Raw genomic sequence first — 115,343 nt, forward strand, 5'->3', positions numbered from 1 at the left:
CTCGGTCCCCCTGGCCGCTGCCCTGGCCGCGCGCGGGGCCACGGCCGCAACCGTCGGCGGCTTGCTCGCCATGACGGCCCAGGGGGTGCTTGGCCGGCTGCTCGCTCTGCTCGTGCGGGAATTCGGCCCGCCGCCGGGCCGGTGGTGCTGGCTGGCCCTGGGACCGGCCGGCCGGCGGGAGATGCTGCCGGGCCAGGGCTTATCCCTGGCCGTCGTGTCGGATTGCGGCGGCGACGATATCCTGGCCCGGGCCATGGACACTTATTGCCGTGGCGTGTTCCCGGTCCTGGCCGACCGGCTTAAGGCGTGCGGCCTGGGCGGCGCGGAGCTGGCCGGACCAGTCGATATGGCCGGACTCGGCGCATTTTTGCAGGCCGGGCCGTATGGCGCGCGTCTGGACGCCCGGGTGGCGGCCGGAGACGCCGGGCTTGGCGAGGACGTGCGGTGCGTTTTGGCCGGATGCCGTCCCGAACCGGCCCTCCTGGCCTCCTGGCTGGCCGACCGGCTAGCCCGGCCGGCTCCCCTGGGCATCCACCAGGGCCGGCTGGCCGAGCGCCAGGGTGGGTTTGCCGCGGTTTTCGACGTGGCCGAGCGGGGCTCCCGGCCGGTCGTGGCCATGGCCCGGCTGGCCGGACTGCTCTGGGGCGCGCCCGGGCCGGGAACGGTCTCCCGGCTGCAAGCCCTGGCCGCTGCCGGTCACCTGCCCGGTCCGGTGGTGCAACATGTTTTGGACGCCTTTGCCTTTTTTGAGGGCGAACGGCTTCTGGCCCGCCTTGCCGGCCAGGCCGGCGACCCTGACGTGGTGAGCCGGCCCGGGGCGCTCTCGGCCCGGCGGCGCCAGGAATACCGGGCCGCGTTCGGGGCGGTGGAGGCCCTGCGCCTGGCCTTGCTGGCCGGCTTTGGGGCAGGGGAGGGCCGGTGATGCCCTGGCTGTCCGGACTCCTTGCCCGCCTGACTCGCGGTCTGTCGTCGGGCGAGGCCCATGGCGTGCTGGCCGCCCACCGGGCCGCCCAGGCCGGCCGCGATCCCCGAATGCTGCTCGATGCGTTGCCGTTCGTGGCTGTGGATACCGAGCTGACCGGCTTTGATCCCCGCCGCGACGCCGTGGTGTCGGTGGCGGCGGTGCGCTTGCGCGGGCTGTCCATCATGGCCGGCGAGACCTACGCCACCCTGGTGCGCCCGGACCGGGACGTGCCGCGCGATTCCTCGCTCATTCACCGCCTGACCGCCACGGCCCTGGATTCGGCCCCGCCCATGGCCGAGGCCCTGGCCGGGCTGCTGGAATTCATCGGTCCGGCCGTCATCATCGGCCACCATGTGGATCTGGACATGGCTTTTTTCAATGCCGCCAGTCGGCGCTATTTTGGCGGCGAACTGGCTGCCCCCTGCATCGACACCCTGCGTCTGGCCATGGCCTACGAGGAAAAACGCCTGACCCTGGAAGGCGGGGGGAGCTTGAACAGACCGGTTTCACTTTGCCGGCCCTTTGCCGGCGCTACGGCCTGCCGGCCTTTGCCGCCCATGACGCCCGGCATGACGCCCTGGCTGCGGCCTATCTCTTTCTCTACCTGGCCAAGAAACTTGCCCGGGGCCGGCCCATGCCGCTGTCCGGCCTGTGGCGGGCCGGGCGGCTGTGGTGGATGTGATTTTTTCGGGGAACGGAAAATAGGGGTTGACGGGCCGGGGCTTCTTTCTTAAATAGGAATCAACAGCAAATAGGAATAATACCTATGACCATCGAAGCCCTGAAAGAACTTTTCGCCCAAAGCGGACTGAAGTTTACCAACCAACGCTATCTGGTGTACAAGGCCATGGTCGAGGCCAGGGATCACCCCTCGGCCGAGATGGTCTGGCGGCGGGTTCGGGGGGAGGCTCCGGCCATTTCCCTGGACACGGTCTACCGGACCCTGGCCGCCCTGGAAACGCGGGGGCTGGTGACGCGGGTGCCGTCGGGCGGCGAGGAAGGGCGGTTTGACGGCGATGCCAGTCCGCACCACCATCTGGTGTGCCTGACGTGCGGCCGCATCGAGGATTTTACCATGCCCGGGGCCGGGCTTGGCGATCTGCCGCCGCAGCTTGCGGCCTGGGGACGCATCCGCGACGCCCAGGTCTTGGTTCGCGGCATCTGCCACGCCTGTCTCGGCCGTACCCCCGAAAACCATTAAGACCCTCTCAAGGAGAAAAACGATGACCAAGACCATGGAAAATCTGCAGGAAGCTTTTGCCGGCGAGTCCCAGGCCAACCGCAAGTATCTGGCCTTTGCCGCCCAGGCCGAGAAGGAAGGACTCATTGGCGTTGCCAAGCTGTTCAAGGCTGCTGCTGCCGCTGAAACCGTCCATGCCCACACCCATCTGCGCAACATGAAGGGCATCGGCACCACGGCCGAGAACCTCAAGGCCGCCATCGCCGGCGAAACCCACGAATTCAAGAACATGTACCCGGGCATGATCGAGGACGCCAAGGCCGAGGGCGACAAGGCGGCCGAGCGCGGCTTCACCTTCGCCAACGCCGTCGAGGAACTCCACGCCAATCTGTATGCCAAGGCCGCCAACGATCCCGCCGGCTACCCGGCCGAGGACTGGTATGTCTGCTCGGTGTGCGGCTACACCATCGCCGGCGCGGCTCCCGACAAGTGCCCGGTATGCCAGGCCCTGGCCAAGGCGTTTTTCAAGGTCGACTAGCCGATTTTCGGTCGCATCGCGTGACGCAGCAAGGAGCGAACATGGCCGCGCCTGAAAATATGTGGCAATGTCAGACCACCAATTGCGGCTACATCTACGATCCTGACCGTGGCGACCGCAAAGGCAAGGTCCCGGCCGGAACCTCTTTCGAGGATTTGCCCGAGGGCTGGAAATGCCCGATCTGCGGTGGCGGGAAGAAGTGCTTCCGCCCCCTGGCCGGCCCCGGATCGACCAAAGAAGTGAAGTGTCCTGTCTGACGACCGGGCGGCCCGCAAGGGTCGCCCGGTTTCGTTTGGCAAGGCCCCGTTTCGGGGCCTTTTTCATGTCCGGCGTTCGGGGCAGGGCTTTGGGGCGTCTGGAGGCGTTTTCATGGGCGGCGGCACCACCCCGGCAAACCACTCCCTGGCGTCCATGGGCCCGACCGGGGAAGCTGTGCGGGAGGTTATTTTTCCGGCAATGTTTCCGTGGAGGAGCCGGGAGCCAACACCAGGTTTCGCTCCTCAAGCACATGCCGGTAGTCCTCGGCATAGAGCGTGAGCATGACCATGGCGAAACCCAGGATGAGGGGGCCGTAGAGGATGCCCAGGGCCCCGAAGAATTTGATGCCGCCGATGATGGAGAGAAACACCCAGAAGGTGGACATGTTGGACCGGTTTTGCATGAGCAGCGGCCGGATGAAGGAGTCGATGCTGGAGATGACCACCACACCCCAGGCCATCATGAACAGGCCCCACTGCCACTGGCCGGTCAGCATCAGGTAGATGGATACGGGCAGCCAGATAATGGCCGTGCCAACCACGGGTATAAGCGAGGCAAAGCCCATCATGCAGCCCCAGAAAAAGGGCGGGATGCCGACGATGAAAAGTCCGATGCCGCCAGCCAGCCCCTGGGCCAGGGCGATGACGAAGGCCCCGAGGATGACGGACTTGGAGATGTCGTCGAGCTGGCGGATGATCCGGTTTTCCTGGTCATTGGTCAGGGGCACCAGATAGCGCAGCTGGGCCAGCATGGCGTGGCCGTCACGGATGAGGAAAAACAGCACGAACATGAGAATCAGAAAATTCATGGTCAAGACGAAGAAGTTGCCAATGACCCGGGTGCCGCTGTCGAGCAGGACCTGCCCGGCATTTTTGGAAATATCGATAAGATCGGCCTGCAGGGCCAGTTTTTTTATGTCCAGGAAGGGCAGGTGCTCCTGGACCCAGTCCATGTAGGGCGCGATGGAGTCATGGCTGAAAAGCTTGTTGAAATCCGTGGACGCCAGTTGGGTTTGCAGGGCGTTGACCGATTGCACCCCCTGAGCCAACAGGGAGCCGAGGAAGAAAAAGATCGGGATGATGATGCAGGTGAAGATGAGGCCGGTGGTCAAAAGGGCGGCCAGGGTGTTTTTGTGGGGGCCGCACAGCCCGGTGACACGGCGATGGACCGGGCGGAAAAGAGCGGCCAGGACCACGCCGACAATGAGAATATTGACGAAAGGATGCAGCACGATACAGGCCAGGATCAGGGCTGTGGCCAAAATGAGCAGGAGAAAGACGGAGTAGATGGGTTTTCGGTCTTGGTTCATGCCCGGGCCTTATCAGAAGCGCCTCGGCGGCGGCAAGGGCCTTTCACAGGGATTGCGAAGCGTCGGGCATCCATCATAGAGTGAGCCACGTATGCTGCACAACAGTCGTTTTTTGCGTCCGCCCGCCCGCCAGGAGTCCCCGGCGTGACGGATTCGCCGCGTCCTGCCCTTCCCAGACGGCCGCTTCCGCCCACCCCCCGGCCATCCCTGTGGCCCCGGCCCGGCCAGCGCGACCTGACCCAGGCCGTCACCGGACACCCCGGCCCGGCCACGGCCATCCGGGCCCGGGAATGGGACCTGATCCTGACCTCCCGGAGCATCCCCCACGCCATCCGCCGCCAGGGCAGCGGCTATCGGCTGTTCGTGCCGCGCCGCCGGGCCGAGGAGGCGCTTGCCGAACTGGCCGGCTACGCAGCCGAACGCCAGGCCGTGGTCCTGCCCGACCCCGAGGCCGAGCTGGTGCGCCCCCAGGTCTGGCCGACCGTGCTGGCCGTCATGGGCCTGGTCACGGCAGCCTGGGGCTTTCTCCTGGGCGAGAGATTGTTTTTTGGCCGGCGTGTGGCCTGGAAGGCCCTGGGTGCCGGGGATTCGGCCGCCATGCTGGCCGGGCAGTGGTACCGGGCGGTGACCGCCCTTTCCCTGCACGCCGATCCGGCCCATCTGCTTGGCAATGCCGTCAGCGGAGCGCTTTTTCTGGCGCTCTTGTGTCGCGAAACCGGGGTGGGCCTGGGCTTTGCCCTGGCCCTGGCCGCCGGAGCCGGCGGCAATGTGCTCAAAGTCCTTATCCAGGGGCCGGGGATGCATTTTCTCGGGGCCTCCACCGCCGTTTTCGGGGCTCTTGGCGCTTTGGGCGGGGTGCGTCTGGCCAGCCGCTGGCCGCCGCTGACCTTTCGCCGCTCAGCCCCGGCCGGGGCGGCGCTCATGCTGCTGGCCATGCTCGGGGCCGGCGGCGAAGAGGGCGGGCCGGTGGATCTGGCCGGCCATTTGTTCGGATTTCTGGCCGGGGCCGCCCTTGGCCTGGCTGCCGGCTTCTGGCTTGCCGGCCGGGACCGGCCGGGGCCGGCGGCCCAGATGCTCTGGGGCGCGCTGGCCCTTGGCCTGGCGGTTGCGGCCTGGGCAGCGGCGATCTGACACTGCCGCCGGCGTTTGAGAGAAGAGGAAGAGAGCCTCCGGCGGCCAAAGGGCAGTGCCCTTTGGAAACCCACCTGGGGTAAGTTTGATTTGACCGGGCGTGTTGCCAAGTGGACGCGCGGAAGTTGCGCAAGAAAAGACGAAAAGGGGGCCGGGGGCGTGACCGTTGGTGTTTGAGCGTGACTGGGAACACCGTTGCTCCAGCCGGTCGGCGCGGGGGCCAGGAAGGCTTTGCTTTGGCCGTCCTTTTCGGATACGCTCATAAATCGTCGCCGGTTCGTGCGTGCAGAGGGACCGGATCGAAGCAACTGCGTGGGAGTGGGATGCCATGAGCCTTAAGGGCCTTGTATTTGAAGGTGAGACTATCCGATACCGGACGGGCAAGCATTGGATCGTGCTGGCCAAGGCTGTGGTCCTTTTCGTCCTGGCGTTGGTGGTGTGGTCAAGCGAGCCGACGCTTTTAAAGCTCGTGCAGTTCAAGGTCCCCGAAGAGCTGGAACGCTTTGTGCCGAAGATTCTTACTGTCGGCGTGTGGCTTTTCCGCTACGTGTTTTTCATTTTGCTCACCCTTGTCGCCCTGGTGCGGCTGTTTTCTTTTTTCACGCTGCGGGTGGGGCTTACAGATAAACGCTTACTGTGCGATGATGCCTTGTTGGGCAGTTTTTCCCTGGACCTCGGCAAGATCGAATCGGTCAAGTGCGAGCCGGGACTGTTCGGCGGCCTTTTCGGCTACGGCAAGGTGATCCTGACGGCTGCGAGCAGCCAACGCCTGGTCCTCACCAATCTGTCGCGTCCCCACGTGCTCGAACAGGAAATCTTCGCTGCCAAATAGCGTCCGGGGCCGGCGGCTGCGGGCCGCCAGCCCTGTTGCCAACCTCCCCGCGTCGTGGATCCGCGACCATGTATTTGTCCCGAAAGCCCATCAAGCATTACGGCATCCTTTTTAAGCTGCTGGTGGTCTTCATCGGCATCATGATTGTTGCCTATTTCACCATATCCACGCTGCTGATCTACATCAAAGACTCGGTCAACATTTCCCGGGACATCGTCAAGGTCCGTTTTGAGGTGCTCACCATTTCCCAGCGTCTGGTGGACAGCCTCCTTGTCATGGAGGAAAACCAGAAGAAGTACGAGATCCTCCATTCCGAAGAATACAAAAAGAACTTCATGGCGGCACTTTCCGAATATAAAAACGCCATCTGGAGCATTTTGTGGTTCCGCTATGAAGGGTTTTCGGCCTGGGAAGAGCTCCATGCCGAGTTTCGACAGACCTTTCCCGATCTGGCTCAGGGGAGGGATCTGTCCAAAGAACCGTGGATCGACCAGGACAGGCTCAACCAGTGGATGCGTATCGTGGTCAGCGCCCGCCAGGACAACGAACGCGTGCTGGAATCCGGGATGCGCGAGCTGTTTCGCATCAGTGAAGTGGCCGTCAACCGGGGCGTCTCCGGACTGACCATTTCCATCGGCGTCGGCCTTCTGGGCGTGCTCTTTCTCACCTATTCCCTGAGCCGTCCGCTGCGCGAACTGCGCCGGGGCATCCGGGCCTATACCCGCGACGGCCGCCTGGAACCGATCCGGGTGCTGTCCAAGGATGAACTGGGGGAACTGGGCGCGGCCTTTAACGACATGACCGTGCGCCTGAAGGAAGAGGAGCGGATGCGGGCCGATTTCATCGACATGGTCAGCCACGAGATCCGGACCCCGCTCACCTCCATCCGGGAATCCGTCAACCTCATGCGCGAACGGGTGCTTGGCGACGTCAACGAGCGGCAAAAGCGCTTTCTCGACATCGCCAGCGACGAACTCCAGCGCATCTCGGCCATGCTGACCAGCCTGCTCAAGGTGTCGAGCATGGCTTCCCAGATTGTCGATCTGGCCCCGGTGACGTTTAATCCCGAGGAACTGCTGCGGGAAACCCTGGAAAAAGCCGGGCCGGCCGCCGAGGCCAAGGGCATTGCCCTGTCGCCCCGGGTGGCCCCGGACATCGTCTCGGTGGTTGGCGACCGGGAGCTTCTTGGCCAGGCGCTCTATAATCTGGTCGGCAATGCCGTGAAGTTTTCCCCGCCCGAGTGTACGGTGCGGGTGGGGGTGGAGATGGCCGACGGCGGCGAAAAGCTCCTGGTCAGCATTTCCGATGAGGGGCCGGGGATTCCCGAAGAGGAGCAGTCCCACGTTTTCAACAAGTATTACCGGGGGGTGCGCACCAAGCGCACCACCGATGGCATAGGCCTTGGCCTCAACATCGCCAAGACCATCGTCGAGGCCCATGGCGGCAATATCTGGCTGTCCAGCCTGCCCGGCAAAGGCTGCACTTTTTACTTTACAATTCCAGTGGATGGGGCAAGAGCGTAGTATGGCCCAATGTGTTTTGCACCGTATCGGAACGACCGCTGTCCGCGTCTGTTGCGGGCTGTCCTTGGTTGTGGCGCTTGGCTGCGCCCGTCACGAACCGGCCCCGGTTCCCGTGGTCGCGCCGGTGCCGCCGCCGGCGCCGTCCAAGGAAGTGATCATCTGCAAAATCGAGCGGGAGACGGCCTACGACCGGGGGCTACGCGCCTACGAATCCGGCGAGGTCAAGCGGGCCATGACCCTTTGGCGCGAGGCTGCAGCGGTTGAAACCGACCAGGACGTGCGGCAAAGAGCCCTGTTCGCCATGGCCGCCGTCAAACTGGCCCAGGCCGGCAGCGAGGCCGAACTCTCCGCCGCCCTGGACCTGTTCGATGCCTGGGCGAAAAAATCCCCGCCCGGCGGCAGCGGCGAGGACGCCCGGTTCCTGCTTGGCGTCGTCAAATCGTTCAAGCCGGCCTTTGCCTTCAAGGAACAAAAGGCGGCCCTGGAACGGGAGTGCGGCAGGAAATTGACCGAACGCGAGGACCAGGTGCGAAAAAGCCTGCAGCAACAGGTCAAGGCTTTGGAGTCGATCCACCAGCAGATCCAGGAAAAGAAAAAGGGTCTCAGCAATTACTGATCCGGCCGGGCCACGGCCGGCCGACCAGAAGCACCCATGAGCATAGGCGCGCAGCAGACCCGCAAGACCATCCTGGTCGTTGACGACGATCCGCACATCCTCGAAGTCCTGGAGGTGCGTCTCGTCTCGGCCGGCTATGACGTGATCACGGCCACCGACGGCCTGGAAGCCCTGGACGTGCTGTCGCGAAAGACCGTGCGTCTGGTCATTTCCGACATCCGGATGCCGGCATGGACGGGATGCGGATGCTTGAGGAGATGGAGAAGCGCAACATCAAGCTTCCCATCATCTTTTTAACCGCCCACGGCAGCATCTCCGGAGCCGTTTTTGCCATCAAGCACGGGGCTGTGGATTACCTGACCAAGCCTTTTGACGGCCAGGAACTGCTCACACGGGTCACCGAGGTCTTTGCCAAGGCGGCCGGCCTTGACGCCGCCCGGGCCGCGCAACTCGGCGAAACCGGGCTGGTCGGCACAAGCCAGGCCATGCGTGATCTGGCTGCCATGATTGAGCGGGTGGCCCCGCGCGACGTCAACGTCCTGGTCCTTGGCGAATCCGGCACCGGCAAGGAGCTGGTGGCCAACCTGATCCACCGCCGCAGCACCCGCAAAAACGGTCCCCTGGTCACCGTGGACTGCGGTTCGACCCCGGCCGGCCTGCTCGAATCCGAGCTCTTTGGCCACGTCAAGGGCTCGTTCACCCACGCGGTCAAGGACAAAAAGGGCCTCATCGAACAGGCCAACCTGGGTACGCTTTTCCTCGACGAGATAGGCAATATTTCCACGGAAATGCAGATTCGTCTTCTGCGCGTCCTGGAAAACCACAAGATCCGGCGCATCGGCGACGTGCGCGAAATCCAGGTCGATTGCCGGGTCATTGCCGCCACAAACGCCGACATCTTCGAGCAGGTGGCCGAGGGCATTTTCCGCGAAGACCTGCTGTATCGCCTCAAGGTTGTGACGATAAACGTGCCGCCCCTGCGCGAGCGCCGCGAGGACATCCCCATCCTGGCCGAGCATTTCACCCGCCAGTTCTGCGCCGCCCAGGGAATGCCGCCGGTGACCGTGCCGGTCGAGACCATGGCCTACTTAACCGCCTATCCCTGGCCCGGCAACGTCCGCCAGTTGCGAAACGCCCTGGAGGCCGGGGTGGTCCTTTGCACCGACAGCGTCCTGGCCCCCCAGGACCTGCAACTCCCCCTGGCCGGCAAGGGTCCGGACCGTTCCCCGGACAACCTGTCCCTGGACCAGAGTGAAAAGGCCGCCATCGTGCGAGCCCTGGAACAGTCGGGCTGGGTCCAGAAGGAAGCCGCGCCGCTTCTGGGCGTCAGCCGCCGGGCGCTCAATTACAAGATCCAGAAATACGGCATCGAAATTCCCAAGCGCCGCCCGAAAAAATAAGCAGACCGTCACCTTCCGGTCCCGGCCCTGCCTTGGCAAGGGGGGTGGTTTCTGTCACAAGAAGAGAGTCCCTTCAGGAGGCCTGCCCAAAGGCTGCCGCGGCCGAAGAAAGGGTGTGGGCGTCTCCTGTCCGTTGGAGCGGCTGGTGCGGGACAAGGCCGGGCGAAGTCCGTTGGCAGCGTTCCTGTGTTCGGTTGTAGCGAGGCCCTGACCGGGCGAAAATGCAGACTTCGGCCCGACGCGGCCAAAATCGGGTGGACGCATGGCGCAGCCAGATGGCGCGATTGCACCGAAAGCGGGCCGGGGGCCAAAAGTGGCCAGACAGGTGGTCCTGCCCTTTCGCAAGTCCCTGGAAATCAGCCTTAAAAGTATTCAGGTCCGGTTTTTCCGGTCTATGATCACCGTGGCCAGTCTGGTGCTGGCCGTGGCCTTTTTGAGTTTCACCCTCACCGGTTCCGACGTGGCCGGCGGCCTGCTGCGCTCCGGGGACCCGCAATTGCGTCTGGCCCTGGTCGAGGCCGGCTACGATCTGCCGGCTTTGCCGTCGGCTGCCGTCTCCGCTGCTGCCGAAGCCGCCCGCCTGCAAACCAGTCCCAAGGAACGCTGGATCGTCATCCTGTCGCTGCTGGTCTGCACCGTCGGCATCGTCAACGCCCAGCTCATGGCCGTCACCGAGCGGTTTCGCGAAATCGGCACCATGAAGTGCCTGGGGGCGCTTGACCGCTTCATCCTGCGTCTGTTCCTCCTGGAAGCCGGGATGCAGGGGCTGGTCGGGTCCTTTCTGGGGGCGCTCCTGGGGGCACTGGTCGGGGTGTTGGCCGGACTTTTGCGGTTCGGTTTTGCCGCCGCAACCCATCTTTCCATGATCGATCTTGGCGCAACCCTGGGCCTGTCCATTGCCGTCGGGGCCGGGTTGAGCCTTCTTGGCGTGGTCTATCCGGCGGCGGTCGCCGCCAGAATGCGGCCGGTGGAAGCCATGCGGGCCCAGGAATGACCCGCCGGGCGGGCTAAGGAAGAAGCGGGGGACTATGGCCGAGGCGCACAATATCGTCCGGGTGGCCGGCGTGGCCAGGACGTTTACCATGGGCACGCAAGTGGTCCAGGCCCTTCGCGGCGTGGACCTGACCATCAAGGCCGGGGAATATCTCTCCATCATGGGGCCGTCGGGGTCGGGCAAGTCCACGCTTTTCAACATGATCGGCGGCCTGGACAAGCCCTCCACCGGCAAGGTCTTCATCGACGAGGTGGACATTGCCCAGCTCGACGCCTACGAGCTGGCCTGGCTGCGAAACCGCAAGATCGGCTATATTTTTCAGACATTTAATCTCATCCAGGTGATGACCGCCCTGGAAAACGTTACCTTGCCCATGACCTTTGCCGGCGCTTCCCAGGACGAGGCCACGGAAAAGGGCCTGGAACTGCTTGGCCTGGTCGGGCTACGCGAACGCCACGCCCACCGGCCCCAGGAGCTTTCCGGCGGCCAGCAGCAGCGGGTGGCCATTGCCCGGTCCCTGGCCAATACTCCGGCCATCATCCTGGCCGACGAACCCACCGGCAACCTGGACCTGACCACCGGCGAAGAGATCATCACACTTTTAAAGCGCTTAAGCTCCGATCGCGGCGTCACCGTCATCTCCGCCACCCACGATTATAAAATGCTCAACGTTTCCGACCGGGTGGTCTGGATTCGCGACGGCCGCATCGACAAGATCGAGGAACGCGACCAGCTCAATATTACGGTCGGCGGCATCGGAACCAGGGAGGCCTGAGCCCGGATGTCCTGCCAGCCCCTCCCATCTCTCCCGGGCCGGACCCTGCCCGGCCGTGCCTGTCTCGTCCTTCTGGCCATCCTGTGGCTGGTCCTGCTCACGGCCGGCCCGGCCGCGGCCAAGCGGGCCAAGAAAGCCGAGGCCGCATCCTCCCAGGGCGTGGCCCTGGCCGAGGCCTGGCTGGCCGCGGCCGACGCCGACATCGACCGGGCCGTCATCGACGCCCTGGCCAGTCTTGGCGACCGTTCCCCGGGAACCCCGGGCAGCCGGGTGGCGGCCGATGCCCTGGAAGCCTTTTTCAAAAGCCTTGGCGTTGGCGAAGTGGGGCGGCTGTCCTACCGCGCCCCGGCCATGGTCCACGGCCGGGCCACCTTGTCCGTGCCCGGCGGCAGACAGGCGGCCCTGACCCCCCTGGCGCTCAATGCTTTCACGCCGGGCTCGGTCCCCCCGGCCGGGCTTGCCGGCCCGGTGGTCTATGCCGGCCAGGGCGACTACCGTGATTTTGAGGGGAGTGCCGTCAAGGGTGCCATTGTGCTCATGGACCTCAAAAGCGGGCGCAATTGGCAGGCGGCCGCCCAGCTCGGGGCCAGGGCCCTGGTCTATGTGGACGACAGCCCGGCCGGGCAGCCGGCCGACAACGGCGTCTTTCGCGACAAGTTCGAACTGACTCCGATCCGGTTCCCTCGCTTTCGCATCACCGCCGGGGACGCGGCAGCGCTTTTGGGCGACTACCAAACCCTTCGCGGCAACGCCGACGGCCCGACCGCCACCGTGGCGGCCACGGCCGCCTGGGAACCGGTGGTGGCGCAAAACGTCCATATCCTCATCCCTGGCGCCGATCCGGCCCTGGCCGGCCAGCTTGCCGTGGTGGACGCCGCCTACGATGCCGCGGCCTATGCCCCGGGGCAGGCTCCGGGAGCCGACGAGGCCGCCTCGGTGGCCACGCTCGTGCGTCTGGCCCGGCAGTTGGCCGAAAATCCGCCGGCCCGGCCGACGCTGCTGGTGGCTACCTCCGGGCGCGGCCAGTCCCTGGCCGGACTGCGGGAATTTTTCGCCGCCCTTCGCGGCAAGGGCAAAGATCTGCGCGGCCAGTCCCGGGAAATCAAAGAAAGCGTGCGCCAGACCGATGCCGTGCTGGCTTCCCTGGAGGTTCTGGCCGCCGGCGGCGACGGGACTGTGGCCCTGCTTGGCCAGGCCTCGTTGCGCGAGACGTTGCTTGAAAGCCTCAAAGACGAAGTGGACAGCGTCACCACGCGCCTTATGCACCTGCGCCTGGCCGGCCAGGGCCGCGACGAAGCGGCCATCGCCGCCCTGGCCGCCCGCCGGGCCGATCTGCGCCGGCTCATGTGGCGCGAGGATTTCGGTGCGCTTCCCCCGGCCGAGGTCCAGGCCCTCCTCGAACTCCTCCCGGCGACCAAGGCCCGTCTGCTGCGCGCCCGGTCCGGAGCCCAGGCCGAAGCCGACTGCGTGGAAAGCGCCCGGGAGCTGCGAAAGCTCGTGGGCGACCGCGATATTGTGGCCCAGGCCTCGCTCCACCTGTCCAGCCACGGCGACGGGGTGGGGAGCTTTTGCAAAGGCTTTGCCTTTGAGGTCAAGCCCGACGTCAATCCCGGTCAGGCCTACGGCCGCATCAACCGATCCCTTGCCGCCGCAGCCGAAGCCGCAGCCAGGGAAGCGGGGCTGCCGGCCGGCTATTACCGCGACGGGATGCGCGACGACCGCCAGCACCCCTGGCAGGGGCTTTTACCCGACCGGCCGGCCCTGGGCGGCGAATTCGGCAATATCGCCGGCGTCCTCGGCTTCACCCTGGCCACGGTCAACGACGCCCGGCTGGCCTGGGGCACTCCGGGCGACACCCCCGGGCTGGTGGATTTTGACTCCCTGGCCCGCCAGAGCCGTTTCGTGACGACGGTGCTGACGGCCATGACCCGGGCGGATTTCGAGGTGGGCGAGAAGCGGCCGCGAAACGTCTTTTCAAGCCTCACCGGCCGCGTCAACTTCATCCGCCAGGGGGAGCTCTTCCCTGACCGGGCGGCTCCCGACACCGTGGTGTGCGTCTACCAGGGCAAGACCCGATTTTACGCCATAACCGACGCCCGGGGCCAGTTTCGGGTGGGTGGGCTGGCCAACAAGAAGTACGTGCTGGACAAAGCCGTCATCGAAGGTTTCCGGTTTGATCCCGACACCGGCTCGGCTGTCTGGGCCATCGACAAGAAGCAGACCGGCAAGGATGCGTATCGGATCAAGATGAACCGAAACGCCATGGAAACCGACCTGATCATGTTCGGTTGCGACCAGACCACGCTCTTTTCCGCCTTTGACCCGCGCTCGTTTCGCTATTTCACCCGCATCGAACTCCTCGATGCCCGGCGCGAGGCTCCCCCCATGCGTTCCTGGTTCAGCCGTCTGGACACGCTTGATTCCACCCTGCTCTCCATTTTTCTCGAACCGGGAACACCGTTTAAGTGCATCCTGTCCGACACGGTCCTGGCCCGGAAACTCCTGCTCTTAAACGCCGATGCCGAGCATCCGACGGGAGTGGGCTATCCTGTCGATGCCTACCCTGTGCTGCCGACCACGGAACTGCTCGGCGCACGCGACATGTGGGCCCTGGTCGGACCGCGCATTGCCAACCTCGAAGCCCACGGCATCGTCAGCGAGCGCATCCGCGACCTGACCGACCAGGGGCGCTCGTTGTATGCCCAGGCCTGGGCTGCCGGCGAGGCCAGACACTACGAGGCCATGGTGACGGCGGCCCGGGCCAGTTGGGCCTTGGCCGTTCGGGTTTACAACGACGTGGAAAAGACCCAGCGCGACGTGCTTCTCGGCGTCCTTTTTTACATCGCGCTCTTTATCCCCTTTGCCTACTGCGTGGAGCGGGTGGTCTTTAACTACGCCGACATCCACAAGCGCATCGCCGCCTTCCTGGGGACGCTCACCGCCGTCATTGCCGTTGTCTACGCCGTCCACCCGGCCTTTAAGCTCACCTACTCGCCGCTGGTGGTCATCATCGCCTTTTTCATCCTGGGCCTGTCGGTCATGGTGGCGGCCATTATCTTCATGCGCTTTGAACGCGAAATGACGGCGCTGCAGCGCCGGGCCTCCCACGTCAAATCCACTGAAATAGGCGGGATGCGCGCCTTTGCCGCGGCCTTCGTCATTGGCGTGAGCAACCTACGGCGTCGCAAGATCCGCACGGCCCTGACCTGCCTGACGCTTGTCATCCTGACCTTTACCATCATGAGCTTTACGAGCATCAAATCCACCCGGGACGAGAGTGCGATCCAGATAGCGGATACGGCACCCTACCGGGGGGTGTTGCTCAAAAATATCGGCTGGCATTCCCTGCCGCCCGAATCCCTGGCTGTGGTGGCCGACGCCTACGGCGCGGCCGACGTGGTGGCCCCCCTGGCCTGGCTTGAACTGCCGGAAAAAACCGTGGCTCCGGTCACCAGCCTCCGGGCCAGCGGGCGCAGCGAGGTCGTCCAGGGCATCATGGGCCTGTCGGCCAACGAGGCCCATCTGGGGCGCATGGCCGGGCTCCTCGCCGCCGGCAGCTGGTTTGCTCCCGGCGACGGCGCGGCCATCATTCTGCCCGTGCCCATGGCCGAGCGCCTGGGCGTTGCCCCGGGCGATCGGGTGACGCTTTTTGGCCGGACGTTCACAGTCAGCGGCCTTTTCCGCAAAAACGCCCTGGAAGAGCGGCCGGATCTTGATGGCGAGCCGCTCATGCCGGTGGTTTTCCCGTCCGAGGTGTCCAAAGAGGTCAGCGAAGTCGAGAAGGAGGCGGCCGAGTCGGGCGAGGACGTCAAGAGCCTGCAAAGCCGCTACCAGCACATCGACGACGATCTGGTCGTGATTTTGCCCTATGAGACGCTGATCGGCCTTGGCGGGCAGCTCAAATCCGTGGTGGTGGCTCCGTCGGCCGCCGGACCGGAGGGCGGCGAGGTGGCGGCCAAAACCGATGCGACCCTGGCCGGACGGCTGGCCGACCGGTTTGGCATGGCGGTTTTTTCCGGCCAGGCCGACGGCGTGTTCCTCTACCATGCCGGCGATGCCCTGGGCTATGCCGGCGTGCCCAACATCCTTATTCCCCTGGTTATTTCCATGCTGATTGTGCTCAATACCATGATCGGCGCGGTTTATGAGCGTAAGCGGGAAATCGGCGTGTACACGGCCGTGGGGCTGGCCCCGTCCCATGTCTCGTTCCTGTTTATCGCCGAGGCCCTGGCCTTTGCCGTCATCAGCGTGGTCCTTGGCTATCTGCTGGCCCAGACCGCGGCCGGCCTGCTGTCGGGCACCTCCCTGTGGGCCGGCATGACCGCCAACTATTCCTCCACGGCCGGCGTGGCCGCCATGCTGCTGGTCATTGCCGTGGTGCTGCTCTCGGTCATCTATCCGTCCAGGGTGGCCGGCCAGATCGCCATCCCCGACGTCAACCGTTCCTGGACCCTGCCCGAGGCCGTGGGCGGCGTCATCGCCACCCGGCTGCCGTTTCTGGTCAAGGTGCGCGAGCAGGAATGCGCCGGCGGGTTTCTTTTTGACTATTACCAGTCCCACCAGGACGTGTCCCATGGCCTTTTTGCCACTGCCGACGTGGACTACGCCTTTGAATGTCCCTGGGATCTGCCCGGTTCGCCGCCGCATCCCAAGGAGCTGCATCCGGAATTCTGCGATTTGCGGGCCTGTATGCGCCTGACCGGCACGGTCTGGCTGGCTCCCTTTGATTTCGGCATCAAACAGTCCATGTCCATTGTGTTTACGCCGGCCAAGGATACCCCGGGCTATATGGAAATCGACGTGGAACTGACGCGCGTGGCCGGTGAAGCCGGCATGTGGAAGCGGCTTAACAAGGGCTTTTTAAACGATCTGCGCAAACAGCTGCTCGTGTGGCGCTCCCTGGAGGAATCCACCCGGACCTCCTATGAGGACAAGGTCATCGGCGGCTACAATGCCCGGCTTCGCAGCGACGAGCCGGCCGGGGAGGGGACCGCATGACGTCCGGGACCATTCGTTTCCGGGCCGTGGCCCTGGGGTTGGTCCTTGGGCTTGGCGTGTGCGCCGTGACCCCTTTAAACAATCTCTATCTGGGCGCGACACCCCTTGGCGGCGGCCATTTTCCCCTGGCCCCGTTTTTCCTGCTGGCCTGGCTCACGGTGCTGGCTGCCGGGCTTGGCCGACTCTTTCGCGGCCGCTCCGTGCTCACCGGCACAGACCTGCTCGTGTGCTGGATGCTCATGGTCGTGGTTTCCGGCGTGGCCCACACCGGCCTTGCCCGCACGTTTTTTATCAGCCTGACCGCACCGCTGCATTTCGCGAGCGAGGGCAACCAGTGGAATGCGGTGTTCGGGCCGCTTTTGCCGTCGGGCTGGTATCCGGCCGATCCCGAGGCCGTGGAGACGCTTTATAACGGCTTGGCCGGCGGCTACACCATGCCCTGGGACCGCGTGCTGGCCGCCATCCCCTGGGGGGCCTGGGTCGGGCCGCTTGCCACCTGGGCCGTCTTTATCGGCCTGTGCTATTTCGTGCTCCTGTGCCTGACCAATCTCTTTTCCCGGCAGTGGGTGTCCAACGAGCGCATGAATTTCCCGCTGCTGCGCCTGCCGGAAATGCTCACCGGCGCAGTGGATACCGGCGGGCTGTCGGGCTTTTTCACCGACCGATTTTTGCTGTGCGGCCTTTTTTCAGCCTGCTCCTGCATACCATAAACGGCATCGCCTTTTACGATCCGTCCGTGCCCCAGATTCCGACGCTGATCCTGGCCGGGCCGTATTTTCCCAAAACCGGGCTTTTTTCGGGCTTTACCAAGCTCAAGATCTATTTCTACCCGGCCTTCATCGGCTTTGCCTACCTGACGTCCCGCCAGATCTCCTTGAGCTTCTGGCTCTTTTTTCTCCTGGGCGGCTTTGTCTACGGCGTCTTTGACATCATCGGCCAGCATATCCCGGCCTCGGCCCTTGGCGTCACCTTCGGCCCGACCCTGACCTCCCCCGAGGAAACACAGATGATCGGGGCCTATGGCGTCTTTTTCCTGTTTCTCCTGTGGCTGGCCCGCCATCATCTCTACGAGACAGCCAAGGACGCCGTGCGCTTTCGCTTTCGCGGCCCGGATGAGGCCGAGTGGGTGGGCGCGCCGGCCTCGCTGTGGGGGCTGGTCCTTGGCGGCGGGGCTCTTGTGGCCTGGAGCGTGTCCTTTGGGATGCCCCTTGGCCAGGCCGTGCTGCTCCTTGGCGCGTTTTTCATGGTCATGCTGGTGGCCAGCCGCATCATCTGCCAGGGCGGCATCGCCTATTTCACCCTGACCGCCGCGCCGACCGACGGCCTGCTGGCCTTTTTCGGCACCGGCATCTTCAGCCGCCTGGGCCTTCTCATGGCCGCCGTCATGCAGAAAATGCTCTTTGTCGATCTGCGCGAATCGCTTTTGCCGTCCCTTTTCCACGCGGCCAAGGTGGGCGAGAAAAAAAGCCCCAAGAAGCTCTATCTGGCCGCCATTGTCCTGGCCATTGCCGCAGCCGTGGCCGTGTCCTTCCTGGCCATGCTGGCCGTTTGCCACAAGTACGGGCTGCGCGATTTGCAGGTGGACTGGGAAACGCAGACCGTCAGCACGGTCTATGAAAACGTCCAGCGCCTGATCGAAGCCCCGGCCGGCTCCAACCACGCCGTCATCGGCTTCACCCTGGCCGGGGCGGTGGTGATGTTCGCCCTGGTCGTGGCCTACCAGCATTTCTACTGGTGGCCCATCCATCCCCTGGGCTTTCTCACCATGTACAGCTCATCCATGCGCATCCTGTGGTTCTCGTTCTTTCTTGGCTGGCTGTGCAACCATCTGACGCTTCGCTATGGCGGCATCGTCCTTTTGAAACGGGTGCGATTGCTGTTTATCGGCCTGATCCTGGGCGACTTTCTCATGGGCGGCGTATTTGCGCTGATCGGACTGTGGACCGGGCAGAGCTATCTCGTGCTGCCGAATTAGGACGACCCGATGTACGATGACAAAGAGTTAGCCGAATACCGGGACCTGCTCCCCACGCCGACCCATTTCGAAGAGGGCTTCGACTGGAAGACCATTGTCGGCGCGGTCTTCATCGGCTTTCTCATGATGCCGGGCAGCATGTATCTCCAGCTGGTCATCGGCACCGGCATCGGCCCGGCCGCCCGGTGGGTGACCATCATTCTTTTTGCCGAGATCGCCAAGCGGGCCTATACGGAACTCAAACAGCAGGAAATCTTCCTGCTCTATTACATGGCCGGGGCGGCCATGGCCTCGCCGTTTCATGGACTCCTGTGGAACCAGTATCTGGTCCAGTCCGATGCGGCCAAGATGCTGGGACTGACCGACCTCATTCCGCTATGGGTGGCCCCGGGGCCGGAATCCGACTCGCTTCTGGCCCGCACTTTTCTCCACCGCGACTGGCTGGTCCCCATCCTGCTCCTGGTCGGCTCCCAAATCATCCAGCGCATCGACCATTTCGGCCTGGGCTATGCCCTGTACCGCATCACCTCCGATGTGGAAAAACTGCCGTTCCCCATGGCCCCGGTCGGGGCTCTGGGCACCATGGCCCTGGCTGAATCCACCGAGGACCGCAAGACCGGCTGGAAATGGCGGGTCTTTTCCATCGGCGGCATGATCGGGCTGGCCTTTGGCGCCATCTATGTCCTTTTCCCGGTGGTCTCCGGGCTTGTTTTTACCGAGCCCGTGCGTCTGATCCCCATTCCCTGGGCCGATTTCACCCGCAATACCGAGGCCTGGCTGCCGGCCGTGGCCACCGGCATCCAGTTTGATCTGGGGCTGGTCTTTACCGGCATGGTGCTGCCGTTTTGGGCCGTCATCGGCGGGCTGGTCGGACTGGTCATCACCGTGGTGGCCAACCCCATCCTTTATTCCCACGGCATCCTGCACCGCTGGCGGCAGGGCATGGGCACGGTGGACACGGTCTTTGCCAACAACTTCGACTTCTATATGTCGTTTGGCATCGGCCTGGGCCTGGCCATCGGCGTCATCGGCGTGTGGCAGGTGGTCCGGTCGCTGCAAAAGGGCGGGGTGGGGGGGGCGGCCTACAAGGCGCTCTTTGACACCAACAAGGCCAGGGGCGACATCAATTTCTGGGTGTCCATCGCCATCTACGTCTTTTCCACCCTGGCCTATATCGGCATGTGCCTGTTTTTGGTGCCGCAATTGCCCTGGCTTTTTTTCGTGCTCTACGGCTTCGTCTACACCCCGGTCATTTCCTATATCACCGCCCGGATGGAAGGCATCGCCGGCCAGTTCGTCAGCCTGCCGCTGGTGCGCGAGGCCAGCTTTATCGCCGGGGCGCGCTTTTTCGGCTACCAGGGCATCGAAATCTGGTATGCCCCCATCCCCATCCACAACTACGGCAAGGCGACCGTGGATTTCCGGGAAATCGAGCTGACCGGCACCAGCCTTCGCGGCATCATAAAGGCCGAGATCGTGGTCTTTCCGGTGGTCATGGTGGCCAGCCTGCTTTTTTCCCAGTTCATCTGGCAGCTCGCCCCCATCCCGTCGGCCAGCTACCCGTATGCCCAGGAACTGTGGCACCTGCAGGCCCTTAATTCCCTGCTCATGCAGACCTCCACCCTGGAGGGCAACTCGCTCTTTTTCCAGGCCTTAAATGGCTGGTTTGTCAGCGCCGGCCTGGGCCTTGGCCTGATTGTCTACGTGCTGCTCATGATTTTCGGCCTACCGGTGCTTCTGGTCTACGGCATCGTGCGCGGCATGGGCCAGAGCGTGCCCCATGGGCTTATCCTTGAAGTGGTGGGGGCGCTTTTGGGGCGCTATTATTTCCTCAAGCATTACGGGAAGCGCTGGCGGCAGTATGCCCCGGTCCTGCTGGCCGGCTTTTCCTGCGGCATGGGGCTCATGGGCATGTTCGCCATGGGGGCCACGCTTATTTTGAAGTCCCTGGGCAGGCTCGCCTATTAGGTCCGGGCAGGGGCTGTTGCGGCTGGCCCGGGAGTCGGCCGTGGTGCCGCACGGGTGGGGGTGGCAGACGTTCGGGCCTGACCGGGACAGGGCTCCTGCTGCCGGGGCCGGGCAGGCCTGAACGCCTGCCCGGCGGGGAAGCGCCGGTCTCTCGCGTTTCTCAGGAAAGCGCGCGTCTGCCGGTCTTTGCGTCTTGCCTGTCGCCCTGCATCTCCATGATCAGCCGTTTGAGCACATCGACCTGGCGGGTGCAGTCTCCGACAATATGGGCGGACTCGCCCATGGCCTCGGAGGTCTGGGCGGAGATCGTGTTGATATCGTCAATCGTCCGTTTGATCTCTTCGCTGGTCGATGCCTGCTGCTCCGAGGCCGTGGCAATGGCCCGCACCTGATCGGTCGTCAGATCGACCAGGGAAACGATGGCCTCCAGGGCCTCTCCGGAGGTGTTGGCCAGATCCGTGGCGGTATTGATCATGCTGTAGGATTTTTCGACGTTGGCGATGTTGTCCTGGGCGCCGGACTGGATGCCGCTGATGGCAGCTCCCACTTCCTTGGTGGCGGTCATGGTTTTTTCCGCCAGTTTCCGCACTTCGTCGGCCACGACCGCAAACCCACGGCCGGCGTCGCCGGCCCGGGCCGCTTCGATGGCGGCATTCAAGGCCAATAGGTTGGTCTGGTCGGCGATATCGGAGATGACGCCGAGGATCGTGCCGATTCCCTCGGCCCGCTGCCCAAGGGCCGTCATGCTGGACTTGAGGCCCAGGACCTGATTTTGCACCTCAGCGATGCTCACAACGGCCTGGGTGACGATCTGAGCGCCGTTTTGGGCCTTGCGTCTGGCGGAATTCGCGGTTTCAGCCGCCTGGGAGGCGTTTTTCGTCACATCGAGCACGGTCGCGTTCATTTGGTCCATGGCCGTGGCCGTGGCATCGATGCGATGCGCCTGTTCCCGGGCACCCTGGTTGGACTGCTCGATCATGGCGGTCAGCTTTTCAAATCCCGCAGAAACGACCGCTACGACTTCCTCCAGTTGGGAGGCGGCCTGCAGCAGGGCATTGCGGACTTCCTCGGCCCGCCGGGTTTCAGCGGCAGCGGTTTCCAGAGCCTGTTGGGCCTTTTGGGCCTCCACAGTCGCTTCGGTGGTTTTAAGCGCAGCCTGGCCCATTTTTTCCTTGAGCCCGGCAACCATGTTGCGCATGGCGTCAGCCAGCCGGGCCACTTCATCCGAACCGGTCACGGCCAGCGGAGCGTCGAGTTGCCCGGAGTCCACGGCCTTGGCAAAGGTCAGGCTCTTGTTGAGCGGTCCGGTTATGGTCCGGATAATGATGCTGGACAGGGTGGTGAGGATGACAAAGGCGAGGCTGATGACCAGGATGATGCGCAGTCGGACATCGGCGTACAGGCCGCGTGACTCCTGGGTGGCCTGCTCCTGGATGGCGTCGCTGCGGGCTGAGATGTCATGCACGATAGCGTCGAGGGCCTGGGTGGGCTCACGGTCGATGCCGGCGACAAGCGCATCGACTTTTTTCCCGGCAGCCGCGTCGCTGGCATCGAATTGTTTCAAGGCCGCCAAGTATTTTTCATGCAACAGACTATGGACCCGGATAGTTTTTTCAACGCTATCCGTTGGAATTCCAATTTGTTGCATGGTTGTCGCCAGGGCTTGCAGCGTGGCCAGAACGACAGCATGTTCATCATTAAACAAGGCCGTATATTTTGTGTATTGGGCAGTATCATTGCCCCGGAGCAGCATATTCTTCCATTCCTGGACCTGCTTTTTGAATGCGACTTGCGCCGAGCGCGCCTGATTGACGGCAAGGGTTATGCGGGAGAAGTTGCCGATTTGAATGTTTTCAGACGCATTCATTCGGGAAATGCCCTGGAGACTGTATATTCCAAGAATTGCAAGGAACAGGATTGACGCGCCGAGAAGAATGAAAAGGCGGGTCTTGATTGTTAAATGGGTCAATTTCATGGGAGTTGCCCTGCAATGTGTGTTGAGGCCGGTTTCTGAGAGTGGGACTAAAAAAACACAGACAGCAGTTTTGTCAAGTTGATCCTTGTTTTTTGTGGGCCGGATTCAATTCGTCTTGTTGGATAACAGACGAAAGCGAAGGAAATTGGGACATTGTATTGTTGGCATGGCGCGGTGGCCGCGGTCTCGCGGCAGCAGGCTCCCGCTGCCGGGGCCTTTGAAGGGACGGCAGGTTGGGCTTGACTCCTAACGGACGATGGAATACCAGTCAATGTTTCGCGTTGGAATTCAATCGTCCGACCAGCTGGGCCAACCCGGCCGATCAGGGGGAAGGCCCCTTGACGCGGCGAAATAACGTCTTACCAGGGTAGCGCAACCGCGCACCGGCAACACGTCCTACCGCATCCAACGTGCAAGGAGAATCGCATGGCGCGTATCACCGTTGAAGATTGCCTGGAAAAAATCAACAACCGCTTCCTCATCGTGCAGATGGCCATCAAGCGGGTGCACCAGTATCGTGAAGGCTATGAGCCGCTGGTCGAGTGCAAGAACAAGGAAGTCGTCACCGCCCTGCGGGAGATTGCTGCCGGCGAAGTGTTGCCGGCCGAGTCCATTGTGGAAGCGGGCGTCGTGCTTCCTGAAAACAACTAGAAGAAACAATGCCCCGGGATTATTACGAAATTCTCGGCGTTGAACGCGACGCCGACGAGGAAACGATCAAGAAGGCCTATCGTCAGCAGGCCTTCAAGTTCCACCCCGACCGCAACCAGGACGATCCCGAGGCCGAGTCCAAGTTCAAGGAAGCGGCCGAGGCCTACGAGGTGTTGCGCAACCCGGAAAACCGGGCCCGCTATGACCGTTTCGGCCATGAAGGCATGGGTGGCAACGGGTTTGGCGGTTTTGGCAGCACTGACGACGTGTTCAGTGCGTTTTCCGATATTTTCGGGGAGTTTTTCGGCTTCAGCGGCCGCACCTCGCGTGGTCCCCGGCCCCAGGCCGGAAACGATCTGCGCTACGACCTGACCGTGCCCTTCCGCGATGCGGCCAAGGGGACCGAGGTCACGCTAAAAATTCCCAAAAACGTCCAGTGCCACGTCTGCAACGGTTCCGGGGCCGAGCCCGGCACCTCGGCCGAGACCTGCCAGCAGTGCGGCGGGGCCGGTCAGGTGATCCAGAGCCAGGGCTTTTTCCGCATCGCCGTCGCCTGCCCGGTCTGCCGGGGCGAGGGCCGCGTGATCGCCACGCCCTGCAAGGAGTGCCGCGGCCGGGGCATCACCCGCCAGACCCGGGAACTCAAGGTCCGCGTGCCGGCCGGCGTGGACGACGGCAGCCGCCTGCGCCTTCGCGGCGAGGGCGACCCGGGACTGCACGGCGGTCCTCCCGGCGACCTTTATGTCATCCTCCATGTGGAGCAGGACAAGGTCTTTGAACGCCAGGGCCAGGATCTCCTCTACCGTCAGGACATCACCTTTGTTCAGGCCGCCCTTGGCCACAAGATCGAGGTGCCGACCCTGGACGGCGAGGAGTCCATGGAAATCCCCAAGGGCACCCAGAGCGGGGAGGTCTTTTCCCTGCGCGGCCTGGGACTGCCCATACCGGGGTCCAGCCGTCGGGGCGATCTGCTCGTCCATGTGACGGTGGTGACGCCGCGCGGGCTGACCAAGAAGCAGGAAGAGCTTTTGCGCGAGTTCGAGTCCCTCGACGAGCAAAAGCCCATGAAAAAAGTGAAGAGTTTCTTTCGCAAAGCCAAAGAGGCCATGGGGAACTGAAATGGGTAATCGCATCCGTACGGCGCTGCTGCTTCTGGGGCTCGTCCTGGCTTTTCCGGCCATGGCCCAGGCTGATCCGACCCAGGATTACGGCGAAGGCATGGCCGCTGCCACCAAGGGCGATATGAACACGGCCATTGCGGCCTTTAGCCGCATCATTGCCAATCCGGCGGTGGATGCCAAGAACCTAGCCAGCGCCTACAACCTGCGCGGCATGTGCCATGAGGCCAAACAGGACCTGCAGCTCGCCCTGGCCGACTACACCAAGGCGGTGGAGACCGACGCCAAATTGGCCGAGGCCTATGGCAACCGAGCCCTGCTGTATGTGAAGCTTGGCGACGAGGCCAAGGCCCGGGAAGACGCCACCGCCGCCAAGCGCATCGACCGCAAGGTCAAAGTCCCGGACTTCAAGTAGGCAGTCATGAGCGAAGGCTTTACCCACATCGACGCCGAAGGCCGCACCCGCATGGTGGATGTCGGCGGCAAGTCCAAGACGCGCCGTCTGGCCATTGCCGGCTGCGAGGTGCGCCTCTCCGCTGCAACCATGGCCCTTCTCGCCACTGCCGCCCTGCCCAAGGGCGATGCCCTGGCCACGGCCAAGATCGCCGGCATCATGGCGGCCAAGCGCACCTCCGATCTGATTCCCCTGTGCCATCCCCTGCCCCTGGCCTTTGCCGACGTGCGTTTCGACGTGGACCGAGCGGCGGCCATCGTCCGGGTGGAAGCCGAGGCCTCCACCACCGCCGAGACGGGCGTTGAGATGGAAGCCCTGGCTGCGGCCTCGGTTGCGGCGCTCACCATCTATGACATGTGCAAGGCCGTGCAAAAGGACATCGTCATCGGCGAAATCCGGCTGCTCTACAAGGCCGGCGGCAAATCCGGCGTCTTTGTGTCGCCGCACTGGCCGGCCGGTCGTCCCTTCCCGGACGCCTGATTCGAGCTTTTTGGTCCGCATTGTGAGAAACGCCCGGGAGACGCAAGTCCCCGGGCGTTTCCCGTTGGTGGTCAGATCTCCGTCACCCCGGATGACGGCCCCTTGTGTCTGCGATTTCAGGCCACCCAGACAAGCCTATGGCCCTTGCGTCCGGTCGAAGGCGCGACAGTGGCCGGCGTGTCGTTATCTGGTGGCTGAAAACTCTCTTTCGCTGATGACAGCGGACAATTTTTCCACATCAGACAGGATTTTCGCCTGGAGCAACCGTTTGCGGCCCATGGAGAGGGCCGCCGCCTCGACATTGGTATTCTCCCGGGAAAGGGCGACAACGACCTGATTGAGCTCCCAGAAGGCGGCATACGCGGCTTGGCCCTGGCGGGCGGCTTCCCGAAGGCTGGCATCTCCATCCGGCAACCGGCCAAGCTCCGCCAACGCAGTGCGTGCGATCTGGTTGGCATCGCCAATGGACGCCTCCAGGGCATCCATGCCGGCGGCCGTGCTTTCATCGATATGCCGGGGGTGCAGGGCCAGGATGGACAGGGCGGCGGTGATCACCCGCGAGGCGTCCTTGGACGCGGCACAGTTCTGGCTGTCGATGATGGGGCCAAGGGCCTGTTGCAGACGCAGGACGGCCTGGGACGCCTCGCTGCGCGACAATTGGGCGGCGCGCACATTGGTATTGCGGCCAAGCAGTCCAAGCAGGGCGTCATAGGTGGCAGAGAGTTCCTTGAAATCGCTGGAGACGATGTTCAGTGCTTCGATTTCCTTCGTATTTTTGCCTTGTTGCACCAGTCCATCCAGGGTGCCCAGCTGTTCTGTGCCGGCGGCAAGGGCCTCGCGTGTGGTTGCGGCATAGGCCTTGGCATCGGCCTCGACGGGTGAGAGCAGGACATTATTTTCGGCATCCGAGGCCAGGAGCAGGCTCTGTTGCAGCTTGCCGACAAGGCGCTGTTTTTCAACAAGCGCATGGAGGTTGGCGCGGACATTGTCGCCGGAACAGCCCGCAAGACAGCCAATTGCCAGGACGCCCAGGGTAACGACGGCTGCGAAGGATCGAAGCCGAGGGAAGCTCGGTCTGGGGTAGTGCATACGTCCTCCTTGGGACTTGAACTGTTTCGTCCAGTACGCCGGGCTGCCCGTCGATACAAGGGCTTCGGCTTACCCACCATAAAAAAGGCCGCGACACGGGGCGCGGCCTTGGACAGGGCGAAACGGAAGGCTGCCCCTATTTGCGCTTGAGGCGCTCGGCCAGATACTCGGCCACGTGGCGTACCTCAAAGGGGGTCTTGTCGTGTTCGAAGCCGCCGCGGATCTGCATGATGCAACCCGGGCAGTCGGTGGCCATGGCAGTTGCGCCGGTGGCCTTGAGGTTGTTGATCTTTTTGGTCAGCAGTTCCTTGGACAGTTCCGGAAACTTTACCGAGAAGGTGCCGCCAAAGCCGCAGCACACGTCCTCCTCTTCGGCCGGCACGTATTCCAGCCCGGCAACGCCAAGGAGCGCCCGGGGAGCTTCGGTCACGCCAAGGCCCCGGCACAGGTGGCAGGGGGCGTGGTAGGTGACCTTTTTCTCCGGCCCGGCAAAGGCCTCATCGGTGATGCCGAGCACGTCGCGCACAAACGAGCTGAAGTCGATGACCCGGTGGGCGAACTGGGCGGCCTTGTAGGCCATGGCCGGATCATCGGCGAAAAGCCGCTTGTAGCCGTGTTTGAGGTACGAGGCGCAGGAGGCGCACATGGTCACGATGTAGTCGAAATCCTGGGCGTCGATGGCGTTCATGTTGTGGGCGGCCAGTTCCCGGCCGGCCTTTTTCTCGCCCATCATCATCAGCGGCAGGCCGCAGCAGGACTGGCCCATGGGATATTCCAAGGCCACGCCCTTCTTGGTGGCAATGACCGACACCGCCGCTTCCATCTGCTCGGGATAGACAAAGTCCTGCACGCAGCCGGAGAACAGCGCCACCCGGAGGTTGGCCCCGGTCACATGCGGCTTGATCTTTTCCCAGCGATCCCGGAAGGCTTCGTCGGCCACGGCCGGGAGAGCCCGGAAATCCTGGTCCTTGAACAGGAACATGGGCAGGTGGCGCAGATAGGGCGTGCCGCCGGTGACCGGCTTTTGCAGCAACCTGGCGGACTTGAGCATGGTGTGGAAGAGCTTGCGGTTTTTAAGCACCTGCCCGGCCACCGAGGAATAGAGCGGATGGCCTTCTTCGTCCTGGATGCGGGCGTGGACTTCCTTGATCAGGGTCGGCAGATCGATGCCGGCGGCACACACGGCCTTGCAGGCCCCGCAGTTGAGGCAGTTCTGCACAAGGTTCTTGGCCGCCTCCCGACCGTGGAAGAAGTAGGTGGCCACCAGCCCGATGGCTCCGATGTAGATGTGGCCGTACTTGTGTCCGCCGACCAGCCGGTAGATGGGGCAGACGTTGGCGCAGGCCCCGCAGCGGATGCAGCGCAGCACCTGCTTGAATTCCGGGTCCTTGGCCATGGCCATACGGCCGTTGTCCAAAAAGACCACGTGCTTGACCTTCTTGCCTTCCGGGCCGACTTCGCAGGGCACGGCTCCGGTGATCCAGGTGACATAGGAGGTGATGGCCTGGCCGGTGGCGTTTTTGGGCAGGCAGCGGATGATGCGCAGGGCGTCGTGCAGGGTCGGCATGAGCTTGTCGATGCCGGCCAGGGCCACATGGACCCGCGGCAGGGTGGTGGTCAGCCGGCCGTTGCCTTCGTTGGTGATGAGTCCAATGGTGCCGGTGGCGGCGATGGCGAAGTTGGCGCCGGAGATGCCCATGTCGGCCTGGCAGAATTTGGGGCGCAGTTCGCGCCGGGCCACCTTGACCAGCTTTTGGATGTCCACATCCTGCTGTTTCTGGGTGACTTCGGAGAAGAGGTCGGCCACCTGGTAGCGGGACAGGTGGATGGCCGGCATGACCATGTGGGTCGGGCCTTCATGGCGCAGTTGGATGATCCATTCGCCAAGGTCGGTTTCCGTGACTTCCAGGCCCTCGGCCTCGAGGTGGTCGTTTAAGTGCGTCTCCTCGGCCGTCATGGACTTGGACTTGACGATGGTCTTGACGTTATTTTCCTTGGCGATGCGGGCGATGATCTCATTGGCCTCGTGGGCGGTGGCGGCCAGATGGACCGTGGTGCCGGCGGCTTCGGCGTGGCGCTTGAACTCCTGGAAAAGCTCTTCCAGCTGGTCGATGGCCACGTCCTTGGCGGCGGCGATCTCGGCGATCAACTCCGGGGCGTCGATGCCGGCAAAGGCGTTGGCCCGGGAGGTGCGGTAGGCCACGGCGAACTTGTCGAGGGCCTGGCGCTGAAATTCATTGTCCAGAGCTTCGCGCAGCTGCTGGCGATACTCTTTGAGGGTGGTGGCGTCTTGCATCTACTTGTCCTCCAGGATGAGGATGTGCAGTTCCAGCGGGCCGTGCACGCCAAGAGCCAGCACCCGTTCGATGTCGGCGGTACGGCTGGGGCCGGTGACAAAGGCCGTGTAGTCGGGCTGGGCCATCCATTCGACGAGTTTCGGTTCCAGGGCGTAGGAATCGGCCACGATGGACGAGGCCGGCAGCACGGCGATGTGGATTTCGGCCACCATGCTGGCCAGACGCACTTCCTCGCTCATCGAGCGCACAACGACCGTGCCGGTTTCGGCAATGCCGGCAACGGCCATGGTCAGGCCGATGTCGATGCCGCCCAGGCGCGAGCGCATCCCCGAGGTGATCAGGCTGATGCCCTTTTCGGCGCACAGGCCGGAGAGCGTCTCCATGGCCTCGGCCGGCATTTGCGGCGCGCAGATGATTTTTTCCTGTTTGGTTTCACACAGGGCTTCGGCCGTGCCGGACAGGGGGGCGTCACAGCCCGAAGCCAGGATCTGGCAGGCCTCTTTGCCCACGCACACGTCGGTCACATAGGCCATGGCTTCGTCCATGGAAGCGACGGGCCGCACCACGGCCGAGACCAGGGAGGCCTTTTGCGTCAGCAGTTCGACCAGATTGGGGGTCGTCATGGGAACCTCTCTTTCGTCGGATGGCGTAAAAGGCACGGCCGGCGACGCAGGACGCGCAGCCGGCCGTACCTGGGTCTATGCGCGGTTTAAGGTTACGGCAGCATCCACTTCAGGGCGTAGGCCTGCAGCAAGGTCAGCACGGCGACAAAGCCGAGCATGGCCAGGGAGTGGGGCAGGGTGAAGCGGAAGATGTCGCCTTCCTTGCCCACCATGTTCGAGGCCGCGGTGGCCACGGAGATGGACTGGGGCGAGATCATCTTGCCGGTAACACCACCGGAGGAGTTGGCGGCCACGGTCAGGTGCGGGTCGACGCCGATCTGCTGGGCGGTCGTCTTTTGCAGCGAACCGAACAGGGCGTTGGACGAGGTGTCCGAACCGGTCAGGAACACGCCCAGCCAGCCGAGGATCGGCGAGAAGAACGGGAACAGCGCGCCGGAGGCGGCAAAGGCCAGACCCATGGACGAGCTCATGCCCGAGTAGTTCATGATGTAGGCCAGGCCCAGGATCATGGCGATGGTGGCGATGGGCCAGCGCAGCTGCTTGATGGTGCGAAGCAGGCAGGCAAAGCCCTTGCCGAAGCCATAGCCGGGCATGAAGAGGATGGAGATCAGGCCGGCAAACAGGATGGCCGTGCCCGGGGTGGACAGCAGGTTGAGGTTGAAAACGGCCGGATACGGGGTATCCTTGGCCACGATGGGGACGGTTTTCATGACCAGGTTATGCAGGCCCGGCCACTCGAACTTCATGAGGAAGATCTTGTCCAAAATGGCCTTGAAGGAATCGATGCCCCAGAAAAAGACCATGACGGCCAGGATGATGTAGGGAAGCCAGGCGCGGAAGATCTCGCCGCCCGAGAATTCCGAGGCCACGACGCGGCTGGCCGCCGGCGGCTCGTCCGGGAAGTGCCAGGTCTGCTTGGGCTTCCAGACCTTGAGGAACAGGCCAAGGCCGATGATGGTGACGATGGCCGAGATGATGTCGGGCAGGTAGGGGCCGACGTAGTTGGAGACCAGGAACTGGGAACCGGCAAAGCACACACCGGCGATGATGACGGCCGGCAGGATTTCCATGGTGCGCTTGAAGCCGCACATGGTCACCGAGATCCACATCGGGACGATGATGGACAGGAAGGGCAACTGGCGACCGCAGATGGCGCTGATCTTCATCATGTCGAGGTCGGTGACCTTGGCCGCGACCACGATGGGGATGCCGATGGCGCCGAAGGCGACCGGCGCGGTGTTGGCGATCAGGCAGATGCCGGCGGCGTAGAGCGGGTTGAAGCCAAGGCCCACCAGCATGGCGGCGGTGATGGCCACGGGCGTGCCGAAGCCGGCCGTGCCTTCAATGAAGGAGCCGAAGGCGAAAGCGATGAAAATGGCCTGGAGCCGACGGTCGTCGGTGATCTGGGCCAGGGAGTTTTTGATGATGTTGAATTCGCCGGACTCGACCGTCATGTTGTAGACCCAGATGGCGGTGATGACGATCCAGACGATGGGGAAAAGGCCGAAGGCCGCACCGTAGAGGGTGGCGCCGATGGCCAGATCAGCCGGCATGTTCCAGGCGAAAATGGACAGCAGCACGGCCACGGCCGTGGCGGCAAAGGCAGCTTTGTGGCCGGCCATGCGTTTGACCGCCAGCATGAAGAAGAGAATGTACAAGGGAATGCCCGCGACCAACGCGGACATGGCCACGCTCCCCAGCGGTTGGTACTGTTGGACCCACGACATTGTCTCACGCTCCTTTTGGTTGGAAATTAGACCAGCCGCTCCCGGTCCCATCGCCGCGAGGGATCGGGGTGCGAGCCAAACCGCTTTATCGGACAGGGCCTCCCGGAACGGGACCGTGAGCGCGCTCCGGGAGGGCCGTGCCTGCTACAGGCCGAGGTTCTTTTTAAGCAACGCCATGTTGACCGCCTGCTGGACGATCTTGGTGCCGTGCTCGATGCGCGACCGGTCACGCAGCTTTTCCCGGGTAAGCATGAGCTCCATCTTCTTGGCCACGGAGAAGGTGTCGTCGCGCACCACGATGACGGGCACGCCCTTGTCTTCGGCTTTGGCCAGGATCATGTCGTTGGGATAGAGATTGCCGGTTAAGATCAGGGCCGAGCAGTTGCCTTCCAGGGCCACGAGCTGCAAATCGGACCGGTCACCGCCGCACAGGATGGCCACGTCTTTCTGGCGCTTGAAAAAGGTCACGAAGTTTTCGATCTGCATGGTGCCGATCAGGAAATTGACCACCAGTTTGTCGGTCTTGGGGGCGGCGGTGACGAGGCGGCCGCCAAGGCCCACGGCCAGATCCGAGGCGCGCACGGCGAACATGATGGGATCGTGGGGCACGATGCCAAGGACGTCCACGCCCCGGCGCTTGAGGAACGGGGTGATGAGCGTTTCGGCTTCCTCGCGGAAGTGTTCGGGCACGTCGTTTAAGATGACGCCGACCAGATCGTCGCCCAGGGCCTCCTTGGCGGCGGCCAGATAGTCGTAGTTGTATTCCTGGAGATAGCGGTCGACCAGGATGACCTTGGCGCCCATGGCCTGGCTCACGGTCACGCCGTCCACGCCGCAGTATTTGCCGGAGTAGAGGAAGCTGCCCGAGCCGCCGACCAGCATGAGGTCCTTGTCTGCGGAAAGTTTTTTATAGCTGTCGACGATGCCCGGCAACAGATTGGCGCAGTCTTCGAGGAAGGCCCGCATCCGGAAATCGCGGGTGATGACCACCGGGGTGACCAGGGACGGGTCTTCGGACAGGCCCAGGGCCTGCTGCATGAAGTAGGCGTCCTCGTCGCCGATCTGGTTGCCGATCTTGTGGGGCACGGCGCCGATGGGCTTCATGTAGCCGATACGCTGCCCTTCGCGCTGGAAATGCTGTCCCAGGGCCAGGGTGACGAGGTTTTTTCCCGAATATCCCTGGGTGGACCCAATGTAGAGACCGATCATAGGATTGTTCCTCCTGGGTTCGTTTTAGGCGGAAAGCGTGATGCGCACGTCGGCCACGACGGCCTTCTCGGAATTGACCAACACCGGGTTGAACTCGGCTTCGAGGATTTCCGGGAAATCCAGGGCCAGTTCGGACATGGTGAGCAGGATGTCCTCAATGGCCTGGAAGTTGACCGGCTGTTCGCCGCGCACACCCTTGAGCAACATGTAGGATTTGATCTCGCGGATGATGCCCTTGGCGTCGTCACGGCCAAGAGGAGCCAGCCGGAAAGCGATATCCTTGAGTATTTCCACGTAGATGCCGCCCAGGCCGAACATCAGGAGCGGCCCGAACTGATCGTCGCGCTTAAAGCCGATGATGATTTCCTTGCAGCCTTTGGGAGCCATTTCCTGGACCAGACAGCCGGCGATATACGCCTCGGGACGCATCCGCTGGGCCCGGGCCGTGATGTCGAAGAAGGCGTTTTTGACGGCTTCGGCATCGATCAGGTTCACTTTGACGCCGCCGACATCGGACTTGTGCGAGATTTGCGGCGAGGCGATTTTGAGGACCACCGGGTAGCCGATCTTCTCGGCTGCGGCCACGGCTTCGTCGGAGGACCGGGCCAGGGCGGTGTTGGGAGTGGGCAGATTGTAGGCCCGAAGGACTTCCTGAGCCTGGAATTCCACCACTTCGGTTGCGCCCTTGGACCGGGCCTCATTGATGACGAGGCGGGCCTTTTGGCGGTTGCGCTTGATGGCCGGGTATTCCTGGGCCGGGGTCTGCCGCCACAGGTAGTAGTTGTACATGGTCTCGATGCTGGCAATGAGCGGCTCCGGGTAGATGGAGCAGGGGATGCCGGCTTCGGTCAGCCGCTTCTGGCCCGGGCGCGTGCGCATACCACCCATGTAGTTGACGAAGATGGGCTTTTTGGTGGTCTTGGCCACGTCGATGATGGCCTCGGCCGTTTCCATGATCTCAGCTGAGGCCGTGGGGGTCAAAAGCACCAGGATGGAGTGGACCTGGGGATCCTCGACCACCACTTCCAGGGTCTTGCGATAGCGTTCGGCCGGGGCGTCGCCGATGAGGTCGACGGGGTTGTACAACGAGGCGTAGGGCGGCAGGAACTCCTTTAAGCGGTCGATGGTGGAGTTGGAAAGCCGCGCCATGTTGAGGCTGGATTTTTCCGTGGCGTCGGCGGCCAGGATGCCGGGACCGCCGGAGTTGGTGACGATGCAAAGGCCCGGGCCTTCAGGCAGGGGCTGGGTGGAAAAGGCCTGGGCCAGATCGAACAGGGTGGCCATGTCGGCCGCCCGGATGACGCCGGTCTTGCGGAAGGCGGCGGAGTAGGCCTGGTCCGAGCCGGCAATGGCGCCGGTGTGGGAGGAGGCGGCCTTGGCGCCGGCGGCGGTGGTGCCGGACTTGATCATGATGACCGGCTTTTCCCGGGTCACCTTGGCGGCCTGTTCGATGAAGTCTGCGCCATGCTCGACGTTTTCAATGTAGCCGAGGATGACCGACGTGTTGGGGTCGGTGCGCAGATACTCAAGCATGTTGGCTTCGTTGATGACAGCCTTGTTGCCGAGCGAAACGAACTTGGAGAAACCGATATTTTCGCCCAGGGCCCAGTCGAGGATGGCGGTGCAAAGCGCTCCGGACTGGGAGAAAAAGGCGATGGAGCCTTCGGCGGGATAGCCGGCGGCAAAAGAGGCGTTGTTGTGGTCCTGGGTGCTGATGAGTCCCAGGCAGTTGGGACCGACCATGGCGATTTCATGCTCGGTGCAAAGCTCGATCAGGCGCTGCTCCAGGGCATAGCCTTCCTTGCCCACTTCCTTGAAACCCGCGGTGATGATGATGACGGCCCGGACCTTGCGTTCGATCAGGGCGTCCATGGCCGGCAGCACGGCAGCCACGGGCACGACGATGACGGCCAGATCGAGGCCTTCCGGCAGATCCTTGATGTTCTTCGTCACCGGCAGGCCGAGAATCTCGTCTGCCTTGGGGTTTACAGGAATGAGCGTACCCGAGTACCCGGCCTCCAGCATGTTGGCCACGACCGTATAGCCGACCTTGCCCGGGGCTGTTGAGGCCCCGATGACGGCTACGGTTTTGGGCGCAAACAGCGCGTGAATGTTCTCTTTCAAACTCATTCGGCTACCTCGCTCGCCAGTTGATTGTGGGCCGGATCAGCGACCGGCCAGGGTCTCCGCGTAAATCTCCACTGGATGCTTGATTGCCAACGTATCGCCGGCCTGTGACAGCATGTCGCCTATCTGGAGCATACAGGCCGGGCAACTGGTGGCCGCGACCGTTGCGCCGGTGGCCACGATATTGTCCCGCTTGTGTTTGCCGATGCGCTTGGACAGGTCGTAATGCTGCAGGGTGAAGCTTCCGCCGGAGCCACAGCAGGAATCCGCGCCATCCATTTCAACCAGTTTGTAACGCGGGTTGGCAGCAATGAGCGCCCTGGGTTCGGCGGAAATGCCCAGGGATTTTTTCAGGTGGCAGGGGTCGTGGTAGGTGACTGCGACAGGCTCGCCGGCAACCGGGAGATCGGCCGGGACCACGCCCACGTCCTGGATCAGGAAGGCGCTTATGTCTTTGACCTTGGCGGCCATTTCCCGAATCTTGAACTTGGTGGTTTCGGGCAGGCTTTCGGCCATAAGGGGCCACAGCTTTTTGATGGTGGAGGTGCAGGTGGCGCAGGGCGTCACCAGCACGTCGAAATCGGCATCGCCAAAGAGCTTCATGTTGTGGGCCACCAGGGCCTCGAAGGTCTCCCGGTCGCCCGAAGACAGGGCCGGAATGCCGCAGCAGGCCTGGTCATGGGGCATATACACGCCCACGCCGTGGTGGTCGCAGACCTTTAAGACCGCTTCACCGATGCGCGGGAACATCTTGTCCACCACGCAGCCGTAGAAAAACGCCACCTTGAGGCCGGAAAAGCCACGGGGGGCATTGCGTTCGGCCGCGGCTTCGTGCAGGGCCGTCCCGGCCAGGGGGGCGAAATGTCGCCCGCCGATCAGGTCGGAAAAGACCCGGGCGCACGAGGAACCGATCATGTCGTTGACCGGCTTGGTGAAAAGCCCCTGGAACTTCGAGGCAATCGCCAGCACCGAGTCAAAGAGCCGGGGGTTTTTGAGAAGGCCCCGGAAGATGGCCCGCTTGACCGGCGGCAGACCGTAGTAGCCGGTGAGAAAGGCCCGGGCCTTGAGGAAGATGTCCAGCGCCTTGACGCCGCTTGGACAGTTGGCCTGACACGAGCCGCAAAGGAGGCAGGCGTCCAGGCGATCCTTGACCCCGGCCGGGTCCTTGATGACTTCATCGGCCAGACATTCGAGCAGGGCGATCTTGCCCCGGGCCACATGGCCCTCAAGCCCGGTCTCGGCGTAGATGGGACACACGGCCTGGCACATGCCGCAACGCATGCAGGCCACGAGCTGGTCGTCGATCTGCTTCAAGAGGCCGACGAGCTGACGCATCTCGCTCATGTCATTCCCCCGTGATCTTGCCGGGATTGAGGATACCCTTGGGATCGAGGGCGGCCTTCAGGCGCTTGGCGTACTGGATCGAACCCAGGCCCACTTCCTTGACCATGTACTTGGACTTGGCCGTACCGATGCCGTGCTCGCCAGACAGCGTGCCGCCAAGGGACAGGGCCACGTCGAAGATCTCGTCGATGGCCGCTTCCACCCGGGCGTACTCGACATGGTCGCGCTTGTCGGTGAGGATGGTGGGATGCAGGTTGCCGTCGCCGGCATGGCCGAAGGTGCCAATGGTCAGCTTGTACTTGGCGGCAATGGCTTCAAGGGCCCCGATCATGGCCGGGATCTTGGAGCGCGGCACGGTGGCGTCCTCGAGCACCGTGGTCGGGCGGACCCGGGCCAGGGCCGAAAGGGCGGCCCGGCGGGCTTCCCAGACCTTGTTGCGCTCGGCCGCGTCCTTGGCCACCTGGATGCGGGTTGCGCCGATGCGTTTGCAGATGGCCTCGACCTCGGCCGCTTCGTCCTCGACCTGGGCCGGATGGCCGTCCACTTCGATCAAAAGCAGGGCCTTGGCGTCGGTGGGCAGCCCTGCGTGGGCAAAGTCCTCGACGGTGCGGATGGTGAAGTCGTCCATGTATTCAAGTGTTGCCGGCACGATCTTGGCCGCGATGATGGCCGCCACCGTCTCGGAGGCTTTGCCGAGATCGTCGAAGATGGCCATCATGGCCTTGCTGGCCTTGGGCGGCGGCACGAGTTTCAAGATGATCTCGTTAAAAACGCCCAAGGTGCCTTCGGAGCCGACCATGAGTCCGTGCAGGTTCATGCCGGTGACGCACTTGACGGTGCGTGAGCCGGTTTTGACCAGTTCTCCGTCCACGTCATAAAAGCTCATGCCCATGACGTAGTCTTTGGTCACGCCGTACTTGAGGCCGCGAAGGCCGCCGGCGTTTTCCGCCACGTTGCCGCCAAGGGTGGACACGGCCTGGCTGCCGGGATCGGGCGGATAGAACAGGCCGCGCTTGGCCACTTCCGTGGCAAACTTGGCGGTGATCACGCCGGTCTGGACCACGGCGTACATGTCGGCTTCGTTGATCTCGATGATCTTATTGAGCGCGCCGGTGAGCACCACCACGCCTCCCACGGAGGGGATGGTGCCGCCGCTTAAATTCGTGCCCGAGCCGCGCACAGTCAGCGGCAACCCGAGCTCATTGCATGTTTTCACCACCCGTCCCAGAGCCTCGGGCGTCTCCGGACGCACGGCCAGGGCCGGGAGTTTGGGGGGAAGGACCGCCGCATCGTAGGAATAGCTGTGGCGGTCCACCTCGCTGGCCAGGACGTTGCCTTTGCCGACGATTTCCTCGAACTTCTGGGACAGGTGGTTACTCATCGGTTTATACTCGCTTGGCTTTGTTATTTGCCCGAGCGGCCTTCGTCACAGGGTTCGCCGGTATCGGGACGGGCATGTTCGGCTGTGGCAGGGGTGGCGCAAAAGGCCGGGTCTTCGCCGCCCTTGGCCTCTGGGGCCGGGGCCGGGTCGCTAAAGACCGGCATGGCGGCCAGATACTGCAACTGCTGGTAGCGTTCCTTGTAAGCCTCTTCCATGGTGGCGCGGTATTTCTTGGAATGCTCGGGGGCGAGCTTTTCCAGGGCGGCGTAGCGGACCTCGCCGGACAGGAAGGCCTGGAAGTCGCCGGCCGGGGCCTTGGAGTCGATGGTCAGCGGGTTTTTCCCTTCGGCCTTGGCGTCGGGGTTGAAGCGGAACAGCGGCCAGTAGCCGGTTTCAACTGCCAGCTTGGCCTCTTCCATGGACTTGCCCATGCCTTTGCGGATGCCCTGGTTGATGCAGGGGGCGTAGGCGATGACAATCGACGGGCCCTTGTGGGCTTCGGCTTCCAGGAAGGCCTTGAGGGTCTGGTTCTTGTCCGCGCCCATGGCCACCGAAGCCACGTAGACGTAGCCGTAGGTCATGGCCATGCGGGCCAGATCCTTTTTGCCCGTGACCTTGCCGGCCGAAGCAAACTTGGCGATGGCCCCAAGCGGCGTGGCCTTGGAGGCCTGTCCGCCGGTGTTGGAGTACACTTCGGTGTCCATGACCAGGATGTTGATGTCTTCGCCCGAGGCGATGACATGGTCGAGGCCGCCGTAGCCGATGTCGTAGGCCCAGCCGTCGCCGCCAAACACCCACACGGATTTCTTGGTGTAGAGGTCGGCGTCGGCCAGGATGCCGGCCTGGGCCGGATCGGCAGCGGACAGCAGGGCTTTTAACTGGTCGCCGTAGAGGCGCGAACCAGCGGCGTCGTCCTTGTTCTGCAACCAGCCGGCCAGGGCGGCGCGCAGGTCGTCGGCGACATCGCCGGCCAGGGCGGCGGTCACCTTGTCGGCCAGCTTGGCCCGGCGCTGGGTCAGCGCCATGGAGTAGCCGAAGCCGAACTCGGCGGCGTCCTCGAACAGGGAGTTGTTCCAGGCCGGGCCGTGGCCGTCGGCGTTGACGGCGTAGGGGGCCGTGGGAGCCGAGCCGCCCCAAATGGAGGAGCAACCCGTGGCGTTGGCCACCATCATGCGTTCGCCAAAGAGCTGGGTGATGAGCTTGACATAGGGCGTTTCGCCGCAACCGGCGCAGGCACCCGAGAACTCGAGCAGCGGCTGGAAGAACTGGCTGCCCTTGAGGTTTTCGCGTTTGACGAGCTTGCCCTTGTTGGCGACCGTCATGGCAAAGGCGTGGTTGGCAACCTGCTCGGCGGCCTCGGTCTCCAGCGGCTTCATGACCAGGGCCTTCTGCTTGGCCGGACAGACGTCGGCGCAGGAGCCGCAGCCCATGCAGTCCATGGGGAAGACCTGCATGCGGTAGGCCAGACCCTTGAGTTCCTTGCCGGTGGCCGGCAGGGTGTCAAACGAGGCCGGAGCCTTGGCCATCTCGGCTTCGTCGGCCAGGAAGGGCCGGATGGTGGCGTGGGGGCAGACAAACGAGCACTGGTTGCACTGGATGCAGTTCTCTTTGAGCCAGTGGGGGATGTTTATGGCCACGCCGCGCTTCTCGTACTGAGCCGTGGCCGTGGGGAAGGAACCGTTCTCGGCAAAGGCCGAGACCGGGACTTCGTCGCCCTTCTGGGCCAGGATGGGGCGGATGACCTTGTTGAAGTACTCCGGCTCATTGGCGGCAGCGGCCGGGGCATCGGCGGCGCTGGCCCAGGCGGCCGGCACAGTGATTTCAACCAGGCCTTCCATGGCCATGTCCACGGCGTCGATGTTCATCTTGACGATTTTCTCGCCCTTGTTGCCGTAGGTCTTCTTGATGGAGTCTTTGAGCAGGCTGATGGCTTCCTCGATGGGCAGCACGCCGGCCAGCTTGAAAAACGCCGTCTGCATGATCATGTTGATGCGCGCGCCAAGGCCGACCTTGGCCCCGATGGCCACGGCGTCGATGTTGTAGACCTTGATCTTCTTGTCGGCGATGGTGCGAAGCATATGGCCGGGCAGGTTTTTCTCCAGCTCTTCGGCCGTGTTCCAGGAAGAGTTGAGGACGAAGGTGCCGCCGTCCTTCACGCCTTCCAGAATCTCGTAGGTATTGACGTAGCTTGGCTTGTGGCAGGCAATGTAGTCGGCCGCATCGACCAGATAGGTGGACTGGATGGGCTTTTTCCCGAAACGCAGATGGGAGACGGTGATGCCGCCGGACTTCTTGGAGTCGTAGGCAAAGTATCCCTGGGCGTAGAGGTCGGTGTTGTCGCCGATGATCTTGATGGCGGACTTGTTGGCGCCAACAGTTCCGTCGGAGCCAAAACCCCAGAACTTGCACTGCACGGTGCCTTCGGGAACCGTGGGCAGCACGCCGGCCGAGGGCAGGGACTGGCCGGAGACATCGTCGAGGATGCCGACCACGAAGTGGCGCTTGGGCGCGGCAGCGGCCATGTTGTCGAAGATGGCCTGAACCATGCCGGGGCGGAATTCCTTGGAACCCAGACCGTAACGGCCGGTCATGAGCTTGGGAATCGGGCCGCCGCGTTCGACGTAGGCCGAGCAGATGTCTTCATACAGCGGGTCGCCGAGGCTTCCCGGTTCCTTGCAGCGGTCAAGGACGGTGACCACCTTGGCCGAGGCCGGCAGGACCTTGAAGAGATAGTCCGGGGCAAAGGGCCGAAACAGGCGGACCTTGACCAGACCGACTTTCTCGCCCTTGGCCACGAGGTAGTTGACCACTTCCTCGATGGTTTCGCACGAGGAACCCATGGAGATGATGACGCGTTCGGCGTCGGGCGCGCCCACGTAGTCAAAGAGCTTGTACGGGCGGCCGGTGACGGCGGCCACCTTGTCCATCATGGCCGACACGATGCCGGGCAGCACCTGATAGTAGGGGTTGGAGCGCTCGCGGCCCTGGAAAAAGATGTCCGGGTTCTGGGCGGTGCCGCGCAGATCGGGGTGCTCGGGGTTCATGGCCCGGGCGCGGAAGGCGGCGATCTTGTCGTGGTCGACCAGGGCCTTGATGTCTTCGTAATCGATGACTTCAATCTTCTGGATTTCGTGCGAGGTGCGGAAGCCGTCGAAGAAATGCAAAAACGGCACGCTCGACTCGATGGCGGCCAGATGGGTGACCAGGGCCAGGTCCATGCATTCCTGGACCGAGGCCGAGGCCAGGAAGGCAAAGCCGGTGGAGCGGGCGCTCATGACGTCGGAGTGGTCGCCGAAGATCGACAGGGCATGGGTGGCAATGGCCCGGGCCGTCACATGAAAGACGCCGGGGAGCAGTTCGCCGGCGATCTTGAACATGTTGGGGATCATGAGGAGCAGGCCCTGGGAGGCGGTGAACGTGGTGGTCAGGGCACCGGCGGCCAGGGAACCGTGGACCGCTCCGGCTGCTCCGGCCTCGGACTGCATTTCGCGGATGGTTACAGTCTGGCCGAAGATGTTTTTAAGGCCCTTGGCTGCCCACTCGTCAGCAATTTCGCCCATGGTGGACGAGGGGGTGATGGGATAAATGGCCGCCGTATCGCTTAATGCGTAGGCGATATGCGTGGTGGCGGTGTTGCCGTCCATGCTTTTCATCTTCTTGGCCATGCTGCAATCTCCTTAAAGGTTGTCGTTCGACCGAAGGGAAAAGGCCGGGTCGACGCTCTCTCTTTGGCAAGCCTTGTGCCAGCAAAGGTTAATGCAAATAAATCCGGTGAGTTAGCAAGGCAAGGAAACCGCTCCGGGTTCAGGCAGGAATCCGGCATCCGGTTTTTCGGATACCGTTTCAGAGCTAATAGCCTGAAATATATGGCTTCGTAAAGCGCTTCCCGGAAGGAGGGGCAGTCTGAAATTTCAGACAGAGTTGGGTTGTCCGAAATTTCAGACTTGGGTGCGTCTCTCGCCGGATTCGGGACCGAACAGGGATTACCTGCCGTTTATTGCCACAAGTACCCACGCTTGGCACGTGAAAAGGCAGGGAAAACGGTCTTGTTCCAAAAGTCCCAATCTCGGGCTTGCGGTGTTGCAGTATTGCCGCATAGCCGCTTCCCCTGTGTCGCGAGATCGGGAAAGTGTTCGGGCCGAGCGGTCTGGGGGATGGTTTTTTTGAAAATATGCTTGAATCGGTATCGTGATAGCATTCACAAAGAGGGGGCCGGATACCGCGGCCGAGCAAGCGCAGCCCGGCCGGAGCCCGGCCGCCGAGAGGGCAGGGGCCGCCTAATCGGGAATGGCCAGACCGCTTTTTTTGAGCAGGGCGTAGAAATGGGAACGGGACAGGCCGGAAATATCCAGCATGGCCACCACGTCCCGGCCGTGCTCGCGCAGGAGTCCTTCCAGGTAGCGGCGTTCCATGGCTTCCTTGTATTCCTTGAGGGTGCGCTGCCCAACCGGGCTTATTTCGCTGGGGAAAAGACCGGCCGGGGCCATTGTCGGCCGGTCGCCGCCCTGGTTGCCCCGCTCCAGGGTGGATTTGGTCACCTTGATGCGGACATCCTGGGGCAGGTGCATGCTGTAGAGGGTTTTTTCCCGGCCGGAAGCCAGAAAGGCGCGCTCCACCACGTTTCGCAGTTCGCGCACATTGCCCGGCCAGTCGTAGGCCTCGAGCATGGCCAGAAATTCCGCGTCAAAGCCTTTTTGCGGCAGGGCGTACTCAGCCGCCAGGGCGTCGGCAAAGGCCAGGGTGAGCGGCTTTATGTCTTCCACCCGGGCACGAAGGGGCGGCAGGGCCACTTCGATGGTTTTCAGACGAAAATACAGGTCGCGGCGAAACTCCCCGGCCTCGACCATGGCTTCGAGGTCGCGGTTGGTGGCGGCGATCAGCCGGAAGTCGCTGCGGATCTCGGTGATCCCGCCCACCGGCCGGAAGGTCTTTTCGTGGAGCACGCGCAAAAAGGTTTTTTGCAACGAGGTCGGCATCTCGCCCACTTCGTCCAAGAAAAGCGTGCCCCCGTCGGCCAACTGGGCCAGCCCCACCCGGTCGGCGTCAGCCCCGGTGAAGGCTCCTTTCTTATGGCCAAAAAGCGTGCTCTCCACCAGGGATTCGGTCAGCGAGGCGCAGTCCACGGTGACAAAGGCCTTGTGGACCCGGGCGCTGTTGGTGTGGATGAGCCGGGCGAAAAGCTCCTTGCCGGCCCCGGTTTCGCCGGTGACCAGCACGGCGGCGTTTGATCCGGCGGCATGGGCCACCTGATCGAGGCACGGCTGCATCCGGGGGCTGGCCGTCACGCAGCCGGTCAGGGCCAGGGAGACCGGGGTATGGTCGCAGCGGCGTTCCTCGCGGTATTTGAGCGCCCGCTTGAGGGTGAGCATGATCTGTTTGATGGGCGAGGGTTTGACCAGATAATCCCACACCCCCTCCTGGATGGCCAGTTCCGCGCCGTCCGGGTCGCCGATGCCGGTGAGGATGATGACCTCCGGGGCGCCCGGCAGGCGCTTGATGGCCGGCAGGGCGGCCAAACCGTTGCCGTCGGGCAGGCGCACGTCCAGAAAAACCACGTCAAAGCGCTCCCGGGCCAGCAACTCCATGCCGGCCTCCAGGGTGCCGGCGGCGTCGCTGGTCAGGCGCATCTTGCGCGTGAGGCTCACAATGGTGTCGCGGACTTCGGGGTCGTCGTCGATGATGCACACGGATTTCATGCGGCTATCGTTTGGGGCTTGGCGTCGAGCACCTCGCGGATGGCTGCCGAGATGATCGCCTGATTGTAGGGTTTGAGCACGACTTTCTTGATGTTGCCGGCCAGTTTCTTGTCCTCGATGTCGCCCATGCGCCCGGAAACCAGGATGACCGGCAGGTTCGGGGCCATCTCGGCGGCCCGCCGGGCCAGTTCCAGGCCGTTGACGTCCGGCATGTCGAAGTCGGTGATGCACACGTCAAAGGCGTCCGGAGCGGCGTGCAGGGCGGCCAGGGCCTCCAGGGCGTTGCCGTGGGCCGTTACTTCGTGGCCGAGCTGGGCCAGCACCCGGGGGATGGTCAGGAGCTGGTCTTCGTCGTCTTCGACAAAAAGGATGCGGTCCCGGCCCCGGTTGGGAGCGGGCCTTGGCTGGACGGGCGGGGCGTCGGCCGTGGCCAGAAGCGGCAGATAGATGTCAAAGCCGGTCCGTTCGCCGGGAAGGCTGGCCACCCGGATGCCGCCGCGGTGGCTCTTGACGATGCCGCGCACCACGGCCAGACCCAGGCCCGTGCCTTCGCCTTTTTGCTTGGTGGAAAAAAACGGGTCAAAGATCTTGTCCAGAATGTCGCCGGCAATACCCGGACCGGTATCCACCACCGAGAGCCGGGCATAGCGGCCGGCCCTGGTCCCGACCTGCCCGGCCTGGGTTTCGTCGAGTTCGTCCTCGGTGAGCGACAAGGTGAGTTCGCCGCCGGATTCGCGCATGGCCTGGAAGGCATTGGTGCACAGATTCATGACGATCTGGTGGAGCTGGGTGGGGTCGGCCCGGCAGGTCACCGGGGTGGCCGGCATGTCCACGATGACCTTGATGTGGCGCGGGATGGAGGCCTTGAGCAGGCCGGCCACCTCGCTGATCACGTCGGCCACGTTTATCGGCGCAAATCCGGCCTGGGACGGGCGGGTGAAGGACAGGATCTGCTTGACCAGCCGGCTGCCGCGCTCGCCGGCCTTGAGCACCCGGCGCAGGTCGTCCTCCATGGCGTCGCCGGGGGGCAGGTCCATGAGGGCCAGTTCGGCGGAATTGATGATCGAGGTCAGGATATTGTTGAAATCGTGGGCAATGCCGCCAGCCAGGGTGCCTATGGCTTCCATCTTCTGGGATTGGAGCAACTGGCGCTCCAGGCTGACCTTCTGAGTCACGTCATCGGCCGTGGACAGGATTCCGACCACCGCCCCCCGGTCGTCGTGCAGGGGGACCTTCTTGATTTCGAGCAGCACGTCGGCTCCCCGGACATTGCGGGCGGCCAGCTCCCCGGCCACCGGGCGGTTGTTGCGCATGACGTCGATGTCGGTGGCCCGCACGGCGTCCACGTCTTCGGGGCGCAGGGGCAAGGCCGTGTCATCGCGGCCCATCAGCGCATCGAGGTCGGTGAAGCCGAAAAATTCGGTAAAGGCCCGGTTGGCTCCCAGGTAGCGCAAGGCCTTGTCCTTCCAGGACACGAGCTGCGGGATGTTGTCGAGAACAAGGCGCAGCATTTCCTGGGATTCGCGCAGGGCGCGTTCGGCCTCGTGGCGCATGGTCACGTCCTCGACCACGCCCTCGACGTAGGCCAGATAGCCGTCGCGGTTGGCAATGAGGCGCATGTTGATGTTGGCCGTGACCTGCCGGGTGTCGGGGCGCACGAACCGGGTTTCGAATTTGATGGTGGCCTGATCGTCCACAGCCGATTCGAGGAGCAGGGCAAAGCGGTCGCGGCCGGAAAAGAGCACGTCCATCATGTCGCCGCGCCGGCGCAGCAGGATGTCGAGGTCATCGACGCCAAGCATGGCCAGCATGGCCGGATTGACGTCGACGGCCTGCCCGTCCGGGGTCATGCGGAAGATGCCCAGGGCGGAATTTTCAAAGATGCCGCGGTATTTTTCCTCGGCCTGGCGCAGCTTTTCCGCCGCGCCCTTGAGTTCGGAGACGTCGTAGAGCACACCGACCAGACCGGCGATTTCCCCCTTGGCGTTTTCGTAGACGGCCCGGTGCAGGATGACGGAATGGGGCATCCCGTCGGCAGCCAGGATGTCGGTTTCGCCCACCCGGACCCCGGGCTGGCGCAGCAGGCCGGCATCCTCGTGGTCCAGGGAGCGGGACAGCGGCGAATCCGCCACAACCTCGCAGTCCCGGATGGAGACAGCCTCCTCGCCGGAACCGCACCAGGCGCGGAAGGCCGGGTTGCAGCCCCGGTACCGTCCGGACTCGTCCTTGTAGTAGATCGGAATCGGGATGGTGTTGACCAGGGTTTCCAGGAACGACACCTGATCCTTGATCTTTTCCTCCACCGAGCGACGCCGCAGGATGTTGGTGACGAGTAGGACCATGACGTAGCACAGGATAAGGAGACTGATGATGATGGTCCAGAAGACCGCAATATTGATGTGATAGAAGGGATATGGCTCGTTTATGAGGGAAAAGCCCGTGGGCAGCTTGTCCGTGGTGATGCCAAGGCGCAGCATCTCCCGGAAGTCGAAGATATATGTGTCGTCGGTGTTGGTGACAATGGGCAGTTCGGACAGGGGGACGCCGTGCAGGAGCTTGTCGGCCATGGCTGCGGCGATGCGCCCTTCCTCGATGCCGCTGTGCAGCCGGCCGCCGGCAATGCCGTGGCCGAGCATGAACTGCCAGGCGCTGTAGATGGGCACGTCGGAATTGGCCCGGATGGCGGCCAGGACCTCGTTGACGGAGTACACGTCCTTCTCGGTGTCCTTGTAAAAAGGAATGAGGAAGATCATGACGTCGTCGGGAAGATCGCGGACCCGGTCCAGGATGCCGGAAAGCGTCAGGTTGTCTTCGTATTCAAAGTGCAGCCGGCCGGCAAAATCCGATTCCACGGCCCGCAACTGGTTGCCGATGGCCACGCCCGTGACCGAGGAATCACCGAAGATGAGCAGCCGGTTGCGGTCGGGGTGAAAGCGCAGGGCCAGTTCCAGGGTGGCGCGGATGTCGGGATTTTCCAGGACGCCGGTAAAATTCGGGTGGCCGTCGAGCCAGGATGCCTTGAAATCGTTGACCCCGCAGAAGACCACGGGCGTTCCGGGAAACAGCTCGTCATGATACTCGCGCAGAAAGTTGAAGGCATAGTTGTCCGAGGCCAGGATGACCTCGAAGCGGGTATTGCGGTACTTGAGCTTGTAATAATCGTGGAGCATGCCGCGCAGGATCGGGTCGGCGTATTTCTTCGAGTCCATGTACTCGATTTGCAGATCCACGTTGTAATCGGAGGTGGCAAAGGCCTCGCGCACGCCGGCCAGGATCTCGTCGGACCACTGGTAGCCGTTCTGATAGGAATTGAAAAACAGGACGTTTTTGCGAATTTTCTCCGCCCCGGCCGCCAACGGGTGGGCCAGGAGGATAAGGACAAGGCATAACAAAAGCCTTCGGACCATGATGACTCGCGGGAAAAAAGGTGCGGGGCTTGCCAGCCCGGGGCGCTGTGTCCATTCAGTTTGTCATGGCCGGCCCGGAAGTCAAGCCCCTGGCCGGAATTGGCCGGTTGGCCGGCCGGGGCGGCTGGTGGATTGAAAAAAGGGGGGAAACAGGCTACTGTCATTTTTTTGCGCGGGGAAGCGTTTCGTCACCGGTGTGGCGCCCGGACTTCAAATCCGGTGTGTGGTCGAGAGGTCACAGGTAGGTTCGACTCCTATACGCTTCCGCCATGATTGGATATTTTCTCAGCCAGTCGTTTTGTCCCAGTTGCCTGGCCAAGCCGCAAACGGTCAGGCCCACTCTGATCCCGCGTGTTTTTTTTCACCCGTCGCGGTCCGCATCGGCGGGTTTCTGGAGTGCCATGGCGTCAATCCCGCCCGATCTGGCCCAGCGGGCCAAAGTCTTCAAAGCCCTGGGGCATCCCAGCCGCCTGCTCATGGTCGAAGCCCTGGGCCGGGGGGAGCTTTGCGTGTGCGAACTGCGTGAACTGGTCGGCTCGGATATGTCCACCATCTCCAAGCACTTGAGCATCCTCCGGGAGGCCGGCATCGTTGCCGACGAGCGACGGGGCACCAATATTTACTATTCACTGCGCATGGGCTGTGTCACGGCCTTCCTCGGCTGCGTGGGCCGTTTCCTGGACCAGCAACTGGAAGAACAAATCCTGTATCTTGAGGATTTGCGCAAACAATCCGGCCGGCCGGCTTCCTGATGGGGGGCCGTTTTTTTTCTTGCCTTAGTGACACGAATTTTCTAAAATCCGTGTCATAGGTTTTGGCGTATTGTTTCGCCGCCCAGGCATGACCGGCGGCTTATAACCGTGCAACAAGGCAGCGGACCCCATGCAAGACGGCAACAACGCATCCCAGGCCCTGTCGACGGCATCGGATCGCCTCCCCGGCGAGAAAACCCGCAACCGCTACGACCACATGGAATGGGCCGGAGCATTCGGCGACATCGGCACGCTCATTCCCTTTGTTGTGGCCTATATCACGATCCTCGGCATTGATCCGCTGGGGCTTTTGTTCATGTTCGGCATCAGCAAGATCGCGGCCGGGCTGATCTACAAGACACCCATTCCCATCCAGCCCATGAAGGCCATCGGCGCGGCCGCCGTGGCCGGCGGCATAACGCCTGCCGCGCTTTTCGGCTCGGGCCTGACCACCGGGCTTTTCTGGCTCATCATCGGCCTGACCGGCACCATCGACCATGTGGCCAAGCTGGCCACCAAGCCGGTCGTTCGCGGCATCATGCTCGGCCTTGGCATGTCCTTTGTGGTGGAGGGAATCCACCGCATGGTGGCCTCGCCGGTGTTGGCCGGCATCGCCTTGACCGTCACCTTTGTGCTGCTGTCCAACCCCAAAATCCCGGCCATGTTCGTGCTGCTTTTAATTGGTGTCGTGGCCGCGGTTATCGGCAATCCGGCCCTCATCAATGAACTGGCCCAGGTCAGCATCGGCTTTCGCCTGCCGGAGTTCGGCCTGCATCAGGTGCACTGGGACGACATCGTGACCGGCACGCTCCTTTTTACCCTGCCACAGATTCCCTTGACCCTGGGCAATGCGGTCGTGGCCATTGCCGCCGAGAACAACGAACTGTTCCCGGATCGGCTCGTCACCGAGCGCACCATGTGCGTGAGCCAGGGCATCATGAACCTGATTTCGCCGCTCTTTGGCGGCGTGCCCATGTGCCACGGAGCCGGCGGCATGGCCGGGCATGTGCGCTTCGGGGCGCGCACCGGCGGCTCCCTGGTCATCCTCGGAACCATCGTCATCGTCATAGCGCTGTTTTTCAGCCAGTCGGTGGCGGTCATCTTCAAAATGTTCCCGCCGGCCATTCTCGGCGTGATCCTGTTTCTGGCCGGGGCCGAACTGGCCATCACGGTGCGCGACATCGGCAACAAGCGCGATGAATTCTACACCATGATCGTGGTGGCCGGCTTTGCCATGTGGCATATGGGCGTGGCTTTCGTGGTCGGGGTTATTTTGGACAACGCGCTGCGGCGCAAGTGGATTCGCCTCTAGGGTCGGACCGATCCCGGGACGCCTGGCCCGGGTCGCAAGCCGCCGTTCTTTTCGGGCCCGGGCGCGGGAGCAATGCTCCCGCGCCCGGCCTTTTTTTGAGCCAGCGCCGGCGGCAAGGCATTGCCAGGGCTTGGCCTGTTGCCAACAGTCAGGTCCAGGCCAGCGCCCGTTGTGGTTTCCCAGCGGCCAGGGCTGCCGACTGTTTCCGGGCTGTCCGAGGCCGGCAGCAGGAACGCCTGCCCGACGCTCCCGGACGGCGGCCTCTACTGGCGTCCACACGCCTGCGGATTTCCCGCGGCCGCCCAACCGATAAAACCCTGCCTCTTCCTCTTGCCAAAGAAATCGATCCCGCATAGTTTCCTTTTTGACCAAATAGGAAATATCTCCGGCCAGACGACTGGGAGAAAAATCCATGCAAAATGATTGTCCATCAGGCCGATGCGCCTGCAGCTGCGGGCAGGAGCCTGTCGTGGGCACTGCCTTGCAGGCCGGGGAAGCGACCGCTCCCGGAACTGGGCGGAAAACGCTTGAGGCCGGCAGCTCCTGGCCGTCCCCTGGCCGTTTGGCCCTGGGCCTTGGCGGTCTGGCCGTCTGGTTTTTCGTTTATGGCTGGTTGCTTTCCGTCTCCCGGTTTCTCACCTATTCGGTTTTAGGGCTGGAACACGGCTCGCATCTGGGGAATTCGGTCGAGTTTTTCCTGTACGACACGCCCAAGGTGCTCATGCTCCTGACGCTGGTGGTCTTTGGCGTGGGCATCATCCGTTCCTTTTTTACGCCCGAGCGCACCCGGCGCATCCTGGCCGGCCGGCGCGAATCAGCCGGCAACCTCATGGCCGCGCTTTTAGGTATTGTCACGCCCTTTTGCTCCTGCTCGGCCGTGCCGCTTTTCATCGGCTTTGTCTCGGCCGGCGTGCCCCTTGGCGTCACTTTTTCGTTTCTCATTTCCGCGCCCATGGTCAATGAGATTGCCGTGGTGCTGCTCTATGGCCTGCTGGGGTGGAAGGTGGCGGCCCTTTATATGGGCATGGGGCTTCTCGTGGCCATTGTGGCCGGCTGGGTTCTGGGCCGGCTCAATCTCGAAGGCCATGTCGAGGACTGGGTGCTGGCCATCCGGGCCGGCGGCGGGGATGCCCCGGTTGCGGACATGACGGCCAATGACCGCATCAACTATGGCATTGGGGCGGTCAAAGAGATTTTGGGCCGCACCTGGAAATGGGTGATCCTGGGCATTGCCGTCGGGGCCGGCATCCACGGCTATGTGCCCGAGGGGTTCATGGCCGGCATCATGGGAGAGGCCAACTGGTGGTCCGTGCCCCTGGCCGTGGTCATCGGCATTCCCATGTATTCCAATGCAGCCGGCATCGTGCCGGTGGTGGAGGCGCTGTTGTCCAAGGGCGCGGCCCTGGGCACGGTGCTGGCCTTCATTATGGCGGTTATCGCCCTGTCGCTGCCGGAGATGATCATTCTGCGCAAGGTTCTCAAGGTGCCCTTGTTGCTGGCGTTTGCCGGCATCGTCGGTCTTGGCATCCTGCTTGTGGGGTATCTCTTCAACACAATCCTGTAAGGAGGCTCGTATGCGATTTTTAGCCCAGTTGTTCCCGGAATTTGCGACAAAGCTCGACGAAATGGATGCGCTGTACGCCGAAAAGCGCCTCATCGACGAAAAGACTTACCAGTTCATCTGTTTTGCCGTGTCCGTAAAGGCCCGGTCCAAGCCCTGCGTCCTCAAGCACTTCAAGGGGGCGCTCGACGCCGGGGCAAGCCTGCAGGAATTGGCCTACATCCTGGCGCTGGTCATGCGCGAGGCGGCCGGGGCCGACGACTGCTGGACCCATGACGTTCTTGGGGATGTCGCCGACATTATTGCCGGAAAAATCGACTGCGGCTGCAAGAAATAGCGGCCGGGAAGGAGCAGGGGATGCTTATTCAGGTGCTCGGCACGGGCTGCGCCAAGTGCAACGAGTTGGAAAAGCTGGTCAAGGAAGTTGTGGCCGAAAAGGGCGTCAGCGCAACGGTCGAGAAGGTGGCGGATTTGCAGCAGATCGCCATGCTGGGCGTTTTCACCACGCCGGCCCTGGTCATTGACGGGGTCATCAAGGCCGTGGGCGGCATTCCGTCCCGAAAGGATCTGGCGGCCTGGATCGGTTGACAGCCTTTGGGCCGGACGTTTGGCTACCACGCCAAGACACAAGCCGCAGCAGCGGTCGGACAGGTTCTCCCGACCGTTTGCTGCGGCTTTCTCAGGCGCAAGCGCCCGGCTTGCTCAGTCTTCCACCCCTAACAGCGCCTTGGCGAAATCCTGGCCGTCAAAGGGGCGTAGGTCTTCCATCTTTTCGCCAAGTCCGATGTAGGTGATGGGCACGCCAAACGACAGGGCGATGCCGACCACCACGCCGCCCTTGGCCGTGCCGTCGAGCTTGGTCAGGATGATCTCGTCCACGCCGGCCGCTTCCTTGAAAAGCTTCACCTGGGACAGGGCGTTCTGGCCGGTGGTGGCGTCGAGCACCAGCACCGAGCGGTGCGGCGCGCCAGGATGTTTTTTGCCCACCACCCGGTGGATCTTGTGCAGCTCTTCCATGAGGTTGGTCTTGGTGTGCAGCCGGCCGGCCGTGTCCAGATAGAGCACGTCAAAACCTTCGGCCAGGGCCTTGTCCATGGCCTCGTAGGCCACAGCCGCCGGATCGGAATTGGCCCCCTTGCTGTAAAATTCCGCGCCAACCCGCTTGGCCCAGATCTGCAACTGCTCAATGGCCGCGGCCCGGAAGGTGTCGCCGGCAGCGATGAGCACCTTTTTGCCGCGCATCATGTCCCGATGGGCCAGCTTGGCAATGGTGGTGGTCTTGCCCACGCCGTTGACGCCGATCATCATGACCACTTCGGGTGGATTGATGGCCCGGATGGTTTTATTGGGCCGGAACAGTTCGGAAAGCTCTTCGCGCAAAATGTCCTTGAACACGGCCGGATCGGTCGTGCCGCGCTTGCGCACCTTTTCCCGCAGATTGCCAAGCAACTTGGCGGCCGGCTCAAAGCCGACGTCGGCCATGATGAGAATTTCTTCCAGTTCCTCCCAGAAGGCCTCGTCAATGACGGTGTGGCGGCCAAGCATCCCGTCGATGCGCTTGACGATCTGCTCCTTGGTCTTGGCCAGGCCTTCGGAGAGCTTGAGGAACAGCCGGTTGCGCTCGTCTTCCTCATCTTCGAGGTCAAGGGCCAGGGCGAGGCGGTACTGGAGCTCGGAGCGGAACAGCCCGACCTCGTCGTATTCCATGAGCGCCACCCAGGCGGCGAACTTGGCCACAAAGGCGTCGGCCTCGCCGGCCGGGGCTTCCAGGCTTTCAAAGAGAAAGTGCAGCCGTTCCCACAAGACCGGGCCGGCCGTGTCCACGTCGGCCAGCAGGACATCGAGCCACACGGACAGTTTCGGCTCGGCCTGGCGCAGGGCCAGGATCAGGGAATTGCGCCAGACGGCCTGTTCGGACTCGGCGGTCGGCTGCTGTCTGGCCGCCGGCTTGGCGGCCGGCTGCATGTCCGGTGCCGGTGCCGGGGGCGCTGCGGCTGTCGGCGCAGCCACCGGCTGCGCCTCGGGAGCCGGGACCGGTTGTTGGGCCGGAGTTGGTTCGGCTTGCAGCTTGGGTTCGGCGAATTGTTGCGACGCAGGCTGCGGCTCAGGTGTTAATACCGGTTCCGGCTCGGCAATGGGTTCGGGTGCCGCTGCCGGCCGGGGCGAAACGATGGGCTGGTCTGTCGCGGCGCTGTCAGGCTGCGGCTCGGTTGCGGCGGGAAAGGGGGCGGCCGGGGCCGGGGCAGCCGTATCGGGCGCGGCAACCGGTTCAGGCGTAGCCGGGGACGGGTGGAGGGTGTGGGGCTCCAGACTCTGCCCGACAGCGGCAGCAGCGTCTTCCCCAACCGCTTCGGGCTGGGGGACGGCGGCGGCTTCTTCGGCGACCGGCTCCGGTGTGGCGGCCGGGGCAGGGCGGGCCGCCTCCTGATCCGGGGCGACTATTGGGGCGGCGTCATCCGGCGTGGTATCGGCCTGCCAGAATTTTTTCAGCTTGGAAAAAAAACCCATGGGGTGACATCCTTTTGTGCGGACAGGAGTTGGGCGTGATCGGGCGCGCCGGCCGGCGCGGCCAAAAACTATAGCCGCTGGGCGCATGGGAAGCAACCGCCGCGACAGCGCCGGCATACGCTTTCCCCGGCCGCCGTCGGCCACCCTGGCGGTTGTGGTCGGGGCGTGCGTTGTGGCAAAAGGAAATGACGCCCGGAACAGACTGTGCGGGCGCGGGAGAACTCCATTATGGGCAATGCCCCCGGGACAGGCGTCACGTTGCTGGAAAAACGCGGCATCGAGGCCGCCATGCTGGCCGACGTCTATGCCGTCCTGACCGAGCGCCTGGGCCGCGACGCCGCCCTGGCCATTATCGAGGAGACCGTGGCCCGGTCCGCCTTTGCTGCCGGCCAGGCCTTTGCCGCCACCGCCCCGGACGGGCCGACCCTGGCCCATTTCGCCACGGTGGCCAACCTGTGGCAGCGGGGCGAGGCGCTTTGTATCGAAAACGTGCGCCAGACTTCCGAGCGCCTGTCCTTTGACGTGACCCGCTGCCGCTACGCCGAGAGCTACCGGGCCATGGGCCTGCCCGAGGAACTCGTCATGCGCATATCCTGCCTGCGCGACGGGGCCTTTGCCGCCGGCTACAGTCCCGCCCTGGCGTTTTCCCGCCCGGCCACCATTGCCTCGGGCGCATCCTCCTGTCCTTTCACCTTCACCTGGAACGACGCATGAGCATACGACGCACCACCGTCAAGGCGGCCCTGACCAGCCCCTCCCCCTGTCCCGAAATTCGCGTCATGGGCTGGGTGCGTACCCGCCGTGACGCCAAGGGCTTTTCTTTTCTGGAAATAAACGACGGTTCCTGCCTGTCCAACCTGCAGATCGTCATCGACGACGCGGTTGAGGGTGCGGCCCTGGTCAAAGAACTCGGCACCGGGGCGTCCGTGGCCGTCACCGGCGAACTGATCGCCTCGCCGGGCAAGGGACAACGCTACGAGGTCCGGGCCATCGCCCTGGAATTGCTCGGCCCGGCCGACCCGGAAACCTATCCGCTCCAGAAAAAACGCCATTCCGACGAGTTTTTGCGCACCATCGCCCACCTGCGGCCGCGCACCAACAAGTACGGGGCCATGCTGCGCATCCGTTCGGCCCTGGCCCACGGCATCCACGCCTATTTTGCCGAACACGGCTTTGCCCTGGTCCACACCCCGGTCATCACAGGCTCGGACTGCGAAGGGGCCGGCGAGATGTTCCGGGTGACCTCCCTTGGACCCGAAGCGGCCACGCTGTCGGCGGCCGAGCGGGTGAGCCAGGACTTTTTCGGCAAGGAGGCCATGCTCACCGTCTCGGGCCAGCTCTCGGCCGAACCGCTGGCCTGCGCCCTGGGCCGGGTCTACACCTTCGGGCCGACCTTCCGGGCCGAGCACTCCGACACCTCGCGCCATGCCGCCGAGTTCTGGATGCTCGAACCGGAAATGGCCTTTGCCGACCTGGCCGACAACATGGATCTGGCCGAATCCCTGGTCACCCATCTGGTGCGCCTGATCATGGACGAGTGCGCCGAGGACTTTGGCCTGTTTGCCAAGTATGTGGACCCGACCCTGCCGGCCACGCTGGAAAACCTGCTCGCCAACCCCTTCGTGCGCCTGCCCTACGGCGAGGCCGTGGACATCCTGGCCGCCAGTTCCAGGAAATTCCAGTATCCCGTGTCCTTTGGGCTCGATCTGCAAAGCGAGCACGAACGCTACCTGGCTGAGGAGCATTTCAAGCGTCCGGTCATCGTGTATGATTATCCCAAGGATATCAAAGCGTTTTACATGCGGCAAAATGACGACGGCCGCACGGTGGCGGCCATGGATGTCTTGGTGCCGGGCATTGGCGAACTGGTTGGCGGCAGCGCCCGCGAGGAGCGCCTCGACCGGCTGGAGGGCCGCATCCGGGAACTGGGCCTGCCCCTGGAGGCCTACTGGTGGTATCTCGACACCCGCCGGTTCGGCACGGTGCCCCATGCCGGCTTTGGCCTGGGCTTTGAGCGGCTTATGATGCTCGTCACCGGCATCGGCAATATCCGCGACGTCATGGCCTTCCCGCGCACCTGGCGGCATCTGGAATTCTAGCGGCATCCGGGCGGGCCGGTCCGGAGAGACGGGGCGGGCGCTACGAGCAGGCCTCGCAAGACGTTTCCCGGCAGGCCTCGGCCACCGGCAGGCGCACATAAAACGTGCTGCCCGCCCCGGGTTCCGACTCCGCCCAGATGCGTCCGCCATAGTGGCGGACGATCTGGCGGCAAATCGCCAGCCCCAGACCCGTGCCCTTGATGGTCGGGCTGGCGATGGTGTCGCCGCGGCCCACCTGATGAAACCGGTCGAAGATCGATTCCAGCTGATCCGACGGAATCCCGACCCCCTGGTCGCGCACGGCGATGAGCACATCGTCGCCGTCGCCTCGGATGTCCACGGCCACCTCGCCCTGTTCCGTGAACTTGATGGCGTTTTGCAACAGATTCGAGACCACCTGCACCAGTTGGTCCGGGTCCATGAGCAGCGGTTGGGTCGACGTGTCGGCGGTGAAGCGGAAATGGATTTCCGGACGCTGGGCCAGCTGTCCCTCTATGGTGTGGACGGCCTGGCGCAGCACGCCAACAGGATCAATGCACTGGTCGCGCCACTGCATGTTGCCGGATTCGATGCGATTGAGGTCGAGGACGTCGTTGATGAGCCGGGTGAGACGCTCGGCTTCGCTGTAAACCACCCCGAGGTTGTGGGCAATGCGCCGGCCACGGGCGGCCAGGGCTTCATCGCAGCCGCAAGCTGGCTGGAAATGTTCGGAAAATTCGCGACCGATCAGTTTGGCAAACCCCAGGATCGAGGTGAGCGGGGTGCGCAGTTCATGGGAGACCGTGGACAGGAAGGCTGATTTGAGGCGGTCAAGCTCGCTCATGCGGATATTGGCTTCAGCCAGTTCCATGGCTTGGAGCCGCAGTTCCCGAGTGCGTTCCTCCACCTCGGCTTCCAGGTGGGACTGCTGGCGGCGCAGTTCCTCCTCAACGGCTTTGCGGGCGGTCAGATCGGAAAACATGCCAAGTGCTCCGAGAAAGGTCCCGGCATCGTCATAGAGCGGACTGGCCGAAATGAGCGCCCACAGGATGCTTCCGTCCTTGCGCTGCATCCGCTGTTCGAACACGTCGCTTAGGCCCTGGCGTCGCCGGTTTTGTTGGTGCAGCGCCTCGGGCACACTCTCCTGCGGAAGAAAGTCGTTAAGCCGCCGGCCGGCCATCTCCTCGGGTTCGTAGCCAAGCATCTCGGCCATGCGCCGGTTGACGAAGACAGTCGCATAGTCGCCATCGAAAACCCATACGCCCTCGTGGGCGGTCTCCACGATGCGGCGGAATTTCTCCTCGCTGGCGCGCAGCGCCATTTCAGAGCGGTGGCGCTCGGTCACATCCCGGATGGCTTCGATGGCCCCGGTCACGGCACCGGCCTCGTCATAAAGAGCAACCGCTTTGGCCCAGACCTGCCGGACGCCGCCGGGCAAGGTGGACAGGACCACCTCGGCAATGATTTCTCCCGGAGCGATGTCGGCCACCTGATAGCGGGCATCGGGATGGGGGACCACACCCCGGGCGTAATCAATCAAAAGCGGGGTCGGGTGGCCGTAAAAGGCTTGGCCATAAGCAAAATCGCCTTTGCCGAGCATGTCGGCCGCGGCCACGCCGGTCAGCCTTTCCAGGGCCTTGTTCCAGAACGTAACCTTGCCGTCCCTGTCCACCACCAGGGTGGGATCGGGAAGAAATTCGATGATTTCGGCAAGGTTGCGGTCGCTTGCCTTGACGCGGCCCTGGGCTTGGCGCAGATCGCCGATCAGGCGCGACTGCTCGAAGTTGGTGACGGCCAGGGCCGAGAGGTGGTTGGCGAAATGATGGAGCGCCTGGCAGATTTTTTCGAAACGCTCATAAGAGATGCGCGGAACGGTTGCCAGGGCCGCCCGAAAGGCCGACTCGTCGGCACCGATTTCCCGGGCATAGGCCATCATGGACTCGATGTCGGCCGACTCGTCGAGCACCTGCCCCACCAGCCAGTTGGCGATGTGGCGGTTGCCGACGCGAATGGCCGTGCCGCCGTCAAGGAGTCCGCCGCTGAGGCAGTGGCGCAGGGTCGGGCCATCGCCGGAGCCGTGGCCGAGGCAGGCGTCGGAGCGGATGCAGTTGGCCAGTCCCTGTTCGGTCCCCCGGATGATGGTCGCGCAAAGCAGGGTGAAGTTGCTCGGCCGGGTCAGGGGAAGGCCTTGGGGATCGGTTATAAGCGAGGCCACACCGGACGCTTCGGCAAAGGCGTCCTGGATGCGCTGGATCTCTTCAAGGCAAAAGATGTCTTCAAAACGGACGTTTCCAGAATCCTGCAGCCAGGACATCCCAACCGGGACAGACCCGACCTGATTGCAGCCGGACGGCGGGGGAGGGGTGGTCGGCTCGGCTGGGTCCTTGGGCATGGCGTCTCAATGGGTTCATGTTGCTTTCGCATCCCTTTAATACGCCATTATCAGGGTTTATTACAACGGTTAATTTATCCGCGCGGCAATCGGGACCGCGCGCGGGGAGTCCCGCCGCGCGCGCCTGTTGTGCAAGCGTCGGATCAGGCCGCATGAACCATGCGCGGCGTCGGCTTTTGGACAGCTTCCTTCACCACGACCGTCTTGTTTGCTTCTCCCGGAGTCTCTTCGTACATGGCCCAGTAGTCTTCAAAGGCTTGTTCGATGGTGCGTTTTTCGGCGTAACTCCGGCCGGCCCGGCCCATGGCCCGCATGAGTTCCGGATCGGCCAGCAAGCCCTCCATGGCTGTAAAAAGCGCCTCGGCATCGCCGGCCGGCACCACCACGCCGGTTTCGCCCGGCAGGATGTTTTCCATGGGGCCGCCCTGGTTGGTGACGATAATGGGCAGGCCGGAAGCCTGGGCTTCCAGGACAACATTGCCGAAGGTGTCGGTGGCGCTGGGGAAGACGAACAGGTCGCTGGCCGCAAAAAGGGCCGCCAGTTCCTCACCCTCCCGGTAGCCGGTAAAGACCGTGGGCGTGCCTTCAAGGAGGCTTCGCAAATCGTCGAGATACGGTCCGTCACCGACAATGGCCAGCACCGCGTCGGGATGGATCGCGGTCAGACGGCGAAAGGCCACGGCCAGCAGATGCAGGTCTTTTTCCCGGGACACCCGGCCGGCGTAGAGGATGCGCGGCCCGCTGCCCAGGCCGAAACGCTCGGCCACGGCCTCGCTGCGTTTTTCCGGCGAAAACCGGCCCACGTCCACGCCTCGGGGAAAGAGTCGCAATTTGGCCGGATCAAGCCCCTTTTCCTCCAGTTCCCGGCCGGTTTCCTTGGAGGGCACATAGACGAGATCCATCTGGTTGTAATACCAGATGATAAATTTCCAGGTCAGGTCTTCCATGGCCTCATCGCCGGTGAGAATCTGGGCGTACTGGGGCAGGGCCGTGTGGTAGGTGCCGTAGATGGGCAGGCGAAGGGTCTTGGCGATGCAAAGGGCGGCCAGCCCGATGGGACCGGGGGTGGCGGAGTGGATACGGGTGAAATTGCCGGCGTAGACGAAGTGGAGCATTTCAAGGAGCGGCGGATAGAAAAGCGTCTGTTCCGGATATTCGTCGAGATGATAGACGCCAATGGGTTTGAAGTTCTGCACCCCTGGCTCGAAGACGCGGGGGCCGTGGTCGCAGGTGACGATGCTGAGCGTCTTGCCGGTCTTGATGGCCAGTTCGGCCTGCTGGCGCAGCGTCCCGGAGACGCCGTTTATTTCGTGGAAGGTGTCGGTGAAATGGGCCACCCGCACGCCGTCGTCCTTGCCGTTTTTGCCGGTGAGCGCCTTTCTCGCCTCGCTGCTGAACTGGCGGTCCTTGGTGAAGATGGAATAGGCCAGGAAGTAGGGGGCGAGCATGGTGTAAAGCGCCCCGGCCGAACCGAGCGTGCCGAAGATGTCAAAGACGTTGGCCCCGCTGACATGGTCGAGCAGCGTGCCGGCGAAGTGCGAGGCCACCCGGTTGGTGGCCCGGTTGACGAAGGAGAACCAGCCGTTTTCCAGGTTTTCGCCGTTTAACACCCCGGCCTGGGCGAATTCCATCAGGGTGGAGTCGGCCCGGATGAGCGACTCCGTTTCCATGCGGATGAGGTCGCGAAGCGGTGTGCTGGCGCTCGGCCGCCGCCGGGACAGCCCCCGGGCGATGCGGGTGCGCAGGCGGAAGGCCAGCCCGACATTGGCCTGGACGCCGGGTTCGAGGAACCGGTCCACGACCTTGAGCGTCACGTCCTTGTCCAGGAACCGGTCGATGCCGAAGCGGTGTTTGTAGTACTGGTAGGCGATGCTGTAGAGGTTTCGGGCCATGGTGCGCGGGGTGCTTGAGGCTCCCCGGGCGCTGGCCGCGCCGTTTTCCAGGCCGTCGAGGAACTGGGGCAGATCGGCTGCGCCGTCCACCTCGGTGTAGGTGGAGGCGATGGTAAGCGCGCTGTGGTCGTCGGAGCCGCCGATGAGATTCTTGCGCCAGGGCTGGGTGTAGCCCGGATCGATGCCGTATTTTTCCGCCAGCCGCCAGATGGTTTCGGCGTCGAGGTTGGGGATGATGTCGCGCAGACAGTCGTTTTGCCAGGCGTCGCGGGCGCCGTTGATCTCGAAGTTGCGAAACAGCAGCAGCAGTTTCTCGAAATTGGGCACGGTAATCCGGTCGTTGACCCCGAACAGCGGGTGGGCCACGGCGTGGTGGATACCTTCCTGGCGCAGATAATCGACCAGATCGTAGATGTTTTCGCGCAGCCGCTGAAATTCGCGGTGTTTTCCCTCGTCAATGTCAAAGACCAGCACATGCACCTTGCAGCGGTCTTCCGGAAAATACGACGTGATTTCTTCACTGATAAACGTACCCGGCAGATGGGCGATGGACAGCGCGCCCTCGATGCGGTTGTGGTCGGAGATGGTCACCAGTCCCATGCCTTTGCGCCGGGCCTCCTCATAAATGCGCAGGGGTTCGGTGAAGCTCTCGGGACAGTTGAGCTTTTGCAAAACCCACTGGGAAGGGCGGGTGGAAAACTTGGAGTGCACGTGCAGGTCGATTTTCATGGCTGCTCCTTGGGCGGGCGGTGCCTGGCCGGGCAACGTCCTCGTTTGCGGCTTGTAGCGCCGCCAGCGTTTCGTTCGGATTGCGTTTGGCCGCAGTTTTGTTGACGCGGTTTCGTCATTTGTCACGGAAATGTCGCTTGCCCGGGGCCGCGCCATGCTCCATGTGGGGATCATGGAAAGCAGAAGGGAGAGGCCGGAGCTGTCCGAGGCCGAGCGGCGCGACCTGTTGCGGGAAGGCCGCGCGGTCTTGATGTCGCTGGGGGAGGGCCGTCTGGCCAAAGAGTATTGCCGTCTGGCCGAGACGAAATCCTCCCGGGAAGAGGTGGCCGAGCTTTTGCTGACGTGCATTGTCTCCCGCCATTCCCGCTGATCTGCTCCCGATGTTCCGGGATGGATGTGAACGTCCCGTCCCAGAGAGACGCCTGCATGGAATGGACAAGTGAGACGACGCACTACGTCAAAGGGGCGCTTGAGACGCGTCCGGAGCCCCGAAGCGGCCCGGCGGACGGGGAAGCGCAGTGCCTGGCCGGTCCGGCCGGCTTGTGCCGTGAGCTTGGCCCTCGGGCCGGGGCCGATATCGGGGTCGTCACGGTCGAGATTGCCGCATTTTCCCGGATACTGCCCGAGATCGACCTGCAGGCCGGCTACGAGATCCTGCGCCAGCTGGCCGAAGCCGTGCGAGAGGGCTTTGCCCGCTATTTTCCGGACTGTGCGTTGCTGCGGCTCCAGGAGACCGGGGTGGCGGCCCATGCCTGTTTTTTTTCGCCCCGGTCCTGTCCCGGCGATGGCGGCGGGGTGCTGGCCTCCTTTTCCGCCTTCCGAGCAGGCCTGTCAGACACCCTGTCCCGCCGTTTCACCCATATGGCCGGTCGCCATCTGGCAGTGGACATCGGCTACGCCCGCCTGGACGCCGGCTCTGGCGAGCCGGGGCCGCATCATATTCTAAAGGCCCTGTGCCAGGCCCAGTGCATGGGCAAAAACGAATTCGACGCCGAGCGCTGCCAGCTCCACCAGACCTTCGAACGCCTCCTGGCCGCCCGCGAACTTGATGTGCGCTACCAGCCCGTGGCCGATTTGTCGGCTGCAGGGGTCCTTGGCTGGGAGGTCTCGATCCGCGGGGATGCCGGTGGTCCCTTTGCCGATCCCCTGCTCCTGTGGGACTTTGCCGTCCAGTGCGGCGAGGAGGCGTCGCTTGACCGGGTCTTTCGGGAACTGGCTCTGGCCCACCTGGGGACGGTTGCCGAACGCCAGAAGCTCTTCCTGCCCATCCGCCACGCCAGCCTTGACGATCCGGCCTTTGCTCCGGCCCGGTTGGTTGCGGCGTTGGAACGCCTGGGCCTTGGCCCGGCCAATGTGGTGCTGTCCCTGTCCGAAACAAGCGGGCCAGGAGAGCTGTCCTGCCTGTTTGAGCGCCTGGAGGCCCACCGGGCCGCCGGATTTGAGCTGGCTGCCGACGACGTGGGCGGCGGGGCTTCCAATTTGCTGCTCCTGTCCCGGGCCAGGCCCGACTGGATCAAGACCTGCCCGGGATTGGCCGAGGCGGTTGAGGCCAATCCCTTCAAACGGGTGATGCTCGAAACCCTCGCCCTTTTGGCGGACAAGATCGGGGCGCGGATGGCCGTTGGCGGCGTGGCATCCGACTTGGCCCTGTCCACGGTGGCTTCCATGGGCGTTGCTGCGGCCCTTGGCCCGCATTTCGGCGATCCGGCCTGCCCCAAATCCGAGACCGTCGGGGAGCTGCCGCCCAAAGCCAGTTTCGACATCCTCGGCGGCGTGGCCCGGCAGTGTTCGGCTCCCATCGGCAAGCTGGCGGATGAATGCCTCACCGTGGACACCCAGACCACGGTGGACGAGGTCAAGGAGCTTCTCGGCGAGCGGCCGCCCATGACCAATGTGGTGGTGGCGTCCAACCGCCGGCCGGTCGGTATTGTCATGAACTACCACCTTGATCGGCGGCTGAGCACCCGTTACGGCAACTCGCTTTTCGCCCACAAGTCCGTCACGCGGATCATGAATCCGCGTCCGCTCCTGGCCGAGGCCACCCAGGCCGTGGAAGCCGTGGCCCGGCAGGCCATGAACCGCGAGGCTTCCATGGTCTATGACGACATTGTGGTGGTGGATGCCGAGGGGCTCCTGGTCGGGACGGTGTCAGTGCAAAAAATGCTCGATTCCCTGGCCCAGGTGCAGGTGGAGTTGGCCAAGGGCTCCAATCCCCTGACCGGTCTTCCCGGCAACATGGCCATTGAGCAGGAAGTGAACCGGCGGGCCAAAATCGCCCTGCCGGTCAGTTGCGTGTATGTCGATCTGGACCATTTCAAGGTCTACAACGACGCCTACGGCTTCACCAACGGCGACAAGGTCATCCTGCTGACCGCCAGGGTCCTGGCCGAGGCCCTGCACGGCCGGCCGGACTGTTTCCTGGGCCATGTCGGCGGCGATGATTTTGTCTGCATCACCCCCCGGCAGGAGGCTGAGCCGTTGTGCCGGCAGACCATCGAAGCCTTTGCCCGGGCCATTCTCGGCCATTATTCCCCGGAGGATCAGATCAGGGGAGCCATTTCCGGCAAGGCCCGGGACGGCACGCCGGGCATGTTCCCGCTGGTCTCGCTGTCCATGGGCATTGTGGACTGTGCTTTTGAGATTCCCTTCAGCACCGAGGAGTTCAGCCAGCGGGTGGCTGAAGTGAAAAAATTCGCCAAGACCAAACCCGGCAACTCCTATGTGCGCGACCGGCGGGCCCCTCTTGGCGCGAAGGTCTGATTTCCCGGGCTGTTGCCGATTGTCACCGGTTTGCCACAAAGCCATGGCGCGATCGTCATGGGCAGGCTGCATACGGAGTACGGCCGGGCCGGTCTTCGGACCGTACGGGCACATCGCGCAAGGACGGCTTGCCCCATGCAGCAGAGCGTCAAAATGGCCGCCGAGACCCTGGATTTCTATTACGGCCGGTTCCGGGCTTTGGAAGGCATCAATCTCGAGATCCCCGAACATCAGGTCACGGCCCTGATCGGTCCTTCGGGCTGCGGCAAATCCACATTCCTGCGGTGCCTAAACCGCATGAACGATCTCATCCCCGGCACGCGCACCGAAGGGGCCGTGCTGCTCGACGGCGTCAAGGTCAACGTGCCAAGCCTCGATGTGGTCGAACTGCGGCGCAAGGTGGGCATGGTCTTTCAAAAACCCAACCCCTTCCCCAAGACCATCTTTGAAAACGTGGCCTACGGGCTGCGGGTGGGCGGGGTGACCGATCGCAATTTCATTTCCGCCCAGGTGGAAAAGAGCCTGATTTCGGCCGGCCTTTTCACCGAGGTCAAGGACCGGCTGTACGACTCGGCCCTGGGCCTGTCCGGCGGCCAGCAGCAGCGCCTGTGCATCGCCCGGGCCGTGGCCCTGGAGCCGGAAGTGCTCCTCATGGACGAACCGGCCTCGGCCCTTGACCCCATCGCCACCCAGAAGATCGAAGAGCTGATCGCCGAACTCAAGCGCAACTACACCATCGTCATCGTCACCCACAGTATGCAGCAGGCAGCGCGGGTCTCGGACCTCACCGCCTTTTTCTACATGGGCAAACTCGTCGAAGTCGGCCCCACTGAAGCCATTTTTACCCGTCCGGCCAACCAGCAGACCGAAGACTACGTGACCGGCCGTTTCGGCTAGGCCGCGTCCGATTCTCTTTGGTCCTGTCCGTGACGCCAAACGAGAGACGCCCAGACGTCGGGAGTGCAGCAATGGAAACCAGAGCCCATTTTCATGCCGAGTTGGAGGCCCTCAAGGGGCGTGTCGTTGCCCTGTGCGGCCAAGCCGAGGCCTCCCGCCAGGGCGCTGTGGCCGCCTATCTCGGCCGAGATCTGGCCCTGGCCAGACAGGTCATCGAGGCCGACCGGGCCATCAACCAGAATACCTGCGACATCGATGAGGCCTGCCTCAAGCTTCTGGCCCTGGAACAACCCGTAGCCCTGGATCTGCGCCGCATTGTCGGCTATGCCCGGGTGGTGATCAATCTGGAACGGCTGGCTGACGAGGCCGTCAATATTGCCGAGGGGGCGCTGGCCGGGGCCGGGCTGCCGGGCGATTGCGACGGGATGCTGGTGGCGCTTTCCGACCATGTGGCCGCCATGTTCGCCCTGGCGACCAGGGCCTTTGTCGATGACGACGTGGACGCGGCCATGGAAGTGTGCCGTTTCGATGAGCGGGCTCGTGAATTGGCGGTTTCCGCCATGCGTTGCATCACCGAGGCCCTGTCCCAGTGCCAGGCCACCCCCGAGACCGGCGTGCGGGCCATCCTGGCCTGCCGCAGTTTTGAACGCATGGCCGCCCATGCCGCCAACCTCGGCGAAATCCTGGTCTTTATCGTCAAGGGCGTCATCCTCAGCCAGAAATGCCAGCCTCGTTAACCGTGAACGCCGATCACACCACGGGCCATGCCCCGGCAACCTGCGCCGCTGTGATTGCGGCCAGCCGGATGGCTCTGCCCTATACCCTGGATCTGCTTCTGGCCGGGGTCCGATTGGCCGTTGGCACCAACAGCCCGGCCCTGGCCGAGGCCCTGGCCCGCCATTATGCGGAATTCGCCGGCGACGGGGGCGCGCCCGATGTGGTGGTGTCTGCCATTGACGGGAACTCCCCCGGGTTTGAGTTGCCCTTTGTGCGGCACGGCGAGGCCGGAGCCAAGGAAGAATACGTTGACCTGCCCGACGGCCGGATCGTGCGCAAGCGTCGGACCGGCCTGTGGCTCGTGTTCGGCCAGGCCGGCAACTGCGTCCTCGGACCATGCGCCGGGCAGCCGCAGCAGGTGGTCAACGCGATAAACGCCCGTCTGGCCGACTTTGAACTGTGCCGGGGAGCGCGTCTGCTCCACGCCGCCGGGGTGGCCACCGCCTCGGCCGGCCTGGCCATTTCCGGCTTTGCCGGAGCCGGCAAATCCACCCTGGCCCTGGAGATCATGCGCCACGGCGCGGATTTTCTCACCAACGACCGGGCTCTCGTCAACGCCGATGCCTCGGGCCTCTACCTCACCGGCATCGCCCGGCCTCCCCGGGTCAACCCCGGCACGATCCTGGCCAACGACAGGCTGCACAGCCTTCTTTCCGACGACGAGCGCGTTGCCTATGCCGGGCTGCCCAGCCGGGAGTTGTGGGAGCTTGAACGCAAATACGATGCGCCCATCGCCGCTTGCTTCGGTCCGGGACGGGTGCGGCTGCGGGCCAGACTGGCCGCCCTGGTGGTCCTGGCCTGGAAACCCGACGGCGGAGAGATGCAGGCGAAGTGGACCACGCTTTCCAGCCGCAGCGATCTGTTGCCGGCTTTGGCCAAGGACCTGGGCGTGCTCTTCGGGCACGGTCCCCGTCCGGCCGCTCATGCCGACTATCTGGCCCTGCTTGGCCAGTGCCCGGTCCTGGCCGTGACCGGCGGCGTGGATTTTTCCCGGGCTGCCGCCCTGTGCCTGGACGCCCTGGCCCAGGGCGCATAACTCGTTTGCCGTCCGCAACAGCGGACCCGCATTGCCAGAAAGGAACCGTCGTGCCAGAGAGCAAAGCCACCCCCGGGTGACCATCACCCGGACCGTCCGTTTACCCGATCCGTCGCGGGCCGCGCTTTACCGTCGCGCCCGGAGCTCGGGCCAAGGCTCCTTTTTTTCAGCGGCGGCACGGCCCTTCGCCATCTCAGTGAAACCCTGATCGAATACACCGCCAAATCCATCCATCTGATCACGCCCTTTGATTCCGGCGGCTCCTCGGCCGTGCTGCGCCGGGCCTTTGCCATGCCGGCCGTGGGCGATCTGCGCAATCGCATCATGGCCCTGGCCGACCGCTCCATCACCGGCAACCCGGCCGTGTTCGACCTCTTTGCCTTTCGCCTGCCCAAAGACGCCTCCCCGGACGAACTGGCCGCCCGCCTCGGCCGCCTGATCAATGGCGAGGACCCCCTTATCCGGCGGGTGCCCGATCCGCTGCGCAAGATCATCCGCACCCATCTGCGCTTTTTCGAGGCGCGCCGCCCCAAGGACTTTGATCTGCGCGGGGCCAGTATCGGCAACTGCATCCTGACCGGCGGCTACTTCAATTACAACCGGATGCTCGACCCGGTCATCTACCTCTTCATGCAACTGGTGGAAGCCCGGGGCGTGGTGCGGCCCATTGTCAATGCCGACCTGCATCTGGCTTGCGAACTGGCCGACGGCCAGGTCCTTCTCGGCCAGCATTGCATGACCGGCAAGGAAGCCGCCCCCATCGCCTCGCCCATCACCCGGCTGTGGCTGACGGCCACCCTTGACGACCCGACCCCGGTCACCGTGCGCATCCGGGAAAAGACCGACAAACTCATCCGGCAGGCCGACGTCATCTGCTATCCCTACGGCAGCTTCTATTCGAGCCTGCTGGCCAACCTGCTGCCCCAGGGCGTCGGCGACGCGGTCGTGGCCACCAACTGTCCCAAGGTCTACATCCCAAACCTCGGCCATGACCCCGAGCAGCAAGGAATGACCGTGGCCGGACAGACAGCCCGGCTTCTTGAGGCCTTGCAAACCGGCTGCACCCGGTCCTGCCGGCGCGAGGACCTCCTGCACTTCGTTGTGGTGGACAGCAAGGGCGCACACTACGACGCTCCCCTGGATATTGCCGCCATCCGGCGTCTTGGCGTGGAAGTCGTGGATGTGCCCCTGGCCCGGGAGGACAATCCCGGCCAGGCCGACAGCCGCAAGGTGGCCGAGTTGCTGTTGTCGCTGGCCTGAGCTGACGGGCTTTGCCCTTGTCCGGGAGATGCCCAGGGCTCGTGGCCCCGGCTGCTTGTCGCCGGCCCTTTCCTGGCGACGTCGCAAGGTTCCCTTTCCTACGCTGGCGGTGCCCGGCACAGCCCCGGGCAGAAGCCGGGCGAAGGCCGGGCCTGGACACGAACGTATCCGGCCCGCCGCCTGGGGGGCGACGGGCCGGATGCGCTGTCAGATATGGCGGGAAAAATGGGGGTTAGCCGGAAAGAGCCTGGGTCCGGACGAACCGTCCCAGCGCCTTGTCTTCACGCTGGATGTGGCTGAGGAACCAATCCTTGAGAAAAGCCAGGATGTCAGCCAGCATCTGCTCGCTTACCACTCCAAATTCTTTCTCGATTTCAAAAAAAATGATGTGATTGACGAAAAGCTCGTGCTGTTGGCGATGGGCTTCAAGGTCCGGGTAGCCCATATCCAGCATGAGTTCCGTCTCAAGCTCGAAATGGTCGTGTAGATAATTGCGTAGAAAATGCAGGGCCTGGGTGGTTGTGGCCTCGTCCGCCTGGTTTTTGCGGGTGGCTAAATCGTTTATAAGGGCAATGATGGATTGGTGCTGGGCATCGATTTCATCGACACCGACAGCCAGAGATTCGTCCCATGCGATCATGCAATGCTCCATACCTCTTGGCGGATGCGTCACTGCCTCAGGCCGGCAGCAGGCTCGTTATTCTTTGACCATGCCATAGCGCACTCTGAAGTCAAGAGTGGTCGGGCAGTGGCCTCGCCACACGTTGATTCCAAACACGGCAGCCCCGGAAAAGAAGGGCTTTTTGAAACCCCAGGCTTCCCAACAGCGGCTGGCTTGGCGTAGGGTCGGGTCTCGTTGGTTGTCCTGACAGATCATATCCCGGAGATCCATTATGCTTGATACCCGTATGCTTGCCGCGCTCATTGCCGTTGCCACCCTGCTTTTGCCTGCCTGCCGGACCGGACAGACTACGGCTGCCCCGGCTGCCCGGCCCACGGCGCAACAGCCGTTGGCTGTCGGCCCCTCCCCACTGGCCGGTTCGAGCCAGCTCGTCCTGGTGGTGGCTGAGAGCTTCAACGACAATCAGGCCCGCCTGCGCCGTTTCGAGCGCCAGGGGGGCGGGAGTTGGCGGCCGGTCGGCGACGACGTGGCCGTGACCCTGGGCAAGAACGGTCTGGCCTGGGGCCGGGGACTGCACCGTGCGGTCCCGGGGGATGGTCCGACCAAGGTGGAGGGCGATGGCCGGTCGCCGGCCGGGGTATTCACCTTCAGCACGGCCTTTGCCTACCGTCCCGAGGATACCTGGCAGCCGACGAAGATGCCCATGCACCGGGTCACGGGCCAGACGGTGTGCGTGGAAACCATCAATTCCAAATGGTACAACCGCATTGTGGACGAAAATACGGTTGCGGAGGTGGACTGGACTGCACCCGACCGGATGCTGCGGCCGGACGGGCTGTACCGCTACGGCCTTATGGTCGACCACAACGCCCCGGATACCCAGCCCGGTGCGGGATCGTGCATCTTTTTTCATTTGTGGCGTCGTCCGGGCGCGCCCACGGTCGGCTGCACGGCCATGAACGAGCCGGCCATGCAGGCGGTACTGGCCTGGATGGACGCGTCGAAAAACCGCTTTTGGTGCAGTTGCCGCGGGCTGAGTTGGAGCGGCTGGCTCCGGCCTGGGGAGTGCCGGAGCTTGTGACCTATAAGACGGTCAAGGGCGACTAGGGGGAATTGAACATTGGCTTCCCGCCGCCTCCCGCACGGGGGGCGGCGGGAACCGTGTGCTGCGATAGGGCGGGCGAGGGGTCAGGCCGTTTCGGGCTCTTTGCCTTGTTTTTTGAGGGAGTAGTTGAGAAGTTTGCGGGCTTCGACAAATTCCGGGGACAGGCGAAGGGCCAGTCGTGAGGCTTTCTCGGCCTTGTCCCAGCGTTCCCAGTCCACGTAGAGCCGGCCCAGATTGAAATAGAGATTGGGGTCGGACTTGGCGAACTCCGCCGCCCGCATGAAATACTTCTCGGCGATGTCGAATTTGCGCAGCTTGCGCAAAACAATGGCGATGCGATTGTAATGGTGGATCTGGTCCGGCGAGAGTTCGATGGCCTCGTCAAGATAGGTGAAGGCCTCCTCGAAGAGTCCCCCGCCGATGAAAAGCTCGGCGATACGGGCGCGCAGGTCGGCGTCGCGGGGATGTTCCCGGGCCAGCTTTTCCAGCAGGATCTTGGCTTCGTCGACACGCTTTTCCTCGATAAGAAGCTTGCCTTCGGCCAGCCCCTTCTCGATGCGATTCTCCATGTCGGCCATGATGTCTTTGGCTTCTTCGACAGCCGTGGCCTGAAGCTCGGTCAGCACATTGAGGAGCTGTTCGATCAACTCTTTCTCGCTGCCCGGCTTGTAGTCAAGGATGAGCGGATAGACCTTGCGCAGGTTGCGGTCGCCGTTTAAGTGCAGCACCGCATCCGTGATGATCTTGGAAAATTCTTCTTTCTCGGAGCGAATAAGCGGTGTGCGCATGACCGCAGCAACGGCTTCATACAAGGCCGAGACGGCTGGCAGGGGTTTGGCCTGCTTGAGGTACGTCCCGACCTTGTTGATCTGCGACCGGGCTTTGGTCAGTTCAGCGGACATTGATCCCCGGCGTGACGGCGCTCGTGGTTATTTGCCCGTCTCCCGGCGCACGAGGTTGCGGAAACGGGTGAAGAAGTAGCGGCTGTCATGTGGCCCCGGCGCTGCCTCCGGATGGTACTGGATGGCGATGACAGGCTTTGTCTTGTGGGCAAAGCCCTCAAGTGTATTGTCGTTTAGGTTGACGTGGGTCAACTCTACGTCGGACAGGCTTTCGATGTCCACGCAAAAACCGTGGTTTTGCGAGGAAATTTCAATGCGTCCGGTCTCCAGATCCTTGACCGGATGATTGAGGCCATGGTGTCCGAACTTGAGCTTGAAGGTCCGTCCGCCAAGGGCCAGCCCCAGGAGCTGATGGCCCAGGCAGATGCCGGCCAGGGGGTAGTCGTTGACCAAAAGCGAGGTGGTGTGGACCAGATCGGTCAGGGCGGCCGGGTCGCCGGGTCCGGGGGACAGGAAGATGGCGTCCGGGCCGAGCTTGCGCACCGCTTCGGCCGAGGTGGTGTAGGGCACGACCAGCATGTCGAACCCCTGGGCCGTGAGCAACCGCAGGATGTTCCACTTGATGCCCATGTCAAAGACCACGAGTCTCGGTCCGGTTCCGGGCCAGGCATAGGTCCCGTCGACGATTGTGGCCGGGACCATGGCCGAACCCGTCCAGGTGAAGGGCGCGTCGCAGCATACCCGGTCGGCCAGCCCCAGGCCTTCCATGGACGGCAGGCCCTTGGCCGCGTCCACGATGCGCTGGGGATCGGACACGTCGGTCGAGATGTAGCCGCGCATGGCCCCGTGCAGGCGCAGATGGCGGGTGAGCGCCCGGGTGTCGATGCCTTCGATGCCGGTAATGCCCTGGCTGGTCAGATAGTCGGGCAGGGTCATGGTGGAGCGCCAGTTGGACGGCTCCTTGCAGCATTCCTTGACGATGAATCCGGCCACGCGGATGTGGGCCGATTCCACGTCGTCGGGGTTGATGCCGTAGTTGCCGACATGGGGATAAGTCATGCACACCATCTGCCCGGTATAGGACGGGTCGGTGAGCACTTCCTGGTAACCGGTCATGCCGGTGTTGAAGATGACTTCGCCCCCGGCGGTGCCCTCGCCGGTAAAAGTGTGGCCGTGAAACAAGGTGCCGTCTTCGAGGGCCAGGATGGCTTTCATGCGTGTCTCCGAGCGTATGCGCTATGGGCCGCTGCTTGCGGCCGGCGGCAGGGTATATCGGAATGGGGCCGGGGTAAAGACCGGGTGTCCCCGGGTGCAGCGCTCACTTAAGGCCTCTTGGCCCGGTGCGCAAGGCCAAGTTCAATCAGTCGGGCAATGAGGTCGGAAAAAGACAGCCCGGCGGTCCTGGCCGAACGGGGCAGGAGGCTGGTCGGCGTCATGCCCGGAAGCGTGTTGACTTCCAGGAGTTTCAGGCCGTTTTCGGTCAAAATGAAGTCTGACCGGCTGTAGCCGGAAAGCCCCAGGGCTGCATGGGCGGCCAGACTGATGCGGCCAAGGGCCTCGGTGACGGCCGGGGCCACCGGGGCCGGGCAGATTTCCTCGGCCGCGTCCGGTTCGTATTTGCTGACATAGTCGAAAAATTCCCCGGCCTTGGGACGAATGAGGATGGGCGGCAGGGCCACGTCGCCAAGCACCGCACAGGTCAGTTCCGGCCCGGCCAGACCCTCTTCAATAAGCGCGTCATCGCCGGCCTCGAAAATCCGGGCCAGGGCGGCCGGCAGTTCGTGTGCCTCCCGCACCAGGGTCATGAGGATGCTCGAGCCGCCAAGATTGGGTTTGACAAACCAGGGCAGTGGAAAGTCGGGCTGCGTATCCGTGGCGCTGCCGCGCGGCAAAAAGGTCCAGCGCGGCGTGTCCAGGCCGGCCTCGGTGAAAAGCTGCTTGGAAGCGGCCTTGGAAAGGGCCAGAAACGACCCGGCCGGACCGCTGCCCTGATAGGGAACCCCGGCGGCGTCGAGCAGGGCCTGGGGCAGTCCGTCCTCGCCCGGCGCGCCGTGCAGGCTTAGAAACGCGAAATCGCAGGTCTTGGCTGTACGGACAAAGTCCGGGAAATCCCGGGACAGATCATGGAGGACGACCTCGTGGCCAAGGCTTGCCAGGGCTTTTTCGATCTGCGCGGCGCCGGACAGCGACACCACCCGTTCACTCGACCAGCCGCCCGCAACCAAAAGTACTTTCATGGATGTCCATGCCCACTGTTTCGGCCAGGGCCCGTTCGATGGCCTCGGCCTGGGTGAAGGACTCGCGGATGCGGGTCCGGATGTATTCCGTCGTGCCGTAGCGTATGAGCAGATCGTCGAACCGGGACTCCAGGGGAACGATCTGGTTGTGCTTGACCCGCTTGTCGCTGTAAATAAGCGTGAGCGGCAGGAAATCGGCCCGCAAATCGATGGGGTGGGGCCAGGAGACATGGCACAGCACCCCCTGGGCCAGGGCCGGATTGCCGGTCGTTTCCTGCACCCAGGCCGCACCAAGCTGGCAGTGGTTGCCGCCGTGGCTGATGGTGTAGGTCTTGGCCAGATCGTGGAGCAGGGCCGCGGCGCGGACTTCGGCCACATTGACCGCAAGGCCGGCCTGCAACGCCATTTTGGCCAGGGCCGTGGCCACGCAGGCCACCAGTTCGCTGTGGACCCGGATATTGGGCAACATGCCGTAAGCGTCCCACAACATCCGGCACTCGGCATCGGTCGGAACGGCCGAAACCCGGGGCATGTCGGCCGGCAGCCGGGCCGGCGGCTCGGGTGGTTGCGCCGAATCCGACGCGGCAAGGGGTGTCTGGGTGCGTTTGGGCATGAGGATGCCGGGCGTGTCTGAAAAAAACGGTTCGCTCCCGGCCTCGGTCCTGATACCAACCCCTGGGAAAAAAGCAAAGGCCGGCGTGGCCCATGGCCGGGCCGGCAGGGAAATCGCATGAAAAAGTTTCGCGTCCGCTACGAGACCAAGCTCCTGGAAGCCCGGGAAGGCGTTGAGGTGGTCACAGCCTCGGGCAAGGGGCAGGCCATGTTCGCTGTCCAGGCCAAACTCCATCCCACAGCCCGCACCGACGAACCCTATTTTCACTACGAGCCGCTCTCCATCCGGCCGCTCGACACTCCGGAAACCTACGAGGTCAGCTACCGCACCAAGATCGAAAGGCCGGTTTCCGGCGATGTCGAAGTGGCGGCCGAGGATGCCGACAAGGCCGTCAACAAGGCCCGGTTTGCCGTGCATCAGGAGTTGATTCCGCCCAAGTGTTTCAAGGCCCTGGACGTTGTTGAAATCGGCGAGGGCGCGTAACACTCCACGGTTTTTGACAAGTTCTGTTTCCGTGCGCATATGTCCCGCACACGGCCTGCCTTGCCGCCTGCCGCCAACCGCCAGCCCCGGAGGTCCCCATGTGTCTTGCCGTTCCCATGGAAGTTACTGCCATCCATGATAAAATAGCCGATGTCGAGATCGGCGGCGTGACCCGCCAGGTGCGCCTGGACCTCATCGACGCGGCCCCGGCCGTAGGCGACTTCGTCATTGTCCACGCCGGCTTCGCCATCCGCCGTCTGGACCGGGACGATGCCCTGGAGACCATCAAGCTTTTTCAGGAAGGGTTGGGCCTTGAACTCATTTGACGCCTTCAAGGACCCGGCCCTGTGCCGGGCGCTCCTGGATCGGCTGCGGGCCGAGGCCACCGAGCCGTTTCGGTTCATGGAAGTCTGCGGCACCCATACCGTGTCCATCTTCCAGTCCGGGCTGCGCAGCCTGCTGCCGGCCACCATCACCCACGTGACCGGGCCGGGCTGCCCGGTCTGCGTCACCCACGAATCGGAAGTGGCCTGTTTCCTGGAACTGGCCGGCCGCGACGATGTCATCATCGCCACCTTCGGCGATCTCATGCGCGTGCCCGGTCCCAAGGGCAAAAGCCTCAAGACCGCCCAGGCCGACGGGGCGCGCATCGAGGTGGTCTATTCGCCCGTGGACGCCCTGGCCGTGGCCGCGGCCAACCCCGGGCGCACGGTCGTCTTTCTGGGCGTCGGCTTTGAGACCACCGCCCCGGCCGTGGCCGCCACCATCCGGCTGGCCCGCGAACAACAGCTTACAAACTTCCGGGTGCTGTGTTTCCACAAGTTGGTTCCGCCCGCCTTGCACGCTTTGCTGGCCGATCCCGACATCAATATCGACGCCTTCATTTTGCCCGGCCACGTCTCGGCCATCATCGGCGCGGCCCCGTACGCCTTTCTGGCCGAGCGTTGCGGCCTGCCGGCGGTCATCACCGGGTTTGAGCCGCTGGACATCCTTTCGGCCCTCCTGGAAATTGTGGCCATGCGCAAAAGCGGCCAGCCGGCCGTGGTCAATGCCTACACCCGGGTGGTAGCCGATGACGGCAATCCCGTGGCCCGGGCGGTCATGGACGAGGTATTCATGCCGGTCGACGCCCTGTGGCGCGGCCTTGGGCTGCTGCCCGGCAGCGGGCTGGCCATTCGTCCGGAGTTCGCCGCCTTCGACGCCCTGGGCCTGCCTGGCGTGGCCCTTAAGGAGACCCCGCCCCTGGCCGGCTGTCGCTGCGGCGAAGTGCTCAAAGGCAAGATGGCCCCCAACGAGTGCCCGCTTTTTGACAAGGCCTGCACCCCGGCCACGCCCGTGGGGCCGTGCATGGTCTCCACCGAAGGCGGCTGCGCCGCTTTTTATAAGTATAAGCTTGATTTATAAGTGTTTAAGAGAAAAGAGAAGAGTGCCTCCGGCGGCCGGGGGCCTGAGGCCCCCGGACCCCCCAAATGGGGTAAGGGGAGTGGCGTTACCACGATGGTGAGCGGGAACGGGAAAGACGTTGCTCTTGACGTGAATCCCCGTTGCCCCGGTGGCCAACGGGCAGTGTCCATTGGAATTCCACTGGGGTGACTTTTATTTGATTGGGCGCGCAACCAAGTCGACGAGTAAAAGACCGCCGAGACGCGCACAACGCTACGAAATTTGAGTGGGTTTCCAAAGGGGTCACCCCTTTGGCCGCCGGAGGCATGTCTCCTTCACGCATCACTTGCAAAGGTGTATACATACATGGACAAGGTTTTGCTCGATTACGGCAGCGGCGGCCGGGCTTCCCACCGGTTTGTGGCCGACCTTTTCTTCAAGTATCTCGGCAACGACATCCTGGCCCGTATGGACGATGCGGCCGTGTTGTCCCTGACCGGGCCGGTGGCCATGAGCACGGACAGTTTCGTGGTCGATCCCATCTTTTTCCCGGGCGGCGACATCGGCTCCCTGGCTGTGCACGGCACGGTCAACGATGTGGCCATGATGGGGGCGCGCCCCTTGTATCTGACCTGCGGTTTCATCCTGGAAGAAGGACTGCCCATGGATGATCTGGCCCGCATCGTGGCCTCCATGGGCGAGGCGGCCAGGCAGGCCGGGGTGCGCATCGTGGCCGGCGACACCAAGGTGGTGCCTCGGGGGGCGGCGGACAAGATTTTCATCAATACCACCGGCATCGGCGAGATCATGGTCGATCCGGCCCCCAGCGGCCACCGGGCGGCCCTGGGTGATGTGGTCATCGTGTCCGGCAGCATGGGTGATCACGGGCTGGCCATTCTGTCCACCCGCGAGGGCCTGTCCTTTGATTCCCCGGTGGTCAGCGACAGCGCCGCCCTGGGCGGCATTGTGGGCCGACTGCTGGCTGCCGTGCCCGGCGTGCATGTGCTGCGCGACCCGACCCGCGGGGGCCTGGCCACGACGCTCAATGAAATCGCCGGCCAGTCGAATGTCGGCATTGAATTGATGCAGGCCGATATCCCGGTCGATCCGGCCGTGGCCGGCGGTTGCGCCGTGCTTGGGCTGGACCCGCTGTATCTGGCCAACGAGGGCAAGTTTCTGTGCATCCTGCCCGAAGCCGAGGCCGAGGCGGCCTTGGCCGTCTTGCAGGCCGATCCGCTGGGGACCGGGGCCGTGGTCATTGGCCGGGTGACGGACGAACACGCCGGCAAGGTGGCCATGGTCACGCCTCTTGGCGGCAAACGGCTGCTCGGGATGCTTGAGGGCGAACAGTTGCCGCGCATCTGCTAGGCAGGCCGGCGATGCAATTTCAAACAGCAGGAGCGCAAACATGAGTGTGTGCGATGTGGTGATCATGGGGGCGTTGGGCCGCATGGGCGCGACCCTGGTGCGGCTGGTCCAGGCCGATCCGGCCAGCTTCCGGCTGGCCGGGGCCTTGGAGCGCAAGGGCTGCACGGCCGATCTGGCCAATCTGAACTGCGAAGTGGGCGATGATCTGGCCACGGTGCTGGCCAAATGCCCGGGAGCGGTGGTCATCGATTTCACCGCCCCGGAAAATTCGGTCAATGTGGCCAAGGTCGCCGCGGCCTCGGGCAATCCGGTGGTCATCGGCACCACCGGGCTCACCCCTGAACAGCTTGCGTCCCTGGCCGAATCGGCCACCAAAACGCCCATCTTTTTCGCCCCCAACATGAGCGTGGGCTTGAATGTGCTGCTCTCCGTCCTGCCCGACCTCGTGCGAAAGCTCGGACCGGCCTACAACCTCGAAGTGATGGAAATTCATCACAACAAGAAGGTCGACGCCCCCAGCGGCACGGCCATCAAGCTTGGCCAGTGTCTGGCCGAGGCCCGCGGCGCGGCGTATGACACGGTCAAGCGCCACACCCGCGACGGCATCATCGGGGCGCGCACCAGCGAGGAGATTGGTGTGGCCTCACTGCGCGGTGGCGACGTGGTGGGCGACCACACCGTCTATTTCTTTGGGCCGGGCGAGCGCATCGAGGTGAAGCATCAGGTGCACACCCGCGACACCCTGGCCCAGGGGGCCTTGCGCGCCGTCCCCTGGATCGCCGCCCAGAAGCCAGGCCGGCTTTACGCCATGGCCGACATGCTGGCCTGATTTTTTTAGGCGGTTCCACTGAGGGCACGGCTGTTCCTGCGGGAGCGGCCGTGCTTTTTTCATCGCCCGGGAGTGGGGGGAGCGCCGGGCATGCTGCCCGGCCAGGGTGATTCCTGTGTTTGCCGGTGAGTGTTGTTTGCCGGAAATTGCGGCGTTGGCCAGCCAGGGACGCATGCCCTTGTTGGCCCGGTGCGGCTGAGATCCTGGCTGGCGTAGCGGTCCTGTTTATATTGCATGGAAAGGGGAGGGGGCATGACGGAAACCGATGCGGGCTGGTGGGTGCTGGCGGTTGGCGGACCCTATGCTGCCGATGATTTCGAGCAGCGTGAACGCTCGCGCACCCGGTTGCGCCAGGAACTGCTGCTCCTGGCCATTGTGCCTGACGAATATGTCTGGGTCTGGGACGAGACCGACACGGCCCAGCTCGTGCTGCGAAGCTTTGGCGACCGGGAGGCGGCCGAGTCCTACGCCGCGTACTTAAGCGGCCGGGGTGTCGTAGCCCGGGTGACGCCGATCATGGACGAGCCCGGCGAGGATGTCGGCTGAGCCGGGGAGCAACCAGCCCGGTGCTGGGCGTCCGGATGGTGTGGACCAGCGGGAGTGTGCAGAACGTGTTCCCAGCCTGTCACCGGCCTGTCACTAACGCACCCAGCGCTGTCGCCAATTTGTTCGTAACGCCCCCTGTCCAGTCGCTAACACACCCAGAGCTGTTGCCAACCTGTTCGTAACGCATCCCGGCCTGTCACCTGAGTGTGCAGAACTCCTGCCCGGGCTGTTCTTCACCTGTTCCTTGTCTGTTCGTATCCCGCCGTTGCCTGTGCAAAACATGTTGCCAACCCACCTGGAAATGTTCTTTTTTTGTTCCTTGTTTGTGCGTAATTATCATAACATACTTTAATAAAACATGAAAATAACAATATCGTTGTTTGGCCACAGGCGGACGACTTGTGCCTATCGTGTTCCCAGACTGTTCCAAACATGTTCAAAACTATATTAACTATATAAAATAATTGAATTAAGTCTAGCATCCCGGCAACTCTTGGAAAAAGCCATCAGGCCGGTCATACTCCGGCCATGGCACTGCCCTTTCATCCGTTGACGGCCGACTGGTTCACCCGCCATGTCGGCCAACCCACCGACATCCAGACTCGGGCCTGGCCGCACATCGCGGCCGGCGAACACGTCCTGGCCGTGGCCCCGACCGGGTCCGGCAAGACGCTGACCGCCTTCCTGGCCGCCCTGGACGCCCTGGCCACCGGCCGCTGGCCCACCGGCCAGACCAGCGTGGTCTATGTCTCGCCGCTCAAGGCTCTCGGCAGCGACGTGCGGGCCAACCTCGTGCGACCTTTGGCCGGCCTGCGCCAGACCTTTGCCGCTGCCGGCGTTGCCTTCCCCCACATACGGGCTGAAATCCGCTCCGGCGACACCCCGGCCGATGCCCGGCGGCGGATGCTGCGCCAGCCCCCGGAAATTCTCATCACCACCCCGGAGTCCTTGAATCTGCTCCTCAGTTCCAAGGGCGGCCGGGGGATGCTTGGGGCGGTGCGGCTGGTCATTCTCGATGAAATCCATGCCGTGGCCGGGTCCAAGCGCGGCGTGTTTCTCCTGGCCGGAGTGGAACGGCTGGCCTTGCTGGCCGGTGAATTCCAGCGTGTGGCCCTTTCGGCCACGGTGTCGCCGCTCCCCACCGTTGCCGCCATGGTCGGCGGTCTGCAGCCGCTAAACGGGACGGAAGACGGGGCGCTTGTCCCGCGCCCGGTGGCGGTGGTGGCCAGTCCGGCCGAGAAGCGGCTGGAGTTGCGGGTGGAGTACGCCTCCTGGGACGAGCGGGAGACGCCGGAGGCCTCGTTTCTGACCCTGGTTGCGGCCAGGGTGCGCCGGCGCATCGCCGCCAACCGCACCACGCTTGTGTTCGTCAACAGCCGCAAGCTTTGCGAAAAGCTCACCCGGCTGGTCAACGCCGATCTGGACGAACCCCTTGCCCATGCCCACCACGGGTCGCTGGCCAAGGAACTGCGCCAAGCCGTGGAAGCGCGGCTCAAGGCCGGGGAGCTTAAGGCGGTGGTGGCCACCAATTCCCTGGAGCTTGGCATCGACATCGGCTCGGTGGATGAGGTGCTGCTCATTGAATGTCCGCCAACGGTGAGCGCGGCAGTCCAGCGCATCGGCCGGTCAGGCCATGGCGTGGGCGAGGTCAGCCGGGCGATTTTTCTTCCCACCTCGGAAAAAGACCTGCTCGAAGCGGCGGTCATGGCCAAGGCGGCGGCCGAACGGGACATCGAGCCGCTTCGGCCGGTGGAAGCCCCGCTCGATGTGCTGGCCCAGGTGTTGGTGGCCATGCTCGGGGTCGAGACCTGGGACGTGGATGCGCTCTTTCAGGCTGTGCGCCGTGCTTGGCCCTACCGGGACCTGGGCCGCACGGCCTTTGACCTGACCCTTGGCATGTTGGCCGGGCGCTATGCCGCCACCCGCCTGCGCGAACTCTCGCCGCTGGTGGCCATCGACGCCCTTGACGGCACGGCCTCGGCCCGGGCCGGGGCGCTCCTTAGGCTCTATGCCTCGGGCGGGGTCATTGCCGACCGGGGCTACTACGCCCTGCGCCGCCAGGATCTCGGCACGCGCCTGGGCGAACTCGACGAGGTGTTTGTCTGGGAAGCGCGCCTGGGGCAGGTGTTTGCCTTTGGGGCGCAAAACTGGCGCATCGAGCGCATTACCGACGCCGACGTCTTTGTCGCGCCGGCCCCGGCCGGGGCGGTGCCGGCTCCCTTCTGGCTTGGCGATCCCCGCTCCCGTGACCGCCATTTTTCCAGCCGTATCGGTGAATTTCTGGAAGAAGCCGACACCCGGCTGGACGATCCCGCCTTTGTCCGGGAACTGGAGACGCACTGTTTCCTGGAGCCGGCTGCAGCCCGGGCCCTTGTCGACTATCTGCACCGCCAGAAGGAAGCCACCGGCGCGGCCCTGCCCCATAGCCGCCATCTGCTCATTGAAGTGACCGACACCGGCCCGGGTGGTGCGCCCGGCAATCAGGTCATCCTCCATGCCCCCCTGGGACTGGCCGTCACCGCGCCGCTCGGGCTGGCCCTGGAAACCGCCCTGGAGGCGCTGACCGGCCATCCGGTCCCGGTTTTTGCCGGCAACGACTGCGTGGCCGTGACCCTGCCCGGCGACATCGATCCCCTGGCCGTGTTGTCGGCTGTGCCGTCCCGGGACGTGGGCAAACTTTTACGCGCGCGCCTGGAAGGCTCGGGTGCTTTTGGCGCGGCCTTTCGCGAGGCGGCCGGACGGGCCCTGCTCTTGCCCCGCGACAGTTTTGGCAAACGCCAGCCGCTGTGGATCACCCGGCTGCGGGCGCGAAAGCTTCTGGCCGCCGTGGCCGGGTACGGCGATTTCCCCATCGTGTTGGAGGCGTGGCGCACGTGCCTGGTCGATCTTTTTGATCCGGCCGGACTGGCCGAATTTCTGGGGGCCGCCCAGTCCGGGGGGCTGGCCATCACGGTGGCGAGAACCCGCGTGCAAAGCCCCTTTGCCGCCGATCTCGTCTGGCGGCACATTACCGAATACATGTACCTGACCGATGCCGGCACGGCGGCCGGCCCGACCGGGGCGCGGCCCGATCTGGTGGCCGAAGTGGCGCGCAGCCCGGATCGGCCGGCCGTGCCCGAAGCGGTTGCCGCCGCCTTTGAGGAAAGACGCCAGCGCCTCTATCCCGGCTATGCCCCGGGCAGCCCGGCCGAACTCCTGGAGCACGTCAAGGAACGCATCTGCCTGCCCCTGGCCGAGTGGCAGGCCATCCTGGCGGCCGTGGCCCGCGACCATGGCTTGGAGGCCAACTCCCTGGAAGCGGCCCTGGCCGCCAAACTGGCCCGCATCGAACCGCTCCCCGGCGGGGACGGGCTGGTGGTCGCCCTGGAGCGGGCCGTGGCCGTGGCTCGGGCCTTTTTCGGCGAGGCCGCCCTGGTCCGGCCCCTGGCGGCCAAGGCCGGCCTGTCGCGCCGGCGCACGGGCCAGGATGCGGACAGCGAGGCTGCCAGGGAAGCGCTTTTTGGCCAGTGGCTGTCCTTTTATGGTCCCCGTAGCCTGGATTCCCTGGCCGGACTGCTGGGACTTTCACCGGCAATCGTTCACGAGCTGCTTGAGGATTTGCAGGCGGCCGGCGGGGTGGTGGCCGGGCGGCTTCTTACCGGCCGAGAGGATGAGTGCTGGTGCGATGCAGCCAATTTCGAGACCTTGCTGCGTCTGGCCCGGGCGGCCCGGCGTCCGGCCCTGACGGCACTGCCGGCCGGGCATGTGCCGTATTTTCTGGCGGTCTGGCAGGGCCTTGTCCGGCCGGCTGTCGACCCGTCGGGTCTGGCCGAGCGGCTGGAACGCCTGAGCTGCCTGCCGCTGCCGGCCGGGCTGTGGGAGACCGAGGTGCTGCCGGCCCGCTGCCCGGCCTACGCTCCGGCCCTGCTTGACGTAGCCCTTGAGGCGTCTGGATTTCATTGGTTCGGGGCCGGGAAAGAGAAGGTGCTCTTTGCCCGGCCAGACGACCTCGATCTGGCCGGATTTGCCCCCCGCAGCGCCGAAAGCGGCCTTTTCCCGGATATACGGGCCGGCTATGATTTCTCAACGCTCCTTGAGATCACGGGACTTTCGCCAAAGGCGCTCACCGAGCGGCTGTGGCAGGCCGTCTGGAAGGGTGAGGCTGCCTGCGACGGCCTGGCCGTGCTGCGCCGGGGCGTGGCCAATGCGTTTACGGCCGAGGATGCTTACACCCGGTCCGGACGGGGAGGACGGCAGACGTTTCGGCGCACGGCTCCCGGACGGTTTGCCGGGTCCCTGCCCCTGGTCGGGGTGTGGCGGGCGCTTCGTGTGCCGCCTGTGCCGGATGATCCCGTGGCCCTGGAAGCCCTGGCCATGGACCGGGCCCGGCTGCTCCTTGCCCGCTACGGCGTGGTCTGCCGCGACCTGCTGGCCCGCGAGGTTCCGGCTCTGGGTTGGAGTGGGGTTTTCCGGGCCTTGCGGCGCATGGAACTGTCTGGGGAAGTCGTGTCGGGGGAGTTTTTCGCCGGTCTGTCCGGGCCGCAGTTTGCCGATGCCCGGGCTGTCCGCCTGCTTGCAAGCGGGCTTTCGGGCGAGGAGTCGTGGTGGATTGCCGGGCGCGACCCGGCCGCCTTTTGGGGCGCGGCTGACCAGACTGGTCCTGTTGGCCACACAGGCCTTGTTCTGCCGCGCCGCACCGCCGGGACCTGGGTCTCCTTTGCCGGTGCCCGTCCGGTGGCCGTTTTCGAGGCCGGAGGCGGGCGCATGGCCCTGGGCTTGGCCCCGGATGCAACCGGGCTGCCGGCAGCCCTGGCTCCGCTGGTCCACGTGCTCACCCGGCCGGCGGCGCCGGTGTCGCGGCTGACCGTCGCCACCATAAACGACGTCCCGGCCGGGGAGAGCCCGTACCGGGACGTCTTGCGGATGCTCTTTGAAGTGGTGGGGGAGCGGCGCGGTCTGACGCTGTATCGCGGCCGTACCAACCCAGGCCCGCCGGAGCCGCGGTGACTCCCGTCAATCTGACACTACGGCGGTCCAACCGGACCGACGAAAGTGTTTTTTCACGCTCCCGTCCACGGTTACGCTAACGCCACCCTTTACCCCTTTGGGGGGTCCTCCTCAGGCCCCGGCCGCCGGAGGCTCTCTTTCTCTTTTTATCTCCCTAACGGGCCGCCCGGCCTGTGCCGTGGTACATTTTGGCTTCGGTCTTGGCCGGCTTTTTCGTCAGGTAGGTGTACCGTTTGCCGGCCACTTCGGCAAAACGGGCCAGGATGGCCGGCAGATCGGACTCCCGAAGTTCTGCAGCCAGGGGCTCGTGGCTGGCCAGGCGTGGGGAGAGCGTAAAGCCCGGGGCCTGCCCCGGGGTCAGAACAATATCTTCGTAGAGTACCTCAAAGGCCTCGCTGTGTCCGGCCAGGATGCCGTTGACAAGTTCCAGCATGGTGTAGACGAAAAATTTCTGCACATCGGCCGTTGATTCGGCCAACCCCATGCTTTCGCGGAATTTTGGGGTCAATTCGTTCTCGAGTTTGGTAAACGAAGCCATTCTGGTCATAGAGCCTCCCTGTTTGGGGTTGGCACACTCATAGCGCACAATGGCGGGGAAGGGGAAGGGCGCTTGCCATTTCCTGCGCCTTTGGCCATGAAATGGTTTCCTGGGGATGTCCAGATGCTTGTCGCGCCGCCAGTCACCTTTTGCCAAGGAGCCGCCTGTGACCCTGCCCGAACGCCCCAATGCCGCCTCCTTCGCCCGGGTCGTCAACCGGGAACTGCGCAGCGAATCGGACGCGCTTATCCCCTGGTTTCTGGCCAATATGCCGGCTTATTATTTTCGCACCCACGCCCCGGCCGAACAGGCCCGCCACATCCGGGCCGTGATTTCCGGCGAGGTGCTTTCCGGCGGCCAGTCGGCCACCCTGTGGAATCCCGAACGGACCCGCGTCACCCGCATAGCCCCGGCCGGCACGCCAGCCTTGCTGGAACATCTGGTTGAACGCTCCGACGACAACATCCGTACCTCCCGCCTCTATTCCTCCCTGGATGGCCGGTTGCGGCTGGACACCTTTCTGCTGGAGCCACAGGAGCCGGTCGGGAGCGGCAGCCGGGCCATGCGTCAGGCTGTTGGCCTGATGGAGTCCGGCGGCCATCTTGATCCAAGGCAGCGCAAGGCCTTCATCGCCTTCCTGTGTGGCGCGCCGGCGGATTACGTGGAAAAATTCGATCCCCTCCGGGCTGCCCGCCATTTTTCCCTGGTCCGGGAATTGGACGGCCAGGACGGCGTGCGGGTGGAGCTGCATCTGCTGGCCGAGGATTCCGAGAGCCGGCTGGTGGTGGCCATGCGCGAACCGCCGCGAAGCGGACTGCTGTTGCAGGTGGCCCGGACGGTCCTGGCCGAGGAGCTTGACATCCTGCGCGGCTATTCCGACCGCTTTGTCCTCCCGGGTGGCGACGTCTCGGTCATAAGCCTGTATGTGGCCAAAGACGGCCAGGCCCTTGATGCCGGGCACCCGGCCTGGAAACGGCTGCGCCTGCGCCTTCGCCGGGTGAAATGGACGGTGCCGACGGCCCTGGACGCCCTGTCCCGGGAACACGGCCTGAGCCCGGAAGAGGCCGAGCTGGCCGCAGCCGGGTGCGAATGCGTGCGACAGTTCCTGATTGGCCACAATCCGCATGCCTTTAGTTCCTACAACGTCAAACAGGCCGTGCTGCGCCATGTGCCCCAGGTCCGGGCCTGTCTGGCTGCCTTCGACGCCCGGTTCAACCCGGCTCTGGCCGACCGCCACCGCCAGGACGGCTCCGTCGAGGAGGCTGCCCGGGCCGGTCTGGCCGCGGTTGAGGACGAGGTGGCCCGGCGCATCCTCTCGGGACTGCTTACCCTGTGGCGGCACACCCTGCGCACCAATGCCTACCTGCCTGAACGCTTCGGGCTGGCCTTTCGTCTCGATCCGGCCGTCATTGCCGCCATTTCCGGCCAGCCGCCGGCAGGTGACGAGCAAGTGCCCCATGCCCTGTTTTATTTCAGCGGCCCGCACATGCGCGGCTTTCATGTGCGTTATCGGGAGATGGCCCGCGGCGGGGTGCGTCTGGTGCGGGCCAAAACCTCGGCCCAGCTTGAGGCCGAGGCTGGGCGTCTCTATGCCGAAGCCAAGAATCTGGCCCTGTCCCAGCAGTTTAAAAACAAGGACATCCCCGAAGGCGGGGCCAAGGCCGTGCTGCTGCTCGGTCCCGGAGCCGACGCCACACTGTCGCTGAAATGCGCTGTGGACGGCCTGCTCGATCTGCTGGTCCTTGGCGAGGGCGGGGAGAGTCTCCCCGGAGTGGTGGATTATCTGGGCCACCCCGAACTCGTCTATCTCGGCCCCGACGAGGGCATCACCCCGGACCACATCCGCTGGATCGTGCGCCGGGCCGGGGAACGCGGCTACGGCTGGCCGCGCACGTTTATGAGTTCCAAGCCCGAAGGTGGCATCAACCACAAGCAGTATGGCGTAACCAGCCTTGGCGTGCTGGAGTTTGCCGACGCCTTTTTGCGCGAGGCCGGCATCAATCCCGACACCACATCCTTCACCGTCAAGCTGACCGGCGGTCCGGCCGGGGATGTGGCCGGCAATGCCTTGCTCCAGCTCTTTGCCCGCTACGGCGACCGGGCCAGGGTGGTGGCGGTCAGCGACGGACACGGCGCAGCCTACGATCCGCGCGGGCTCGATCACGCCGAACTGGCCCGGCTGGTTGCGGCCGAACACCACATCGCCGGCTTTTCCCCGGACAGGCTGTCCGGCGACGACGCCTTTGTGGTGCGCTCCGACACGCCCGGCGGGGCCAAAATCCGCAGTCACCTGCACAATACCGCGGCAGCCGACCTCTTCATTCCGGCCGGCGGCCGGCCCGACACCATAAACGACGGCAATTGGCAGGAGTTTTGCGACGCCGCCGGCCGGCCCTCGGCCCGGATCATCATTGAGGGAGCCAACCTCTTTCTCACCGGTCCGGCCCGGCAGCATCTGGAAGCAGCCGGCGTGCTTATCGCCCCGGGCCCCTCGGCCAACAAGGCCGGGGTCACCTGCTCGTCGTATGAAATCCTGGCCGGCATGGCCATGAGCGAGGCTGAGTTTGCCGCCTGCCGGCGTCGGTATGTGCCGGAAGTGCTCGCTCTTTTGCGCCAGAAATGCCGGGATGAGGCCGGCCTGCTTTTGCGTGAGCGGCGGCTCTCCGGCGGCCGGATCGGGCTTGTGGCCCTGAGCCGCGACGTCTCTTCCGAAATTACCGCCTTGAAGGACGCCATTGGTCAGGCCCTGGCCCGGGAAGTCCCGACCGTGGCCGACGTAGCCGGCGACAGCCTGCTTGTGCGCCTTGTAGCCGCCCACTGTCCGCCGCTGGTGGCTGCACGGTATTTTGACCGGCTGCTGGCCACGGCTCCGGCGTCGTATCTCCACGCAGTCATCGCCGCCCATGCCGCTTCCACCATTGTCTACGCCGAAGGGCTTGGCTGGCTGTCGCGGCTGGCCGGCCTGCGGGATCTCATGACCGTGGTGCGGACCTATTTCGCCACGGCCGACGTCCTGGCCGGGCAGCTTTCGGCCGTCGCCAAAAGCCGTCTGCCCGGGCGCACGGAGATAGCCCGGGTTCTGGCCCGAACCGGGCATAAGACCTTGTGCGAGGAGGCGCTTGGCCTGGATGGTCCCAGGCCGGGCGAGGGTTCGTGTTGTGTTCGTGACATATCTTGATATATTGAATAGTTGGAGAGTCTGGAGGCGATTGTCTCTGAAGCGCATTGAATTGTCCGAGGAAGAGGAGCCCTCCTCGGTGCTGGGTTGCCGGCAGCCGAGGGGAGGCCGCCCACCTCGGCCTTGGCTGATGGTGAGAATCCAGTTGCAGTGTCCAAATATGGACAGTTCAGAGTATCATGCCTCTCAGAGCGCATCGACCCAGGCAATGATCGACGCATTCACATCATCCTTTCGATCCTGCATGATCCAATGGCCGGCGTCTTCCCACAGCGCGACCTTCGATTTTGGGTGATAAAACCATGTGCGCATCCGTTCGGCTTGTCCTTTCCCTCTGCAAAGATGATAGAAGGGCACGCGAATGGTTTTGCAGAATACCTCACTTTGATTTCCAAGTCCGACTTGATCGGGGCCGAAGAACAATGGGCCAAAAGATTCACGTACAGGATCCATCGGCGTGCCCTGAAGGCGTCTGGCATGCCACCGTTTTAAGGCAGGGTCTGTGGCTTTATCGTAAAATCCGGCGAACAAGGTGGGCCCTACATCGGCTGGATTGCCGTGTTGCAGATCAGAGACTGCTTTTTGAAACGTGGGAGCGAGCTTGTCGGAGAACCCGAGCGAGCCATCAACCGAGACGACCCCTTTGATCAGGTCGGGGCGTTTGTTCGCGAGGCGGGCGGCGATTTGTCCTCCCATTGAATGTCCCACCAGCACAAATTTCTCGCTTGAAAATCTGGTTTCGATAAGCGCCTCGATATCTGCGACATAGTCATCCGGCATGTAACTGCCAGACGGCATCACCTCGGATCTGCCGTGCCCGCGCAAATCCACGGCAACAACGCGATAATGGCTCTCCAGCGCCGGGAGTTGCCAACTCCAGTCGTGAGAGTCGCAACTCCAGCCGTGGAGCAGCATCATATTTATACCTTTACCAGCGTCAGTATAAAAAATTTCTGCTGTTCGCTTGCCTGCGGCAACGGCCTGTCTCGAAGTTGTTGTGGTTGCGGTCAGACCCATGAGCGTCAGTAGTCCGCGTCTGGTCATGGCCATATTTGCCGTGGCTGCGGTCAGACCCAGCAGCTTCAGAAGACCCCGCCGGGACATGGTCATGCTTTGTGTTTTCAATGCTGACATCCTTTCAAGATTTCTCGTCGACATCAACGTCGGCAACTGTCGATGCAGTGGGCTTGTGCTTCCTAAATATATGTTGTAAATTTAGTGTCAATTACGCACCTTCAGTCGCCTAGGTATACTCGAGGATATCGTCATGCCACAAAATGTAGACGCTGTTTTCTTCGCGGACTGCGCGGCGCGGTCGTTCTTCGATCAGGTCGCAAACAAGTGGTCCGTAATGATCCTGACTATTCTGGAAGAGAAACCGACACGATTTAACGGTTTCATGCGCCGGCTTGAGGGCATTACGCATAAGGCACTGACCCAGGCCTTGAGGCGATTGGAAAGAAACGGACTGATCCAACGCAAGGTGATTGCAACCTCTCCTGTCGCCGTCGAATATTCAATTACTGAACTTGGTAGAACGCTGCAGGTGCCTTTTGGGGCGGTCTACGATTGGGCGATCAAACATTTGCACCAAATCGAGGGAGCCCGTGAACGCTATGACGCGAGAGGGGAACATCCAGCACAATCTGATGCGAGCGTCTCATGAACGCCACAAAGGGTCAGGCCCGATCTTTTTGAGATTGGATGCCCTGTTGCATGGAATAGTTTACTTGAGCGTAGGAGAGCGGGTGTCAGAGCGGCAGGATCAACCACAAAGCAGACAAGCCGAAAATTGACGAGAGGATCAAGGCAAGTGCTTGTCCCCCAAATCATGGCCTCTATTCGGTGCTCCAATGAGCAACGTACGCATCCCTTCCAATGGAACTATGAGGGAAAATCGCTCTGCTTGGAGCGCAAATAAATGGAGCGAACGCGACACTATATCTTGATTGGCGGGGCGTCCAGGCGGGCCGGAGTGTTCCAGATGCGTTCGAGCAGGCGTTTGGCCTCGGCCAGATCGGGATTAAGCGCCAGGGCCTCCTTGGCCATGCCTTCGGCTTCGGGCAGCTGGTTTTGCTCGAAATAGACCCGGGCGATGTTGAGCAGGAGATGGTCGTCGTCGCTTGATAGCTCGCGCGCCCGGAAATAGTACTTGAGGGCCTCGTCAAACAGCCCTTTTTTGCGCAGATTGATGCCAAATTCGTTAAAAAGATGCTTGTGTCTCGGTTCAAAGGCCTCTTCCAGCCGCACCAGCCGGTCAAAGATGTAGGTGGCCTTTTCGGTCTTGTTGAGAGCCAGATAGACCAGTCCCAGGCCGAAATTGGCCCGGATATTGTCTTCATCGATACGTTTTATCTTTTGGTATTCCTGCTCGGCATTGGCGTACTTGGCCGTCGTACGGTAGTGGTCGCCAACGAGCAGGGGCTGGCTGAGCAGCCGGTAGCTCAGGTCGGGTTCGAGGTGGTATTCCTCGAACAGTTTGGTGCGGGTGATGACGCAGGGGCTTCCCTGGCGTTTGAAATCCATGTCCAGGCTTTGCACCTCGAACCGGTCGTTGTCGATTTCCTTGACGAACCAATAGGTTTCGGAAAGGGCGGTATTTTTGGTAACGCCGAAACCGACCTTGATGGTTGTCTTGAGAGAAAAGATGCCGGAAATCCGGTTTTCCTGGGTCATGGGAGCGGCCCGTTCGTCCTCAGACGTCCATGGCCAGGCGATCCTGGCCGACGTCGGTGGCAACCGTTTTCGGGGATGCGGAAAGCTGATCGTATTGTTTGGCGCGCAATTTGGCAAGGAGCTGGGCGGCTTCGGGGAACGGGTCGCGAATCCGGGTGGCCCGCTCCAGATGCTGTATGGCCTGGGCATAGTCCTTGGCAAAGATGCAGGCCTTGGCGATGTTGTACAGGAGATTCTCGTCATCCGGCGTCAGGGTCAGGGCCTGGGCGTAGGCGTGCATGGCCCCGGCGTAATCGCCCTTTTTACGCAGGTCGATACCCAGGGAATTGTACGGATTGACGGCATCGGGATTGGCTTCGAGGATTTCGGCAAACAGTTCCTTGAGTTCGGCCATGCGATCCTGCAAAGCCAGGATCTCGGCTGATTTATCAAGGTAGGCCCGGTAGTTGGCGTCGTCGCCCTTGCCCTTGTAGGCATGGGCCATGCCCTTGTAGGCCTCGGCGTACATGGAATTGAGGGCCACTGCCTTGTTAAAGGCCACAATGGCCTTGCCGAACTTCTGCCGGTGCAGATAGTCCATGCCCTTGTCAAACCAGACGAGTGACTCGTTTTTCTCTTCCACAATCTCGGAAAATTCCTGCAATGCCTCGTCAAACTTACCTTGTTGCACCAGCTTGTTGGCCGTGTCCAACTGTTCCTGTTCGACGATATCGGCGTTGGTCGTTTCGATGGCCATCTGGATGTGCCGCTCAAAGGTCGTGATGGAATAGGGGCGGATGACATAGCCGTTGCAGCCGGCGGCAATGGCTTTGACGACATGCTGGATATTGCTTTCGACCGTGACCATGATGACCGGCAGGAGTTTGGCCCTGGTGGCTTTGCGCAAGGCGCGCAGACAGGAATAACCGTCCATGCCCTTGACTGCCGCATCAATCAGAACGACCTGCACCGCTTCTTCCTGAATAGGCTGAAGCAGGTCTTCAAGCTCGTCGCACACCAGGATATTTTTGACGTTGAGATCGAGACAGCACTTCTTGTCTCTGGTGGCGTGGTGCAGGTTGTTGGTCAGGATGCCGATGGAGATATCGTGATTTTCCATGGTTTGCTCGGTTGGCCGGAGGATGTTCGTCACTGCTGGTTCGGAGTGGTACACAGGGTGTGTGCCCTGGAAATCGCCCCGGAACCAAGGAACAACCGGCAGCCGCAGGCAATACCGTATTTAGCATGGATTGCACCAGAATCCAAGGGAAAAGCGGCAACGGACGCAACTCCGTGGGAAGTGGGCACAGCGTGTTGTGCACAGCAGTCCCGGAGGTGAAGTGGTTTGTGTGGCAACCATCACACCGTGACTGCTGCAATCCGATTCTGGTGTGGAACTTTGAGCGCAGTGCCAACGAGACGCGGCCTGTTTCCCGGCCCGTCGGACGCGTCAGTCAACGGGTGGCCCTGGGGCAGAAACAAGAAGCCTGGCAAGGCGTTCGGCCGCCGCTACCAGCCGCCGCCCCCGCCGCCTCCGCCGCCGCCTCCGGAACCGCCGCCCCCGCCGCTGCCCGATGTCGAACCGGGGGCCGTGGCCGAGGAACTGATGGCCGTGGAAAATCCCGTGCCCAGGCTGTCGGCAAATCCGGAGAAATCACCCGTGCCAAAGCCGTGTCCCACGTACCATGACGGGCTGTAGCCCTCGGCCGCCGCCCGGTTAAGGACGTCGGCAAAAAGCGCTGCCCAGGCGTTTTCCACGTCCAGGGCCAGGGCGTAGGGCAGGTAGCGTTCAAAGAGTTCCGGGGTGCGCTCGGGTGGATGGAGCATTTCGAGGCGCTCGCGCTCGCCAACAGACAGATAGAGCCGAAAGCCTTCCAGCGCGTCCATGACCCGGCGGCCTTCCGGGGTCGGGGCCTTGAGCAGATGCCAGAACAGGGCGTTTAAGACCGCGATGATGGTCAGACAACCAACGGCCGGCAGTGAAACGGCCACAGACAAAAAGGCCAGACCGGCCACTTCACCCAGGACAAAGGGCACGGCCATGAGGCAGGTGAAGATGGCGGCGAGAATGGTCATGAACCGTGGCCGGGCCCGGGCGCGGCGAAGCGCTTGCAGGGCCCGCAGGCTGAGCGCAGCTACGGCAAAGGTCCAGATGCCGATCCAGGAAAAAAAGATGCCGGCCATGGCCGGGTCGTCGGCCCGAAGCGCCGTCAACCCGAAAGCGAGCAGCGACAGGGCCGCACCGACAACGTAAAAACTCCGGTTCACCCGGAAATACGACCCGGCCTGGCTGCTGCGAAGGGCGCGTTCCAGGCCTTTGCGGGCCTTGGCAATGCTGGCATGGTTTTCCTGTTCCATGCGTAGGGCCGGCAAGCCCCCCAGGAGATCGTTAAGGATGCCGTCCTGCCAGGAGCCCTTGGGGAAGGCGTTTTTTACCCCGCCCCACAATGTAGACGTCCTTGCTATCCTCGATGGTCACGCCACCGGCCACGGCCATCTCCATCAGGCCGGCGGCAAAGGTCTTGTCGTCAAACCCCATGCGCCGCACATAGCGGGCGGCCGGGGCGGAGAGGTCGGCCGGCGGGGTGAAAAGCGGTATGGTCAGGCCGCGCGCCGGGTCGCGCCCGACCAGAAACCAGGCGGTCAGGAAAAAGGCCGTCACTACCGCCAGACCGGCGGCAGCCATGTGAAAGGCCGGGCCGGACAGGGCGCGACCAACCGGCGTTGGCAGGGTGACAAAGCCTTTGGAAAAGGCCACGGCCACGGTCAGTCCCTGGCCGGGAGGCAGCATGCCGGTTGTCTCGCAGAAAAAAACGCCCGGCCTGACGGCAATGGCGTAGTCGCGCCCCTTGGCCCCGGTTGGACCGGTGTAGGCGGCGTGTTGCCTGATCGCGGCTCCGGGGGGCAGAGAGATCGTGGTGGTTGCCTTGTCGATGGGCAGACGCCACCCGTTGCCGGTGACGTTCCAGTAGAGTTCGTCGTAGTCGCCAAACTGGCCGATCTGGCCGTCGGTGACGTAGGTCAGTTCGTAGACGTACTCGCCCGGGGAAAGAAAGCGGCCTTTTTTTCCCATGTAGACCTTGATGCCGTTTCCGGCCGATTCGGTACGGTAGTCTTCGCTGTGTCCGTCGCGGCGTACGGACAGGACGCGAAACCCTGCCGTCACCGCTTTGCCGTCAGGAGCAGTGTACCGGGTGGGAAATTCCCGAACGATGCCCTGGCGGATACTGGCCCCGGTGGCCTGGACACGGATGGTTTCGGTGACGGTCAGGTCTGCTGTCGGATCGATCGCCACCTGGCTGTCAAAGGACAGGATGCGCTCGGAGGCTCCATCGGCCGAAGCCGCCCAAAGCGTGGCGGGGAGGCTTGCCAGGAGGAATAAAAGGAGGCTTGCGACCCATTTGCGGATCACGACCCGGCTCCGTCGTCGAAGCTGACGCGGGGGGCGTTGCGGTCGGCCGGGTCGTCGAGTTCAAAATAGGGCAGCACGGAAAATCCGAAGGCCCCGGACAGAAGATTGGCCGGAAAGGTCTGGACCCGGTTGTTCTGGGCGCGGGCTGCGCCGTTATAGTAGCGCCGCGCCATTTGGATCTCGGTCTCTATGCCGGCCAGATCTTGTTGCAGGGAGGCAAAATTTTCACTGGCCCGCAGTTGCGGGTAGCTTTCGGCCACAGCAAACAACCGCCCAAGAGCCTGGGTTAGTTCGCCTTCCAGTCGGAAACGGGTGGTATCATCCGGTGCGGCAGCAATTTTGGAACGCAGCCCCGTCACCGATTCCAGTACACCGCGTTCATGCCCCATGTAGCCTTTGACGGCGGCCACCAGATTGGGAATGAGATCGGCTCGGCGTTTGAGTTGTACATCCACGCCGCTTTTGGCCTCGTCGGCGAGATTGCGGCCACGGATGAGGCCATTGTACAGGCCGACGGCGTACAGGGCGAGCAGCACGATGACGCCGGCAAGAATAAACAGGACGGTCATGGGACGCTCCTTGCAAAACACTTGGGGATATACGTACCATTTTCTCTAGCGGAAATCGGGGCGTTCGCGCAACCGGCATGGTGTTGGTGATTCTTCCCTTGGCGGTCTGCGGGTGCTAGGTAGGGGCGACGGGACGACCCGACACAGGGGGCTTCACATGGGCGCTATCGGCATCTGGCGTGATGAATTGCAGGACGATGTGGCCCGCCTCCTGGAGGCGGCCGGGCACGAGACGGTCGAGCTTGCGGCCGGCTCGCAACTTCCCGGAGGCTTGGCCCTGCTGCTGGGCGATGCCCGGACCGTGCTGGCCCATGCCGGCCGGATTGCCGCCCAAAGGGCCAAAGAGGGGGAGGGCCGGTTGCCGGTCCTGGCCGTCCTGGCCGCAACAGCCGACGACGCAGCCATCAAGGCGGTGTTGGCCGTGGCCGATGAGGTGATTCGCCGGCCTGTGGCTGCGGCCGAACTGTCGGTCCGGGTCGGGAGGCTTCTGGCCTGCCGGGGACAGTCGTTGGCCATTGGCGAACTAAGGACGTACAGCGATGGTACGAAAACCGCCCTGGCTGCCGCCAGCGCCGATCTGTCTCGCCGGGTCAAGGCCCTGCACTGCCTCTCCGAGGTCCATGCTGTAATCCAGCGGTTCGGCCAACCCCGCGAAGAGTTGTTTAAAGGAGTCGTTGCCCTTATTGCCCCGGCCATGCGCTGGCCGCAGGCTGCTCATGCCCGGGTGCTGGCCGATGGCGGAGAGTTCCCCTCGCCTGGATTTCGTCAGGGACCGTGCCAACTGCGTTTCCCCCTGGCTGGATCGGGACAACCCGATGCCGCCCTGGAAGTCTTTTACGACGCCGAAGAACCTGCCTCCGGGGATCGCTGCTTTGACGCCGAAGAAGTCGAACTCGTGCGCCTTGTGGCCCAGCGCCTGGACCGGACCCTGGCCCGGCTTGGAGCCGAAGCCGCCCTGGCCCGGGAGCGCGAATTTTCCGCCCTGCTCATGAATACCCTGCCCGGCGGGGTGGTCCGGTTGAACCGGGACGGGGCCATCGTTTTTTGCAACCCCCGGGCCGCAGCCGTCCTTGAACTGCAAAATCGAAGTCTCGGCTCCCATGCCTACGACGATCCCGGTTTCGGCTCAGCCGATGTGGACGGACGCCCCCTGGCCGATGGCGCGCATCCCTTTGTCCGGGTCCTGGCCACCGGTCGGCCGGTCTACGACATGGTGCTTTCCATTGCCCGGCCCGTGGGCGGAAGGCGCTTTGTCTCGGTGAGCGCCGCGCCGCTTTTCGCCCCGGACGGCACAGTGGATGAGGTGGTGGTGAGCATCGTCGACGTCACCGGCCAGAAGTCCATGGAGCGCCAACTGGCCCATGCCCTTAAAATGGAGTCGCTTGGCCAACTGGCCGCCGGCATCGCCCACGAGATCAACACCCCGGTGCAGTATGTGGGCGGCAATCTGGAATTTCTGGGCAACACCTTCGGCCAACTGCTGGAGCTGCTCGACAAGCTGGCGGCTTCGGCCCTGGCCGGGCAGGGGGATCGGAGTCTGGCCGAGGAACTGGCAACGCTTCTTGGCAACGAGGAGCTGCGGTTTATCTTGGAAGAAACGCCGGCCGCCATTCGGGAATCCAAGGAGGGCCTGGACCGGGTGGCCGCCATTGTCCTTTCCATGAAACGGTTTGCCCATCCGGGCAATGAATTGCCCCAGCCTGTGGACGTGGCCGGGGCTGTGGCCGACACTCTGGCCGTTTCCCGCAGCGCCTGGAAATTTGCGGCCGATGTCAGCGTGGAAATCGACGCCGATGTGCCGCCGGTGCTGTTTGTTCCGGGCGATTTCAACCAGATTCTGCTCAACATCGTGGTCAATGCCGCCCAGGCCATCGAGGAAAAATTCGCTCCAACCGGCCGCAAGGGCCATATCGCCATTCGGGCGGCGCGCAGCGGCGCCGGCGTGGAGCTGGTCATTGCCGACGACGGACCCGGCATCCCGGCCACCATCCGCCAGCGCATTTTCGATCCTTTTTTCACCACCAAGCCCGTGGGCAAGGGCACCGGGCAGGGTCTGGCCATTGTCCACGCCCTTTTGGAGCGCCACAAAGCCGGGCTGGATGTCCTGTCCTCGCCCGGGGAAGGGACGAGCTTCGTGCTGCGCCTGCCCGTGGCCGAACAGGCCAAAATCGGCCGCTAGCCACGGTTGCGGCCGGTCGCGCAGCCGGGTATCCTGACCGGCGTCGTCGTGGTCCTTTGCAAGCGACGCCAGGAGGATACATGCCAACCGGAGCAACCCCCGTTGTTGCCACCTGCACCCGCGATTGCCCGAGCGCCTGCGGTCTTCTGGCCCATGTCGAAAACGGCCGGGTGGTCAAACTGACCGGCAACCCGGACCATCCCGTCAACCTGGGTACGGTCTGCCGCAAGGCTCCGGCCTTTGTGCGCCGCATGAACAGCCCCCATCGGGTGCTTTCGCCGCTTCGCCGCCGCAACGGGACCTGGGTGGCGGTTTCCTGGAAAGACGCCCTGGACGAAATGGCCGACCGGCTCAAGGATTGCGTGGACCGGCTTGGGCCGGAGTCTATCCTCTATTATATGGGCTTTGGCGAGCGCACGGCGCTCAAAATCCTCAATGCCCGCTTTTTCGCCCATCTCGGCGGGGTCACCACCCTTCGCGGGACGCTGTGCGGCGGCACAGGCTATGCCGCCCAGAGCCTGGATTACGGTCCCCGCGTCTCCCACGATCCGGTCGATCTGGCCAATGCCCGCACCATCGTCTTGTGGGGCAGAAATCCCGCCGCCACCCAGTTCGGGCTCATGCCGCATCTGCGCCAGGCCCGGGAGCGGGGCGCCAAGGTGGTGCTTATTGATCCGCGAAACAGCGAATCGGCCGCCCTGGCCGACGTCCATATCCGGCCCAAGCCCGGCCGCGACGCCTTCCTGGCCCTGGCTGTGGCGAAGTACATTATTGAGCAAGGCTGGCAGGATCAGGAATTCCTGGCCAAATACACCGACAACCTGGAAGCTTTTTTAGACCTCCTGGCCCGGTTGTCCTTCGAGGAGTTGCTTGCGGCCTGCGACGTGGACGCACTCGCCATCGACGTCCTGGCCCGCGACTACATTATCGGCCGGCCCACGGCCACGCTCCTTGGCTGGGGCCTGCACCGCTTCACCCTCGGGCATGAGATGATCCGGGCCGTGGACGCCCTGGGTGCCGTCTCCGGCAACATCGGCATCCCCGGCGGCGGCGTGTCCCAGGGCTTCGAGGAATGGGGTCCGTACGACCAGGATCTTTGGGGCACGAACCTCCACCCGCCCCGGCGCACCTTTCTCATGCCGCAGATCGGCCGGGAAATCCTGGAAGCGTCCGATCCGCCTGTGGGCATGGCCGTCATCACCGCAGCCAATCCGGTATGCATGGCCCCCAATTCCGACCTTGTGGCAAAGGCCCTGGACAGCGTGCCCTTTGTCGTGACCATGAACATGTTCCTCGATGATACGGCCGACCACGCCGACCTGTTTCTGCCCTGTGCCGCTTTTTATGAGCAGCGCGACATCGTGGCCAGCTTCGGCCACAATCTGGTCGGGCCGCTTCTTCGGGCTGTCGATCCGCCGGGCGAGTGCCGGTCCCAGTTCGATATTTTCATGGATCTGGCCACGCGCTTTCCCTTTGCCGGCGAGTACGTCAAATCCGAAGAAGCGTGGCTGCGCCTGCTTTTGCGTCCGCTCTTGGAAAAGGGCGTGGCCTGGGATGACCTGTGGCGCGGCCCGGTGCGTATCCCGGACGCGCCGCTGGTGCCCTGGGCCAACGGCCGGTTTGACACCCCGTCCGGCCGCTTCCAGCTTTTGACCGAGGTCACGGCCTGCGCCGATTGCCGCGACGCTGCGCGCTATCCCTACCATCTGCTGACGGTCGGCGGGGCGCGCCATCTGTGTTCCGAGCGCGAACCCGGCGACGGCGACGGCCCGGCCGAACTGACCATGGCCTCCGAGGTGGCCCTGCGCCTGGGCCTTGCCGACGGCAGCCCGGCCCGCATGGTCAGCCCCCTTGGCAGCCTGGCCGTCACCGTGCGCCACGACCCGACCCTTCGCCCGGACGTGGTGGCCTGTGACCGGGGCGGCTGGCAAAAGACCGGCCAGGGCGTCAACCGGCTCATCCCGGACATGGTGAGCGAAGTCGGGCAGGGCACGCCGTATTACGAGGCCCGAGTGGATGTGGAGGCGCTGTCATGATCGCGCGGGAATGGAAATGCCTGTGCCCTGGGAAGCACCGCGACGGGTTTCTCAAGCATCTCTATGCCACCGGCGTGGCCGAGACCTCGGTGCTGCCGGGTTTTTGCGGCTATCAAATTCTTGAGCGGGAGCTTGAAGGCGAAATTGAAGTGACGCTTGTGACCTACTGGACATCGCTTGAGGACGTCCAAGCCTTTGCCGGCGAGGACATCGGGCGAGCGGTGCTCTATCCGGGCGACGACGTGTATGAGATCGTCCCGGAGACGGTGGTGCGGCATTATGAGGTGGTGGGGGCGGGGTGGCCCGAAAGCGGGAACGGTGCGGTCTAAAAAAGCCGCCCCGCTGGGTCCGTAACAGCGGGGCGGCGTCTATCGGGAATCCAATCCAAGCGGTTGGCAAACCGGCTTTACGTAAACAAATAGTCTTCGCAGGCTTCGCCCTTTTCCAGGGCGTCGAGCAACTCATCCACTTTATCTTCGCTGTCGATCTCTTTGTACCACCAGTTATTGGGCATAACGACCACAACCGGTCCGTCTTCGCACTGCTTCAGGCATCCGGTGCTGACCACGCGGGCGTCAATGTCCCGGTCGAGAATGCCTTCTTCCATGTAGCCAAGCAGGTTGTGCGATCCCTTTTTGTGGCAGATGCCCTTGGCCTCGCCCTTGACGCGAAAGCTCGCGCAGACGTTGATCAGGTATTGCGGCTTTTCCATGTTCCGTGCGTCTCCCTCGTGTTGCGTCCAATAAAAATCCGACAGAATTTCAACTGGTGGAAACTTTGTCCCGGTGTGATGTCCTCGAAAGAGCGGTTAGGGCGCTTCGAGGACATCACACCGGGCGTACTCACTGTTACAGCTGGAGCTCGAACCGGGTCTCGGGGGCGTCGCGGTCCAGACGATCGAGGAGGGCTTCCAGGAACTTCTCCATCAGTCGCATGGCTCCGGAGTAGCCGACCGTGGGGAAGTACTGGTGGCCGACGCGGTCAAGGATCGGGAAGCCGTGGCGAATGAGCGGGATGTCCTCATCGCGGGCGATGTACTTGAGGTACGTGTTGCCAATGAGCAGGTCGACCGGGTCGTTTTTCACCCACTGGTGCAGCAGGAACATGTCGGCTTCGCCGCCGCACTTGAACTTGCAGTCATACGGCACGTCTTTGAGCAGTTCCGTCATGCGTTCGTCAAAGTACTTTCCGGCCGTGCCCGTGACCGTGTAGGCCGGGATCATGCCCAGGGTGACGCAGAACTCAACCAGGGCCAGGATCTGGTCGGGGTCGCCGGCCATGGCCACTTTCTTGCCGTAGAAGTACTGGCTGTAGTCGGAGAGGATGTCCACGACCTGGCCGCGCTCGAAGTTGATGGAGTCCGGCACGTCCTTGCCGGTCAGACGGCGCATCATGTCCACGAAGGCGTCGGTGGCCTTGAGGCCGATCGGCAGCGGCAGCACCTTGCCCGGAACCTTGAACTCGGAGTCGAGGTAGTTGACCGCCTCGGTGGTGGCCCAGCGGCCAAGGCCGATGGTGGCGATGGAGTCGCCCATGGTGGCGATCTCAGCCGGGGTGGCTCCGGCGTTGGGGTACATCTCATAGTGACCGGTCAGCGGGCCGTTTAAGACGCCGTTGGTGTCGGGCACCATGGTGATGTCGATGCCCATCATGCCGGCTAAGCGGCGCATTTCGGCCATGTCGGACGGTTCGCAAAAGCCCGGGATGATGTTGAGCTTGCCGTTTGGCGTGCCGGTCTTTTTGACGAAGCCCTTGAGGATGCCCTTGACCATGTTGGCGTAGCCGGTGACATGGGTGCCGACGTAGCTCGGCGTGCTGGCGTAGATGATGTGCTTGCCGTCGGGCACCTTGCCGTCGTCGATGGCCTTCTGGGAGATCTGGCGCAGATCGTCGCCGATGGTCTCGGAGAGGCAGGTGGTGTGGATGGCGATGACCTCGGGGTCATAGAGGGTGAAGATGTTGTCGATGGCCGTGATCAGGTTGGACTGGCCGCCGAACACCGAGGAACCTTCGGTGAAGGAGGAGGTTCCGGCCACGACCGGCTCCTTGTAGTGCCGGGTCAGGGCGGAGCGATGGTAGGCGCAGCAGCCCTGGGAACCGTGGCTGTGGGGGAAACATCCCTTGACGCCAAGGGCCGCGTACATGGCGCCGACGGGCTGGCAGGTCTTGGCCGGGTTGACGGTGAGCGCGGAGCGTTCCTTGATCTCGCCGGTGGTATGTCTTAAGAGAGCCATAATGCTTTCCTTTCTCGCAGATCGCGTTCGTTGCTAGGCCACGTAGGTGGCTTCGAGCTCAGGGCCGGTGGACTGCCAGGGGGCCTTGATGAGATTCCAGACCTTGGTGTTCACCATGCGGTCGATGTCGCGGTACCAGTTGATGGCTCCGTTGAACCCGGCGTAGGGACCGCCCATGTCGTAGTTGTGCAACTGCTTCAGCGGAATGCCCATTTTCTGGACGATGTACTTTTCCTTGATGCCGGCGCAGAAGATGTCGGGCCTGTAGATCTCAAGGAGCTTTTCGGTCTCGTAGTGGTTGATGTCGTCGATGACCATGGCGTTCTTGCCCATGCCCTCGATCATGCCCTCGTAGCCCTTGAAGTCGACGCCCTTCTCGTTGAGTCTGGCCATCTCCTCTTCGGTCTTGCGGGGCTTGAAGCGCTCGGGATCGGGGAGGATCTCCAGCTCTTCGATGTTGCGCGAGTCGGCGTCGACCTTGATGTTGGGCAGCACGTGCCGGCCTTCATAGTCGTCGCGGTGGGCGAACTCGTAGCCCGCGCCCAGGATCTTCATGCCCAATTCCTTGAACAGTTCCTGGTAGTGGTGGGCCCGGGAGCCGCCGACGAAGAGCATAGCGGTCTTGCCTTCGGTGCGCGGCTTGATTTCTTCCACGACCTTGTTGACGGCAATCAGTTCCTCGGCAATGACAGCCTCGACCCGGTCGATCAGTTCCTGATCCTCGAAGTAGGCGGCCATGCGGCGCAGCGACTTGGCAGAAGCTTCGGCCCCGATGAAGTTCACCTTGATCCAGGGAATGCCGAACTTGGTTTCCATCATCTCGGCCACGTAGTTGAGCGAGCGGTGGCACATGACGGTATTGAGGTCGGCGTTGTGGGCCACCCGGAAGTCCTGCACCGTGGAGTTGCCGGAGAAGGTGGCAACCAGGGTGAAGCCGCACTTTTCCAAAATACGCTCGATCTCGAAGGCATCGCCGCCGATGTTGTACTCGCCAAGCATGTTGACCTTGAATTTGCCTTCGATCGGGGTGGTGTCGTCCGTACCGATGACGTGCTTCATGATCTGGTTGTTGGCGATGTGGTGGCCGGCGGACTGGGACACGCCCTTATAACCTTCGCAGGAGTTGGCGAAGATGGTGATGCCAAGCTCTTCCTGCATGGTGCGGGCAACGGCGTGGATGTCATCGCCGATGAGGCCGACCGGACAGGTGGAGAAGATGGAGATGGCCTTGGGATGGAAGGTGTCGAAAGCTTCCTGGATGGCCGCGCGCAGCTTCTTTTCACCGCCGAACACGATGTCGTGCTCGGTCATGTCCGTAGAGAAGGAGTAGGGGATGAAGTTTTCGCCGTCCGGGCCGGCCTCGGTCTGGTTGCGGCGGGTCAGCCAGGAGTAGAAGCCGCAGCCGATGGGACCGTGGGTCAGGTTGATGATGTCCCGGGAGGGGCCGAGAACGACGCCCTTGCAGCCGGCGTAGGTGCAGCCGCGCTGGGTGATGATGCCGGGGATGGTGCGGACGTTGGACTGTATTTCAGGAATCGGTTCGCCCATTTCGGTGCCCGGGAGGATGGACTTGGCCCGCTTGCGCGCGACCTTGGTGGGCATCTTGGCGATCAATTCCTTCTTGATCTCTTCGACATTGGTGGGCTTGGTGCTCATCTCGGTGCTACCTCATTAGGTCTAAGGGGTCCGGGGACGTCCGCCGTGCCGGCTAGACAATAGCCGCTTCGCCGGCTTCGCCGGTCCTGACCCGGATGGAGTCGGAGACGGGCATCACAAAGATCTTGCCGTCGCCGGCCTGGCCGGTCTTGTTGACGCTTATCAGGGCGTCCACAGCTTCTTTGACCTGATTGTCCGGGACCACGATTGAAATGATGCGCTTGGGATAGAGGCGGCCCTTGGTGCCGAGGAGTGCAATGGCTTCCTCGTTTCCGGCCGCCGCGCCGTCAAGCACGGCCTGATTGACCAGACCCTTGCCGCGTCCGTAGCCTTCGCGGGCCACAAAGGCCGGGATGCCAGCATCGGCCAGGGCCTTCTTGGTCTGATTCATCTTGTTCATGCGGATAACCGCCATTATCTCCATCATGACGCGCCCCCTTAGGCTTCCTTGACGCCGGAGGAGATGGTGTACATCTCGCCAACCGGGCTGATGAAGATCTTGCCGTCGCCGAAGGCACCCTTGGAGCCGGTACGGGCTGCTTCCATGATGGTCTTGATCACGAATTCCTTGTCGCTTTCTTCCACGACGCAGATCAGCATGACTTTGGGAATTTCGTCGTACTGGATCTCGCCGATCTTGATGCCGCGCTGCTTGCCGCGACCGGCCACGTTGAACTTGGTGACTGCGGGGAAACCGGCATCCATCAGGGCGGCCAGGACTTCATCGGTCTTCTCGGGGCGGACGATTGCTCTCACCATGGTCAACATATCGAATACTCCTTGCGTGCGTGTGTTGTGTTGCGGATCGGTGGCGCGCCTAGTTGGCGATGCCGAAGTCGACGAGCAGCTTTTCGAGCTGGGCCATTTCCAAGGGCTTGGGGATGACCAGCATCTTGTTCTCGTCGATCTTTTTGGCCAGGGCGCGGTACTCGTCGGCCTGGGGATGCTCGGGGGAGTAGTCGATGACGGTCTTGCGGTTGATCTCAGCCCGCTGCACCTGGTTTTCTCGCGGCATGAAGTGAATCATCTGGGTACCGATCTGGCGGCACAGCTCTTCGATCATTTCCTTTTCGAAATCGACCTTACGGCTGTTGCAGATGATGCCGCCCAGACGCACGCCGCCGGTGTCGGCGTACTTGACGATGCCCTTGCAGATGTTGTTGGCGGCGTACATGGCCATCATCTCGCCGGAGCAGACGATGTAGATCTCTTCGGCCTTGCCATCGCGGATGGGCATGGCGAAACCACCGCACACAACGTCGCCGAGGACGTCGTAGAAGACGTAGTCGAGCTGCTTTTCTTCCTCGTAGGCACCAAGCTGCTCAAGCAGGTTGATCGAGGTGATGATACCGCGGCCGGCGCAGCCAACTCCGGGCTCGGGGCCGCCGGACTCGGTGCACATGGTGCCGCCGTAGCCTTCCTTGAGGATATCGTCGAGATCGACGTCTTCGCCTTCCTCACGCAGGGTGTCGAGAACGGTCTTCTGGGCCAGCCCGTGCAGGAGGAGCCGGGTGGAGTCGGCCTTGGGATCGCAGCCGACCACCATGACCTTCTTGCCCATCTCCGCCAGGCCGGCGACGGTGTTCTGCGTGGTGGTGGACTTGCCGATGCCGCCCTTGCCGTAAATAGCGATCTTGCGCATTTTGTAATGCCTCCTGCTGCAAAGTTGGAATGTTCCTCCTTAGGCAAGAGTCATGCCAGCGCGTACGTGTCGTGATGTATTGGAGTTAATGCTCTGAAATTAAAGAATAACTTTATTTTGAACAAAATCCTGGAGCTCGCGGACCGGCTGCTTCAAACAAAAATGTCGGTCGTACTACGACAAAATTGTTTGGTATTTGTGTAGGCTGTCGGTCGCGGCCGGGCCGGCGTCGGGGCCGGACTCCAGCGCCTGCGGTGAAAAATCCGCGCGCCAAGCCTCAGGTTTTCAGGATTTTGTCGTACTCTTGTCGCTGGCGAAGGATTTGAGCGGCGGACAGACACAGGCACAGCGCCGGATATCCGGCGCTGTGCCTGTGTTGGGAATGACCGGTAGTTTACAGATTTGGGAAAAGATTGGGGAGAAAGCCAGGCCAGGGCCGAGAGCGGTTTGCCGCTCCAGGCGCTTAGGCCCGGCGGCCCGCCTCGCCTAAGGGATCGCTTTTAAGGCTCAGGCTGATGCGGCCGCGCTCCCGGTCGACCTCAAGGACGGTGACGAGCACCTCCTTGCCGACACGCACCACCCGTGACGGGTCGGCAACGTAGGTGTCGGCCAGATGGCTCACATGGACCAAGCCGTCGCGGTGGACGCCAATGTCCACAAAAGCCCCGAAGCTGGCCACGTTGGTGACCAGTCCCGGCAGACGCATTCCGGGCCGCAGATCGGCGATGTCCTCCACGCCTTCGGCAAAGGCGAAGGCGCTGAAGGCCGGGCGCGGATCGCGGCCGGGACGGGCCAGCTCGGCCATGATGTCGCCAAGTGTCGCTTCCCCCACGTCGTCGGCGATAAATTGGGCCACATCGATGCGCGCCCGGGCAGTTGCGTCGGCCACCAGTTCGGCCACGGTGCAGGCCGCCTGGGAGGCCATGCGCGCGACCAATCCGTAGCGTTCCGGGTGCACGGCCGTGGCGTCCAGGACCGGGCCGCCGCGAAGCCGCAAGAACCCGGCCGCCTGTTCAAAGGCCTTGGGTCCCAAGCGCTTGACCTTGCGCAGTTCGGCCCGGGACCGAAATGGCCCATGCTCCAGGCGGTGGGCCAGGATGTTGGCGGCCAGGGACGGCCCAAGCCCGGAGACAAAGGCGAGCAGCTCGAGGCTGGCCGTGTTGAGGTCCACGCCAACCGCATTGACGCAACTGGCCACCACCTCGTCCAGGGCCTGTTTGAGGGCCGTCTGGTCCACATCGTGCTGGTATTGCCCGACCCCGATGGATTTGGGGTCGATCTTGACCAGCTCGGCCAGGGGGTCCATGAGCCGTCGGCCGATGCTCACCGCGCCGCGCACCGTCAGATCGAGGTCGGGAAACTCCCGCCGGGCCACTTCCGAAGCCGAATAGATGGACGCCCCGGCCTCGTTGACCATGATGACCGGCAGCGACAAGCCCAGACCGCCAACAAAGCGCTCGGTTTCCCGGCCGGCCGTGCCGTTGCCGACAGCCACGGCCTGGACAGCGTATTTGGCGCACAGTTCGCGCACGACGACCGCTGCTTCCTCGGCCTGACGCGGGGAGCCGGTGGGGAAGATGGTGGTGTGATACAGGAGCGCCCCCTGGGCATCGAGCACGGCCAGTTTGGCCCCGGTGCGAAAGCCCGGGTCCAGGGCCAGCACCCGGGACTGGCCCAGCGGTGCGGCCAGGAGCAGGTCGCGCAGATTGGCCGTGAAGACCCCGATGGCTTCGCTGTCGGCCCGGGCCTTGACGGCGGCGCGCAGTTCGTTTTCCAGCGACGGCCCAAGGAGCCGCTTGTAGCCGTCCTCCACGGCCGTGGCCACTTCCCGGCTGTCGGCCGTATTGCCGGTGACGGTCAGGCGGTTGACCAGGGCCAGGGCCTCGGCCTCGGGCGGACGCAGGCCAAGGGACAAGATGCCCTCGCGTTCGCCGCGAAACATGGCCAGGACCCGGTGTCCGGCAATGGCGCGCACGGCCTCGTCCCAGTCGAAAAAATCCCGGAAGTTGCCGCCGGCCGCTTCCTTGCCCTTGACCACCCGGGAGACGAAGCGGCTGCGCCGGGTGAAGAGTTCGCGCACGGCCCCGCGAACCCGGGCGTCCTCGGTGACCGTTTCGGCGATGATGTCCCGGGCTCCGGCCAGGGCGGCGTCGGTGTCCGCCACCCCTTTTTCCGGGTCAACGAAGCGCCGGGCTTCGCTTTGCGGATCGAGGCCCGTTTGGCGCAGCAGGGCCTTCGCCAGCGGCTCCAGGCCGCGTTCCCGGGCCATGGCCGCCCTGGTCCGGCGTTTGGGACGATAGGGCAGATAGAGATCTTCCAGCCGGGCCATATCCGGGGCGTCGGCAATGGCCCGGGCCAGGGCGTCGGTGAGCAGGTCGCGTTCGCCCAGGGAACCGAGGATGGCTTCCCGGCGTTTGTCGAGTTCGGTGAGCTGGGCCAGCCGGTCCCGGATGGTGGCCACGGCCACTTCGTCCAGGGAGCCGGAGGCTTCCTTGCGGTAGCGGGCGATAAACGGGACTGTGGCCCCCTCAGCCAGCAACCGGGCGACAGCCGCCACCTGGGCGTCCTTGATGGAAAGTTCCTGGGCGAGAAGACGGGCGTACTTTTCAATCATGTGTAAAGAGGCCTTTTCGGTCTGCCGGCGGCAGCAGGCGTTTGTTAATCCATGTCCGGCAAAATGATGGTTGTGACGAATTTGCCGTCCGGGCCGATGGCGACTTTGAGCATCCGGCCGCCGGTGTTGAGGATGCCGGTTTCCAGGGTAAAGACCTTGCCGTCGTTGGAGTGCCACTCGCCCACGTCATGCTTGGGCTTGGCGCTGGTCTTGTTCTTCTCGATGGTGTCCCAGATCTCGCTTATGTCCTTGGCATTGATTTCCAGAAAACACTGCATCAGCTTGTGAAAGTCTTTCGCGGCCACGGCTTCACCTCGCGCGTGTTCTGACGTTTTTCGACTCCATTGGCGGTTTTGGTCTTTGTCACCCGGTTGTTTTCGTTCTACCTGTTTGGCCGGTCGTTTACGAGCCCTGTCCTGTCGTCTCCCGGTCTCGTGTCATGGGTATTTGTCCGAGGCGCCTGGGACGGACGCAAGCAATCCAGCCAGATGAGAATTCTTAGAAAAAATTCCTGGTCATGACCAGTCAATTGGACGCATATGGGAAGGCAGTCCGGCTTTCGCCTGTGCACGCCGCGGGGTATCGTATGGTTCAATTTGATTTGGTCACGCTTTGGCGCATCGGCTCCGGCTTGACCGAAGTATGGGATGCCATCACCCGGCCGGTGGCTTGGCCGCAATGGTGGCGCGGCCTGGAGGTTGCCGAGGAGTTGGACAGGGGCGGGGCGGACGGCATCGGAAGCAAGCAGCGGTTTGTGTGGAAGGGGGCACTTCCGTACCGGTTGATGACGGAACTGACGATCAGTCGGATTGAACCCCTGGTTATGATCCAGGGCGAAGCCTCGGGAGATGTGACGGGCACCGGGATTTGGCGGTTCGCCTTTGAGGACGGGATCACCGTGGTGCGCCACGAGTGGCGGGTGCGCGCCACGGCTCCCCGGCTCAAGTTCCTGGCGAGCGTCGCCCGGCCGCTGGTCTGTTGGAATCATGGCCGGATCATGGCCTGGGGAGCCCAGGGGCTGGCCCGGCACCTGGGGGCAACCTTTGTTCGTGTGGAGAGAAGGGCTAGGGCGTGAAGAAACGGTCGTCAAAGCGGACGTCGGTTTCCAGGTCGTCCATGAGCACTTCTTCGAGCAGGTTGCCGGCCACGTCGTAGGTGCGCACCTGGAGCGGCAGGAGAGTGACAGCGTCGAGATTCAGGAGAAAGCGGTGGGTGGCGTCCAGGGAGAAGCCGTCTTTGCCCTCGATGTTGACCAGGACGGTCGCTTTGCCGCCCACGGACTCCTCGCCCTGGACCGTTGCCAGTCCCTGTTTTTGGAGCAGCAGCACCCGCCTAAGCAGCGCCCCGATGTCGGACTCGTTCACCTGATGGCCGGAAGGGCTTTTGACCAGCCGGCTGTCCGGACTCAGGGAAAGGGCAAAGGCTTTGGAAATGCCAAAGGGCTGCAGCCGTACCCGGTTGGCAGCGGGGTCGTACACGAGAACCGCGCCTTTGTGCGGCCGGACGAAATCCATGCGGACAAAGCCTGGTTTTTTGAAGGAATACTGGATAATTTCGTTTGAATTGCCGTGCATGACCCGCAGGGTGACGCGGTAGGAGGCCACATTCTCGTAGCTTTTAAGGGCAGCTGTCACCATGTCTTTAGGCATGGACACCAGACTTGCCAGGAGGGCGAGGGTACAGAGCATTGATTTCTTGTCCGGGATACTGCCTGTTGCAGTGGAGCGCCGGACAGGGACGCATACCCGGCAGCGACGGCCACACGATTTGGCATGATTGCGAGGACGACATTTTCGTGCATAGATAAAGAATACGGGAGAGGGGCAGGCCTGTCCAGGTGAAGATGGAAGATGGGCCGACGGCCTGTGGCCCCCTGTGTCGCCCGATAAGGCGATGCCGGGCCGGCCAAAGAAGCGTTGAGGCACATCAAGGGGTCAAATTATAACGGATATTCTTTCAACCCGACACCTACGCTGCACTCCTTTCCTGAATACGCGTCTCGCCGTCCGCCCAACCCTTTCACTGCAGAGGACGCTATGCAGCCAGCCCACATCTTTCCAACGTCCCGACAGCTTGCGCTGAACACGGTTCATTTTGATCTCGCCGACCAGGATGTTTCTTTATCCGGCGTCGTGGCTTGCGGCGAATTGCGTCTTTACGGCGCATCCGGGACCACCGACCCCAATGCCGTCACCTGCCGCCGCTGCCAGCGGACCAAGGCGTATCGAGCGGCCGTGAAGTAAAGGCGGTCAACGTTTCCTTTCCCTCACGATGTGCGCCGGCAACAAAAAAAGGGTCGCGACGGTATGTCGCGACCCTTTGACTTCGGTTTTGGTGGGCAATGTAGGATTCGAATTAAATGCATAAGTGAGGGTTTTTATATACTTGTCTAATTTGAAAATATTATGTTGCCCCTATAGTTGTCCCTAAAAGTATTGTCGCTGAATCGGTGAGTCTGTGGACTTGAGTTAATACCACCACTTGGCTAGCCCAGGGCGATGAGTTCAAGGTCTCCTGCCTGGAAGAGGAGAGGATTGTGTTGGAGAAGAAATAGCATATCTAGCTGAGATTCAGGACAGTTATGCAGACAAGCCCACGTCGTCCAGGAAAATAGGAAGGGCGTGGGTCTGTATTTGTGATTTGGAGAGGTAGTATAGAAATTTATAACGATATAGACGAAAATAATTGATGTGTACTTTTGAGAAATTTCCATGGAAAGTAAACGATGAATTTTAAGTTCAGTATATCTGATAAAATTGTCAGATTGATTTTGATGAAGGGAAAAGATTTAGTGATCGCCTCAGTGTTGCAACTAATTCAGCAGAACTCAATTCATGATCACCCTCTGACCATAATACTGTTGTGCAATGATTCGTATCGAAATGAGTTTTTGCGTTGTCAAATTTTGTTTTTTCACATAAATATATAACGGGTTTCCCAAGGCCTTCAGCGTATCCTGCTTCCCAATAGGCACCATAGTTGTCGTGCGTAAGGTCGGCAATTACAAAGGCAGAATCTCTGATTTTTTCACGCATTATATTGTCAATTATTCCGGCGCGGGCTACATCTCTTAAATCGATGAGGTCATAATTTATTGACTCTTTAACGACAGGCTTGATGATATCTGAAATAAATTTATCTAAAGTTGCATCACCAAATTTCATGGCAATAAAACCATACTTTCCAGCAACTAATCCTTGTCTTTCTGCTTCATAGCGTTCCCATCCTTTGAGGGTAAGACCATATCGATCTCCTTTGATAAACCCTGGGGATCGAGGATTAGGAATGGTATCACACTCTAAAGGTTGGATTAACCCGTACTTTTCAAGTTCTAATCGAAGATTATTGAACATTGGAACGTTGAATGCTCCGATTCGCACCGAATCGATGACATCGTCTATAAAGTGGCCGACACCTGTTTCACGGACTTTATCTCCTAGCAATCGTATAAGGTTAGATGCCTGGATAGACGCGGTCGGGAGATAGCAATTGATAAGAAATTTTTCAATCCAGCTAGTCGTAATGATAATAGCTTCGTAGGTGTCGCGATAGGTGCATAACGAATGTGATAAGCATCTTCGTTGAACTGGCGTTAGTTTGGATGTTCCATTTTCAAAAAAACTAACATAAGCAGATTCAGTAATCTCAAATGAACCACATGCTTGACAATAAAACCCATAACTATCTCGCTGGGTTCGAAAATTCTTACATGTGACGTTGTTGGCACAAAGACAAATCGGACAGAAATTTGGTTGTGGTGAGCTCATTTCAGTGATCCTTCAAGTTCTGTTTGGATTTAAGCCTACATTTTATTGCATCAACTGTTATTTTTAATTCGATACAGGGTCAAGTCGAAGTCCGATCCGACGCCGGAAGAAATGGCCCAGGCCCGAAAGCTGGTCGAACGCAGAGTCAAGGAGGGAGGGGCGGCAACGCCTCCGGCCGCCACGCCCGCTGTCGACCACGAGTTCGTGAAGCGCTGTCTTTAGGCCGGCCAAAAGGGCGACGGACTCCTTTGCGCCGCCATGCATCGGGGACGGGGAAAGCCCGACGGCCATAGGCAACACACTGGGCAGGCTTGGAAAAGACGAAGAGGAACTGGCCGCCCACGCCGAGCTCGTGGCCCGGATGGGGATGCGCCGCAGCCAGCCCTGCGGGAGCAGGTCGCCATAACGCGAAAGAACAAGCGTGTTATTTGAGACAACGTGGGACGGTTGAGGAAGAACTTGGGCTTTTTCCTCTGTTGGCTTTCAGATACCCAAGGACTTATTTGATAGCTAAAGGGTGACGCCAGAGCGTCATTGTCTACAGCGTCCACCAGTCGGCCCAGGCGCGTGTGTGAGGCCAAGTCGGTCAGAGAGCGGGGGGCGGTGTCGGGAAGGCGCCAACGGTGACGCCTTCCCGACATGGCAAAGACTAGAGGGCCGGACCGCAGGTATTCTGGAAGATGTTGTTGGTGTTGACCCAGCCGCACATGTCGGAGCTTGGCACATGCACCAGGGCCCAGCCTTCGCGGTCGTCCACTAAGACGTCGACCCGGGTGCCGATGGCCAGCTTGGCCAGCTCGCCGCAGTACGTGCCTTCGCAATTGCGGAGGGGCAGACCCGTGAAGCCGGCCTTGGCCGACCACATGGGCGTGGTGGTCCAGGCCTCAGCCATGATGTACGGCTGCCCCGGGCATATGGTCGGAACCATGCGGACTGGGGCTGGGGCCACGGCCATGACCGGGGCCGGAGCCTGCTGCATAACCCTGGGCGCGGCTTTATGGTGGCGCACCCGCTGGACTTTTTTGGGGGGCCTGGGGCCTTCTTCGTCAGCATGGCCCACAACGGCGGAGCCGGACAGCATAGCGACAGCGAGAAACACAGATACGAGAATCCTTTTCATGATGCCTCCTTTTGGGGCCGTAGCCGAGCCTCGACCCGTTCCAAATCCTGAGGGATGCCACTGTTTATCTTTTAATACACCGTCGGCGAATCCGGTCAATGCCGTTTCGCCGCCAGGGAAGGATAAATTGGGACGCAGCGGAGCCTGCCCCGTGAATGACGAATAGATGGAGTTGTATGCTAATTGATATCTGTTATAATTCCTTTGCGTTAACGCTGCCCCAAGCTGGTTCGGGCGGCCCGTCACAATGTCCGGTCGATATGAAGATTATTTCAGGAGCAACAGAAAGGGGGGCGTCCAAGTGCCCTTGGCCTCGAAGGCTCCCAGATCCGGCTTGCCCTTGGAAAGCCGGGGCTCGTAGCTTTGATGCTTCTTGTACTGGTAAAGTACTGGATACGCCTCCGGGTGCAAGGCGGTGCCGACATTGATGCACGGGGATGAAGGGGAGATATGGAAATCCTGGATGCCGGCATTCACGAACCCGGGGGCTTCGCCGGTGATGTTGCCGCCATCGTCGTAGATGGTGCCCGTGAGCCCGCTGTGGCTGTCCGTCCAGTTCGCCTTCAGCCAGTTGTGAGAAAGGTGGAGCACTCCGGTTTGGTCGAGCAGGGCGAGAGCGGTTCCCGAGGCGCTGGTCCAGACGATATTATTGCGGCAGTCACAGGTTTCATCGTTGGTTGAGAGACGCAGCAGGGTCGTGTTGCCTGTTCTCGTCGAGATGACCGTATTTTGATAGAAATGGAGGGTTCCTTTCCTGTATTTGCTCTTGTCGCCGCTGTCGCCTCCATAATGGAGAATCTGACTATTCCCGGCGTTTTCCGGTTCGATTAAGACATTGCCATACACAAATGTCTTGCGGTAGCTGGGGTCATTCACGATTTCTGAACTGTCCTCGGCATCCACAAGGTCAAGCTGCCGATTACCGCTTTCAATCCAGTTGTACCGGATGATGAGGCCGGCGGAGCGATCCTTTAAATTGTTGCCCAGGCAGTCAGCGCGTAATGGACCGAAGAAGTTGAACTGGTAGAGGATACCAATTGCGGCGGTATAGGCATTGTGCTCGTAGATGCTTCCTGCGATCCCGTTATCGTAAATCCGACAACGTTCGATGAGAATGTCACGGGTGGCGTGTGATACGAAGAGGCCATTGCCAGAATCGCGTAGGATGCAGTTTCTGAGGATAATGTTCCGGCCGTTTTCGACATAGATCGCGGCAGTGTTGTTGGCATAATCGCTGAGACCGTTTCGACCGGTGAACTGGTAAGGCGTTCTGCCGCTTCGGATGTCGAGGTTCTCCACCACGATCCAGCTTGGCTCGTCCACGGCTGGAATATTTGCTCCGCCGATTTTGACGACCCCGCGCTCCTCGCTCCAGAAATTGATGCTGCTGCGTGTGGTGGCGTTTCGCCCGTCTATGACGGGCAACTCGCCGTTGGCATTGGGCACGCCTCGAACCGTGAAGGGTTGTTGCTCGGTGCCCTGGACCGCGATTACCCACTTTTCCTGGTAGGGTGTATCCCGCCAGTAGATCAGCACCAAATCGCCGGCACGCATGCTTTCCCAGGGGGCATCGCCGATGTTCGCAGAGGATTTTCCGGGTCCGACCTCATAGGTGGTCGCCAGGACCGGAACCGCCTGAGTAAGAAACATAACGCATAGAAGCAGCACTTTCAGGTTCATGAGACACCTCGCTGTCCGGCATTGTAGTGTGTTCTGGATTGCCGGCCAGGGTCATGACGCCGTCGTCGTGCAGGGTGATGGAGGAGGTGGCTTGGCGTCGGGGGTTTGTGGCTCTATTCGTAGAAGTCCTGGGACGGAATGAGAAAGCGGTAGGAACGGATGGCCGCCGGGCCAAGTGTCTCGCTGATGCCCCAGCTAGCCGGCGGCATCGTGGTAGCAGACCGCGTAGGTGCGGTCCACGGGCTGCCCGGGCTTGCGGACAGTCGATTCGCGGTACAATACGCCCTCGTACTTGGTCTTGATGTGCGCCCGGGGCTGCCCATCGTCCGGCAGTAGCCTACAGGCGCGATTTCGGCAACGACGTTAGCCATGTGTTAGCCGGCAACGAAAAAAGGGTCGCGACGGTATGTCGCGACCCTTTGACTTCGGTTTTGGTGGGCAATGTAGGATTCGAACCTACGGCCTTTGGCTCCGGAGGCCTGGATTCTACTCCCCGGGTAGCCCCAAGCGCCGCCGGGACCATGCATCAACGCTCTCTCCTTTCACCTCTGCTTCCCCGTCATCTGCGATTCGCCGACTAAGCTACTTCTCCTTTCGCTTATCCGTCCCCGTCAGCATTCAGCCCCTGGACTGCATATGTCGCCGCCTTGAGCGGGGCGGGCAGGGGGCATGTGCCCTCGCGTTGGGGTCAGGACATGCGCCCGCCGCGCTCAAGGCGTACCGCTCCGCCGCGCGTGAGCGCGGCGCTCTCCCGGCGCGCCCTCTCTCTCCTCCTCCACCTTGAGCAGACCACGGATGTCCTGGCCGCATGGGCACCCCTGGCCGTTCTGCGGGTCCTTCCCGGGACCTGGAAATGGTCGCGCACGTTGGGTGCGGGTGGTCGCGGATTTTTGCGGAAAAAATCTGGCGGAAAAACGGAAAAACCTTCGGCAGCGGGCTGTTGATGGCCGCCAAACCCAACAGGATTGCTGAAAATGTCTGATTCGAAGTCCGATCCGACGCCGGAAGAAATCGCCCAGGCCCGGGAGCTGGTCGAACGCAGGGTCAAGGAGGAAGGGGCGGCAACGCCTCCGGCCACCACCCCTGCTGTCGACCACGAATTCGTGAAGCGCTGCCTTTACGCCGGGCAAAAGGGCGACGGCCTCATGTTCGCGGCCATGCATCGGGGGCGGCTGCTGTGCGCCCCGGAACTCAAGGGCCAGTGGTTTGAATGGACCGGCTCCTACTGGAAGCAGGTCACGGTCTACCGGGCCGAGGCTGCGGTCGAGGCCGTGGTCGCCCGGTACGATGAGACGCGGCTCCATTTTGAGGCGCAGATCGCCGAGGCCAGACAAGCCCATGATGACGAGACGGTCAAACGGCTGGATAAATTGTGCAAGCGCCTGCGCAAAAACATCGACGATCTGCGCGAGGGGTCAGGGGTCACGGCCAGCCTGCGGTTTGCGCTCTCGAACGACGATCCCCTGCTGGTGCGGATGGAGGATTTCGACGCGGATCCGTACCTGCTCGGGGTGGCCAACGGAGTGGTGGATCTGCGCACGGGCGAGTTTCGCGACGCCCGGCCCACGGATCTTTTGCGGCGCACCTGCGGCGTGGCCTGGGAAGGGATCGATGCGCCGTGCCCGACCTGGGATGCCTTTGTCACGGAGATCGTGGGCGAGGATCCGGAGGTGGCCGCATTCATCCAGCGGGTGTTTGGCTATGCCGCGGCCGGCCTCTCATCCGAACCGCTGTTTGTGGTGCTGGCCGGCGAGGGCCGAAACGGCAAGACGGTCATGGTCGAGACCCTCGGCAAAGTGCTTGGCGACTACATGGGGCCGATCCCGGCCGAGCTGCTCCTGGATCAGGGGCAGGCCCGGGACGCGGACAAACCCACGCCCACCATCATGAGTCTCAACGGGCTGCGCATCGCCTACGCCGCTGAGACTGACGACAACCGCCGGTTTTCGATCTCCCGGGTCAAGTGGCTGTCGGGCGATGACCGGCTCACCGGCCGCTACATGTGGGACCGCGACCCGAGCAGCTTCTACCCGACGCACACCCTTTTCCTCCTGACCAACCATCGTCCCCATGCCGGGGCGCACGAGTACGCCTTTTGGGACCGGCTGCGCCTGGTCAATTTCCCGTTTCGCTACGTGGACAACCCCAAAGGGGAGGGGGAGCGCCTTCGGGACCGCACTTTGCCCGCCCGCCTGGAGCAGGAGCTGCCCGGCATTCTGGCCTGGCTGGTCCGGGGCTGCCTGCTCTGGCAGTCCGAGGGCATCTTGCCGCCGAAATCGGTGCTGGCCGCCACCGAGGAATACAAGCGCGAAGAGGATCACATCCAGGATTTCGTGGAGGAGTGCCTGATCCGGACGCCGGAAGAGAAAGACACCCGGGTCACGGCCACCGCGATCTACGAACTGTACACCCGCTGGCACCTCAAAAACCGGGGCAAATATGTGCCGACCATGAACACTTTCGGCAAACACCTCGGCCGCAAGATCCACAAGGAGCGGCGCGGCGGCGTGATCTACTACTACGAGGTGCGCCTCAACCCGGACGCGGAAGACGCCTATCCCGAAAAGAACAGCAAGGACAAGGGGTTCGACCTTTCAGGGTGGGGCGACAAACCGGCTTGGTGACCAGGACATAGGACATTGGCCAGGACATCCCGCGTTGGATTGTCCTGGGGGCGGGAAGGGGCGCGGACTCTGAATGGAAGGGTGCGCCAGGACATCAGGACCACGGCACGTAATGCCGTCTAAAAACGCTGTACTCGGCTCGGAGCATACCATGTCATCCTGTCCTACTGTCCTACTTTTTAAAAAAGGAAAAGATAATAGGTTGTTAGAGCCAGGATATTGCCAGGACCTTGCCATGCAATCAGGACATCCGCGATGAGCGCCGACATCCTTGGTCTGTTTGAGGCCCACGGGCTGAGGCTCGTGAAAAAAACGGGCAGCGAATGGGCCGCGCCGTGCCCGGCCTGCGGCGGCGAGGACCGTTGCATGGTCCGCCCCGGCGACCATGGCGGCATGGGCGGGTACTGGTGCCGGCAGTGCGAGACCTACGGCGATGCCATCCAGTTTTTGCGCGATTTCGAGAACATGAGCTACGCCGAGGCCTGCCAGCATCTGGGCATGGCCACCCCCAGGTCTACGGCCGCCTTGCCCCGGGTGCCGCGTCCGGCCGCCGGCCAGGATCCGTTTGAGGCCACGCCGTCGGTCCCGCCGGTGGAGGTCTGGTCGACCAAGGCCACGGCCTTTGCCGCCTGGGCCCACCAGCATCTGCTGGCCAACCCCACCTGGTTGTCCTGGCTGGCCGCCCGGGGCCTGCCGCTGGACGCGGTTGTGCGTTACCGGCTGGGCTGGAATCCGGGCGACAAGGGCAAGTCCTGCCTGATCCGGCCGCGCGCCTCCTGGGGGTTGCCGCCGCTCGAGGCCAAGCCCGGTCAGGACAAGCCCAAAACCACCTTTTGGCTCCCGCGCGGGCTGGTCATTCCCCAGCTGCCGGCCGATCCGGACGGCCCGGTGCTGCGCCTGCGCATCCGGCGGCCGGACGAAGACCGCCAGCGGTTTGACCCAAGCAAGAAATATTACGTGATCCCGGGCAGCTCCATGGACGCCATGATCCTGGCCCCGGAGTCTGCGGCTTTTGTCGTGGTCGAGTCCGAACTGGATGCGCTCATGCTGCACCACCAGCTCGGCGACCTGATCGGCGTGGTCTCGGTACAGACCGCCAACGTCAAGAAAATTGCGGCCGACATCCACGCGGCCCTGGCCCGGGCCAAGTCGATCCTGGTGGCCCTGGACGCCGAGGGGGCCGGCGGGGCCGGGGCCAAGGGCTGGCAGCGTTGGGCCGCGTCGTTTCCACGGGCGAAAAGGTGGCCGTGCCCGGTCGGCAAAGATCCCGGTGAAGCCTTTGAAAAAGGCGCGAACCTGCGCGCCTGGGTATTGGCCGGGCTGCCGCCGGCGATGCTCCCAGGACGTTTGCCGACTGGACAGCCGCCCAAAGGGGAGGGGGAAAAACCGGAAGAGGGGACGGGGGGCGCGGTCGCCGGGGACGTGGCGGCTGAGGAAGCGCCGGCGGTGTCAGCCGAAACGGCGGCGTTGTCAACCGAATTGCCGGCGGATGGCGGGGTTTCCGGGGCGTTGTCAGCCGAAGTCTCGGCGGCCGCGCCGGCCGTGCGCTGGCTCGATCCCGACTACGTGACCGCCCTGGGCATGGTGCCCCTGGGGGAGTTGCTCGAGGCTATGGCCACGCACCGGGTGGAGCCGGTGCTGGTGGCCGGGCTGGCCGCGGCTGACGAGCGCGTCCTGGCGCTGCGGCCGGCCGGCGATGTCCCTGCCGAGGCCATGGCCCGGGTGGGGACGCTGTTTTTTGGTCAGTGTCTCGAGGCGGTGCTGTGGTTCGCCCGGCTTGGCGGGCTGCGAGCGGCCAAAGGCCTGACGCCGCTTCGCGGCCGGCCCGATGCTGTCGGGGAGTCGGCCGCCATCGTGCGGCGGTTGGGAGCGGAGCCGGTGGGGCTGGTCTTCGCCGGCTGGACCAGCCTGGACTATTGGCGCGGCCGGGAGGCGGCGCGGCGGTAAATGGAGGGCTGCCGACCGGAGCGCCAACTCCTGCCGGCGGCCGGATGTGCGGGAACGTCCGACCAGGAAACCCCAACCCTCCAGCCATGCATGGCCCGGAGGAGGTAGCACGGGGACTGACGGATGCAAACTCTCAAACTCGAATACTGGCTGGTGGATAGGCTGCGACCCTACGGGCGGAGCCTGCGGAAATACGGGAAATCGGTGGTGGAGCGCATGATGGAGTCGATCAGGGAATACGGATTTCGGGTGCCGGTGCTGGCCCGCTCCTGCGGCGAGGTGGTCAACGGCCATCTTTGCCTCGAGGCTGCCAAGCGCCTGGCGCTGGAAACCGTGCCCGTGATCCTGGCCGACGATCTGTCCGAGGAGCAGGTCCGCACCTTTCGGCTGCTGGTCAACCGCTCTGCGACCTGGGCGGCCTGGGACGATGAGATGGTGGCCCTGGAGCTGGACGAACTGCGCGACCTGGACATGGATCTGGCCCT

91 protein-coding genes, 1 tRNA gene and 3 pseudogenes (1 of these 95 running past the window's edge) are annotated in these 115,343 nt (G+C 63.1%); 54 read left to right on the plus strand and 41 right to left on the minus strand.

The genetic code is table 11. From position 1 onward, the window contains the following. The 5 genes from DVDV_RS00005 to DVDV_RS00025 all read left to right on the plus strand — a co-directional run. On the plus strand, positions 1–922 hold a 922-nt coding region (locus DVDV_RS00005; RefSeq protein ID WP_254845161.1), incomplete at its 5' end, for a putative nucleotidyltransferase substrate binding domain-containing protein. Next, positions 922–1,698: a PolC-type DNA polymerase III gene (locus DVDV_RS00010; RefSeq protein WP_254845162.1), complete on the plus strand. Its 777-nt coding sequence runs from the start codon at positions 922–924 to the stop codon at positions 1,696–1,698. The genes DVDV_RS00005 and DVDV_RS00010, both read left to right, overlap by 1 nt. Positions 1,699–1,730: 32 nt before the next feature. Then, the gene (locus DVDV_RS00015) at positions 1,731–2,165 is read left to right on the plus strand and encodes a Fur family transcriptional regulator (RefSeq protein WP_075352698.1); all 435 of its coding nucleotides are present in this window, start codon (positions 1,731–1,733) and stop codon (positions 2,163–2,165) included. Between the two features lie 22 nt (positions 2,166–2,187). Further along, on the plus strand, positions 2,188–2,682 hold the full coding sequence (locus DVDV_RS00020) for a rubrerythrin family protein (RefSeq protein WP_075352699.1): 495 nt from the start codon (positions 2,188–2,190) through the stop codon (positions 2,680–2,682). A 41-nt stretch (positions 2,683–2,723) separates the two neighbouring features. Continuing rightward, positions 2,724–2,939, plus strand: a complete 216-nt coding sequence (locus DVDV_RS00025; RefSeq protein ID WP_075352700.1) for a rubredoxin — start codon at positions 2,724–2,726, stop codon at positions 2,937–2,939. A 185-nt stretch (positions 2,940–3,124) separates the two neighbouring features. Here DVDV_RS00025 and DVDV_RS00030 read toward each other — a convergent pair whose 3' ends face one another. Then, on the minus strand, positions 3,125–4,249 hold the full coding sequence (locus tag DVDV_RS00030) for an AI-2E family transporter (RefSeq protein WP_075352701.1): 1,125 nt from the start codon (positions 4,247–4,249) through the stop codon (positions 3,125–3,127). Between the two features lie 144 nt (positions 4,250–4,393). Here DVDV_RS00030 and DVDV_RS00035 point away from each other — a divergent pair, with 144 nt between their 5' ends. The 11 genes and pseudogenes from DVDV_RS00035 (at position 4,394) to DVDV_RS00080 (ending at position 20,461) form a co-directional block, all read left to right on the plus strand. Further along, entirely contained in the window at positions 4,394–5,380 is a 987-nt protein-coding gene (locus DVDV_RS00035; RefSeq protein WP_075352702.1) for a rhomboid family intramembrane serine protease, read from the plus strand. A gap of 394 nt (positions 5,381–5,774) precedes the next feature. After that, the gene (locus tag DVDV_RS00040) at positions 5,775–6,212 is read left to right on the plus strand and encodes a PH domain-containing protein (RefSeq protein WP_254845163.1); all 438 of its coding nucleotides are present in this window, start codon (positions 5,775–5,777) and stop codon (positions 6,210–6,212) included. Positions 6,213–6,280: 68 nt separating this feature from the next. Then, positions 6,281–7,735 (plus strand): HAMP domain-containing sensor histidine kinase, encoded by a 1,455-nt coding sequence (locus DVDV_RS00045; RefSeq protein WP_075352704.1) that lies wholly within the window; start codon positions 6,281–6,283, stop codon positions 7,733–7,735. Between the two features lies 1 nt (position 7,736). Beyond that, positions 7,737–8,351 carry a hypothetical protein gene (locus tag DVDV_RS00050; protein WP_075352705.1) on the plus strand — a complete coding sequence of 205 codons (615 nt, stop codon included), beginning with the start codon at positions 7,737–7,739 and terminating at the stop codon, positions 8,349–8,351. A gap of 36 nt (positions 8,352–8,387) precedes the next feature. Next, positions 8,388–9,751, plus strand: a pseudogene (locus DVDV_RS00055) (sigma-54-dependent transcriptional regulator). 262 nt (positions 9,752–10,013) lie between these two features. Further along, on the plus strand, positions 10,014–10,745 hold the full coding sequence (locus DVDV_RS00060) for an ABC transporter permease (protein WP_075352706.1): 732 nt from the start codon (positions 10,014–10,016) through the stop codon (positions 10,743–10,745). A 34-nt stretch (positions 10,746–10,779) separates the two neighbouring features. After that, positions 10,780–11,520, plus strand: coding sequence for an ABC transporter ATP-binding protein (locus DVDV_RS00065; protein ID WP_075352707.1), 741 nt, complete (start codon positions 10,780–10,782; stop codon positions 11,518–11,520). Positions 11,521–11,526: 6 nt separating this feature from the next. Next, on the plus strand, positions 11,527–16,518 hold the full coding sequence (locus DVDV_RS00070) for an FtsX-like permease family protein (RefSeq protein ID WP_083634511.1): 4,992 nt from the start codon (positions 11,527–11,529) through the stop codon (positions 16,516–16,518). Continuing rightward, a pseudogene (locus tag DVDV_RS00075) lies at positions 16,515–18,022 on the plus strand (DUF6785 family protein); the annotation flags it as partial. The gene DVDV_RS00070 and the pseudogene DVDV_RS00075, both read left to right, overlap by 4 nt. A 192-nt stretch (positions 18,023–18,214) precedes the next feature. Continuing rightward, a complete protein-coding gene (locus tag DVDV_RS23845) occupies positions 18,215–18,493 on the plus strand; it encodes a DUF6784 domain-containing protein (protein WP_368482900.1) in 279 nt (92 codons plus the stop codon). A 9-nt stretch (positions 18,494–18,502) separates the two neighbouring features. Next, positions 18,503–20,461, plus strand: a complete 1,959-nt coding sequence (locus tag DVDV_RS00080) for a peptide transporter (RefSeq protein WP_075352708.1) — start codon at positions 18,503–18,505, stop codon at positions 20,459–20,461. A 160-nt stretch (positions 20,462–20,621) separates the two neighbouring features. Here DVDV_RS00080 and DVDV_RS00085 read toward each other — a convergent pair whose 3' ends face one another. Next, complete coding sequence (locus DVDV_RS00085) at positions 20,622–21,926, minus strand: methyl-accepting chemotaxis protein (RefSeq protein ID WP_175577029.1); 1,305 nt, start codon at positions 21,924–21,926, stop codon at positions 20,622–20,624. Between DVDV_RS00085 and DVDV_RS22595 the strand changes: the two genes are divergently transcribed. The 5 genes from DVDV_RS22595 to moaC all read left to right on the plus strand — a co-directional run bounded on the left by DVDV_RS22595 (position 21,921) and on the right by moaC (position 25,139). After that, positions 21,921–22,382, plus strand: a complete 462-nt coding sequence (locus tag DVDV_RS22595) for a hypothetical protein (RefSeq protein WP_175577030.1) — start codon at positions 21,921–21,923, stop codon at positions 22,380–22,382. The genes DVDV_RS00085 and DVDV_RS22595 overlap by 6 nt on opposite strands. Before the next feature lie 480 nt (positions 22,383–22,862). Continuing rightward, positions 22,863–23,087 (plus strand): DNA-directed RNA polymerase subunit omega, encoded by a 225-nt coding sequence (gene rpoZ, locus DVDV_RS00090; protein ID WP_043638743.1) that lies wholly within the window; start codon positions 22,863–22,865, stop codon positions 23,085–23,087. A gap of 8 nt (positions 23,088–23,095) precedes the next feature. Beyond that, positions 23,096–24,205: a molecular chaperone DnaJ gene (gene dnaJ / locus DVDV_RS00095; protein ID WP_075352710.1), complete on the plus strand. Its 1,110-nt coding sequence runs from the start codon at positions 23,096–23,098 to the stop codon at positions 24,203–24,205. 1 nt (position 24,206) lies between these two features. Next, positions 24,207–24,620 (plus strand): tetratricopeptide repeat protein, encoded by a 414-nt coding sequence (locus DVDV_RS00100; RefSeq protein WP_075352711.1) that lies wholly within the window; start codon positions 24,207–24,209, stop codon positions 24,618–24,620. A gap of 6 nt (positions 24,621–24,626) precedes the next feature. Further along, positions 24,627–25,139: a cyclic pyranopterin monophosphate synthase MoaC gene (moaC, locus tag DVDV_RS00105; protein WP_075352712.1), complete on the plus strand. Its 513-nt coding sequence runs from the start codon at positions 24,627–24,629 to the stop codon at positions 25,137–25,139. A gap of 183 nt (positions 25,140–25,322) precedes the next feature. Here the strand turns inward: moaC and DVDV_RS00110 are convergent, their stop codons facing one another. The 11 genes from DVDV_RS00110 to DVDV_RS00160 all read right to left on the minus strand — a co-directional run bounded on the left by DVDV_RS00110 (position 25,323) and on the right by DVDV_RS00160 (position 46,039). Then, on the minus strand, positions 25,323–26,228 hold the full coding sequence (locus DVDV_RS00110) for a hypothetical protein (RefSeq protein WP_075352713.1): 906 nt from the start codon (positions 26,226–26,228) through the stop codon (positions 25,323–25,325). Positions 26,229–26,364: 136 nt separating this feature from the next. Beyond that, positions 26,365–28,524, minus strand: a complete 2,160-nt coding sequence (gene ldhH / locus DVDV_RS00115; RefSeq protein ID WP_075352714.1) for an L-lactate dehydrogenase (quinone) large subunit LdhH — start codon at positions 28,522–28,524, stop codon at positions 26,365–26,367. Continuing rightward, positions 28,525–29,148, minus strand: a complete 624-nt coding sequence (locus DVDV_RS00120; protein WP_075352715.1) for a lactate utilization protein — start codon at positions 29,146–29,148, stop codon at positions 28,525–28,527. A gap of 92 nt (positions 29,149–29,240) precedes the next feature. Continuing rightward, positions 29,241–30,875, minus strand: a complete 1,635-nt coding sequence (locus DVDV_RS00125) for an L-lactate permease (RefSeq protein WP_075352716.1) — start codon at positions 30,873–30,875, stop codon at positions 29,241–29,243. Between the two features lie 144 nt (positions 30,876–31,019). Then, on the minus strand, positions 31,020–32,084 hold the full coding sequence (locus DVDV_RS00130; protein ID WP_075352717.1) for a phosphotransacetylase family protein: 1,065 nt from the start codon (positions 32,082–32,084) through the stop codon (positions 31,020–31,022). Positions 32,085–32,108: 24 nt separating this feature from the next. After that, complete coding sequence (locus DVDV_RS00135) at positions 32,109–34,214, minus strand: acetate--CoA ligase family protein (RefSeq protein WP_075352718.1); 2,106 nt, start codon at positions 34,212–34,214, stop codon at positions 32,109–32,111. Positions 34,215–34,250: 36 nt separating this feature from the next. Beyond that, on the minus strand, positions 34,251–35,555 hold the full coding sequence (locus DVDV_RS00140) for a (Fe-S)-binding protein (RefSeq protein ID WP_075352719.1): 1,305 nt from the start codon (positions 35,553–35,555) through the stop codon (positions 34,251–34,253). A gap of 1 nt (position 35,556) precedes the next feature. Further along, positions 35,557–36,936 carry an FAD-binding oxidoreductase gene (locus DVDV_RS00145; RefSeq protein ID WP_075352720.1) on the minus strand — a complete coding sequence of 460 codons (1,380 nt, stop codon included), beginning with the start codon at positions 36,934–36,936 and terminating at the stop codon, positions 35,557–35,559. Positions 36,937–36,959: 23 nt separating this feature from the next. Continuing rightward, on the minus strand, positions 36,960–40,601 hold the full coding sequence (gene nifJ / locus DVDV_RS00150) for a pyruvate:ferredoxin (flavodoxin) oxidoreductase (protein ID WP_075352721.1): 3,642 nt from the start codon (positions 40,599–40,601) through the stop codon (positions 36,960–36,962). A 612-nt stretch (positions 40,602–41,213) separates the two neighbouring features. Next, on the minus strand, positions 41,214–42,632 hold the full coding sequence (locus DVDV_RS00155) for a sigma-54 dependent transcriptional regulator (protein WP_075352722.1): 1,419 nt from the start codon (positions 42,630–42,632) through the stop codon (positions 41,214–41,216). Next, the gene (locus tag DVDV_RS00160; protein ID WP_075352723.1) at positions 42,629–46,039 is read right to left on the minus strand and encodes a PAS domain S-box protein; all 3,411 of its coding nucleotides are present in this window, start codon (positions 46,037–46,039) and stop codon (positions 42,629–42,631) included. Before DVDV_RS00160 ends, DVDV_RS00155 begins: the two co-directional genes overlap by 4 nt. 176 nt (positions 46,040–46,215) lie before the next feature. Between DVDV_RS00160 and DVDV_RS00165 the strand changes: the two genes are divergently transcribed. The 6 genes from DVDV_RS00165 to DVDV_RS00190 all read left to right on the plus strand — a co-directional run bounded on the left by DVDV_RS00165 (position 46,216) and on the right by DVDV_RS00190 (position 50,252). Next, positions 46,216–46,309, plus strand: a tRNA-Sec gene (locus tag DVDV_RS00165). A 131-nt stretch (positions 46,310–46,440) separates the two neighbouring features. Beyond that, positions 46,441–46,791, plus strand: a complete 351-nt coding sequence (locus DVDV_RS00170; protein WP_075352724.1) for a helix-turn-helix transcriptional regulator — start codon at positions 46,441–46,443, stop codon at positions 46,789–46,791. A 130-nt stretch (positions 46,792–46,921) separates the two neighbouring features. Continuing rightward, complete coding sequence (locus DVDV_RS00175) at positions 46,922–48,103, plus strand: putative sulfate/molybdate transporter (protein ID WP_075352725.1); 1,182 nt, start codon at positions 46,922–46,924, stop codon at positions 48,101–48,103. A 412-nt stretch (positions 48,104–48,515) separates the two neighbouring features. After that, positions 48,516–49,667, plus strand: coding sequence for a permease (locus tag DVDV_RS00180; protein WP_083634512.1), 1,152 nt, complete (start codon positions 48,516–48,518; stop codon positions 49,665–49,667). Positions 49,668–49,677: 10 nt separating this feature from the next. Next, positions 49,678–50,001 carry a carboxymuconolactone decarboxylase family protein gene (locus tag DVDV_RS00185; RefSeq protein WP_043630977.1) on the plus strand — a complete coding sequence of 108 codons (324 nt, stop codon included), beginning with the start codon at positions 49,678–49,680 and terminating at the stop codon, positions 49,999–50,001. A 20-nt stretch (positions 50,002–50,021) separates the two neighbouring features. Continuing rightward, positions 50,022–50,252, plus strand: a complete 231-nt coding sequence (locus DVDV_RS00190) for a thioredoxin family protein (protein ID WP_075352726.1) — start codon at positions 50,022–50,024, stop codon at positions 50,250–50,252. A gap of 114 nt (positions 50,253–50,366) precedes the next feature. Here DVDV_RS00190 and ftsY read toward each other — a convergent pair whose 3' ends face one another. Further along, the gene (gene ftsY, locus DVDV_RS00195) at positions 50,367–52,172 is read right to left on the minus strand and encodes a signal recognition particle-docking protein FtsY (RefSeq protein WP_075352727.1); all 1,806 of its coding nucleotides are present in this window, start codon (positions 52,170–52,172) and stop codon (positions 50,367–50,369) included. A 228-nt stretch (positions 52,173–52,400) separates the two neighbouring features. On the opposite strand from ftsY, the gene DVDV_RS00200 reads away from it, so the two are divergent. Next, the gene (locus DVDV_RS00200) at positions 52,401–52,886 is read left to right on the plus strand and encodes an L-2-amino-thiazoline-4-carboxylic acid hydrolase (protein WP_075352728.1); all 486 of its coding nucleotides are present in this window, start codon (positions 52,401–52,403) and stop codon (positions 52,884–52,886) included. A gap of 2 nt (positions 52,887–52,888) precedes the next feature. Next, positions 52,889–54,271 carry an asparagine--tRNA ligase gene (asnS, locus tag DVDV_RS00205; RefSeq protein WP_175577034.1) on the plus strand — a complete coding sequence of 461 codons (1,383 nt, stop codon included), beginning with the start codon at positions 52,889–52,891 and terminating at the stop codon, positions 54,269–54,271. Between the two features lie 40 nt (positions 54,272–54,311). Here the strand turns inward: asnS and DVDV_RS00210 are convergent, their stop codons facing one another. Together DVDV_RS00210 and DVDV_RS00215 are read right to left on the minus strand one after the other, a co-directional pair. Beyond that, positions 54,312–56,642: a PocR ligand-binding domain-containing protein gene (locus DVDV_RS00210; RefSeq protein ID WP_075352730.1), complete on the minus strand. Its 2,331-nt coding sequence runs from the start codon at positions 56,640–56,642 to the stop codon at positions 54,312–54,314. 143 nt (positions 56,643–56,785) lie between these two features. Then, positions 56,786–59,263, minus strand: coding sequence for a glycosyltransferase (locus DVDV_RS00215; RefSeq protein ID WP_075352731.1), 2,478 nt, complete (start codon positions 59,261–59,263; stop codon positions 56,786–56,788). Between the two features lie 172 nt (positions 59,264–59,435). Here DVDV_RS00215 and DVDV_RS00220 point away from each other — a divergent pair, with 172 nt between their 5' ends. The 6 genes from DVDV_RS00220 to DVDV_RS00245 all read left to right on the plus strand — a co-directional run bounded on the left by DVDV_RS00220 (position 59,436) and on the right by DVDV_RS00245 (position 65,993). Further along, a complete protein-coding gene (locus DVDV_RS00220; RefSeq protein ID WP_075352793.1) occupies positions 59,436–59,633 on the plus strand; it encodes a hypothetical protein in 198 nt (65 codons plus the stop codon). Between the two features lie 56 nt (positions 59,634–59,689). After that, positions 59,690–62,023: a GGDEF domain-containing protein gene (locus DVDV_RS00225; RefSeq protein ID WP_075352732.1), complete on the plus strand. Its 2,334-nt coding sequence runs from the start codon at positions 59,690–59,692 to the stop codon at positions 62,021–62,023. A gap of 135 nt (positions 62,024–62,158) precedes the next feature. Further along, complete coding sequence (gene pstB, locus DVDV_RS00230; protein ID WP_075352733.1) at positions 62,159–62,920, plus strand: phosphate ABC transporter ATP-binding protein PstB; 762 nt, start codon at positions 62,159–62,161, stop codon at positions 62,918–62,920. A gap of 71 nt (positions 62,921–62,991) precedes the next feature. Then, the gene (gene phoU / locus DVDV_RS00235) at positions 62,992–63,657 is read left to right on the plus strand and encodes a phosphate signaling complex protein PhoU (RefSeq protein WP_075352734.1); all 666 of its coding nucleotides are present in this window, start codon (positions 62,992–62,994) and stop codon (positions 63,655–63,657) included. A 2-nt stretch (positions 63,658–63,659) separates the two neighbouring features. Further along, positions 63,660–64,733 carry an HprK-related kinase B gene (locus DVDV_RS00240; protein WP_254845164.1) on the plus strand — a complete coding sequence of 358 codons (1,074 nt, stop codon included), beginning with the start codon at positions 63,660–63,662 and terminating at the stop codon, positions 64,731–64,733. 207 nt (positions 64,734–64,940) lie between these two features. Next, positions 64,941–65,993: a GAK system CofD-like protein gene (locus DVDV_RS00245; RefSeq protein ID WP_254845170.1), complete on the plus strand. Its 1,053-nt coding sequence runs from the start codon at positions 64,941–64,943 to the stop codon at positions 65,991–65,993. A gap of 232 nt (positions 65,994–66,225) precedes the next feature. Here DVDV_RS00245 and DVDV_RS00250 read toward each other — a convergent pair whose 3' ends face one another. Continuing rightward, positions 66,226–66,633, minus strand: a complete 408-nt coding sequence (locus tag DVDV_RS00250; protein ID WP_075352735.1) for a bacteriohemerythrin — start codon at positions 66,631–66,633, stop codon at positions 66,226–66,228. Positions 66,634–66,886: 253 nt separating this feature from the next. On the opposite strand from DVDV_RS00250, the gene DVDV_RS00260 reads away from it, so the two are divergent. Then, complete coding sequence (locus DVDV_RS00260) at positions 66,887–67,696, plus strand: L,D-transpeptidase (protein ID WP_368482898.1); 810 nt, start codon at positions 66,887–66,889, stop codon at positions 67,694–67,696. A 107-nt stretch (positions 67,697–67,803) separates the two neighbouring features. Here DVDV_RS00260 and DVDV_RS00265 read toward each other — a convergent pair whose 3' ends face one another. The 4 genes from DVDV_RS00265 to DVDV_RS00280 all read right to left on the minus strand — a co-directional run bounded on the left by DVDV_RS00265 (position 67,804) and on the right by DVDV_RS00280 (position 71,412). After that, entirely contained in the window at positions 67,804–68,622 is an 819-nt protein-coding gene (locus DVDV_RS00265) for a tetratricopeptide repeat protein (RefSeq protein ID WP_075352737.1), read from the minus strand. Positions 68,623–68,649: 27 nt separating this feature from the next. Beyond that, positions 68,650–69,777 (minus strand): glutamine-hydrolyzing carbamoyl-phosphate synthase small subunit, encoded by a 1,128-nt coding sequence (carA, locus tag DVDV_RS00270; protein WP_075352738.1) that lies wholly within the window; start codon positions 69,775–69,777, stop codon positions 68,650–68,652. A 107-nt stretch (positions 69,778–69,884) separates the two neighbouring features. After that, on the minus strand, positions 69,885–70,799 hold the full coding sequence (locus tag DVDV_RS00275; RefSeq protein WP_075352739.1) for a D-alanine--D-alanine ligase: 915 nt from the start codon (positions 70,797–70,799) through the stop codon (positions 69,885–69,887). Continuing rightward, positions 70,762–71,412: an HDIG domain-containing metalloprotein gene (locus DVDV_RS00280; RefSeq protein ID WP_075352740.1), complete on the minus strand. Its 651-nt coding sequence runs from the start codon at positions 71,410–71,412 to the stop codon at positions 70,762–70,764. The genes DVDV_RS00275 and DVDV_RS00280 overlap by 38 nt, the downstream gene beginning before the upstream one ends. 117 nt (positions 71,413–71,529) lie before the next feature. Here DVDV_RS00280 and DVDV_RS00285 point away from each other — a divergent pair, with 117 nt between their 5' ends. The 7 genes from DVDV_RS00285 to DVDV_RS00315 all read left to right on the plus strand — a co-directional run bounded on the left by DVDV_RS00285 (position 71,530) and on the right by DVDV_RS00315 (position 81,007). Next, positions 71,530–71,895 (plus strand): hypothetical protein, encoded by a 366-nt coding sequence (locus tag DVDV_RS00285; protein WP_075352741.1) that lies wholly within the window; start codon positions 71,530–71,532, stop codon positions 71,893–71,895. A gap of 98 nt (positions 71,896–71,993) precedes the next feature. Next, positions 71,994–72,221, plus strand: a complete 228-nt coding sequence (locus DVDV_RS00290) for a HypC/HybG/HupF family hydrogenase formation chaperone (RefSeq protein ID WP_075352742.1) — start codon at positions 71,994–71,996, stop codon at positions 72,219–72,221. After that, entirely contained in the window at positions 72,208–73,299 is a 1,092-nt protein-coding gene (hypD, locus tag DVDV_RS00295) for a hydrogenase formation protein HypD (RefSeq protein WP_075352743.1), read from the plus strand. The genes DVDV_RS00290 and hypD overlap by 14 nt, the downstream gene beginning before the upstream one ends. Before the next feature lie 345 nt (positions 73,300–73,644). Further along, positions 73,645–74,646, plus strand: coding sequence for a hydrogenase expression/formation protein HypE (hypE, locus tag DVDV_RS00300; RefSeq protein ID WP_075352744.1), 1,002 nt, complete (start codon positions 73,645–73,647; stop codon positions 74,644–74,646). A gap of 40 nt (positions 74,647–74,686) precedes the next feature. Continuing rightward, a complete protein-coding gene (dapB, locus tag DVDV_RS00305; protein ID WP_075352745.1) occupies positions 74,687–75,475 on the plus strand; it encodes a 4-hydroxy-tetrahydrodipicolinate reductase in 789 nt (262 codons plus the stop codon). Between the two features lie 252 nt (positions 75,476–75,727). Continuing rightward, positions 75,728–76,021 (plus strand): hypothetical protein, encoded by a 294-nt coding sequence (locus DVDV_RS00310; protein WP_075352746.1) that lies wholly within the window; start codon positions 75,728–75,730, stop codon positions 76,019–76,021. Between the two features lie 528 nt (positions 76,022–76,549). Next, positions 76,550–81,007: a DEAD/DEAH box helicase gene (locus tag DVDV_RS00315; protein WP_075352747.1), complete on the plus strand. Its 4,458-nt coding sequence runs from the start codon at positions 76,550–76,552 to the stop codon at positions 81,005–81,007. A gap of 154 nt (positions 81,008–81,161) precedes the next feature. Here the strand turns inward: DVDV_RS00315 and DVDV_RS00320 are convergent, their stop codons facing one another. Beyond that, positions 81,162–81,554 carry a hypothetical protein gene (locus DVDV_RS00320; RefSeq protein WP_075352748.1) on the minus strand — a complete coding sequence of 131 codons (393 nt, stop codon included), beginning with the start codon at positions 81,552–81,554 and terminating at the stop codon, positions 81,162–81,164. Positions 81,555–81,711: 157 nt separating this feature from the next. Between DVDV_RS00320 and DVDV_RS00325 the strand changes: the two genes are divergently transcribed. Beyond that, positions 81,712–84,723 (plus strand): NAD-glutamate dehydrogenase domain-containing protein, encoded by a 3,012-nt coding sequence (locus DVDV_RS00325; protein WP_254845165.1) that lies wholly within the window; start codon positions 81,712–81,714, stop codon positions 84,721–84,723. Positions 84,724–84,909: 186 nt separating this feature from the next. Here the strand turns inward: DVDV_RS00325 and DVDV_RS00330 are convergent, their stop codons facing one another. Beyond that, entirely contained in the window at positions 84,910–85,848 is a 939-nt protein-coding gene (locus tag DVDV_RS00330) for an alpha/beta fold hydrolase (RefSeq protein ID WP_217694110.1), read from the minus strand. A 142-nt stretch (positions 85,849–85,990) separates the two neighbouring features. Here DVDV_RS00330 and DVDV_RS00335 point away from each other — a divergent pair, with 142 nt between their 5' ends. Next, a complete protein-coding gene (locus tag DVDV_RS00335; protein ID WP_075352749.1) occupies positions 85,991–86,389 on the plus strand; it encodes a helix-turn-helix domain-containing protein in 399 nt (132 codons plus the stop codon). Between the two features lie 272 nt (positions 86,390–86,661). On the opposite strand, the gene DVDV_RS00340 is transcribed toward DVDV_RS00335, so the two are convergent. From DVDV_RS00340 to DVDV_RS00355, 6 genes and pseudogenes are all read right to left on the minus strand, one after another. Continuing rightward, a complete protein-coding gene (locus DVDV_RS00340) occupies positions 86,662–87,399 on the minus strand; it encodes a tetratricopeptide repeat protein (RefSeq protein ID WP_075352750.1) in 738 nt (245 codons plus the stop codon). 19 nt (positions 87,400–87,418) lie between these two features. Next, positions 87,419–88,498 carry a tetratricopeptide repeat protein gene (locus DVDV_RS00345; RefSeq protein WP_075352751.1) on the minus strand — a complete coding sequence of 360 codons (1,080 nt, stop codon included), beginning with the start codon at positions 88,496–88,498 and terminating at the stop codon, positions 87,419–87,421. Positions 88,499–88,828: 330 nt separating this feature from the next. After that, positions 88,829–89,023 (minus strand): hypothetical protein, encoded by a 195-nt coding sequence (locus DVDV_RS23850; protein WP_368482901.1) that lies wholly within the window; start codon positions 89,021–89,023, stop codon positions 88,829–88,831. 152 nt (positions 89,024–89,175) lie between these two features. Beyond that, positions 89,176–89,736, minus strand: a pseudogene (locus DVDV_RS23055) (DUF2207 domain-containing protein); the annotation flags it as partial. A gap of 31 nt (positions 89,737–89,767) precedes the next feature. Further along, on the minus strand, positions 89,768–90,790 hold the full coding sequence (locus DVDV_RS23060) for a DUF2207 domain-containing protein (protein WP_254845167.1): 1,023 nt from the start codon (positions 90,788–90,790) through the stop codon (positions 89,768–89,770). Next, positions 90,787–91,359, minus strand: coding sequence for a LemA family protein (locus DVDV_RS00355; RefSeq protein ID WP_083634518.1), 573 nt, complete (start codon positions 91,357–91,359; stop codon positions 90,787–90,789). The genes DVDV_RS23060 and DVDV_RS00355 overlap by 4 nt, the downstream gene beginning before the upstream one ends. A 157-nt stretch (positions 91,360–91,516) precedes the next feature. Between DVDV_RS00355 and DVDV_RS00360 the strand changes: the two genes are divergently transcribed. The 3 genes from DVDV_RS00360 to DVDV_RS00370 all read left to right on the plus strand — a co-directional run bounded on the left by DVDV_RS00360 (position 91,517) and on the right by DVDV_RS00370 (position 95,903). Continuing rightward, entirely contained in the window at positions 91,517–93,538 is a 2,022-nt protein-coding gene (locus DVDV_RS00360; RefSeq protein WP_075352752.1) for a nitrogen regulation protein NR(II), read from the plus strand. 80 nt (positions 93,539–93,618) lie between these two features. After that, positions 93,619–95,574, plus strand: a complete 1,956-nt coding sequence (locus tag DVDV_RS00365; protein WP_075352753.1) for a molybdopterin-dependent oxidoreductase — start codon at positions 93,619–93,621, stop codon at positions 95,572–95,574. After that, complete coding sequence (locus DVDV_RS00370) at positions 95,571–95,903, plus strand: antibiotic biosynthesis monooxygenase (RefSeq protein WP_075352754.1); 333 nt, start codon at positions 95,571–95,573, stop codon at positions 95,901–95,903. The genes DVDV_RS00365 and DVDV_RS00370 overlap by 4 nt, the downstream gene beginning before the upstream one ends. A gap of 77 nt (positions 95,904–95,980) precedes the next feature. On the opposite strand, the gene DVDV_RS00375 is transcribed toward DVDV_RS00370, so the two are convergent. The 8 genes from DVDV_RS00375 to DVDV_RS00410 form a co-directional block, all read right to left on the minus strand. Next, positions 95,981–96,286, minus strand: coding sequence for a ferredoxin (locus DVDV_RS00375; RefSeq protein WP_043631043.1), 306 nt, complete (start codon positions 96,284–96,286; stop codon positions 95,981–95,983). A 136-nt stretch (positions 96,287–96,422) separates the two neighbouring features. Then, the gene (nifK, locus tag DVDV_RS00380) at positions 96,423–97,808 is read right to left on the minus strand and encodes a nitrogenase molybdenum-iron protein subunit beta (protein WP_075352755.1); all 1,386 of its coding nucleotides are present in this window, start codon (positions 97,806–97,808) and stop codon (positions 96,423–96,425) included. 33 nt (positions 97,809–97,841) lie between these two features. Beyond that, positions 97,842–99,464, minus strand: coding sequence for a nitrogenase molybdenum-iron protein alpha chain (gene nifD, locus DVDV_RS00385; protein ID WP_075352756.1), 1,623 nt, complete (start codon positions 99,462–99,464; stop codon positions 97,842–97,844). Positions 99,465–99,516: 52 nt separating this feature from the next. Beyond that, complete coding sequence (locus tag DVDV_RS00390) at positions 99,517–99,891, minus strand: P-II family nitrogen regulator (protein WP_075352757.1); 375 nt, start codon at positions 99,889–99,891, stop codon at positions 99,517–99,519. 11 nt (positions 99,892–99,902) lie between these two features. Next, positions 99,903–100,232, minus strand: coding sequence for a P-II family nitrogen regulator (locus tag DVDV_RS00395; RefSeq protein WP_043631125.1), 330 nt, complete (start codon positions 100,230–100,232; stop codon positions 99,903–99,905). A gap of 49 nt (positions 100,233–100,281) precedes the next feature. After that, positions 100,282–101,106, minus strand: a complete 825-nt coding sequence (gene nifH / locus DVDV_RS00400; RefSeq protein WP_075352758.1) for a nitrogenase iron protein — start codon at positions 101,104–101,106, stop codon at positions 100,282–100,284. A 463-nt stretch (positions 101,107–101,569) separates the two neighbouring features. Next, positions 101,570–103,720 (minus strand): Tex family protein, encoded by a 2,151-nt coding sequence (locus DVDV_RS00405; protein ID WP_075352759.1) that lies wholly within the window; start codon positions 103,718–103,720, stop codon positions 101,570–101,572. 44 nt (positions 103,721–103,764) lie between these two features. After that, positions 103,765–104,025: a hypothetical protein gene (locus DVDV_RS00410; RefSeq protein WP_139311459.1), complete on the minus strand. Its 261-nt coding sequence runs from the start codon at positions 104,023–104,025 to the stop codon at positions 103,765–103,767. Positions 104,026–104,306: 281 nt separating this feature from the next. Here DVDV_RS00410 and DVDV_RS00415 point away from each other — a divergent pair, with 281 nt between their 5' ends. Continuing rightward, complete coding sequence (locus DVDV_RS00415; protein WP_075352760.1) at positions 104,307–104,795, plus strand: SRPBCC family protein; 489 nt, start codon at positions 104,307–104,309, stop codon at positions 104,793–104,795. On the opposite strand, the gene DVDV_RS00420 is transcribed toward DVDV_RS00415, so the two are convergent. Next, positions 104,785–105,369: a DUF1571 domain-containing protein gene (locus tag DVDV_RS00420; RefSeq protein ID WP_175577032.1), complete on the minus strand. Its 585-nt coding sequence runs from the start codon at positions 105,367–105,369 to the stop codon at positions 104,785–104,787. The two genes, DVDV_RS00415 and DVDV_RS00420, sit on opposite strands and share 11 nt — an antisense overlap. A gap of 387 nt (positions 105,370–105,756) precedes the next feature. Here DVDV_RS00420 and DVDV_RS00425 point away from each other — a divergent pair, with 387 nt between their 5' ends. Beyond that, positions 105,757–105,963, plus strand: coding sequence for a hypothetical protein (locus tag DVDV_RS00425; RefSeq protein WP_075352762.1), 207 nt, complete (start codon positions 105,757–105,759; stop codon positions 105,961–105,963). 516 nt (positions 105,964–106,479) lie between these two features. Here DVDV_RS00425 and DVDV_RS21955 read toward each other — a convergent pair. From DVDV_RS21955 to DVDV_RS00435, 3 genes are all read right to left on the minus strand, one after another. Next, on the minus strand, positions 106,480–107,487 hold the full coding sequence (locus DVDV_RS21955; RefSeq protein WP_139311460.1) for a hypothetical protein: 1,008 nt from the start codon (positions 107,485–107,487) through the stop codon (positions 106,480–106,482). A 649-nt stretch (positions 107,488–108,136) separates the two neighbouring features. After that, positions 108,137–108,607, minus strand: a complete 471-nt coding sequence (locus DVDV_RS23065; RefSeq protein ID WP_254845168.1) for an SH3 domain-containing protein — start codon at positions 108,605–108,607, stop codon at positions 108,137–108,139. A gap of 267 nt (positions 108,608–108,874) precedes the next feature. Beyond that, on the minus strand, positions 108,875–110,287 hold the full coding sequence (locus tag DVDV_RS00435; protein ID WP_075352763.1) for a right-handed parallel beta-helix repeat-containing protein: 1,413 nt from the start codon (positions 110,285–110,287) through the stop codon (positions 108,875–108,877). Positions 110,288–111,140: 853 nt separating this feature from the next. Here DVDV_RS00435 and DVDV_RS23715 point away from each other — a divergent pair. The 4 genes from DVDV_RS23715 to DVDV_RS00450 all read left to right on the plus strand — a co-directional run. Beyond that, positions 111,141–111,269: a hypothetical protein gene (locus tag DVDV_RS23715; RefSeq protein WP_303046316.1), complete on the plus strand. Its 129-nt coding sequence runs from the start codon at positions 111,141–111,143 to the stop codon at positions 111,267–111,269. Next, a complete protein-coding gene (locus DVDV_RS00440) occupies positions 111,262–112,911 on the plus strand; it encodes a phage/plasmid primase, P4 family (protein ID WP_075352764.1) in 1,650 nt (549 codons plus the stop codon). Before DVDV_RS23715 ends, DVDV_RS00440 begins: the two co-directional genes overlap by 8 nt. A gap of 255 nt (positions 112,912–113,166) precedes the next feature. Beyond that, the gene (locus DVDV_RS00445) at positions 113,167–114,858 is read left to right on the plus strand and encodes a CHC2 zinc finger domain-containing protein (protein ID WP_075352765.1); all 1,692 of its coding nucleotides are present in this window, start codon (positions 113,167–113,169) and stop codon (positions 114,856–114,858) included. A 123-nt stretch (positions 114,859–114,981) separates the two neighbouring features. Next, positions 114,982–115,343, plus strand: partial view of a DNA modification methylase gene (locus DVDV_RS00450; protein WP_075352766.1) — the beginning only. Its footprint extends 976 nt past the window's final position; the window shows 362 of its 1,338 coding nt (coding positions 1–362); the start codon lies at positions 114,982–114,984; its stop codon lies off the right edge, out of view.

Origin of the sequence: Desulfovibrio sp. DV (genome assembly GCF_001936595.1) — a bacterium.
GTDB lineage: Bacteria > Desulfobacterota > Desulfovibrionia > Desulfovibrionales > Desulfovibrionaceae > Solidesulfovibrio.

Coding starts and splice junctions, on each gene's coding strand:
- DVDV_RS00220 (WP_075352793.1), top strand. CDS start 59,436: ATGGAAAGCAGAAGGGAGAGGCCGGAGCTGTCCGAGGCCGAGCGGCGC.
- DVDV_RS00405 (WP_075352759.1), bottom strand. CDS start 103,720: ATGATTGAAAAGTACGCCCGTCTTCTCGCCCAGGAACTTTCCATCAAG.
- DVDV_RS00315 (WP_075352747.1), top strand. CDS start 76,550: ATGGCACTGCCCTTTCATCCGTTGACGGCCGACTGGTTCACCCGCCAT.
- DVDV_RS00045 (WP_075352704.1), top strand. CDS start 6,281: ATGTATTTGTCCCGAAAGCCCATCAAGCATTACGGCATCCTTTTTAAG.
- DVDV_RS23845 (WP_368482900.1), top strand. CDS start 18,215: ATGTTCGCCCTGGTCGTGGCCTACCAGCATTTCTACTGGTGGCCCATC.
- phoU (WP_075352734.1), top strand. CDS start 62,992: ATGGAAACCAGAGCCCATTTTCATGCCGAGTTGGAGGCCCTCAAGGGG.
- DVDV_RS00280 (WP_075352740.1), bottom strand. CDS start 71,412: ATGCCCAAACGCACCCAGACACCCCTTGCCGCGTCGGATTCGGCGCAA.
- DVDV_RS22595 (WP_175577030.1), top strand. CDS start 21,921: ATGCACGATAGCGTCGAGGGCCTGGGTGGGCTCACGGTCGATGCCGGC.
- DVDV_RS00390 (WP_075352757.1), bottom strand. CDS start 99,891: ATGATGGAGATAATGGCGGTTATCCGCATGAACAAGATGAATCAGACC.
- DVDV_RS00345 (WP_075352751.1), bottom strand. CDS start 88,498: ATGGAAAATCACGATATCTCCATCGGCATCCTGACCAACAACCTGCAC.
- DVDV_RS00170 (WP_075352724.1), top strand. CDS start 46,441: ATGGCGTCAATCCCGCCCGATCTGGCCCAGCGGGCCAAAGTCTTCAAA.
- DVDV_RS00290 (WP_075352742.1), top strand. CDS start 71,994: ATGTGTCTTGCCGTTCCCATGGAAGTTACTGCCATCCATGATAAAATA.
- DVDV_RS00065 (WP_075352707.1), top strand. CDS start 10,780: ATGGCCGAGGCGCACAATATCGTCCGGGTGGCCGGCGTGGCCAGGACG.
- DVDV_RS23715 (WP_303046316.1), top strand. CDS start 111,141: ATGGTCGCGCACGTTGGGTGCGGGTGGTCGCGGATTTTTGCGGAAAAA.
- DVDV_RS00435 (WP_075352763.1), bottom strand. CDS start 110,287: ATGAACCTGAAAGTGCTGCTTCTATGCGTTATGTTTCTTACTCAGGCG.
- DVDV_RS00120 (WP_075352715.1), bottom strand. CDS start 29,148: ATGACGACCCCCAATCTGGTCGAACTGCTGACGCAAAAGGCCTCCCTG.
- DVDV_RS00155 (WP_075352722.1), bottom strand. CDS start 42,632: ATGAAATCCGTGTGCATCATCGACGACGACCCCGAAGTCCGCGACACC.
- DVDV_RS00365 (WP_075352753.1), top strand. CDS start 93,619: ATGCCAACCGGAGCAACCCCCGTTGTTGCCACCTGCACCCGCGATTGC.
- DVDV_RS00130 (WP_075352717.1), bottom strand. CDS start 32,084: ATGATCGGTCTCTACATTGGGTCCACCCAGGGATATTCGGGAAAAAAC.
- DVDV_RS00100 (WP_075352711.1), top strand. CDS start 24,207: ATGGGTAATCGCATCCGTACGGCGCTGCTGCTTCTGGGGCTCGTCCTG.
- DVDV_RS00360 (WP_075352752.1), top strand. CDS start 91,517: ATGGGCGCTATCGGCATCTGGCGTGATGAATTGCAGGACGATGTGGCC.
- DVDV_RS00395 (WP_043631125.1), bottom strand. CDS start 100,232: ATGTTGACCATGGTGAGAGCAATCGTCCGCCCCGAGAAGACCGATGAA.
- rpoZ (WP_043638743.1), top strand. CDS start 22,863: ATGGCGCGTATCACCGTTGAAGATTGCCTGGAAAAAATCAACAACCGC.
- DVDV_RS00010 (WP_254845162.1), top strand. CDS start 922: ATGCCCTGGCTGTCCGGACTCCTTGCCCGCCTGACTCGCGGTCTGTCG.
- DVDV_RS00320 (WP_075352748.1), bottom strand. CDS start 81,554: ATGACCAGAATGGCTTCGTTTACCAAACTCGAGAACGAATTGACCCCA.
- DVDV_RS00025 (WP_075352700.1), top strand. CDS start 2,724: ATGGCCGCGCCTGAAAATATGTGGCAATGTCAGACCACCAATTGCGGC.
- DVDV_RS00030 (WP_075352701.1), bottom strand. CDS start 4,249: ATGAACCAAGACCGAAAACCCATCTACTCCGTCTTTCTCCTGCTCATT.
- moaC (WP_075352712.1), top strand. CDS start 24,627: ATGAGCGAAGGCTTTACCCACATCGACGCCGAAGGCCGCACCCGCATG.
- DVDV_RS00190 (WP_075352726.1), top strand. CDS start 50,022: ATGCTTATTCAGGTGCTCGGCACGGGCTGCGCCAAGTGCAACGAGTTG.
- carA (WP_075352738.1), bottom strand. CDS start 69,777: ATGAAAGCCATCCTGGCCCTCGAAGACGGCACCTTGTTTCACGGCCAC.
- DVDV_RS00160 (WP_075352723.1), bottom strand. CDS start 46,039: ATGGTCCGAAGGCTTTTGTTATGCCTTGTCCTTATCCTCCTGGCCCAC.
- DVDV_RS00060 (WP_075352706.1), top strand. CDS start 10,014: ATGGCGCAGCCAGATGGCGCGATTGCACCGAAAGCGGGCCGGGGGCCA.
- DVDV_RS00260 (WP_368482898.1), top strand. CDS start 66,887: ATGCTTGATACCCGTATGCTTGCCGCGCTCATTGCCGTTGCCACCCTG.
- DVDV_RS00135 (WP_075352718.1), bottom strand. CDS start 34,214: ATGAGTTTGAAAGAGAACATTCACGCGCTGTTTGCGCCCAAAACCGTA.
- DVDV_RS00185 (WP_043630977.1), top strand. CDS start 49,678: ATGCGATTTTTAGCCCAGTTGTTCCCGGAATTTGCGACAAAGCTCGAC.
- DVDV_RS00125 (WP_075352716.1), bottom strand. CDS start 30,875: ATGTCGTGGGTCCAACAGTACCAACCGCTGGGGAGCGTGGCCATGTCC.
- pstB (WP_075352733.1), top strand. CDS start 62,159: ATGCAGCAGAGCGTCAAAATGGCCGCCGAGACCCTGGATTTCTATTAC.
- DVDV_RS00070 (WP_083634511.1), top strand. CDS start 11,527: ATGTCCTGCCAGCCCCTCCCATCTCTCCCGGGCCGGACCCTGCCCGGC.
- DVDV_RS00080 (WP_075352708.1), top strand. CDS start 18,503: ATGTACGATGACAAAGAGTTAGCCGAATACCGGGACCTGCTCCCCACG.
- nifK (WP_075352755.1), bottom strand. CDS start 97,808: ATGGCTCTCTTAAGACATACCACCGGCGAGATCAAGGAACGCTCCGCG.
- nifJ (WP_075352721.1), bottom strand. CDS start 40,601: ATGGCCAAGAAGATGAAAAGCATGGACGGCAACACCGCCACCACGCAT.
- DVDV_RS00200 (WP_075352728.1), top strand. CDS start 52,401: ATGGGCAATGCCCCCGGGACAGGCGTCACGTTGCTGGAAAAACGCGGC.
- DVDV_RS00440 (WP_075352764.1), top strand. CDS start 111,262: ATGTCTGATTCGAAGTCCGATCCGACGCCGGAAGAAATCGCCCAGGCC.
- DVDV_RS00175 (WP_075352725.1), top strand. CDS start 46,922: ATGCAAGACGGCAACAACGCATCCCAGGCCCTGTCGACGGCATCGGAT.
- DVDV_RS00285 (WP_075352741.1), top strand. CDS start 71,530: ATGAAAAAGTTTCGCGTCCGCTACGAGACCAAGCTCCTGGAAGCCCGG.
- DVDV_RS00265 (WP_075352737.1), bottom strand. CDS start 68,622: ATGTCCGCTGAACTGACCAAAGCCCGGTCGCAGATCAACAAGGTCGGG.
- DVDV_RS00050 (WP_075352705.1), top strand. CDS start 7,737: ATGGCCCAATGTGTTTTGCACCGTATCGGAACGACCGCTGTCCGCGTC.
- DVDV_RS00445 (WP_075352765.1), top strand. CDS start 113,167: ATGAGCGCCGACATCCTTGGTCTGTTTGAGGCCCACGGGCTGAGGCTC.
- DVDV_RS00415 (WP_075352760.1), top strand. CDS start 104,307: ATGGTTCAATTTGATTTGGTCACGCTTTGGCGCATCGGCTCCGGCTTG.
- DVDV_RS00335 (WP_075352749.1), top strand. CDS start 85,991: ATGCCACAAAATGTAGACGCTGTTTTCTTCGCGGACTGCGCGGCGCGG.
- nifD (WP_075352756.1), bottom strand. CDS start 99,464: ATGAGCACCAAGCCCACCAATGTCGAAGAGATCAAGAAGGAATTGATC.
- ftsY (WP_075352727.1), bottom strand. CDS start 52,172: ATGGGTTTTTTTTCCAAGCTGAAAAAATTCTGGCAGGCCGATACCACG.
- DVDV_RS00340 (WP_075352750.1), bottom strand. CDS start 87,399: ATGACCCAGGAAAACCGGATTTCCGGCATCTTTTCTCTCAAGACAACC.
- DVDV_RS00250 (WP_075352735.1), bottom strand. CDS start 66,633: ATGATCGCATGGGACGAATCTCTGGCTGTCGGTGTCGATGAAATCGAT.
- DVDV_RS00110 (WP_075352713.1), bottom strand. CDS start 26,228: ATGCACTACCCCAGACCGAGCTTCCCTCGGCTTCGATCCTTCGCAGCC.
- DVDV_RS00180 (WP_083634512.1), top strand. CDS start 48,516: ATGCAAAATGATTGTCCATCAGGCCGATGCGCCTGCAGCTGCGGGCAG.
- DVDV_RS23065 (WP_254845168.1), bottom strand. CDS start 108,607: ATGAAAAGGATTCTCGTATCTGTGTTTCTCGCTGTCGCTATGCTGTCC.
- DVDV_RS00020 (WP_075352699.1), top strand. CDS start 2,188: ATGACCAAGACCATGGAAAATCTGCAGGAAGCTTTTGCCGGCGAGTCC.
- DVDV_RS21955 (WP_139311460.1), bottom strand. CDS start 107,487: ATGAGCTCACCACAACCAAATTTCTGTCCGATTTGTCTTTGTGCCAAC.
- DVDV_RS00015 (WP_075352698.1), top strand. CDS start 1,731: ATGACCATCGAAGCCCTGAAAGAACTTTTCGCCCAAAGCGGACTGAAG.
- DVDV_RS00275 (WP_075352739.1), bottom strand. CDS start 70,799: ATGAAAGTACTTTTGGTTGCGGGCGGCTGGTCGAGTGAACGGGTGGTG.
- DVDV_RS00210 (WP_075352730.1), bottom strand. CDS start 56,642: ATGCCCAAGGACCCAGCCGAGCCGACCACCCCTCCCCCGCCGTCCGGC.
- DVDV_RS00140 (WP_075352719.1), bottom strand. CDS start 35,555: ATGAGCGAGATGCGTCAGCTCGTCGGCCTCTTGAAGCAGATCGACGAC.
- DVDV_RS00375 (WP_043631043.1), bottom strand. CDS start 96,286: ATGGAAAAGCCGCAATACCTGATCAACGTCTGCGCGAGCTTTCGCGTC.
- DVDV_RS00370 (WP_075352754.1), top strand. CDS start 95,571: ATGATCGCGCGGGAATGGAAATGCCTGTGCCCTGGGAAGCACCGCGAC.
- hypE (WP_075352744.1), top strand. CDS start 73,645: ATGGACAAGGTTTTGCTCGATTACGGCAGCGGCGGCCGGGCTTCCCAC.
- DVDV_RS00215 (WP_075352731.1), bottom strand. CDS start 59,263: ATGAAAATCGACCTGCACGTGCACTCCAAGTTTTCCACCCGCCCTTCC.
- dnaJ (WP_075352710.1), top strand. CDS start 23,096: ATGCCCCGGGATTATTACGAAATTCTCGGCGTTGAACGCGACGCCGAC.
- DVDV_RS00425 (WP_075352762.1), top strand. CDS start 105,757: ATGCAGCCAGCCCACATCTTTCCAACGTCCCGACAGCTTGCGCTGAAC.
- ldhH (WP_075352714.1), bottom strand. CDS start 28,524: ATGCAAGACGCCACCACCCTCAAAGAGTATCGCCAGCAGCTGCGCGAA.
- DVDV_RS00420 (WP_175577032.1), bottom strand. CDS start 105,369: ATGCCTAAAGACATGGTGACAGCTGCCCTTAAAAGCTACGAGAATGTG.
- dapB (WP_075352745.1), top strand. CDS start 74,687: ATGAGTGTGTGCGATGTGGTGATCATGGGGGCGTTGGGCCGCATGGGC.
- DVDV_RS00310 (WP_075352746.1), top strand. CDS start 75,728: ATGACGGAAACCGATGCGGGCTGGTGGGTGCTGGCGGTTGGCGGACCC.
- DVDV_RS00145 (WP_075352720.1), bottom strand. CDS start 36,936: ATGAGTAACCACCTGTCCCAGAAGTTCGAGGAAATCGTCGGCAAAGGC.
- DVDV_RS00225 (WP_075352732.1), top strand. CDS start 59,690: ATGGAATGGACAAGTGAGACGACGCACTACGTCAAAGGGGCGCTTGAG.
- nifH (WP_075352758.1), bottom strand. CDS start 101,106: ATGCGCAAGATCGCTATTTACGGCAAGGGCGGCATCGGCAAGTCCACC.
- DVDV_RS00355 (WP_083634518.1), bottom strand. CDS start 91,359: ATGACCGTCCTGTTTATTCTTGCCGGCGTCATCGTGCTGCTCGCCCTG.